The sequence below is a fragment of the Candidatus Dormiibacterota bacterium genome (genome assembly GCA_035635555.1).
Lineage (GTDB): Bacteria > Acidobacteriota > Polarisedimenticolia > Gp22-AA2 > Gp22-AA2 > Gp22-AA3.
On the sequence record DASQAT010000048.1, the window covers coordinates 57,672 to 173,014 of the forward strand.

A 115,343-nucleotide genomic window follows, 5' to 3' on the forward strand; every position below is an offset into this window, starting at 1 on the left:
CGGCTGGTGCTCGTCCGGCACGACCAGCTCGGGGACGGCGACGCCGGTCTGAGCCGCAAGGACCGAGAGGAGCTCCGACCCGAGAAGCCGCCGGCTCAAGGCGTCGCGCGCGTTCAGGAGTTTTTGCGACGCCCACGCCGCCTCTTCCGGATCGCTCAGCGGCAGCGTGCGGATGCGGTTGCTCCTCGTGTAGTCCGCGCGGCGCGTTCTTGCCATGCCCGCGCATCATACATTAGACTCGCCGCCATGCTCGACATGACGTGGGTTCGCGAGCACCTCGATGTTCTCGCGAGCGCGCTCCAGGACCGCGGCGCGCGGATTTCGCTCGACGAATTCTCCGCTCTCGACACGGCACGGCGAACGGCGCTGCGCGAGGTCGAGACGCTGAAGGCCGCCCGCAACAAGGACTCCGAGCAGATCGCCGCGCTCAAGAGAGAGCGCAAGGACGCCGCGAGCCTCATCGAGGAGGTGCGCCGGCGGGGGGACCGGATCAAGGAGCTGGACGCCCGGATCGCCGAGATCGAGGCGTCGCTCGAGTCCTGGCTCCTGACCCTCCCGAACGTCCCGCACGAGAGCGTCCCGAAGGGAAGGAGCGGCGACGACAACGTCGAGGTGCGCCGCTGGGGCAAGCCGGCGACGTTCGACTTCGAGCCGCTGCCCCACTGGGAGATCGGCACCCGTCTCGGGATTCTCGACTTCGAGAGGGCCGCGAAGATCGCCGGCGCGCGCTTCGCCGTCTACACCGGCGCGGGGGCCCGCCTGGAGCGCGCGCTGATCAACTTCATGCTCGACCTGCACACGCGCGAGCACGGCTACACCGAGGTCCTGCCGCCCCTCATGGTCAACACCGCCGCGATGACAGGCACCGGGCAGCTGCCGAAGTTCGCCGACGACCTGTTCCGTGTGGAGAAGGCCGGCTATTGGCTGATCCCGACCGCCGAGGTGCCGCTCACCAACCTGCACCGCGAGGAGTTCCTCGATGGAGCGCGGCTGCCGCTCTCCTACACCGCCTTCACGCCGTGCTTCAGGAGCGAAGCGGGCTCGTACGGCAAGGACGTGAAGGGGCTGATCCGCCAGCATCAGTTCAACAAGGTCGAGCTGGTGAAGTTCACGAAGCCGGAGGAATCGTTCGAGGCGCTCGAGCTCCTGACGCGCGACGCGGCGACGGTGCTGGAGCGCCTGGGCCTGCCGTACCGGGTGGTGTCGCTGTGCACCGGCGACATCGGGTTCGCCTCGACCAAGACGTACGACCTGGAGGTCTGGCTGCCCTCCTTCAAGGCCTACCGGGAGATCTCGTCCTGCTCCAACTGCGGCGACTTCCAGGCGCGTCGCGCCTCCATCCGGTTCCGGCGCGGCCCAGGCGCGAAGGCGGAGTTCGCGCACACCCTCAACGGCTCGGGGCTTGCGGTCGGCCGCACGCTCGTGGCCATCCTCGAGAACGGCCAGCGCAAGGACGGCGGCGTCGCCATCCCCGAGGCGCTGCACGGATATTTCGGCGGGACGGAGATAACCTAGCCGGGTGATCGAGACCCTCTTCTCAGCACCCGTCCTCACGCTCGCGGCCACGCCGGAGATGTGGGCGGGGGCGCTCCTTCCCGAGGAAGAGGCCTGCCTGTCGCCGCGCGCCATCGCCAAGCGCCGCCGCGAGTTCACCGCGGGGCGCGTGTGCGCCCGTGCGGCGCTCGGGCGTCTCGGAATCCGCGGCTTCCCGCTCGTTGCCGCTCCGGACCGCTCTCCCGTCTGGCCCCCCGGGATCGTCGGCAGCCTGTCGCATTGCGGCGACTACTGCGGCGTGGCGATCGCCCGGCGCGGAGACATCGCCGGGGTCGGTTTCGACGTCGAGAGGGCGCGGCCGCTCGAGGGGCGCGTCGCTTCCATCATCTGCACCCCCGCCGAGCGGCGGCGGATCGAGTCCCTGCCCGGCCTGCCGCCCGGTCTCTGGACCATGATCGTCTTCAGCGCCAAGGAAAGCGCCTACAAGTGCTACCACCCTCTCATGAAGACCTTCCTCGATTTCCACGACGTGGAGATCGACCTCGCGCCGGAAGCGGGGACGTTCACGGCGAGGATCCTCAAGACGCAGGCGGCGGACCAGGCGGCCGGGCGCCCCGGCCTCGAGTCTCTCGGCGGCCGCTTCGCCTGGAACGACGCGTACGTCTTCGCCGGCGTCACCCTGACCGCCGCCGAGCTGCGGGACCCCGCGTGATCGCCGGCCTCTCCGCCCCCGGGGGCCGGAGCGGGCGCCTCCTCGTCCTCGCCGTCTCGCTCGCGGCGGCGATTGTCCCGCAGGCGGCCGCCGCGGAACCGGCCACGCCCTCCCCCCGCGCGACCTTCCGCGAAGCGCTCCGGACCTTTGCCGGCGACGGGCGCTACCTCCTCACCTTCCCGGCGCGCGCCAGCCGGAAGGGGGCCTGGATGACCGCCGGATCCGTCGCGGCGACCGCGCTGGCGATGAACCGGGACGAGGAGATCCGCGCCAACGTCGTCGATTCGGACCGCCCCACGGCCGGCCGGATCGCCACCAAGTTCGAGCCGCTCGGCAGGATCGAAGTCGAGGCGGCGGCCCTCGGGACGCTCTACCTCGCCGGGCGCGCCACGCGGAACGAGCGCGTGGCCGGGCCGGCGGCCACGGCGTTCGAGGCGTACGTCTGGGCCGCAGTCATCACCAGCGTCGCCAAGGGGGCGTTCGGACGGGAGAGCCCCGGGCGCGGATCGGAGGAGGGGAGATTCTTCCGAGGAGACACGATCTTCCCGTCGGGCCACACGGCGCGCTCGTTCGCCATCGCCGCGGCGTTTAGCGACCGCGGCGGCCGCAAGGTGGCCGCCATCGCGTACCCGGTGGCGGCGCTCATCGGTATCTCGACCGTGCAGGAGGACCTGCACTGGGCGTCCGACGTCGTGGCGGGCGCCGCACTTGGCTTGGCGATCGGTAAGGGGATTGCGGCGCGGCATCCGCGTGCGGGTGCGCTGCCCGCGCCGGGCGCGACTTGGAACGTCGTCCCGAACCGGGCCGGCGCAAGTCTAAGGATCACCTTCTGAGGTTGATGCCGGATCGGTTCCGCTGACTACCAGGTCGGCAGCCTCTCCCAGCCGGGGTCAGGGGGCTCGAAGGCGAGCGTCCAGCCGTCCGCGGCTCTGTCGTCGAGGACGGCCCGGATGTTCGTCAGGGAGTGGAGTCGCTCGAGAAACTGCTCGTGCGACAGCGGGAGGAGCGACTCACCCTCGGGCATCGGCCAGAGTCGGACCGTGCCGTCGGCGCCGGCGGACACGATCAAGCGATCGTCCGGAGAGATGGCGACTCCATTGACCGCATGAGGATGACCGTAACCGTTGTGACCGACCAGGTCATACGGGGGGCGACCGTCCTGGGGGATGACGCGCACCGTATCGACTCCACCTGCGCACACGACCACCGTCCCGCTGTGATTGAATCGACAACCCCGGGCATCCTCCGAGAGCACGCTGACGCTGCCATCGACAAGATTGTGCAGCAACGTGCCACCACCCCTCCGATCCGCCAACAGCCGCTTTCCGTCAGGACTCAGACACGAAGAGAGCCAGGACCCGATGTCCTCCTTCACCAATTCAGCGGTGTCCTTGCCGATGGTCCAGCGGTACAAATTCTTCGCTCCGTTGGCGGGTCCGCTCACGAAAAGAAGCCGGCCGTCCGGCAGGAAAGTCAGGTAGGTGACCTCCGCGTCAGTTCTGAGGTCCCGATACGTTCCCGCTTCGAGGTCCCAGACCCGTAGGAACCGATCCGCCGGGGCTCTGCCGAAGAGTCCTCCCCCTCCTGCCGCGAGTCGGCCGTCGGGGCTGAATGCGACCGCATCGACGACGTCCTGGAAGCCGGGAAGTCTCTTGGCCCGGCCACCCCGCAGCGAGACCAGCACCGCCCCATTGAATGTGCCGGCAAGGAGGTAGCGACCGGCAGGGTCCACGGCGAGAGTCGAGACTTTCTCTCCCGGGACTTCGAAGTCGATCGGGTCCCCACCGGAGCGGGTGAGAGGCCAGCGGCGCAGCCTGCCTCCTCCCACGCTGGCCGCGACCCAGGTGCCGTCCGGGGCGAAGACAACCGGCCCGAGACTTTCTCTCGTCTTCGCGCGGAACAGGATATGAGCGTAGCGGCGGTCGAGCGGCCAGAGGCCGACGCGTGGGTTGTCGCTGCACGTTGCGAGCCAGCGTCCGTTCGGATGGAACGCGAGGCCCTTGGTCCCGCCGGTTCTGTCAAGCAATTCGAGGGGAGGCAAGCCCGGCGGGCCCATCAGGTCCCAGAGGCGCACGGCCCCGCTCGCGTGCCCCGAAGCCAGGAGGGACCCCGTCGGATCAAAACGAAGAGAGTAAACCCCGTCTTCGGCGTCGAAGAGCGCGAGCGGTTTCTCCGCGATCTCCTTGACCACCCACACGCGGATCCCGCCGGAGAGGTTCCCGGAGGCCAGGAGTCTGCCGGACGAATCGAAGGCGAGCACCCAGGCGCCCTGATGCTGCCCGACGATCCGGGGCCGCGTCTTGTCGAGTCGATCCAGCGGTTGGAGATAGATCTTTCCGTCCTTGATGTACCCAACACGCTCTCCGCTGGGATCGACGACGAAATCCGCAACACCATCGAGTTCTGCCAGGATGACCGGTTCAACTCCGCCACGTGGCCAGGAGAGCAGCCGGACGGTCCCGTAGCCAGATGCCGAAGCGCCGTGGATCGCCGCGGTGATGAGACGCGACCGGTCGGCCGAGATGAACTCCGGCCTGTGCCGGTCCTCTCCTGAGCCGTACTCGATGGAGCGGATCGGTCGCCCGTCGGGGACGGACCAGACCTGGACGGCGGTGGAGCCATAGGCCGAGGTTAGAAGAACATCGGATCCCGGTCCGAACAGCGTTTTATCGACATGCGTGCCGCGGCCGGCCAGGACACGGGGAGGCCCGCCCCCGGAGGAGAAGAGCAGGATCCTCCCCGTGAAATTCTGGCCCCTGGCGAGCCAGCGTCCATCTGGACTGAACTGGACCTCCGACCCGTTCCCCTCCTCGGACTCATCGAAGACCTGGGGCTGGCGCTCGAGCGCGTCAAGGGCCAGGTGACGGGCCTCCGGCGTGTCGGCCCGTTCCAGGCTGGCGATACTGAACGCCAGGGCCATTGTCGGTCGCGTGTCGATGTGCAGCTGGCCGAAGGCTATCAAGCGGCTCGCGTCGGCGCGCAACGCCTGGTTTTTCGCCCGCACCCACAGTGTGCCGATCGCGGCGACGACCACGAGGAGCGCGGCGATCACGCCCGAAACCGTCGCTCGCACCCGCCGTCGCCGCCGCTCTGTCTGGGAGACCATCGCCCGCGCGAAAGACTCCTCGGTCGCCGTGAGCCCGCCCGTGTAGCGCTCGCGCCAGACGAGGAACTCCCTGTACGACGTCCCGGTCCATAGAAGATCGCCGGGGCAGCCGCGCTCCTGCCACATCTGCGCCGCCTGGCGAAGCTGGTCGCGCAGTCCTGCGCTGTCCGCGTCCTGCGTCTGCCAGCGCGCCAGCCGCGGCCAGGCCAGCAGAAGCGACTCGTGGATGATCTCGACACGTTGGCGTCTGGTCGCCCCGCTGCTTTCGTCCTCCTGCACCTCGAACGATGTCAGCAGGCGCGCGTCGATGAGGGCGCACAGGACTCCGTCCGCTCGCTCTCGGTCCCGGAAGATTGACAGCAGGTCGTCCCGGTCCCGTACCGCACGCGTCCTCCGGGCGGTGACCAGGTTGCGGAAGATCTCCCGCACCAGCGGTCGTCGCTCGGTTCCGATGCGATCCAGGACCGCCTCGGCGTGCTGCGCCAGGGCCCCCGCGACGCCGCCGATCTCCCGGTACGCCTCGCGGGTCAGAAGCCCCGCCTCCCGGTTCCGCTTCTCCCAAAGCCGCGCCACGGCGAACGCCAAAAGTGGCAGGGCACCGCGCTCTTCCTTCACCACGTCCAGCATCTCCTCGACCAAGGCTTCGTCCTCGAAGCGGTAGCCGCACTTCAGGGCCGGCTGCGTGAGGGCCCGGCGCAGAGCGGCGCCCGTCGGGGGCCCGAGCGGCGTCAGCTCGGAGAAGATCGGTGTGAGAGGCGGGTGGGCATGGCACTGGAACAGGAAATCGTCCCGCATGGAGAGCAGCACATGCACGTCTGCCTCGAGCGCCAGCCGTCCGAGAAGCTCCGCGAAGCGCGCCTGCACTTCGGGTGGGTTCAGCGTAAACAGCTCCTCGAACTGATCGACGATGAGCAGCACCTGCTCGTGGCGTTTCCGCCATGTGCCGATCAATTCAACCACCACGTCCGGCTCCTCGAACCTCGGCAGCAGACGGACCGCCTCGGCGTCGCCCGAGAGCTCCGGCGCGAGCGCCTGCGCCAGGGCCATCATCGGAGAGCTGCCGGGATTGCAGACGACGCAGCGCCATCCCTGCGGCAGGGCCGGGATCAGCCCGGCCCGGAGGAACGAGCTCTTGCCCGCTCCGGACGGCCCGATGATCGCCTGCAGGTGAGGCCAGCGCAGCTTGCGCCACATCTGCTCGACCTCCACCTCGCGCCCGAAGAAATACTCGGCGTCCGCCTGCGTGAACGACGCGAGGCCCGGATAAGGGCGTCGATCGTCCGCCGCCTGCACGCGCAGGGTGACCACCTCCAGCGCCCGCGCCAGAGCCTGTGCCGATGGAAAGCGCAATCTCGGATCCTTGGCGATGGCCCGCAGCAGGACCGGGCGCCAGGGACCTTCCGGCAACCGGGGCGGCTCCTCGCGCGCGCCCGCCCACAGAGCCTCGCGAGTCGTCTGCCCGCTTGATCCTCCCACGCTCACTATCTCGGCCAGCACCACACCCGCTGCGAAGACGTCGGTCCGGGCGTCCAGAGTCTCTCCCTTGAGCTGCTCGGGCGCCATGTAGGGGCGCGTTCCCACGATCGAGTGGTCCCGGTCATCCGTGACCGGCCTCGCAAGCCCAAAATCCATGAGGACGACTCGACCCGTGCGCGTGAGCATGATGTTCCCCGGTTTGATGTCCCGATGGACCAGTCCGGCCCCGTGGATGGCCTCCAGACCGATGAGGAACTGCGAGGCGATCTCCGTCGCTTCCTTGAGATCGAGCGGTCCCCGCTCTCGCAGGACTCCGGCCAGGGTGGTGCCGTCCACGCATTCCATGGAGACGAGCTCAAGGCCATCGGCCTCGACCAGGTCGAAAATCCGACAGACGTTCGGGGATGCCACCTGCCGGGCTGCGCGCACCTCGCGACGCAGGAGATCGAGCGACCGCTCGTCTCCGAGACGCTCCCGGTGTAACGACTTGAGAGCCACTTCTACCCGCAGTTTCAGATCGAGGGCCAGCCACACTTCTCCCATCCCGCCCTCGCCGAGGAAGGCACGGATCTGATAACGCTCACCCAAGATCCGCCCGGGCGTGAGCCCGGGGTGGACTGTTCCTGTGTCATTGGACGAACGGGCGCCAGGGAGGTCGGCGTTCGGAGGATCGTGCGCCGTTCCGGAGCGCATCGCCATCATGGCCTCCAGGACGCGCAGCTGGTGCAACTGAGGCTGCAGGGCGGCGTGAGTCGCGCTTTCGCGCTCCCAGTCGACGGCAGCCCCATCGCCAACCGCCGAGGCGAGGCGGAGCAGCGCTTCGTCATCTTGCGTGCTCAACCATCTTCTCCGAGAGGCGGGCCAGGGCCCGCGCCACGAGCATCCGGGCTGCATCCATCGAAGGGCTGCCCATCGCCTCGGCCACCTGCTGGTAGGTGAAGCCCATCTCGACCCGCAGCACCACGGCCTGCTGCTGTTCCTCCGTCAGGGTCGCCAGGGCCGCCTCGTAGGAATCGATCGCCTCCGTCCCGATCGCCTCGGCGAGTGGCGAGGGATGCCTGTCTTCGAGCCCGGCCGGCAGGGGCTCCATCTCCGGTCCACGATCGACGCGCCGCAGCGTTGCGCGGATCTCGTTCAGGAGAATCGTGCGCAGGTAGGCCAGGAACGCCCCCTCGCGTCGCGGCTCGAATCCCCCCACCCTGTCCAGAGCCCGGAGGAGAGTCACCTGCACGACATCCTCGGTGTCGATCAGGGCGCGGGCACGCGGGGGGACGCGGCCGTGCGCCCAGCGCCGCAGGAGGGTCCGGTAGCGGACGACCAGCCGCGCGCGCGCCTCCTCGTCCCCCTCGCGCACCTTGGCGAGCAGCGAGGCAGTGCTTTCGACGTCGTCTCGAGCGGCCATTTCAAGCCGTAAGCGGCACGGGTGCCGGGGCCAGGAGGAACCCCCAATCGTTCCGTGCACTCGCCCGCTGAGCGAATTGCCTACCTTCTTCTCTGTTTTCGCCGCTTGCCAATATTGTCGGAATTATCCCACATCGGCCGTTCGGTTGCGCCCGCCGCGGGCATTGATCTCCATGAAAGCGGAGTGGTCCTCCAGAGAGGAGGTGGAAGGCGGGGAAGCACCCTGCTTCAGAGTCTCCGCGAATGGATGGTGGACCGGTAGGCAGTCAACTCGATCCTTAATTATGGATCATCAACAGTCAGGGAGGTGGGTATGTCTGCAGGAATGAAGAGAGCTGTACGGGCCCTGTCGGCAGTCCTCGGCGCGCTCCTCGTGGTGTCCAGTCAGACCATGGCCGGGCAACCGGTGCACGAGGTGCGTGGGCATGCGGTCTTCACCCTCGATCCGCCGGCAGCCATCGATCAGGTGACGATCAATGCCGCCACGGACGAGAATGGCGTCGTGAGAGGCAGCATGTCGGTCTGGCCGCTGGTCTACCTCCTGGACCTCGTGCCGCCGACGCCCGTCGTTCCGGACCTCGCGGGCTGGACCCAGGTGATCCGGCTGACCAAGCTGGAGGTGGCGGGAAACGTGGCACACGCGGGCGGGATTGTCATCTTTGACAATCGCTTGCCGGATCTCTTCATCGGGTGTCCCATCAATTTCACGGTCACGGACAACGGCAGCGGCGGGTCGGATGACGTGCTGGAGATCGACGTCCTCTGCTCGGGAGGCGGCTCCGCTGTCCGCACGATCCTCGGCGGCAACTTCACAGTTAGATAGGTCCTTCTTCCTGGCACCTGATTGTCGGGCCGGCTCCGGAAGCGCGGAGCCGGCCTTCCCTGCCGAATCATCCCGTCAAGGCTGGCAGGAGGTCGCCGATCCTGGCGCCGCCGAGCTGTTCACCCTGTATGGTGAAGCGTTGGCGGTCGGGCAACCGAAGCCCGTGGTGAGCGGGTTGTTCTGAAGCGGTCCAACCCCAGCTTGACCGAGGTTCAGGCAGGTACCGCCTGCGCCGCAATTGGCGTTCGTGGCGCATGGCGCGCTCGGCGTCGAACCGAAAATGCACCTGCCGGGGTTGACGCACCCAAGGGCCCCGTTGACATCACCTGCCGTCGCCGCGTTCGCCACGTAGAACGTCGCGGCACCGTGGGTCGGGTCCTGGTCGTCGATCTGGTTGAGAGCGCCGGTCGTGGCGTTCGTGGCGACCACGGACAGGTTGTTGCGGAAGCAGGTGGTGGCAACGTGCTGCCAGCCCGAAGGGGGGCCGGGCGCCACGAATCCGTTGCCGAGACCCATCGACGTGATGGTCCCCTTGTAGACATCCACCGGACCGAACCCGGCCGGAGACACCAGATTCAGAGTTGTCGTCCGGGCCGCCCTGTCATACAGGACGCCCGCGTTGCGGTCGTAGGAGTTCGCTTGCGTCCCGAAGACAATGTCACCGTCCGATTCGGCGTTGGCTCCGGCGTAGATCGCCAGCTTGATCGTTTTTGGGGTGAGACTGGTGCAGCTGGTGTCCGAGCTGCAGCGGACCCTGACCGAGTACGTGGGGCTGTACTCCGTCGGAGTGTCCAGGAAGGACGCCTTGCCGCTCCATTCCTGCACCACGACACCGTTCTTGCCGAACTCGAATTGCGCCCCGCCGTCGGCGCAGCCACCCGGCAGGCTCGAGTCGACTGCCGAGACGAGGATCGACTGGCCTGCAACCGGCACCAGGCTCGCTCCGAACACGTTGTTGTTGAGATCGGTCGTCTTGATCTGCGGCAAAGTGCCTTTGTCAGTGCCGGCGGCGCTCTCGTTGCAGTCATCGGCCGTGGTGGCTGGGCAGACTGTTGGTGGCGCAGCCTTCAGATCTGGAACTGGCGCCACTTGCGACGTGACGACGCCGGTGATGTCGATGTTGTCGAGCCACCAGCCAGCGACGCCAGGGGCGCTGGTTCCGCATTCAAAGTACGAGGAGCAGTCTTTCCCCCAGCTGGCGGCAATCCAGCGGATTCGTATCCTCTGACCGAGGAAGCCGTCCAGGTTGAACTTCGATTGGACCCAGACGCCCTTCCCCGAGGGCTCGACGACGCCGCCTGAGCACGTGAAGGTCTGGTCCGCTGTTGTGCCGGCGACGCTTCCGCACTGCGACCAGGCTTTCGAGCTGAAGCACATCGTCTCGTGCACCCCGCGCGGGGCGGGTGGCGCTGTGCCCGTGTCGGTCGGAGTCAACTCACAGTAGTTGGCGCCGAACACGCTCCAGGCCGGGACGGTGTTTTCGTAGACGTTCTGGAACGGCACGAGCGTGTCCCAGGAGCCCCAGTCGTCCCTGGCTGGACTGGGGTCGAGGTCGGTCTGCACCTGGACCTGGGCGCAGTCGAGGCACACGTCCAGCAATGTTCCGCCGGTCGCCAGGGCGACGATGTGCCAAAAGGACAGCTTGAAGTCGTTCCCGTCACGCGGGATCAGGGCCAGGTTGATCGGATTCGAGACGAGCGCCTGCAAGGTGCGCAAGTGCGTCGTATCGCCGACGGCGAACGAGTTGTTGTCGAAGTGCGCCCCCATGTGCAACGAGTTGGGAGGCGAGAACGCCTTCTGTCCGTCGGCCGGGGTGTCGTACGAGCAGCCGCCGACGCATCCCGTCTGGGCGGTGCCTCCGAAGCCTCCACTTTCCGTGTTCGGGCAGTTCATGGCCGTCGGCGGGCAGTGGAAATGCCAGTCCATCGGGAAGTCCGGATCGAGGATGCAGGTCGGATTCCCTTCGGCCGGCGTGGTGAATCCGCCGCAGGCCTTGCCGGTCAGGACGTTTGTGCCGACGCCGGTCGCGCTGCCATGCATATAGGAGCCGTGGCCGATCACGCCGGTGCCGGCATCCAAGAGACGAAACGTGTCAGCGGTCGAGAACACGCCGTCGCCGTCGCGGTCCGAATCGAAAGTCTCGCGCAGCGTGCCGTCGTCGCCAGTTCCAGGGATGCCGTCCGGGCCGGCTATGAAGGTCCGCCCTCCGACCGGAATGTCCAGGTCGGCAGGGAGACTGAAACAGGCGGTACCTCCCAGGACCTCGTTGGAGTTCGCCGTGACGCAGAGGTTGATATGGGCCGTGCTCGACTGCGTGCTCTGCATGGTGTCGCTCGTTTGGAATGTGAAGCTCGATCCGGCCACGAGCGGCGTCAGGCTTCCCACCTCCACGGTCGCCGCTGCGGGCACCGACCCGACCACGACCCTCGGGAAGGTGATGCAGGCCACGTTAGGGTCCGCCGAATGCAGTGTGAAGCTTGCTCCAGTCAGGGCCTGACCGGTGTTCTGGATGCGGACCGTCACCAGCCCAGTCTCTCCGGTGTCAGGGAAGGCGTCGTGATCACCATCGATGTCCTGGTAACTGGCCTGCAGGATGGAAAATTTCGCGAGCGGAAGCTGCTGGCAGGAGACGATGCCCGAAAAGGCAACGAGATCATCCGGCACGCCGTCGAAATCGTCGTCCAACGAGCCGGCCGAGTCGCAGGCGTCGCCCAGACCGTCGCGGTCGCTGTCGAGCTGCCGCTTCGTGCCCGGAATGATCGTCGGGTTGTAGACGTCGGGGCAGTCGTCGAGGGCATCCTCTATCCCGTCGGCGTCGGCGTCGTCGTCAACCACCGAGCAGTCCTGCGACGGGCTGTGGTGCACCGCCGTCTGGCAGATTCCGCCCGCCGGGCAGTCGGTGCTGCTGGTACAGGAGATCAGAGGCGCGTTGCCGCACAGGCGGACGAGGGCGACCCCCAGACAGTCTCCGTCGCAGGCATTGCCCAGGTGGTCACCGTCCCGGTCCTTCTGGTCGCCGTTGGCCGTCAGCACGCAGTTGTCGCTGATGTCGAAAATTCCGTCGGCGTCCAGGTCGTCCAGGCCGAAGCACTCGAAGCCCCGGGTCAGGTCGCAGGTGCCGCCGCCGCAATCGGTGTCGAGGAGACAGGGGCCGAGTATCCCACCGATGCAGTGGCCCTCCTGGCTGGCGTTATACAGGTCGGGGCAGTTGTCGGAGGCGTTGTCCACGCCGTCGCCATCCACGTCGTCGAGCTCGCAGGCATCGCCGACACCGTCCGCGTTGGCGTCTTCCTGGCCGGGGTTGGCGACGTTCACACAGTTGTCGCATAGATTGCCGATGCCGTCGCCATCCCCGTCCTCCTGCAGCGGGTTGTAGATGAGGGGACAGTCGTCGACCGCAGTGTTGACCCCATCACCGTCGAGGTTGTCGAACTGGGACTCGCCCGCCTGACCGTCATGATCGCCGTCGCAGTTCGGGTCGAGGTAGTAGACGATGAACTGTCTGTCGTTGCCCGGAACGACGAAGACATTGTCGGGCGTGTTCGAGGTGCCCGAGAAGACTACGTTGCTCCGGAACAGCCCCGGTTGTCCAGACACGGCAGGCAGGGTGTAGCGCTTGGCGTTCGGCTTGAGGACGGTGAATCGCGCGGTGGAGAACAGATCGGCGTCGCTCTCGGTTACGATCATCACCTGGACGCTCGGCGTGCCCCCGGGCAGCTTCGGATCCACCACGCTGATCTGGACCGACTCTTCGCACTCGTACAGGTTCGTGCGATCCACGGCGATCGTGGCGCACTGTCCGCCCGCGGGATTCCCCGGCGTGCCGAACCGGCTGCAGGCAGGCATGTGCGCCGGGTTGAAGGAGGACTCGTCCAGGGGGTGGAACTCATCCCACTCGAAAACCACGTCGTCCACACCGAATCCGTAGTCGGTGAGGAGAGCCGCCGACTCGTTGCTGGAGAATCCCAAGGCGATCGCCCAGCGGTTGCCCACGCTCGGGCCGGGATTGACGCCCGCTTCGAAACCGATCAGGGTCTCGGGGGCCGCTCTGCCGAGCAGGGTCTCGACCTGAAACCCTCCTTCGTAACCGACCAAAGTCGCCTCGAAATTCCGCACCGGCCCGGGGTTATTGATTCCTTCCAGCGTACAGGTACCGTTGCCGGTGCAGTTCGCGCTCGTCTCGCACAGACCTCCGGGGTTCGTGCCGCCGCTGCAGACGCCCGGAACGGTAGAGGCCGCCTGCGGGAACTTCAGGTAGTCCGGGTGCGCCGTCGGGATGGGAGAGGTGCGGCCCGGGACAGAAATGTAGCCGGAGAATCCGGTCTCGCTGCCGCCGTCGAAGGGCGTGCCGCCGTTGGCGTCGCTGAACGGGCCGAACGTCCTCTGGTACGGGAAGATAGTGTCCGGGCCAATCCCGTAGTACCACGAGAAGGCGAACATGCTGGTTGGCCAGCCGCCTTGGAGTGCGTAATAAATGTCCAGCTCCTGGCCCAGGAGGCTGATGGTGCTGTCCTCATCCAGGTTGTTGTCGATGGTGATGCCTAACTGGGCATAATAGCTACCCGTCACCTCATCGTTGATGTTCATGGCCAGGCGCTGAAACTCGACGCCGTATCCGAAGCCGCGTGCGTCCGGGAGTTGGTTGACCTTCGCGATGATTGGGGAGTGCAGCACGTCCATGACCAGCTCGACACGATTCTCGGTGTTCGGGTCGTTCGGAACGTTGTAGTTGTCACAGGCGGTGGCGCCGCCGGAGGGCGTGCTCGGGTCGCCGTCGCCCGTGTGCCAGATGCCGTAATGATTCAGCCCACCCCCCGAAGTTTGGAAGCCGCACAGGCCGTTCGTCTTCCACTCCCACATCGGGTTGGCGGAGATTGACCCCGCATTGCTCTGTGGGTGTCTGATCGGCACCCAGCCGCCGTTGGTGCTGTCGAAGTTCCAGGGAACCTTGTCGCCGCTCGACGGCCCTGTCACCGAGAACAGGATGCCGCGGTCCAGGAGGCCGTTGGGGATGATGTCCCGCTCGTTCGCGTCCAGGAGGCCGTTGTTGTTCAGATCCTCGCCGAGAGTGTTGCTGACCATCTCCGCCGCGACCGTCAGTGTGGAGGGGTTGTCCGCGCCGAGCACGAACATGCTCGAGAACGTGACGTCCTCGTCCGGCAGGACAAAAAGCCTGACCGGGTCGATGATGTCGGGACGATCGATGATCAGGTTGCGGTTCAGGTCGCGCACCTGGCGGCCGCCGGCCGGAAAATCGGTGGAGTAGCGCCGCGTGTCGCGGTCAGCGTTTATGACGTTCGTGAACGCGTAGGACTGCCGGTCGATCCGCCGCCCCTTGTTCAGGGAATCCAGCGTCAGCGTCATGGTGACCTGGCGATTGGCAATGCTTAGCCCGTTGGCGGCCGTCTGGTTGACGACGACATGGAAGTAGGCTCCCTGCACGGCGCCCTCCGGCACACGACCGAGGTTCAGAGGTGAGTCGAGGACCTGGATAGCCTGTGCACCAGGCCCGGAGGGTGTCAGCGTGGCGACGACGCCGGGGTAGTCATCCGACGAGGAGTCGAGCATGCTGCTCCGCCCACGGTTGCTCAAAGCGATTCCGTAGGTCAGGACTTCACCGGCGTCGAGGTACTCGTCGTTGTCGCAGCCGCCGGCGACGGAAGTCTGCGGACCGATGACGTTGTTCCCCAGAATGGCGAAGAAGCCGGGCACGAAATCGGGTGAGCATTCGACTCGGGCCGAGGCCGTGACTGCCGGCTGACCGGCCGGAGCGTAGGTGGCGACGACCGTCATTCCGGTGTCGGCCTCGAGGATGCCATTGCCCGGGACGGGGGACTGGAGCAGGCGCACCGGCACCTCCGACGATGTGCTCGATCCCGGGGTCGCGGCGGAGGCGAAGGCGATGCCGCTCTCGGTGTCCACGATAGCGCCGGCGGCGTTCCGCACGGAGAAGGTGGTGGAGCCGCTTGATCGGCCGGCGCCGGCTCCGGTCGTGTCGAGGATGGCCGCAACCGCGGCGCCATCACACGCGTACATGACCCTATCCAGCGAAATAGAGCTCTGCGGGAACAGCGACGGGCCCCGTGACGGAGCGGCTTCGGCCAAATACACCGGCCCGGCAACCACGAGGGCATAAGTCTGCCCGCCCAGGTCCAGGAGACCGTTCCCGTTGCCGTCTTCGCCTGCGTCCAGGCGGCGGTTGCCGTTGGCATCCTCGTTCGGTCCGGTGATCGTGATCGAGCCCGGGGTCGCTCCGCCCTGTCCCCTTTTGACGGTGACGCGCCAGGTGCCCACGAAAATTGGAGAGTCGGCTGCGCTGGTGTCATTGTTCGGGTCGAAACTCAGGTGGATCCCCTCCTGTGGATTCCGCCTGTCGTGGACTTCAGCCTGTCCGACCACCCTCACCTTGGACCATTGGTCGCGGAAGGGGTTCTGCGTGCCGGGATAATTGTTCCCGTCATAGAAGCGGTTATCGGCATCCGTGCCGACGCCACAGACGGCACCGTCCGGGCGGGTGTCACCGGCGAACAGACAGTTGTCCGGGCCCGGTCCCTCGAGGACGAGATCGAGGTCGTTCACCAGAGATCCGCCCGAGCCGGGGGCGGAGGGGGGATCGGTCCAGGCGAGAGCGACGCGCACCTGCCCCCGGCCTGCGGCCAGGCCCGCGCCGGGCGCGCCGACCGTCACCGGGCTGGCCACCCGGAAAGTGTGCACCTGGGATGTACGCAGGTTGTCGATGGCAGGCTCGGCCGTAGCGATGTCGTCCCAGACCAGAAGACCCTGCGCCGGGTGTTCCCAGTGCGCCGGCCCCGGCGGGGTGTTGCCGGCCGTCCAGCGGTTGCCGGTCTTGCCGACACCGCCGAGACGGAAGCTGTCCGACCAGTTCGGCAGGGGCAGGACGTTCGTCAGGACCACGCGGCCGTACCCCTGCTCGCTGTTCCCCATGATTCCGATCGGGATGCCATTGATGGTACCGACGTCGAAGGAGCGCGTCCGGCGCAGAGTCCTGTCCGACTCGGATTTCTCGGTCTCGCCCGGCCTGCGGATGTTCGTCGTGAACCTCGCCGAGGCCACGAGGGCGGCCTTCACCAGTGCCCCCGAGACGTTCGGGACACGGTTGACGGCGAGGCGCTCGCCGCTGGGGTACAGGCCCTGTGCGAAGTAGTCGCGGACGAGGGCCGCGGCGCCGGTGACCGCGGCGGCGGCGAAAGAGGTCCCGAAGTTCCCCTCGTCGAGCTCGGCGTCCACCGGGCCCACGTTGTCGTTGTCGCGGCTCCTGAAGGCGGCCATCGAGGCGGCCTCGAACCCCGGGATCAGGTCGCTGCCGGGGGCGACGATGATCGGGGCCATCCTCAGGGACTCCGGGGTGGCGGGACCGCGGGACGAGAAGGTCGCCATGTTCGCCAGGTTGTCGGATTCGGCGAAGGGTTGCAAGGTCATCTCGTCGGAACGGGTGGCCCCCACTGTGACGATGTTCTTGGCCGTCGAGGGGGGCGGGATCTGGATCGGCCTGGGAATGAAAGTGGAGGGACAGGGCACCGGGCAGTCGTCCGTGTTCGTGCCATTGAAAAAATCTGGGATGACCCGGGGTCTCCAGAATTCGGGCCGAGTTGCCTCGATCAGCGCGCCGCTGTTGCCGGCCGGCCCGAACACAAGGAAGTCGCGGTTGTTGTACAGGAAGGTGTCGATGTCGGCCGACTGCTGGGGGTAGGTGCCGTCGTTCCGCTGGAACTGGACAGTCGAGAAGTTGTCCGGGGCGCCGAACGGCGTCACAGCCAGGTGCACGTCGGCGCCGCCGCCGGTGATCCCGGCGCAGGCGCCGGTGCCGCCAGTCTTGGGGCAGATAAGCTCCGCCAAGCGGGTCGCCAGGCTGCCGGGATCGACGTTGCCGCCGCGCTCAACCAATGAATTGAAAGTGCAGCGGCCGCTGTCGGCGATGTCCGACACGATGATGCGCGCCCCGCGCGCCACGCCGTCCAGATTGGCGTTGCGCGCAGAGGACGTGTCCGCGTCCTTTCTATGGATCTTGGTCAAGAACGCCCCGACCTGGCTCGGGTTGGCGGCGATGACGCTGGCGACAATGTTTCCGTGGCTGCCTCCGCCGCTCAAGATCGAGTCACAGTCGCTGCCGTTGTCTCGCACCGGAATGATCGAGTGGACCTTGCGGTGCGCCGGGCCGAACGGATGCGTCAGGTCGGTAACCTGCGTCGCCGTCTGAGAGAAGCTCGGCGTGTCGGCGCTGATCCCGTTGTCGATGACACCGACGAGCTGCGGCGGGACCGTATCGCTGCCGTTGTTAATCCTCTGGCCATCGCCGTTCGTGTCGACCCCGCCACCGTCCACGCCGAGATCGTCGAACGGGCGGGAGCCGTTCGATTCCTGCAGCGATCCGGTCTGGAGTGTCGGCGCGTTTTTGGCGTTCGTGTCCATCATTTCCAGGCTTTCCTGGATGTTGAGGACCTCGCGGATCCGCGCCAGCCTCCCGAGGCACTTGTAGTCCGCCCGCACCAGAAGCGCCGACTCCGCCGGGCCATAGTCGGAGACATCCACGACGCCCGGAACACGGGCGATCGCCTGCCGCACGTCGGGAAACTTGCATCCCGGCACCAGGGCCACCTCGAGCAGCAGGTTTGGATCGGTCGCGCGGGCCCTCTCGATGAGCGGCCGTCGACCGGTATCGAGCGAGATCTTGTCTCCCGGAGGCACGGCGTAGAAAAAGCCAACGTCCGGGTTCTGGCGCAGGTGGCCGATCTGGTTGGCCTCCAGGTAGACCAACAGAGTGGAGTTCGGGCCGTAGCCGACGATGCGCGCCGATTCGCGGATGCCCTCGAGGACGGCGTCCAGCGACTTGACTGCGATGGTGTCCTGCCTCAGCATCAGGTGGTTCAAGCCGGGCGCCAGGTTTCCTTTCGCGCCCAGGTCCACGACCTCGGGTTTCGCCAACCGGAGGCCGCCCGGCAGGACGGACAGAAGAGCCGCGGGATTCTTCGGATCGAGGTCGCCGAGGTTCAGTCGCAAAAACCCCGCGGCGTCACCCGGAACACGTGCGGGCCCGTTCTTGAAGGCCTGTCCGAAGGGGGAGAGCCCCTCGGGTCTCAGCGTGGCATGCGGCAGTCCAAGGTTGGCTATCTTGCGGGCCTCGACCTGATCCAATCCCACGTCGGGCGAGTTGTCACCCGCCGAGGCGAAGGGCTGGATCCTTGAGGACCATACTAATAGGACCGGTCCGGCCAGGATCAGGGACAGACCCAGGACGAGGGTGCCCAGGGTGCACTTTGTCCTCGAAGGTGCGATCACGGCTATTCCCTGAGTGAGCCGCGAGGATAGTTGCCGCGGAATAAAAGACTCCCCATTTCACCGGAACGAGCGCGGAAGCCAATAACGAGAGAGGACAAATTCGACCCCTGAGCTGAGTCCTACGTGGGCGAATAAGATCCCCCACTGCGACCCGGCTCGATTCTTGCGATCCGGCGGAGGGGCGTGACTGAGTTAGGGACAACCTGATTAATATGCTATTCATATACGCTCTGTGATTCTGACTGTCAAGCGCACTTCTGACCCCTTCTGACTCCTTGCAGGTTCCGATCGAGGCCGTCGCTGGGGGGCTTTCGGAGGAGTGCGGACGCGATTGGGAGCCTACGCGCCAGTGGTGGGCGCTCCCGCTCCACGCGGGTCTGGACTGACCAGGCTTTCGACCTCCGCCACCTGCTCGCCCGCTCCGGAGACCAGGATAGTGTCCTTCTCCTGCAGGACGAACCAGGCCTCGGGCGAGGCGATGACACGCCCCTCGCGGACGACCGCCAGGATGAGCGCCCCGGTGGCCTCGCGGACGCCGGCGTCGCGCAGGCTCTTGCCGACGAGCGGCGAGCCGGGCGGGATCTCCAGGAACTCGACGCGCAGCGCGTCGAAGCTCCTGCGCACGTCTCCCAGCGGCATCGGCGTGAAGTCCTCCCGCCGGAAGATCTCGTAGCGCCCGCCGCGCAGGCGGCCGAGCTGGCGCTCGATCGCCTGCTTCGGAATATTCAGACGGCGCAGGATGCGGGCCAGGAACTCGATTCCGACCTCGAACGCCTCGTGCACGACCTCGTCGGCCCCGTCGCGGTACAGCTCCTCGTCCTCGGCGCCGCGGCGGCCGCGCGCCAGGATGTGGATGTCGGGGTTGAGACGGCGGGCCGTCCGGATGACAGCGCGCTCGAGGATGTGGTCGGGGAGGGTGACGACCAGCGTGCGGGCGCGGGGGAGGCCGGCGCGGCGCAGCATCTCCTCGCTGCCCGCGTCGCCGTAGCGCACCGGGTGGCCGGCGCGCCGCGCCTGGCCCACCAGGATCGGGTCGATCTCGAGCGCGACGAACGGAATCTTGTGGGTCACCAGGACCTCCCCGAGAGTCCGCCCCACCGTGCCGTAACCGAGGATGACGATGTGCCCTTCATCCGGGGCGATCGGCTCGGGCTCCGGCTCGACGGCGCGTGTCACGCGGGCCCACGGCAGCACGAGACCATCAGTGGCGCGCGCCGCGGCGGAGGCGATCGACGAGGACAGCCGCGTCGCGACCGGCGCCACGATCATCGAGACGACCGAGGCGGCGATGGCGACCTGGTAGAAGTCCTGGGTGATCAGACCGTTCTGCAGGCCGAGCAGCGCTATCAGGAAGGAGAACTCCCCGATCTGCGCCAGGTTGATCCCGACCTGCAACGCCACCGGCAGCGGGTAGCCGAAGCCGGCTACCGCCGCCGTCGTGATCGCCGTCTTGCCCACCAGGATGATCGCCAGCACCACCGTGACCGGGACCCAGTTTTCGAAGGCGAAGGCGGGGTTGAGCAGCATCCCCATGGCGACGAAGAAGATCCCCGACAGCACCTCGCGGAACGGCGCGAGGTCGGCGGTCATCTGCTGCGCGTACTCGCTGCCGCCCAGGATGAGACCGGCCAGGAACGCGCCGAGGGCGTACGACACCCCCATCAGGTGGCTGAGCCATGCCATCCCGAAACAGGTCGTCAGCGTCGACAGGAGCAGGAGCTCGGGGCTGCGCGCGGAGGCGATCACTTGAAGCAGGCGGGGCATGATGTACTGCATCAGGAGGAACGTCAATCCGAGCAGCAGGGCGGCGCGCCCCACGGCGCCGGCGAGCGCGAGGGCCACGCCGGCCGCCGAGCCGCCGCCGATCGGCAGGAGGATCATCATCGGCACGACGCTCAGGTCCTGCAGGATCAGGATGCCGACCGTCAGCCGCCCCGGGAGCGTGTCCAGCAGCCCGTGCTGCATCAGGCTCTTGAGCACCACGGCCGTGCTGCTGAGCGCCATGATGCAGCCCAGGAAGAAGGCGGTCCGCAGCGGCCAGCCCAGGAACGCCCCCGCCACCATGGCCGTCACCAGCGTCAGGAGAATCGACAGGCTCCCCCCGCCCAGCACGACGTCCCGGAAGCGCCGGAACGACGTCGTGTCGAACTCCAGCCCTAGGGTGAACATGAGGAGCAGGACGCCGATCTCCGCCAGGTGGCGCACCGGGTCGCTCCCGGAGATGAGACCGAGGCCGTACGGACCGAACACGACACCCGAAACGAGGTACCCGACGACCGGTGGCAGGCGCAGGCGGGTCAGCAGGAAGAGGACGGTGCAGGCGATCGCCAGAAGGACGACCAGCAGGCCGATCAGGTCGACCGCGGGGCTCATGACGGTGCCACCGGTATAATGGGCCGCACGGAGGGATGGCCGAGCGGTTTAAGGCGGCGGTCTTGAAAACCGTTGGGGGAAACCCCCGCAGGTTCGAATCCTGCTCCCTCCGCCAACCAGATCGCCAAGGGTTCTTCACCCCACGTTCTTCTGCTCGATCGCCTTCAGGTAAACGTCCTGCAGGACGGCGTCGATGCCCGCGGTCAGCGGCACGGCGACGAGCGCGCCGAGCACCCCCGCAAGGTTGGCGCCGACGATGAGGGCGGCGAGGACGGCAAGCGGGTGCAGCTCGACCTGCCGCCCGGTGAAATAGGGGACCAGGAAATTCCCCTCCAGGAACTGCTCGATCACGAATACGGCCACCACCCCGACGATCGTGAAGACCGACGAGTTGAGCGCCAGCAGGATCGCCAGGATGAACGACACCGTCGATCCCAGATAGGGGACGAAGTTGAGCGCCCCCGTCAGGACGCCGATGAGGAGCGGGGCCTCGAAGCCGATCAGCGTGAGGCCGACCGTCAGGATGACTGCGGTGCAGGCGCTGACGATCATCTGTCCCCGGATGTACCCTCCCATGCGGCGCATGACGTCCGTCGCGACCTTCGCCGTGCGCGCGCGTGACGGGCGCGGGACGAAGCGCAGAAGCCCGTCCGCGAGCCGCCGGCGATCGACGACGACGTAACCCGCCACGAACAGGACGAGGAGGGCGGCGAAAGCGCCCGTGAACAGACCGCGCGTCGCCTGCAGCGAGCGCTCGACGAGCGTCTGCGCGAGCGGTCCGATCCTCTCCAGGCCGATGGGCGGCAGCTCGAAGGCACGGCTGCCGCTGAATCGTCCGAGACCGATCCGCGCGGAGGCGATCCACCCGTTCAGCGTCTGGTAGAACTGGGGCAGCCGCTGGGACAGGATCTGCGCCTGCTCGCCGACCACCGGCACGAGCAGGGCGACCAGGAGCGTCAGGACGCCGAGACCGATCGCGTACAGGCCGCACACCGTCACGGCGCGCGGCACCCGGCGTTTCTGAAGAGAGTCGGCCAGCGGAAGGATGGCGGCGGCGAGGACGAGGGCGCTCAGCGTCAGCAGAACGATGTCGAGGCACAGATAGAGCAGCCACAGGGCGCCCGCGACAAGAAGGGCCTTCCAGAAGAGCGCGTCCAGCGACCCGCGTTCAGGCATCTTCGACCTCCGGAGGATGAGGCGCGCGACGAACCTGCTACGCTATCACACCCCCGGGGACTCCCGGGGGCGGCCGGAGGCATGGACGGAGACAGCGGAACGGCAGGAGTCGCGGCACCCGGCGACGCACGGCCGGAGAGGCGCGCGCGGGCGGTGACGGCGGCGATAGGCGCCGCCGTCGCGGCGTTGTTCCTTCTGATCCTGGCCCTCTGCACGACCTGCCTGACCGACACCGACCTCTACTGGCACCTCGAGACGGGGGATCGGATCCGGCGGACCGGCCAGATCCCCCGCGCCGACCCTTTCTCGTACACGGTGATCGGACACCGCTGGATCGACGTCCACTGGCTGTACCAGACCGGCCTGTCGCTCCTGCACGCGATGGGCGGAACCCGCGCCCTGGAGCTGCTGCGGGCGGCGGTGATCCTCGGCGTGTTCGTCTTCCTGTTCCGACGCTGCCGGCGGGCCGCCGGCATCACCCTGGTCGTCTCGGTGCTGCTCCTGGTGACGCTGGCCTGCCAGGAGCGGTTCCTCGTGCGCCCGGAGATCGTGTCGTGGGGGCTGATGCTGGCCGTCCTCTCGGTGCTGGAGAGGGCGCTCGACGCCGGCGGGCGCCCGGCGCGGGCGCGCCTGCTGTTCGCAGCCCTTCCGGCCCTTCAGATCCTCTGGGTGAACCTGCAAGGGCTGTTCATTCTCGAGCCGGTCTTGATCGCGCTGGCGCTGGTCGCGGCGCTTATCGAGTCCATCCGGACCCGCGCCGCGCCGGGCGCCGTCGTGAGCCGCCCCGACGCGGACAGGCCGATCGATTTCCTTCTGGCGCTGGCCGCGGCGTCGGTGGTGTCGCTCGTCAACCCCTACGGGGCCGCCGCCCTGCGGCTGCCGTTCGACCAGTTCTTCGTTCATTTGGGCGGAAAGAGTCTGCTGTCGCGCACCATCGCGGAATTCCAGCCGCCGCTCTTCGGCGATCCCGTGACGCCGTCGATCGTGGCGTTCGTGGTGCTGGCCGCCGTAACACTCCTCGCGATCGTCGCCGACTTCCCCCGCGTTCGAGCGTTCGATCTCCTGGTGACGGTCGCGACCCTGGCCGTGGCGCTGCGCGCGCGGCGCAACATCCCGCTGTTCGCGCTGGCGGCCGCCCCGGTCCTGGCCCGGCACGCCTCGGCGCTCCTGTCGCCTGCGCGGGCGTGGATCGGGCGCCTCGCGCCCGCCGCCTCGAAGCTCGGAAGGCGCGCACGCGCCGCGGCCGGGATCGCCGCCCCCGCGCTCCTGGCCGCGGGCTCGCTGGCCCTGACGTCCGCGGTCGTCACCAACCGCTTCTTCATGGCGCAGCCGACGGAGAGATGGTTCGGCACCGGGGAGATCCCGCACTACTTTCCGGACGAGTCGGCCCGGTTCGTGTCCGACGACGGCATCCCGGGGAACGTGTTCCACAGCCTGTCGGTCGGCGGGTACCTGATCCACGCCTGGCGCGGGGAGAGGGGCGTGTTCATCGACGGACGGAACGATCCGTACCTGGACGACATCCTGCCGACGTACCTGAGGGCGGTCGCCGACCCGGCCGCCTTCGAGGAGACGGCGCGGCGCTACCAGATCACCGCCGTCCTCTGGCCGCACCAGCGCGCCCTCGAGGGGAAGAGGCTCCTTTCCTATCTGGCGCGCGGTCACGGCTGGGTCCTCGTCCATCTCGACCCCGCCGCGTCGGTCTACCTGCGCGCCGACCTGCTGTCCCCCGCGCGCCTCGACGAAGGTCCGTTTCCGGCGGGCCACGATCGCCGCGAGACCTACGACGACCTGGCCCGCCGGCTGGAGAAGCGGCCGTTCCACGGCCCGCCCATCCGCGAGATCGCCCTCGGGGAGTTCTTCAGCGTGTCGGGTGACGCTGTCGGGGCCGGATATTTCTACGCGAGGGCCCTCGACCGCCTGCCGGACAGCGCCGCCGTGCTGTACGGCTACGCCCTCGCCCTCGAGCGGCAGGGGAAGGCGAAGGAGGCGCGCGCCGCCTACGCGCGGGCTGTGGCCGCGGATGCCGGCTATCTCCCGGCGCGCGCCGCGGAGGGGGCGTTCCTGCTCGAGGAGGGGAGGGTGAAGGAGGCCGAGGAGAATCTCGACGCGGCGTACCGCGGCGGCGAGAGGAGCGCGCGCCTTCTCGACGCCCGCGCCCGGCTGTTCGAGCGGAAGGGGGACTTCCCGCGAGCGGTCGCGTCCTACAGCGAGGCGCTCCATCTGTCTCCGCGCGACACCGGTCTTCTGAGATCCCTGGCGCAGTTCTACGTGCGTCAGGACGAGTTGTCCTCCGCGCTGCCGCTCTACACCACCGCCTCCGAGATCGATCCGGACGACCCGGTGACCGCCCGGGAGATGGCCGGGCTCCTCGTCCGCCTGGGACGCAGCAGCGCGGCTCTCGACGTGTGCCGCGACGCCTCCGGCCGCGCCCTGGATCGCCTGGCGGGCGGGCCGACGGGCGACTGGACCGCCGGTCAACAGGCGCGCGAGGATGATCGACGGCTCCTGCTGCTGTCGGCCGACCTGGAGTCGCGATCGGGCGACCGCGCGCGCGCCGCGGAGTACCTCGCGGCGCTGGCCAGGGCGGGACTGGCGGGGGATTAGTGGCTGCGGACGAAGTCGCGCAGCGCCTTCTCGGCGCTGGCGTAGTCGGGGCACGAGCCGACGAAGTCGGGGGCGCCCACACCGAGCTGGCGGGGAAGCTGCACGATCGTGAGGTTCCATCCCTGCGGCTGGCGCTCGAGGATCGCCTCGTACGATTGCCCCTGCCGGCTCTCCAGCCGCCTCGTGATCGGCCCCTTGGGCTCGGCTGCTGGCGGCGCCGCGGCCGGAGGTGCGGGGGCCGGCTCGGGCCGGGGTGCCTCGGGCGGCGGGGCCGTCGCCGCCGGCGCGTCGACCGGCGGTATCTCGGCGGCCGCCAGCTTGACCTCCGCGACCCACTCGGCGTAGGCGCGCTTGAGCGTCGGCTCCGGCTGCGTCAGCGCCAGCCCCATGATCGGCGCGCCGCCGCCGGCCGCGCTGCACCAGATGACCCGGACCCGCAGGCGCACGGAGTGGCGCGGGAACTGCACGAACACCGTGATCACCGAGTTGACGGCGAACGATTCGGGGCTCTCGATGCGCATGCCCCCCTCGGAGATGTCCGAGACGACGCCGCCGCACATCTTCGCGTCGGTGCCGAAGCGGACCGGCAGCCGGCGCAGGATGCGCGGCTTTCCCTTCCTCTTGTCGGGCACGGGTCCCGTCATGACACACCCCCCGGGAAAATCTAATGCGACCCGGCGCGCCGCGCCAGCGACGGTGCTAACATCTTCGCCCCGGCCCCGGTCCGCAGACGGGGCCCCCGCGTGAACATGAGCCTCGTCCGACCCGACGCGACGGCGCGGCGCGCGCCTCTCCTGTTCCTGGGCGCCCTCCTGTGCGCGCTCGCCGCCGCCTGTGGCGGCGAAGGGTCGAAGGGCTCGGCCCCCCCGCCCCCGAAGAGATTCCCGGTCCCCCTGTTCGACGGCCTGTGGCTCGGGATGACGCGGGAGGAGGCGGCGCGCGTCCACCCGATGCGCCCCGCCCTGACATCGGCCGGCAAGAGCCGCCTGGTCTGGATCTACGACCGGCCTGGGGAGTACTCGGGGGAGCTCACGTTCGGGGTCAACCGCCCCGATGCGAAGCTGGAGCGCATCGACATCCACTTCGGCGCGAACGAAGCCGGTGGCCTGCGCACCATCGAGTCGTTGACGCGGACCCTCGGCGAGCCGGAGGCGCTTCGACGCAAGGCCGTCACCAACGCCTACTGCGACCGCTCCCACGAGCAGGTCGACACCATCTACTCGGACGCGTCGCAGTACGTGTTCGTCACCGAGTGCGTGCCCGCCGAGGGCCGCCGCGGCCCGCCCCTGCGCTACATCAGCGTGAAGAGGAAGACGCTCGTCCCGACGGGACCCCCGACCGGATACGTTCCCCCTCCGCCTCCCAAGGGCAAGGACGGCAAGCCGGTCGAGGAGCCGGTCTTCTGATCACCCTTCCCGAGAGCGAGGTCGAGACGGCTGTTCCGGTCGCCGCCCGCGGTCCGCTCGCCATCGTCGGCGGGGGGATCGTCGGCCTGGCGACGGCGCTCGCGGCCCAGCGTGCCTTCGCCGGGATGGAGGTGATCGTCCTGGAGAAGGAGGACCGTGTCGGGGTCCACCAGAGCGGCCGCAACAGCGGCGTCATCCACTCCGGCGTGTATTACGCTCCGGGGTCGATGAAGGCGCGGCTGTGCGTCGAGGGGGCGGCGGCGATGTCGCGCTTCTGCGAAGAGCACGACGTGCCGCTGCGGCGCTGCGGCAAAGTCATCGTCGCCACGGAGCCGCGCGAATTCTCTCCCCTGGAGGAGCTCCGCCGCCGCGGCGTCGCGAACGGCGTGGCCGGACTCGAGATCATCGGTCCCGAGCGGCTGGGCGAGATCGAGCCCTGCTGCCGGGGCGCGCGGGCCCTGCACGTGCCGGGGGCCTCGATCACCGACTACACCGCGGTCACGGCGGCGCTGGCGCGGCTCGTCGCCGACGGCGGCGGAGCGATCCGCACGGGAACGCGGGTGCTCGGCGTCGTCGACCGCGGCGGCGAAGTCGTGCTCGAGACCACGGGAGGGACCGTGTCCGCCCGCTTCGCCGTCAACTGCGCCGGTCTCCACAGCGACCGGATCGCCCGCCTGTCGGGGACGGATCCCGGCGTGGCCATCCTGCCGTTCCGCGGCGAGTACTACGAGCTCGCGATCGGACCGAGCCGTGCCGTGCGCGGTCTGATCTACCCGGTCCCCGATCCGGCGCTGCCGTTTCTCGGCGCGCACCTCACCAAGCGGATCGACGGAGGCGTCCTCGCCGGCCCGAGCGCCGTCCTGGCCCTGGCGCGCGAGGGGTACCGGAAGACCGACGTCAGCCTCGCCGACCTCGCGGACATGCTGTCCTTCCCCGGCTTCTGGCGCATGGCGCTGCGTCACGCGCGGAGCGGCGCGCGCGAGACGTGGCAGTCGCTGAGCAAGAGGGCGTTCCTGCGCGCCCTCCGCCGGCTGGCGCCCGGCCTTCTGCCAACGGACCTGCTGCCGGGCGGGTCGGGCGTGCGGGCGCAGGCCGTCGATCGAGAGGGCCTCCTGGTGGACGATTTCCGGATCCTGCCGGCGGGACGGATGATCCACGTGCTCAACGTCCCGTCGCCGGCCGCGACCGCGGCGCTCGTGATCGGGCGGACGATCGTCGAGAGGCTGACCTCCGCGTTCGACCTGGGCGGCCGGTCGTGAGCGCAGGCATCATGTCCCTGGCGCGCCGCATCGAGAACAGGGGACTCGAGATCGGGCTCGAGGCCGTGGGATTCGCTCCGATCGTCCCCTCCGCGCACGCCCTCTTCCTGAAGGAATGGCTGCGCGCCGGTCGGGCCGGCGAAATGTCCTACATGGAGAGGACCGCCGAGGTGCGAATCAACCTAAAGCAGCGCTTTCCCTGGGCGCGCACCGCCGTCGTGGTGGCGGCCGGGTATCTCCCGTATAAAGATGATAGACACCGCCAGGCGGGGCTCGTGGCGCACGTCGCCCGCTACGCCGTGGGACGCGACTATCACCGCGTCCTGGGCGGGAGGCTCGAGGAGCTCGGGAGATTCATCGAGACGGAGTCGCCGGGGGCGCGCACGCAGGCGTACGCCGACACCGGTCCTGTCCTGGAGCGGGAGCTGGCGGCCCTGGCCGGCCTCGGCTGGTTCGGCAAGAACACCAACCTGATCGGCCCGCGCGGCAACTCCTGGATCCTCCTGGGACAGATCCTGACGGACCTCGACCTTCCGCCGGACGACCCGGTCGCCGATCGCTGCGGGACCTGCACGGCCTGCATCGACGCCTGTCCCACTGCGGCCATCCCCGCCCCCTACGTCGTCGACGCCACGCGCTGCATCTCCTACCTGACGATCGAGCTGCGCGGCGCCATCCCGGCCGGCAGGCGCGCCGACCTCGGCGACTGGGTCTTCGGCTGCGACGTCTGCCAGGAGGTCTGTCCCTGGAACAGGAAGACGGCGCCGGTCGTGGACGAGGCGTTCCTGCCGGGCCCGCACCTGGAAACGCGCCGGCTCGTGGACCTGGTCCGTCTCGACGAGAAGTCCTTCCGGGAGGAGATCCGCCCGACCGCATTGGAGCGCCCGCGCCGGCGCGGGCTTCTGCGGAATGCTCTCATCGTCGCCGCGAACGTACAGGACGAAGAGGCGCTCGAGGCCGCCGCGGACAGACTCGAGGACGCGGATCCCGTTGTGCGCGGCTCGGCCGCCTGGGCCCTCGGCCGCGCCACCGGCGCCGGAGCGCGGGCCGTCCTCGAGCGGAGGCGGGGGCGCGAGCCCGATTCCGAGGTCCGCGCCGAGATCGAGGCCGCGCTCGATCGGCCTATGGAGTGAAGGTACGGCTGCAGGGCCTTGCCGCCGATGACGGTGTCGAAGCGCGGACGGTCGCGATCGGTCAACGCGAGGGAGACTCCGGGGATGCGCTGCCGCCGCATCTCGACTGGCCTCCTCATCAAAGGTCCTTGAATTCCGGCAGGCTGCGGTAGCGATCGATTCGATCGGGGAGAAACGTGAGAACGGTCAGACCCTCGGCGGCGAGCCGGCGCGCCACCGTCATGTTGGTGCCGCTGCTCGGTCCGACCGGGTGCCCGGCACGGTTCAGGCGTCGCGTCTCCTCGAGCGCCTCCCGGTCGCTCACCAGCACGGCATCGTCGAGGATCGCGCGGTGGCGCCGCACGATGCCCGGCACCAGACCGTCGCCGATCCCCTCCTGCAGGTGGCAGATCGCCATCGGATAGTCGTGCAGGGGGGGCAGGGCGGGGGGAGGGCAGACGCGCGCGAACAGCTGCTTGCACACGAGCGGGCTGGCGTCCGGCTCGACGGCGACGAGACGCGCCTTCGGGTACGCCCTCTTCACGGCCCCGCCGGCCCCGACGATGGTGCCGCCCGTCCCGACGCCGGCGATCACGACGTCGAACGGCGGGGCCCCCTGCTCGCGCGCCTGCTCCACGGCCTCCCGGCCGAGCCGCTCCTGCGCCGCCACGCCGGCCTCGTCGTCGAACTGGTCGAACAGGAAGCGGCCGGGCCTCTCTTGGGCGTAGGCGCGCGCCCGGCGGACGGCGCCGACGACCCCCTCCGGCTCGGGTGTCAGGACGAGACGCGCGCCGTGTGATCGGATCATCGTCTTGCGCTCGTCGGTCATGTTCTCCGGCATGAACACGACCGCCCGCAGTCCGAGCCGCGCCGACCAGTAGGCCAGAGCGATGCCGGCGTTTCCGGAGGTCGGCTCGACGACCTCGCTCCCTTCCTGGAGTGTCCCGTCCGCGAGCCCCTTCTGCAGGACGAAGCCGGCGACGCGGTCCTTGATGCTGCCGCTCGGGTTCAGGTATTCGGGCTTCACCCACACGCCGTCGAGGAGGACGAGCGGCGTTCGCGGCGCCTCCACCGGGGCGCCGGCGCGTCTTTCGCGGTGTTCCTCATCGTGGATTTTCCGTCGGACCATGCGGGCAGCGTACCGTCCGCGCTCCTCGACGGTCAAGAGGAGGAGGCGCGCGGTTTCGCCAGGTGATTCAGGGCGTTTCGGCCAGCCCGCTCCCCAGCTCGAAGAGCCAGCCGCCCGTCGGCGTGGCGGGGTAGGTGCTCACGCCCAGGACGATGTCGGAGCCGGCCGGCGCGCGCAGCGTCTCCACCACGTCGCCGTGCACGTCGGTGATCGTGCCGAGGACCGTTCCTTCCTTGACGCGATCGCCCGCCTTCACCGCGGCGTCGAAGAACCCTCCGCGGGCGTTGGTGACGATGCGGTAGCCGCTCACGACGGTGTACGACTTGAGGCGCGCGGCGGAGCCGGGCAGGATGCCGACGGCGCGCAGGAAGCTGCGGATCGCGTCCGCCTGCAGACGGACGTCGGCCGGATCGAGCGGCTGGCCGCCCCCCACCTCGAGAAGGAAACCAGGGATCCCCTCCCCGCTGAACACCGTGGAGGCGCTGGTGGGGAAGATCTTCACGGCGTCGCGCCAGAGCGTCGGGACTCCGAAGCCGCGCGCCAGGTCATCGAGGTGCTCCGTCCCGGCCCCCGCGGCGACCGAGTAGAGGACGAACGGGTGCTGCCGGAAGCGATCGCCGCCGGTGTGCATGTCGACGAAGTACTCCGCGTTCTTCCTGACGGAGTCGTGGATGGCGGCGGCGATCCTCTCGGTCGCGAACCGATCCTTGCCGGGGAAGGCGTCTCCGCTGTCCATGAGGTCGTCCCAGTTCGGGTTCACGCGCGACAGTCCCTGGAAGGCGGGCGGGTTGGCGATCATCGCGGCGACGAGCGTCCCCGACATCGTGGCCGGGTCGAGACCGCGCACCACGTCCTGCAGCGCCCGCGCGCCGCCGTACTCGTCGCCGTGCGTCGCCGCCTGCACCCAGACGACCGGACCCGGCTTCCGTCCGGCCGCGATGGTGAGGGGCAGGATGATGGGCGTGCCGTCCGCGCTCTCCGCCACCTTCAGGACGCCGCGCACCTTCTGGCCGGCGACGGCCCGCGCGCTGCCGACCTCGACCGGAGTCTTCGTGCCGGCCGCGCAGAGGGTCGCCATCCACGCGAGGAAAGGGAAGAGCAGCGCGCCATGCCCACGCATGGCGGGATTCTACTCCAGGACGGTGACCCTCTCGATGCAGCGCCGCCAGCGGACGCGGGAGCACCGGGCCGTGTCCCAGAAATCCCGCACCGCAAGCTCGACCGCCTCCTCGCGGGAGCGGGCGACGATCCCGAAATAGGTGAAGGAATACTCGGATGGAGCGCCGGGAGTCCGACGCTGGAATTCCGGCTCCGTATAGACGATGTGGACCTGGTATCCAGGAGCCTCCATGCAACCCCCCCGATGTGTCGGACAAGATAGGTCCCGTCAGGACCGGTGTCCAATCCAGCGGCGGGTTCTTTACGGCGGCGGCCGAACGGAGATACGCTCCCCAGGCCCGCAGAGTGCGGACGGGCAGACGGAGGGCAGGGGGGTGACCGGTCTCGCGATAAGGACGTTCCTGACGATGCTCGTGGTCATCGACCCGATCGGACTCGTGCCGATGTTCCTGGCGCTGGCGGGGGATCGGGACGCCGCGGAGCAGAGACGCATCGCGCTGCGCGCCATCCTGGTGGCGGCGGGGATCCTGGTGTCGTTCGGCCTGGGCGGCGCCTGGCTGATGGGCTGGCTCGGGATCAGCCTGGATGCCTTCCGGGTGGCCGGGGGCGTCCTGCTGTTCCGCATCGCCGTGCAGATGGTGTTCGCGTCCTATGAGCGGGAGACCAAGGCCGAGAAGGACGAGTCGCGTCTCCGCCAGGACGTCAGCGTCTTCCCGCTGGCGATCCCGATCATCGCCGGGCCGGGCGCCATCGCCAGCCTTCTGATCCTGACCGGCGAGTCGAAGGCCTACCCGCTCGGCTTCGTCCTGGTCCTGGCGATGACCGGTTTCGTCCTGTTGCTCGGTCACATGGCGCTGATCGTGTCGCAGCCGATCGGACGACTCCTCGGCCGGACGGGGGTGAACGTGGTGACGCGCGTGCTCGGCGTCCTTCTGGCGGCCCTGGCCGCGCAGTACGTCGCCGACGGGGTGCGCGGCTTCCTGGCCTGAGACCCGCCAACCGGCCCGTTCGGGGCGGCCGCGGCATCGTCACAGTCTTGCCGCGGGCCCGGCCACCTGGATTATCCCGTTCAGCCGCAGCGTCTCGACGAAGATGTCGCGCCCGCTCTTGTGCTTCGGGATGACGTACGTGTAGGTGTGCCCGACTCCGGTGATGCACTCCTCGCACGGGATCAGGACGGGGTTGAGCTGAGTGCGGACACCCTTCTGGTCGATCACGACGATGTTGAAGCCTAGAATGTCGACCTCGCGAGTGGTGTCCCAGGTGACGACACCCGAGCCCTTTCCATAAGGGCTCGAGAAGGTGATGGCCACATTTCCGATGTTGCACTGGGCGCAGACGCAGGGGTCCTGGTCCCTATTGGGGATCGTCGGACAGTTGTCGCAGACGTCCCCGATGCCGTCGAAGTCGATGTCCGACTGGTTGGGATTGGAGACCGCCGGACAGTTGTCACGGCAGTCCACGATACCGTCCAGATCGGCGTCGAAGCCCTCGTCGACCGCGCCGTCGCAATTGTCGTCCTTGCAGTTGCTTATTTCGGTCGCGCCCGGATGGACTGCCGGGTCGCGATCGTCGCAGTCGCCGTCGCAGGTCGTGAACCCGTCGCCGTCCCCGTCCACGCAGTCGATGTCCACCCTGATGTAGCCTGTGACGCTTCCCGTCTCGACGCCGTCGACGACGGTCGTGCTGCCCACGAACAGGCAGTCCCCCGGCTGCCGGGGAATGTCCCCGGCCGTGACGGCCGCATAGCCGCTCGCGTCGGGCAGGACACCGGTGTTCGTCCAGCCCTCCTTGCGCGGATCGAAGGGATCGCCGCACCGCTGCAGGCGCGTGTAGACCGGTCCGAACGACAGCACCGGCCGGAAGGCGTCCGGGCAGGTCGTTCCGTAGAACGCCCCCAGCGAGCCCTGGTCGCAATCGGTGTACAGGGGCGGCAGGGAGGCGCGCAGGTAGATGTTGCGGCCGGCGGTCGCGATGAGCAGGAGCGTCCGGCCGCATGCGGCGGGGATGATCTGCATCGCCGCCTCGTCGATCTGATGAGCCGCCTCGACGGCGTACCCGATCCCGGGGTCCGCGCCGCTCAGGGAGATGAGCAGAGCGGCCGAGTCGAGCTGTGACGACGTCGCCACCACGATCACGACCCGCTGCGCCCCCGAGGCCGCGACCGGACATCCGACCACTCCAGCGTCCATCCAGTCGGTGTCGATCGTCACCTGCCCGAGGGCTACCGGCAGGCCGGCCGGGCCGCACAACGTGCCGTCGTTATTATCGCACGTGATTTTCACCGGCCCGGTGTTCGCTCCGGATGGATCGCCCACCTGATAGGAATATCCGACCGAGTGTGTGTAGGCGTTGCACTGCAGGTAGGACATGAAGGAATGGCCCATCGGCGTGGAAACGTCGCAGGACGCCCGCGCATTCGACCAGGCCGACCCGAGCACGATCAGGAGCGAGGCGACAACGGGAACAGGGCGGGTTCGCATGGGGGTTCCTCCGGATTTGACCTCTCAGGCTACATCCTCACGGCCGGCCCGTTGAGCTGTGACGTGCCGTTGACGCGCAGGAGCTCGACGTAAATTCCCCGTCCGCTCTTGTGCTTGGGAATGATCGTGGAGTACGTATGCCCCACGCCGGTCACACACTCCTCGCACCGGATGAGCACGGGGTTGAGCTGGGTGCGGGCCCCTTTCTTGTCCATCTCGACGACGTTGAATCCGATGATGTCGATCTCCCGGCCCGTCGACCATCTCACCACGCCCGAACCATGCCCCTCCGGGCTGTCGAAGCTGATCGTCGCCCCGCTGATACCGCACGTCTGCTCGCAGACGCAGGGGTTCTGGTCGATATTGGGGATGGTGGGACAGTTGTCGCACAAGTCGCCGATTGAGTCGAAATCGATGTCGGATTGGTTCGGGTTGGGGACCGTCGGGCAGTTGTCGCAGCCGTCGCCGACCCTGTCACCGTCGGCATCGCTCTGAGCGATATTGGCGATATTCGGGCAGTTGTCGCAGGCGTCGCCGACGCTGTCCGCGTCCGCGTCCCGCTGGTCCGGGTTGTACACGTCCGGGCAGTTGTCGCAGACACTGACGCCGTCGCCGTCGAGATCGCTTCCCTCGTCGATGTGACCGTCGCAGTTGTCGTCGACCCGGTTGCAGATTTCCTGGGCTCCGGGATGGATCGCCGGGTTCGTGTCGTCGCAGTCGCCGGTGCACTCACTGAAGCCGTCCCCGTCGTCGTCGATGCAGTCGGCCGGATGGACGAGCATCCAGATACCGGCTGTCATGATCAGACCGACAGCCGCTTTGACCAGGAGTGACGCGCGCATCGACGCCTCCTTGGAGGACATGGGTTATCGCTTGTGCGGCCCGTTCGGCGCCGGGGACTCAAGGATCTCCCCCGGGCATCCCCCCTCGCACGACTCGGGTTGGCTGGGGAGAGGGACCGACTCCGTTCCGAAACCGCTCGTTCCCATGGAGCCTCGGGATTGCACGAGATAGAAGTAGCCGTGGCCAGGGGCGGGATTGGGCGCCGTGCCATTCTCGGTGAAGCTCGTTCCGGGCAGACCGGCCGCCAGAACCCGCACGGTGCCCAGCGAAATGTGATCGGGCTGCCTGGTGACCTGCTCCAGACCGCCCACGATCAAGTCGTAGGACAGCGCAGCGGGGACGGCCGGCCAGAAGACGTGCGCAGATTTCGCCGAGCCGCCCGCCTCGACGTTGATGAGCAACGGCTCCGGCCCCGACCCGAGGTCATGCGGCACGGTGACCGCCGCGATCGCCGAAGAGACATTCCCCGAGCCGTCCTGTGCGACGTAGTTCAGCGTGTAGGTCCGGCCCGGGCCGCCACCTGAACGCTCCGCCCGCAGCAGAACCGAGTCATCCGGAGTTCCCGGCGCGGCGTCCGCGACGTCCCCGCTCGTGTCGCCGTCGCTGCCGCCCGGCGCGTCATCCGGCTCGCTGCTGACCACCGAGACCAGGCGTACTCCGGGAGCCGGGTCGCACCGGTCGATCGCCTGCCAGGTCACGTGCACCGGCACCAGCCTGTGGTTGGGAGGCCAGAGGACGGTCTGGTCCTCGGCCAGCTTCAGCGACGGCGGGATCGTGTCCCGCACGGTCACGCTCGTCGCACAGGTCGCCACGTTGCCGACCGCGTCGGTCGCGACGAAGGTGACGGGCGTCGACCCGAGCGGGTAGGTGCCCGAAGCATCCGCCCCGCCTCCGCGACTGCTCGTGATCGTCACCTCGCTGCAATCGTCCCCTGCCGTCGCCACGACGCCCACCGTTGCCCCCTCCGGGCCCGCGCATTCCGCCATCGTCGGAGCGGGGCAGGACAGAGTCGGCGGGGCCGTGTCCTGGATCGTGATCAGGGTCTGCGTCGAGTCCCGCCCCCCTTCCGCGTCGAAGACGACCAGGCCCACGCGGTTTTTCCCCGGGGGCAGGGACGCCTGCAGGATCCGGCCCTCACCCAGCGTGCGCTCGGCGGGGCGGCCCAGATCGAGGAACCAGCGATACGTCTCGATGGAGCCGTCCGGTTCGGCATCCGACGAAAGCGAGCCGTCCAAGGTGAGGGGCTCTCCGCACTTCCCCTGCGCCGGGGCCGAGATGACCGCCCGCGGCGCCAGGTTGATCTTCATCGTGGACTCGCCGTTGTAGTAGAAGTACTGCACGGCCGACCCGCTTCCGGAGAGGTCCGCCGCCGTCAGCCTGACGTTGAAGGGGCCGATCGGCTCGAGCGAGCCTCGGATCGACGAAACGTCGACTTGGCGCGGCACCCCGCTGCTGGATGACGCGTGCGCATAGGGCGAGAATCGATTCAGCGTCACCTGCTCCGATACGCCCGATGCACTGTGCTCGACATGGACGCTGTAGAACCCATGATCTCCGCGGACCAACTGCATGCACGCCGTTCCTCCGCTCAGGAGCGCCACAATCGGTTGACCACCAGGGTTGCCGCCGGTAGTACACGGAAAAGCATCGAATGCGAAGTCCTGCAGGCCGTCCTCGCAGGTGATGCCGCGAAAGCCGCTGAGCACGGAGTCGATGTCGAACAGGAAGTCGGTCGTCTGACCGCCGCCCTGCCTGTAGATGCCGAACCCCTTGCCCGGGATGCCATAAGGGAAATAACCGGTCGTGCAGTTCAGGGTGGGCACGTACTGCAAGTTGATCGGAAACACCGCCCCTCCCGCCGTCAGCACGTCCACGCTGGCGCTGGTGATGCCGCCCGCGTAGCTGCGCACGATCGCGGTCAGAGTCAGGACATCGTCCTGCGAAAACACGCTCTGGATCGCGACCGTCAGGGAGCAGGCGTCGCCGTGGCCGTTGCCGTCGCTGTCCTGCTGATCCAGATTCGCGGTGCCGGGACAGTTGTCGCAGGCATCGCCGAACGTGTCGCCGTCGGCGTCGGCCTGGTTTGCGTTGGCGGTATCGGGGCAGTTGTCCACGTCGCCGCAGACGCCGTCGTGGTCGGAGTCGTTGGCGGCGTCGAGCGGGCACGGATCGCAGGCATCCCCCTGTCCATCGCCGTCTCCGTCCTCCTGACCGGGGTTGACCCGATCAGGACAGTTGTCGCAGGCGTCCCCCACTCCATCGCCGTCCTGATCGGCCTGTCCCGGGTTGAACAGGCCCGGACAGTTGTCCACCGCGCAGGTGTTGGCCGGGAATTCGAAGGACTCCCCGGTGCCGTCGCGGTCGACGTCCACGCAGGGATCGCAGGCATCACCGACGGCATCGCGGTCCCGGTCGACCTGCAGAGGGTCGAACGCGGCGGGGCAGCTGTCGCAGGCGTCCCCCACGCTGTCGCGATCGCCGTCCGCCTGGCCGGAATTCGCCACGAGCGGACAGTTGTCGGGCGGACAGGTGTTGGCCGGGAAGCCGGGATTGCCGAAGCCGTCGCCGTCCGTGTCGACGCAGGGATCGACCGCGTCGTCGATCCCGTCGCGATCGGAATCGGCGAGGGGCCCCAGGAACTCCATGGTCGATTCGTGCTGGTGCAGGAAGGTCGCTTCGACGCCCACCGGCAGACTTGAGCCGTCGGCTACCGTGATCGAGAGCCGGTAACGCTGGTCCAGATAAAGGGACGACAGGCTTATCTCCCTGGGGATCCCGCCGTCGAACGTGTAGGTCAACCCCGGATCGTACGGCGTCCGCATACGCACCGTGGATTCGAGAATTTCGAGGATGGTGAAGTCGCCGAGCGATCCGGTCGCGCCGAACCGGCGGACGCAGAGAGAATAGGGGAGCTGGGTGGAGAAGGGCACGCTGATGGATTGACTGAAGAAGATTCCCGGCTGGCCGCAGGGCCGGTCGCCGATCTCGAAATCCTGCCGGCCATCCGCGCACGTCAGGCCCAGATAGGTCGAGAGGGTGGAATCGATGTCGAACAGCAGCAGGTCCCCGCCCAGATTCGCGACACCGATCCCCTGACCGGGATACCCGTCGGGGAAGATCCCGCGGTCGCAGGTCGGGTTGTCGAGATCGAGATCCTGCACGATGGCCCCTCCCTCGGCGGTGATCCGGATCTGACCGCCGAGCGGGTCACCTTGCGGATCGCCGGCGTGCAGCGTCACCTCCTGCACGTCCCCCCCGTCCTCCTCGATCCCCAGCAGGATCAGATAAGGCTGGCAGGCGTCGCCGGATCCATCCTGGTTGCTGTCGGATTGGTCCGGGTTGGGCACGGTCGGACAGTTGTCGCATGCGTCACCCACGCGGTCTCCATCGCCGTCTACCTGGTCGGGATTGGGGACAAGAGGACAGGTATCCCGATCGCCGCACACGCCGTCCCGATCCTGATCGTTGTTTGGATCGAACGGGCAGGTATCGCAGGCATCGCCGAAGTGGTCGCCGTCGCTGTCCGTCTGGTCCGGATTGGGGATCGTGGGACAGTTGTCGAAACCGCAGGTGCTCGCGGCATAGCAGCAGTCCCCCGCCCCGTCGCCATCCTTGTCGGTGCACGGGTCGCACGCGTCGCCGATCCCGTCGTGGTCGGCGTCCGCCTGATTCGGATTGACCCTGAAGGGGCAGTTGTCGACCGCGCACGTATTGCCGGGATAGGCTGGATCCCCGTAGCCGTCGTGGTCGCTGTCCGTGCAGGTGTCGCAGGCGTCGCCGACGTGATCGTGGTCCCCGTCGGCCTGGGAAGGGTTCGGCACCGAAGGGCAGTTGTCGCACGAGTCGCCCACCCCGTCTCCGTCGGCGTCGCTCTGGGTGGGGTTCACGACCGCGGGACAGTTGTCGGGCGCACAGGTGCTGGCCGGGAAGCCGGGATTGCCGAAGCCGTCGCCGTCCGTGTCGGTGCACGTGTCGCAGGCATCCCCGCGACCGTCCTTGTCCTTGTCCGCCTGGGTCGGGTTGGGCGTCGTGAGGCAGTTGTCGCAGGCGTCCCCCGCACCGTCGTGATCGGCGTCGCCCTGGTCGATGTTCCCGACGGCGGGACAGTTGTCGATGGGGCAGGTGTTCGCCGGAAATCCAGGGTCACCGTAGCCGTCGCCGTCGGTGTCGGTGCAGGGATCCTGCGCGTCGGGGATACTGTCCTTGTCCGTGTCGGGGAAGGCTCCTCGGTTGAGCAGGACGGCGATGCTGCCGCCCGAGATGGCGAGATCCGGGCGCGTGTCACCGTTGAAGTCGCCGACGGCCAGGGCATTCATGTATCCCGAGACCTCCAGCATTATCGGTGCGCCAAACGTCCCGTCACCCTGACCGAGGAACAGCTCCAACCCAGTCCCAGGAGCGGACCGCCCTGCCGCAACGAGATCCTCGTTGCCGTCGGAGTCGAGGTCGGCGGTCAGGAGGAACCCGGGGCCAATGTCGAAGGGCATTTGCACGTGTGCCTGGGGCGCAAACGATCCGTGGCCCAGCCCCATGATGATCGACACGTACCCGGAAGACGCGTTGCCGATGGCGAGGTCCGGTACCCGGTCCCCGTTGAAATCTGCGACCGCGATTGCGGCGGGGGAAAAGCCCGTCGGTAGCGTCGTGGAGAAGAAGAACGTCCCGTCACCCGCGCCGTTCATGATCGTGACGGACGCCAGCACGGAGTCCCACCCAACGTTCGCAATCACCAAGTCGAGGATCCCATCTCCGTTCAAATCGGCGGCGGCCACGGCTCCGGGCGCCGGAATGGGTGTGTATTTCGACTCGGGCCCGAAGGTTCCGTCCCCCTGTTGGAGCCGGATCGACACGCTGTCGAAGCGGGTGTCGGTGATGGCCAGATCGATCCGCCCGTCACCGTTGAAGTCGCCGGCCGCCAGCCCCGCCGGGTAGGCGCCGTCCGCGTAGCCCACCGCCGCGCCGAAGGTCCCGTCGCCGTTGCCGGACAGCACGGAGAGCGCCGGGGAGGTCAGGCCCAGGATCGCGGCGTCCGGCCTCCCGTCGGTGTTGAAGTCACCCAGCAGCAGCGTCTCCCCGAAGCGTGAAGCGTCCGTGCGCAGCGGAGCGGCTGACCCGAAATCGGCCCGACCCAGAAACGAGAAGAGTCCAGGGAGTCCTCCTGCGGCATCAGGGAATGCCAGCGTCAGGAGGTCGGTCCTGGCGTCGCCGTTCATGTCACCCACGGCGAGCGGCCCGCCGGAAGACTCTCCCATGCTCAGGAAAAGTGGGCCGTCGAACGTTCCGTCCCCCCGTCCCATGGCAAGGGTCACGATCCCGCGGCCGTACGACGGAAGGACGAGATCCGCGCGGCCGTCGCCGTTGATATCGCCGCTCAGCCCGTCCGCGCCGATTGGCAGTGACCCGTCGGAGTGCCTTTGATCGAATGTCCGGTCGGTCCGGCCGAAGAGAGCCAGAAGAGGCCCGAACTGCCCACCTGAAACCAGAAGATCGACGATCCCGTCCCCGTTGTAGTCGGCGACCGCGAAGGGAAAAGGTTCGATCCCGGGAATGACCGATGGGGAAAAGGTGCCATCGCGATTGCTGTAATACACCGTCAGCATGCTGCTGTTGCCGAGGGTCGCGACATCGGCAAGTCCATCGCCGTCGAAGTCACCCGACCGGAACCGGTAGATGGCCTCTGCGTCCTGGTACACCGGGTCGCCGAAGGTCCCGTCCCCGTTCCCGGTGGCGACGGCGAATCTGGGAGACCCATACTCGCTCAGGAACGCCAGGTCCAGCCGGCCGTCTCCGCTGAAATCCGCCACGATCGGATGACGGGGAATATCGGCAATCTGCTGACCATAAGCGACGCGGAACGATCCGAGCCCATCCGAAATGTAGCTGTAGATGGTCGAGGACGATTGATCGATGGCGATCAGGTCGGTGCGTCCGTCTCCATTCAGATCACCGGCCGCCACGTCGGCAGGCTGGAACGATAAGGAGGTTTTTACTGGGAACTGGAATGTCCCGTCCCCGGTGCCGAACAGGACCACCAGGTCCCAGCCGAAAGCGGGATAGGCGAGCCTGACAGTCGCCGCGATGTCCGGCACGCCGTCGACGTTGAAATCCCCGACGACCACCCACTCCGGGAAACCTCCGACATCGATCCGGACCCGGGGGCTCGTGTCTCCGTACGCCTGTCCAAAAAGGATGGAAACCCCATCTTGGGCTGCGGCCACGATGTCCGCCCTGCCATCGCCGTCGAGATCGCGGACGACCTGGGCATAGCCACCGGGGCCGGCGTCGATCCCCTGCCAGGGGAACAGGCTTCCCGCCGCCGCGACCGGCATGCCGATGAGAGCGACGGCAAGGATCATGAGGACCAGGAACGCGGAGTGGCGCAGGGAGCGCCGAACGACCTGCATATGTCCTCCGGCAGTCTTACCGACACGTTGCAGAAGAGGTGGCTGCAATATACCTCGAACCCACGCCTTGTCAACGAGGTTCGACAGGGGAGGGGCTCGTGAGTTCCCAGGCGGGACGAGTCTTGCGGCGCGCCCGTGGTAACATTCCGTTCCCGGCCCTCGTCGGGCCGTCCCGGCCAATTGCGGAGAGGTGCTGGAGTGGCCGAACAGGGCTGCCTGCTAAGCAGTTGCTCCCGCTAAAACGGGTGCCGGGGGTTCGAATCCCCCCCTCTCCGCCAGCCTTCCTTCGCGCGCCGGCTCATCGACTCACGGCGCTCCAGGTCACAGAGCGCACCTTCCCTTCGAGATCGCGGGCGGTGATGCCGTCGCGATTCAGGCGGTCCTGCAGCTCCTTCGAGAAGGTGTAGCCGGCGGCGGCCAGGTAGTCCACGTCCTTGTGGACGCGGACGCCCGTCAGCCCGGCCGCCTGCGCGAGGTCGAAGTAGGCGCGGCGTTCCATAGCCCCGGCGACACAGCCGACGTAGGCGAGCACGTCGGTGGCGATCGCCGCCGGGAGGGGGCCGTCCAGGAGGATGTCGGAGATGACCAGCCTGCCGCCGGGGCGCAGCACGCGGACGATCTCGCGGAAGACGACCGACTTGTCCGGCACCAGGTTGATGACGCAGTTGCTGGTCGCGGCATCGACGGACCTGTCCTCGAGGGGCAGCGACTCGAGCCGGCCCAGGCGGAACTCGACGTTCGTGAAGCACCCTTCGACGGCGTTGGCGCGCGCCTTCTCGATCATCTCCGGCGTCATGTCCACACCGATCACGCGGCCGGTGTCGGCGACGTGGCGCGCGGCCAGGAAGGCGTCGAAGCCGGCGCCCGATCCGAGATCGAGCACGGTCTCGCCCGGCATCAGATCCAGGAAATCCAGGGGAGCCCCGCAGCCCAGGCCCAGGTTGGCCCCTTCGGGCACCGCCTCGAGGTCGCTGTCGCGGTAGCCGATGGCGGCCGACGCCGGGTCTCCACAGGACGGGGCTGTCGACGGTCCGCAGCAGCCGGACTCCTGTCCCGTGGCGATGCGTCCATAGCGCTCGCGCACCGTGTTGACGATGCGCGCGGGATCGGCGGGAAGGGTGTCCTTGATCGACATGACCCATTCTACCGCGCGTGACCCTGCGCGGCATCTCATCTATAATGAACGCCCCATGTCCGAGCGGATCTGGTCCCTCAACGATCTGGCGCGCTTCCTGCGTTTCGAAGACCCGGAGGTCCGCTACTGGGCCGCCGATCGCCTGGCACGGCACTACACCCAGGAGGCGACCGACCTCCTGGCCCCCTACCTGTTCGACGACCACGACCTGACGCCCGAGCTGGTGGCGTCGCATCTGGGACGGCACGGGGGACCCGCCCACTTCAAGGTCCTGGCGCGCGGTGTCAAGACTCATCGGGGCGCCCCCGCGGCCCGGGCCCTGGAGGCGCTGGTCCGGCTGCGCTCCGCCGATTCCCTGGACCTGGTGCACCAGTCGTTCGACCGGCGGGACTTCGACGAGGAGTGCTGGTCGTTCATCCTGGACGCCCTGGCCGAGAGGGAGGACGCCCCGGCCCGCGCCGAGCTGCAGGCGTTCCTGAAGAAACGGGCGGACTGGTTCGGCTCCCCCTCCATCCTGTCGTCCGCTCTGAAGGTGACCGAGCCGGGCGAGTACCGCGCGGTGCTGCAGGCATGGGTTCGATCGCTGCAATGGAAAGGGGCCGGCGGCGGGGACACCGGCGAGGCGTTCCGCGTCCTGATGGATCACCTCCAGGTCGACGACTGCGGCTGGTGCTTCCGCACCAACCTGCGCGGCCGCGTCGATTTCGAGCGGACGCTCAAGGCGATCGAGTCCGCCTACAACTGCGAGCTGCGCGCGTCCCTGGGGGAGGAAACAGTCCAGGCGATCGCCAGGGCGCTCGAGGCGGGCGCCTTCGAGGACAGCGCCTCGACCCTGGCGCGCACGGTCAAGGATCGCGCCCGGGTCCTCAGCCCGGCGCCGGGAGACGACCTGCTCGAGCGGCTCGTCGAGGCCGCGGTCTACTGGGCCGACCCCGAGGTCGTCGCCAGCGTCGAGGGGCTCGGTCCGCACCTGCGCGAGTGGGTGATCGGGTTCCTGATCTCGACGGTCGTGAAGATGGCGTCGTACCACAACTTCGATCTCGAGGTGCGTCGATCGGCCGCGGACCTCGGCGGCCTGCTTCCGCTTCTCGAAGTCGAAACCTCGTTCATGCTCGACTCCCTGCCGCAGGCGATCCGCCGGGCGGTCGAATCGTCGGGCGAGAGCGGCGCTCCCGAGAGGTCCGCGGCCCGGCGGATGGTCGAGGAGCGCTGTCTGGCCATCCTCGCCAGCCGCGGGCCGTTCTTCCCGCAGGCGATGGCGCTCGAGACGCTCGGCGAGCTGCGCTCGGTGGGAGCCGTGAACGAGCTCATCGATTTCCTGGAGGAGGAGAACTCCTATCTCTACGAGGCGGCCGAGCACGCGCTGACGAAGCTCGAGGACGCGGTCATCGAGCCGGCGCGGGCCCGCCTGGAGGCGGGCAACCTGCAGGAGGACTCCGGCCACAGCCTGCTCATCATCCTGTGCGAGAGCGGGGCCTCAGAAGCGCTGAAGACGGTCCTGGAGCATCTCGAGTTCTTCATCGAAGCCGCCGGACCGGGCAACACGGCGCGCTGGCTGTCGCTGTTCGGCGCGCGCGAGCTGATCGAGCCGCTGCGCCGCCAGCTTCCTAAAGATACAGCGCAGGTGGGTCAGGCGGTCCTTCTCCTCGGCGCGGTGCACAACGTGCGCGTCCCGGAGGAGGCCGCCATCCGCAGGGCCATCGACGACTTCTGGAAGAAGCACTCGGACGAGGGCGAGGACGGCGACGAGCCCGGTCCGGGGGACGGGTCCGACAAGTACCTGATGTAGCGCCGGGCGCGGCGGGAGAGCATGAGACACGGACCGGAAGGGATCGGATCGATCGTCGTCGGCGCGCTCATCGCCGCGGTCTTCACGGCCGCGGGCGCCGAGGCCCCGAAGCCGAAGCCCCCGGCCCCGCCCTCCGCGGCGAAGCCCGACGGCGCGAAGACCACAGCACCGGAGTCGGTCCTGCGCTTCCTCCCGAAGGTGCGGCCGATGTCCACCTACAGCCTCGGCGCCCGTTTCGAGATCGGGACCAAGAACGTCACGTTCGAGGCGCCCGACGCCTACAAGCCGGGGTTCGAGTTCTGGTCCAAACGGATGAAGGGCCAGAAACGAAGCGAAGTCTACGAAATGACGACGATGACGCAGGAGGCGAACGACAGCGGCCTCTTCCCGTTCAGCCGCACAGTCCCGCAGTTCGATCTCGAGATCCAGAGGGAGGGAGAGATCATGGCCTCCCCCCCCGATACTGAGAAGAGCGTCGCGACCCTGGTCTTCGAGGGGACGCTCGACCGCTTTGGCAACGTCAAGGCGTTCAAGAAGACCGCCGGCAGCGACGACGCCGAGGTCGAGACCCTCGCCATCCCCGAGATCTCCCGGCTGTTTCCGGAGGCGGACGGGCCGCACGATTACCAGGTCGGCCAGGGGTTCAAGGAGGAGCGGTCGGTCCGGCTGCCGACGAAGCTGGGCATCGCCGGCCTCGAGAACGTCACCTACAAGGCGACCCGGGAGTACACGCTGAAATCGATCCAGGGCGGTCTCGCCACCTTCGACGTGAAGATCACCTACACCGACGACCCTGCCTTCAAGCCGGGCGCGCAGAATACCAGCCTGCACATCACAGGCGGCGGCAGCGGCACGGCGGTCTTCGAGGTCGGGCGCGGCGTCTTCCAGGAGTCGCGGCTGCCGTCCTCGATGCACATCGACATCGAGGCGCCCCTGCGGCCGCTGCCCGATCATCCCGAGACGGCGAAGGCCCCGACCGGGAAGACGCACGTCGATCTCGATCTCCTGGTCGCCGGGCGACAGACCGTCCGCCGGGTCTGGGGCGACGACACCGACTGAAGGGGGAGGGGACGTGCCGGCGAGGAAAGGGCGCGGGGCCGTCGGCAACGTCGAGGGACGGTTCGAGACGCGCCGCCTGAGGCCGGAAGACTACGGCTGGGGCACAGGCGGCGACGAGGACGCTCCGCCCCGGCTGCCCACCACCGTCACGCCGGAGAAGACCCGCACTATCCTGAGCCGGAACGACTCGCCCGACATCCCGTTCGACCGATCGATCAATCCGTACAAGGGGTGCGAGCACGGCTGCGTCTATTGCTTCGCGCGGCCGACCCATTCGTACCTCGGGATGTCGCCCGGTCTCGATTTCGAGACGAAGATCTTCTCCAAGCCGGAGGCGGCCCGCCTGCTGCGCGAGGAGCTGCGCCGCCCCGGATACCGTTGCGACGTGATCGCCCTGGGGGCGAACACCGATCCGTACCAGCCGGTGGAGCGCGACCTGAACATTACCAGAGCCGTCCTCGAGGTGCTGTGGGAGCACCGGCACCCGGTCGGGATCGTCACCAAGTCGAGCCTCGTCCTGCGCGACCTCGATCTTCTGGAGCCGATGGCCAGGCAGAACCTCGCGGCGGTGTTCCTGTCGATCACGACGCTCGACCGCGGACTGGCGCGCACCATGGAGCCGCGTGCCGCCGCCCCGCACCGCCGCCTCGAGACGATCAAGGCCCTGAGCGACGCCGGCGTCCCGGCCGGCGTCCTGGCCTCGCCGATGATCCCCGGCCTCAACGACAAGGAGCTGGAGAGCATTCTCGAAGCGGCCGCCGCGGCGGGGGCCCGCACCGCCGGCTACATCCTGCTGCGCCTGCCGCACGAGGTGAAGGAGATCTTTTCCGAGTGGCTGACGACGCACTATCCGCTGAAGGCGGCGCACGTCCTCAGCCTGGTGCGTCAGACCCACGGGGGCAGGCTCTACGACAGCGAGTTCGGGACGAGGATGAAGGGGGACGGTCCGTACGCCGATCTGCTGCGGCGGCGCTTCGAGACCGCCAGCCGGCGCCTGGGTCTTCTGAAGAGGGATCTCGATCTCGACGTCACGCAGTTCCGCGTGCCGCCCCGCGCCGGAGACCAGCCGGGACTGTTCGACTAGGGATTCTGGAGAGTGCCGAGGTCCCACGCCGTCAGCAGCCACCCGCCGTTCGAGTCCCTCGCCAGCAGCATCACCAGGTCGTCGACGCCGTCGCCGGACACGTCCGTGAGGACCGGCCGGGAGGCGGCGACCATGCCGGTGACGTCGAACGGGAAGCCGCGTATCGGATTGCCGGCGGCGCGCAGGCCGAAGACCCGCAGGTACGACGTGCCGTTGTACTGGCTGCTCCAGACCTGCAGGAGGTCCGCCCGCCGATCACCGTTGAGATGCCCGACGACCCAGGGAGAGATGTCGATGGACTGGGAGCGGACGAAGTCGCGATGAATGGCCACCGGGTAGCCGGGCAGGGGATTGCCGTCGAGGTCGAACCCCACGAGATCGGTGCCGTCCTGCTGCAGAATCTCCAGCTGCCCGTCGCCGAGCAGGTCGGTGACGACGGCGCCCCAGGACGCGCCGCTCTGCAGCCGGCGGGGCCAGCCGGTGGCGTCAGAGCCGTCGGCGCGCAGGGCGTGCAGGTTCGCGGGCACGGCGGGGCCGGCGCCGGGCTCGGGCTGCGGCTCGATGATGACGCCGTCGAACGGCATGGTCGCCTGCACGATGTCCGGCCGGCCGTCGCCGTCGACGTCCGCGACGACGGGCGACTCGCGGTCGACGATCTCCAGCAGCTGCATCGGGAAGCCCTTCAGCAGCAGGCCCTCGGACGAGACGGCGGCCAGGCGCGGGGCGAGACCCGACTCCACGAAGACCAGGTCTTTCTTCCCATCGCCGTCCACGTCGGCGGCCACGAGGTCGGCGTTGATCTCGCGGGTCAGACCGGGAATGTCGGGGACAAGCCGCACCGGCCACCCGAGCCCGGTCAGGGCCTTGCCGAATCGATCGAAGCCCAGGATGATCCCCTTGTTCATGCCGCGGATGACTTCGAGTTTCCCGTTCCCGTCGAGGTCGGCGAGCAGGGTCGGAGTGTTCGAGCAGGTGAAGAAGTCGTTGCCGCCGCCGGCAAGTTCGATGGGCCACTTGTCCAGGTCGGAGCCGTCGGCCCGCATGGCGTAGAGGTAGTTGCGGCGCGGCGATCCGGACACGACGCAGGTCACGATGTCCGGCGACCCGTCGCCGTCCAGGTCGCCCACCGCCGGTTCGCCCATCGGAAACGCCGGTTGGTTCAGGTCGTCGAACCTGCGCGGCCAGCCTTTGAACAGACTGCCATCCGGGTGGACGACCAGGATTTGTCCGGACGGGACGGAGACGACCAGGTCCTTCCGCCCGTCCCGATCGACGTCGGCCAGGACCACCGCCCCCTGTCGGGGCCGGAAATCGACCGTCTGCGGAAACCATCTCGGGTATCCCAGGACGTACGGGGGGGCCTTCGGGATGCTCCCCTGCAGGTGCGGATCGCTCTGCCCGGCCAGAGGATACGGTGCCGTGGACAGGAGCAAGGCTCCCAGGCCCAGGCTGGCGATCGAGATGAGGGCGTGAAAGCGAGGCCTGACCCGATGCGGCGACGGGTGGAACATCGGTGTCTCCCCGGAGATAGAGTCTCCATATACCTCCGGAACGCTTCCAGGGCAATAAAAAAACGCTGGAAGGGACGCCCCGGATCGGATTAAATCCCCGCTGCATGGAGAATCCACGGACCGACCCGGCCGCTCCCGCGGGAGTGCGGGTGCGCTTCGCCCCCTCTCCGACCGGCTTCCTGCACGTCGGGGGGGCCCGCACGGCCCTGTTCAACTGGCTGTTCGCCCGAAAAAGCGGCGGCACCTTCATCCTCAGGATCGAGGACACCGACCAGGAGAGATCGACCGAGGCCAGCGTTGCGACCATCCTGGACGGTCTGGAGTGGCTGAGAATCGGTTGGGATGAGGGACCGTTCTTCCAGTCCCGCTGCCTCGAGGCGCATCGCGCGCTCGCCCTGCGCTTCCTGCAGGAAAAGAGCGCCTACCACTGCTTCTGCACCATAACCGGGCTCGAGGCGCGCCGGGCCGCGGCCGAGAAGGACGGGGTCGCCTGGAAGTACGACCGGCTCTGCCTGAGGCTGGCGCCCGACGAGGTGCGCAGGCGGCTGGAGGAAGGGCGTCCCGCCGTCGTGAGGTTCAGGGTCCCCGACGGCACGGTCGCCTGGGACGACCTGGTCCACGGGCCGACTTCGTTCGAGGCGGCGGTTCTCGAGGACATCGTCCTGTTGCGCTCGAACGGCTCGCCCACCTACAACCTCTCCTGCGTGTCGGATGACATCGCCATGCGCGTCACGCACGTCATCCGCGGCGACGACCATATCAGCAACACGCCGAAGCAGATCCTCCTGTACCACGCCGCCGGGGTGTCGCCGCCGCGCTTCGGCCACCTGCCCCTCATCCTCGGGACCGACAAGAAACGCCTGAGCAAGAGACACGGCGCCGTCTCGGTCACCGAGTACCGCGACAAGGGGTACCTGCCGGAGGCGATGTTCAATTTCCTGGCGCTCCTGGGGTGGTCGCCCGGGGAAGGGCGCGAGAAGCTGAGCCGCGACGAGATGATCGCTCTGTTCCGGCTGGAGGACATCAACAGGAAGGGGGCGGTGTTCGACGAGCAGAAGCTCGAGTGGCTGAACGGCCAGTACATCAACGACCTCCCTCCCGGGCGGATCGTCGCGCTGGTCCGCGCCGAGCTTCAGGCCGCCGGTCTTCTGAGCCCCGACATCGACGATTCCGGCCCGCGGCACGCCTGGTTCCTGAAGGTGATCGAGACGCTCAAGGCGCGCTCCAAGCGACTGCCCGACTTCGTGCGCGACGCGCGGCCGTTCCTGTCGGAGGATTTCGAGTACCGCCCCGAGGCGGTCGAGAAGCACCTGAAAGGGGACGCCGCGTCGGACGGGCGGAAGGGGATCGCCGCCCGGCTGTCGGCACTGCGCGCACAGCTTGCGACCGTCGAACCGTTCACCGAGGAGGCGACCGAGAAGGCCCTGCGGGAGCTCGCCGAGGCGCGCCGGGAGAAGGCGTCGGACTACATCCACCCGCTGCGCGTGGCGCTCGTCGGGACGGCCGTCAGCCCCGGGATCTTCGCCGTCCTCGTCCTGATCGGGAAGGAGCGCGCGTTGCGACGTCTCGACCGCATGATCGCCTTCCTGCAGTCCGAGGTCCCGCCGCAGGCGTCGTCCGGTGGGCCTCCTTGATGCGGGTGTCGACCGCCGCCCGCCCGTCTGCGGGATCTAGGAGGAGCGCTTCGAGAATTCGCTGGCCGTCTTCACGAACGACCGCGCGGCGTCCGGAGGCGGCACGGTCTGGGCCACGAGGATGTCGTTCGCGGTGACCGGCTTTCCATAGAACTCCTCGGTCGCGCTCTTGTTCGGCTTGATCACCACCCCTTCCAGCGAGGCTCCCAGGAACACGCCCCGGGGTCTCGACCAGGAGAGGATCTCGGCGTGCATCTGCGCGTCGGTCGAGGCCTGGGCGGTGCGGCCCACCGGTCCGGCCACGGCCGAGGCCTCGCCGCCGAGGGTGAACTTGTCCTGAAGCAGGTGCTTGACTCCGTTCTCGTTCATGATGAGCAGCACCAGATCGGCCTGCTGGCCGCCGAACTGCCATCCGAAGCTGCCGCCGCCGATCGTGAAGAAGGCGGGCGCACCCATCGTGCCGTTCTTCTGGCGGCAGGTGAACACGCCCCGGCCGAACTCCCCGCCGACCACGAACGCTGCCTTGGTCACGCGGGGGAACACTCCGATGCATTCGGCCCGCTCGAGGAGACTCCGGGGAATCCCCTTGTCGGGGGCGGTCACGGAGGCCCTCAGGACCGCTTCCGCATCGCGGATCTTCTGCAGCTCCGGACTCTCCGCGGCCCTGGCGGGCGGGCCGAGGGCCAGGCACGTGACGAAGATCGACATCAACAGGGCGAGCGTTGGAGACCGCATGTCAACCTCCTCTTCTTCGGGCTCGCGTGTTTGCACCAGCAAGCACGATGCCAAATCGCCGGGCAGGACCCTGACTTGCTACGGTCGAACCACTTGACGATCGATCCGAGGAGCCGGCGTCGGATGCACAACGAGGCGCCGGGCGTCACTTGAAGGGGACGGAAACTGTCCGGCGGCGGCTGTGGGCGTGACCGGGCGGGTGATTACGTCGCGTGCGGTTCCTGCCTGCGGCGCAGGGCGAGCACGACGAGGACGACGGTGAGCGTCTGCGGCACCCCGCTGACGACCGCGAGCAGTCTCGGATCGATCGGCCAGTCCATCGGCCAGTAAATGTTGAGGGCGGCCCACGCGAGAAGAACCGTGCAGAGAGTCTTCGTGGTCGGTAGGTAGGTCGCGGCCAGGATGGTGAGCAGCCAGAGAGGAGGGACCGCGGCGTAGCCCTGAGGCAGGAACGGACTGCGCAGAGTCGCGAGGATCAGGATCGCCATCCACACCAGGGGCTTCTCGTCGTTGCGCTGCGCGCGCAGACCGGCGAACACGGTCGCGGCGAGCGCGATCGGCGTGTAGATCCATCCCACGATCTTCGACGCCCCGAAGGACATGCCCGGCACGCCGAACAGCTTCGCCTTGAACGCGAGTCCCGGGATCGAGAAGTTGATCGCCATCGCGGCGGGATTCCGGAACGCCGGGAAGGCCTCGCCCCCGAGGAGCGCCGGGAAACGGTCCAGGAAAGCCGCGTACGGCGCCCAGCCGATGTCCACGAATGTCAGGACCATGAACGCGACCGCGAACCCCGCCGTCCACGCGAGCGCGCGCCACTGGCGCCGCGCGAGCAGGTACAGCACCAGCAGGCCCGGGTAGAGCTTGCTCAGCGTCACGAACGCCAGGATCGCGCCCCCGGCTGCCGGGCGCCGCCACTCGAACAGCGCCATCGCCAGCATCACCCCGGCGATCACCGTCCCCTGGACGTTTCCCTTCTGCAGAGTGCTGGCCATCGGCAGCGAAATCCACACGAGGGGTGAGAGCAGAAGCGCGCGCGTCCCGGCAGCCGGGCTCATGGCGCGCGCCACGACCAAGAGCGCAAGCAGGAAGACCCCGCCCGAGAGCCCGAACCACAGCATTCGAAGTCGCATGAAATCCGGCGTCAGACGCAGGAGGGCGCGCGGCAGGAGCAGGAACGGCGGCGGGTACTCGAAGACGTCGATCTTGAAAGGGCCGAGCATGCGTGCTTTGCGGATCGAGTTGGGGTCGTCATCGGGCATCGTGAAGAGCGCGTCGTCGTAGATGTTGGTCGACGTGGACGCCGCCTGCGCGCTGACGAAGTACGCGGACAGGCACGAATGTTCGAGCTCCCACTTGCTGGAGGGTATCGACGAGCAGGAAACCTGCGACGGATCGACCATGAAGACGGCGAGGCGGGCTATCTGGACGAGCGCCAGTGCCGTCACCAGCCCTGAGACGATCGCCAGCGTCCGGGAGCATGCCGTTTCGTCGAGCACCACAATCGGGCGCCGGAGGGACAGCAGGACAACGAGGCCCGCGACGACGGCGGCGATCAGGGCCGCGGCGAGCCGCGAATCGGTCAGAGCGGCCGCCGCCGGGAAGGCGAAGATCCCGCACGCCACACCCAGGGACGATGAGACGAAAACCCGCAACCGCGATTTCATCCAGCCGATCTCCGGTCCGGCGCCATGCGCACCCTCGCCGGCGCCGGTCAGTATCCTACGGTAAAGCGGATGTTCACGAATCGACCGTTCTCGACCTCATCGATCATGGCCACGGCGAAGTCTTCGTAGGAGATTCCGGATTGACCCTGATCGTCCAGCACCGGATGGTCGAGGCGGGTCCGGTATCGGCCCGTGCGCGCTCCGGGAGAGAAGTTCGCGGGCGGGGGCGAGACGTACGTCCAGGCGACTCGCGAATTCGAGAGTCGTCGGTAGAACTCGAGGGCTTCGGCCTGCCCCTCGGCCGGGCCTCGGAGCGTTCCCGGGAAATCGGGAAGGTCGAGGAACCGTTTGCCGTCGGGTGTCAGGAGCGTGGCGCCGCCGCCCATGTGCAGGATGCGCGGGATGGCCCCGGGCATTCCATTCAGCGTCTCGGTCAGCATCTGGGCGGCGCGCTTCCAGACCGAGTAGTCCTCGCCGCCGATCGCCACGATGAACGCATCGGCGCCCCGCGCAAGTTTCCGGAGGGAGGTCTTCGAGAGGGCGTCACCGACCTCGGGCACGACCGCGGCCGGGAGGTCGGTCAACCGGGAGCGGTCGCGAGCCACCGCGATGACGTGGTGGCCGCGACGCGCCGCCTCGGCCGTGATGCGGTGGCCGGCCCTTCCCCCCGCTCCGAAGACCACGATCGTGGCCATGGCCGTGTGTCTCCCTCGGCTGTGCGCGCGCATTTCCGAGCGTGCTCGATGATCCGACTATATCGCGCCGCCCGCGCGGGGAGCAAGGTTCAGCGGCGGACGGAGGGGCTTGCGAGCGGTTGACTACCCGGTGTCCGTCCGTTAAAATCGGCGCCGGTTTCCGGGATCGTCTAACGGTAGGACACGTGGCTCTGGACCACGGTATCGGGGTTCGAATCCCTGTCCCGGAACCAGACGCACGACGTGTGGCGCTATCGTCTAGGGGTTAGGACGGATGGTTCTCAGCCATCAGACCGGGGTTCGAATCCCCGTAGCGCTACCATCTCCTCATTCCTTCCGAGTGAAAGGCCCCTCCTGAAACCATCCTGGTCGTTCGGATACCGGGTCGTGGCGCTCTGGGTGTGCGTCTGGGCGCCCGCGGGAGTGATCGGCTGCGCGGCGCCGGCTCCGAAACCGGCCACCGGGGAGGTGGCGAAGGCGGTGCAGGCGTCGCTCGCGGGCGGTTCGGAGCGCTTCGACCACGCGACATGGGACAGGCTGCTTCAGGGCGGGACGCGGGATGGCCTGGTCGACTACCGGTTCATGCAGGCGCACCGCGCCGACCTGGATGCGTACCTGAACGCGATCGGGGGGGCGCACCTCGACCGGCTGGCGGCCGGACAGCTGGAGGCGTTGCTGATCAACGCCTACAACGCGCACACGATGCGCGCCATCCTCGACCATCCGGACGTCACGTCGATCAAGAAGATCCCGGGGGTGTGGACCGAGACGAAGCGGCGGGTTGGCGGCTTCGACCTGACCCTCGACGACATCGAGCACAGGATTCTGCGGCCGTTCTTCCGCGACCCGCGTCTCCACTTCGCGCTCAACTGCGCCTCGCGCTCCTGCGCGCGGCTGCCGCCGTGGGCCTACGACGGCGACCGGATCGACATGCAGCTGGAAGACCGGGCGGCGACGTTCCTGGTCGACCCGGACAACGTGTCGTACGAGAAGGAGCGGCTCGTGGTGTCGAGATACTTCGACTGGTACGGCGGCGATTTCACCGCGCCGGGCTGGAAGGGAGCGGCGCGCACCATCCCGGCCTACATCGCGCGCTACGCCGTCCTCGACGTCAAGTGGTTCATCCAGGCGTACAAGGCCAGGCCCACGGTGGTCTTCGCGGAGTACGACTGGTCCCTGAACGCCGCCGTGCCGCCCGATCCGTCCGTGCGACCGTAGCCTCTACGCCCCGGCCGCGCCGGCGCCGAGGAGCCGGGTCACGCGCACGAGCTCGCCGCATGCCTTCTCGACCTGGGCCCGGCTCCTGGGATCGATCAGCCGGCCGGCCGGGTCGAACGCTTCGCCGGCACGGCTGATCTGCACGGTCGCGGGGAGGACGAAGACGGCGAGGGCGGAGAGCACCTGGCGGAGCGCCAGGGCGCTGCGCACGGCGCCGTACGCGCCGGGCGACGCTCCCATCAATTGCGCGATCTTCCCCTTGAACGGGTTGCCGTCTCGCGACGCCCAGTCGATGACGTTCTTCAGCGTGCCGGGGATCGACCAGTTGTACTCGGGGCTGCAGATCAGAAGCGCGTCGGCCGCGGCGATCCTCAGCTTGAAGAGACGCGCCCCTTCCGGCAGTCCGTCCTTCGCCTCGATGTCGCCGTCGAAGGGGGGCATCGGGACCTCGCGCAGGTCGAGCAGGTCGACCTCGGCCTGGCCCCGCAGCGCGTCGGCGGCGATCGCGACGAGCTTGCGGTTGAAGGAGCCGCCGCGCAGCGAGCCGGCGAAGGCGAGGATCTTCATCGTGAGTCCTCCGGTTGACGGGAGCGGCGATCTTAACTCAAGATTCCGCGCGTGCGCGGCATCCTGCTGGTGCAGCACGCGGAGAGCGAGGGGCCGGGGCTCCTGGCGCAGGCGCTGGACGAGCGCCGGCTTCCGATCAGACTCGTGCGCGCCGATCGGGGCGAGAGCGTTCCGCGCGCCGCCGCGGGCGCCGCGGCGGTCATCATCCTCGGCGGGCCCATGGGGGTGCACGAGGAGGACCGGTTCCCGCACTTGAGGGACGAGATCCTCCTGGCCTCCGACGCGCTGCGGCTCGGAGTGCCGATCCTCGGTGTCTGCCTCGGCGCGCAGGTCCTTGCGGCGGCCGCGGGGGCGCGGGTGTACCGCGGGCCGGCGCAGGAGATCGGCTGGTTCCCGACCACGCTCACAGCCGCGGGGCGGGCGGATCCGATCCTCGGTCTTCTCCCCGGCGAGGCGATGGTGTTCCACTGGCACGGCGACACCTTCGACCCGCCGCCGGGCGCGACGCTCCTCGCGTCGTCGCGTCTCTACGAGCAGCAGGCGTTCCGTCTGTCGCCGCGCGCCTGGGGCGTGCAGTTCCATCCGGAGATCACGGAGGCGATGGTGGACGACTGGGCGGGGCGCGCGCGCGAGGACGAGGCGGCGTCGTTCGGCGGCGCCGAGGGCGCGGCGAGGATGCGCGACGATGCCCGGCGCCATGTCCCGGCGCTCGCCCCGCGGGTCGCCGCGCTCGGGCGCGCCTTCCTGGCCCTCAGCGCACCCTGACGTTCTTCATCTTTCGATAGATCTCGAGCGCGTCCGGCAGGGGAGGCTGCGACAGGACGGCGAGAGCGTCCTCGACGTAATCCTCCTGGCGCATCCCGACCAGGACACAGGTCACGCCGGGCGTCGAGCACAGGACGGCGAGCGCCTTCTGCGACAGCGTTGCGCCGCGGCGATCCCGGGGCAGGAGCGGATCGATCGCCTCGGTCACCTTGCCGCTGCGCGAGCGACTGCGGTTGGACGCCTCGCGCGCGATCCCCCCGAGGAGCGCCTCGAGCGACGGGATGCAGCGCTCCCACCAGGCCTGCCAGCGCGGGCGGACGTCGTCGGGGACGTTCTGCGCCAGCGTCCGGGCGGTGTGGTTGAGCCGCGGGATGGCGTACTGCTGCTCGATCTGCTTCCAGTGCTCCAGGTCTTCGATCTGATCCTGCATGACCGCCAGCTGGTCGATGAGGTCGAAGAACGGATCGATGGCGGCGGCCGGGGTTCCCGAAGGCGGCGCGATCGTCGCGCGGTACTCCTCCTCGAGGGTCTTCAGGTCCGCGTGAATCGCCTTGAGGCTCGGTCCCTTGTCCCGCTCCTGGACCCCGGCCAGGCGGATGAGGCGCTTCCCGACGATGGCGTTGAGCGGGCGATTGATCAAGACCGCCAGGCTGGCCCCTGCCGCGGCCTCGAGCGGCGTCAGCCGGCGCTCCGGGCCGGTGTTGACCAGGAGCGCACCGCCCGACTCGAACACGTTCATCGGCATCTGCACGACGCGGAAATGGTGCTCCTTGCCGCCCGCCTCCTCGGCGGCCTTCAGGAAGTAGCTCAGCGACGTGGCCTCGGGATCGTCGGCGGCGGCGACGAGCGAATTCGACGACACGCCGTAGCAGCCGATCTCGCCGCGCGTCACGGCCTTTTCGAAGAAGGCGAACGCCTCCTGGACGCGGCGGTAGAACTCGGCGCGCAGCACGTCGAGGTCGCGGCCGCGGCCGTGCTTCTTGGCGTCGGTGAGGAAATACTCCGGATTGTGCAGCAGGCAGACGTCCAGGGTCGCGAGACCGAGCCGGTCGAGGGACCGCGCCAGCTGGTCCTTCAGGAATTCCGGATGGATGCAATGCCAGCACCACTCCTCGACCTTGACCATCTCGGGGAAGGGGAAGCCGGCCTTTTCGCGCTCGGTCGCCAGACGCATGTTCTCGCCCTGCACGTAGCCGATCTTCGACACGACCACGACCGCCTCGCGCGGCACGCGGCCGTTCCGCCCGGCTTCCTTGAGCACGCGCCCGACCAGCCGTTCGCTGCCGCCGTCCATGTAGTTCGTCGAGGTGTCGATGAGATTGCAGCCGGAGGCGAGGGCCGCCTCGAGCGCCGCGCGGTGCTCCGGCGTGGCGTCGTCCACGCGGTAGCAGCCGAAGCCGAGCCGGCTGACGTAGAGCCCCGTGGCGCCGAGCGGGACGTGGCCGTGCGGCGCGTGCGCCGGAAACCTCGCCAGGTGGTCGCGCGTTCCCCCGGGGGTGGCCCGGCCGGAGAACGGAGAGTCGCTCACGCGCGCCCCCCGGAGGCGCGGGTGCGGTCCGCCCCTCCGGCGAGACGGTCGAGCCTTCGCCCGTAGGCGAGGACCCGCCGCACGAACCGCTCGCGCCGCCTCGTGTCGTGCAGGGCGTCCTCCTCCTCGACCGGCAGGCCCGGGAACCGCGTCGTCAAGGCGCGGGCGAACACTCCGGAGCCGTCGCGCGCCGGCGGCGCGCCGGGCCGGCCGGTGCTGTGCACCGGCACGCTCCGCAGGCCGCAGGTCGGCGAGCGGCTCTTCAGGATGTAGCCGCAGAGATCCAGAAGGTCCGGCCGATCGAGGCGGCGGCGCGACCAGGCGCGCATCCTCGAGGTGATGTCGCGTCGGGCGCGCTCGAAGACGAGACGCGGCCGGCGCGGATCCCCTTCCAGACGGAGCGTCTCGCGCGGCACGCCGAGCCCCAGCTCGACCTCCGGGCAGACGGGGATCCATTCGAACAGGCGGCCGAGGGGTAGGGCGACGCGGCGGTCGAGCTTGTGCCCGCCGTCGTATCGCACCCTCTGGCCGAGCAGGCAGGCGCTGATGCCGACGCGGAGGCGCGGAAGGCTGCGCGCGGTCATCTCCCGAGGTCGATGACCCGGCCGCCCTGGACGACGGCGGCCGGCTTCCTGAGGATCACGACGTCCTTGGCCGGGTCCCCCTCGAACGCGACGAGATCGGCGTACTTCCCCGGCTCGAGCGTCCCGAGGTCCTTCGACCGCCCCAGAAGATCGGCCGCGCTCCGGGTCGCGGCGACGATCGCCTCCATCGGCGTCATGCCGAACTGGACCATCAGCTCGAACTCGTGGGCGTTCTGTCCGTGCGGAGTGACGGCGCTGTCCGTGCCGAAGGCGATCTTCACGCCCGCGGCGTGCGCCTTGCGGAACGACTGCTGCATCATCGGCCAGACGGCCAGCCCCTTGGCGATGGAGTAGTCGGGAAGCCGGCCGTTCTTCGCGCTGGTGTACACCGACTCACCCGCCATGAGCGTGGGGACGAGGTACGTGCCGTGTTCCTTCATCATCTTGATCGCCTCGTCGTCGAGGATGGAGCCGTGTTCGATCGAGTCGATCCCCGCCAGGACCGCGGCCTTGATGCCGGCGGTGCCGTGGGCGTGCGCCGCCACCTTGCGTCCGAGGGCGTGCGCCTCTCCGATGATGGCGCGCAGCTCGTCGTCGGAGAACTGCCGCGCCCCCAGCTCGTCGCCCGAGGACAGGACGCCGCCGGTGGCGGCGATCTTGATCAGGTCGGCGCCGTACTTGACCTGGTAGCGCACGGCGGCGCGGCACTCGTCGGGGGAGTTGCAGACGCCGGATTCGATCCCTCCGTGTCCGGCGATCTCCAGACCGGGCCGGAAGGCGTTGAGACTGTCGGCGTGTCCGCCGGTGATGGTGATGATCTCGCGCGCGGTCAGGATGCGCGGGCCCTCGATGAGCCCGAGATCGACGGCGCGGCGGAGCGCGACGCTTGTGCCGTCCGAGTCACCGACGTTGCGCACGGTCGTGAATCCGGCGCGCAGCGTCGCCAGGGCGTTGACGGTGCCGAGGATAGCCTCGTCGGCCGTCGTGCGCAGGACCGGCCGCCACTTCCAGTCGGCATCCACGAGGAACGTCAGGTGATCGTGGCAGTCGATGAAGCCGGGGAGGACGGTGCGTCCGGACAGATCCAGATCGCGCGCTCCCTCCGGGCGCGCCAGCCCCTTCTGCGTGTCGATCGCCTCGATCCGCTCCCCCTTGACCAGGATCGCCATGTCACGCCGGGGCGGCCCGCCGTTTCCGTCGATCAGGAGGCCGACCCTGACGTAGAGCGGCTTCGGCGCGTCGGCCGCGGCCGCCACCGTGGCGACAAGGGCCGCCGCCGCGCAGAACCCCGTGATCCGGGCGGGAAATCCGCGCAATCTACGAGCCCTTCTTGGTGAGCGTCCCGAGGTAGACCACGAGCGCGTCCAGGTCCTCGGCGGACAGGGAGGAGTAGGCCTTCATCTTCGAATCGGCCTTCACCGATTTGGGATTGACGATGTACTTCTTCAGCTCCTCGGCCGTCATCTTGCCGCCGACGTCGTCGAGGGGGGTCTTCGGGTTCCCCTTGCCGGCGATCGAATGGCACATGCTGCAGTGCTGCGCCGCGTACACCTGCTGCCCCTTGCCCGCTTTCGCCGCATCGGGCTTCGCGGCCTCCTCGGCCCGCAACCCGGCGACTCCGAGACCGACGGACAGCGCGACGGCGATGGCCAGACTCCGTGTCATCCTCGACCCTCCTTGGTGTGGTGGACCGGTCGCTACGATATCACCCCTGCGGGGTCGTCTCCAACGGGCGGCGTCATCCGCCCGGCGGAGCGCATCTCGTCGGGGACCGCCGCGGCGACACACCGGGCCAGCTCGTCGAGATGCCCGGCGAAGTTGTGCGCCGCCCCTTTCACCACGACAACCCGCGCCCCCCCCGGCACGACAGCCGCCAGCGCCATCACCTGGAGGAGCGGGCCGAAGGCGTCTCCGTCCCCCTGGATGAGCGTCAGGGGTTTACGGCAGTCGCGCAGGAAGCCGAAACCGACGAGATTGACCGGGATGCCGATGCCGATCAGCGCGGGCGCCCGCGGGTCGCGGCAGCCGACGCTGAGGGCGACGAAGGATCCGAAGGAGTACCCGGCGACCAGGAGGCGCCGGCCGGGAAAGAGCCGCGCCAGGTGATCCAGGACCGAGCGCAGGTCGTCCTGCTCGCCGCGCCCGCCGTCGTGCGTGCCTCCGCTTCCGCCGACCCCGCGGAAATTGAAACGCAGGACGGGGATGCCGGCGTCGACGATTGCCTCGGCGGCGGCGTGCACGACCTTGTTGTGCATCGTGCCGCCGAACAGGGGATGGGGGTGGCAGACGACCGCGGCCGAGGGGGTGTCGGCGGCGTCTGGCCGCTTCAGCATGCATTCGATGCGCCCCGCCGGACCCCGCAGGAAGAAAGTCTCGATCCGGCTCATGCGCCCGCCCGCGCGCGCAGCGTCCGCCGCGCCAGCCGCGTGACGTAGACCGTAACGGCGAGCGTGGCGATCAGGCCGATGGTCCAGGCGGCGTACTCGGCGGGGGTACGCGCGGTCCGGCCGGCGGCCGCCTGCGCCACCGCGCGGCCGGCAAAGCCCAGGTAGACGTACAGCACGGTGCCCGGCATCATGCCGATCCACGAGGCCAGGACGTACGGGCCGAGGCGAACGCGCGTCAGGCCGTACAGATAGTTGAGCAGGTTATACGGAAACACCGGGCTCAGGCGGGTGAGCAGGACGATCGTCCATCCCTCCCGACCGACCGCCCCGTCGATCGCTGCGAATCGCGGGTCGCGCGCCGCCCAGCGCTCGACGCGATCGCGCGCCAGGTAGCGGGCGACCAGGAATGCGGCCGTGGCCCCGAGGGTCGATCCGGCCGACACGGCGACGAACCCCCAGCCCAGACCATAGAGGGCGCCCGCCCCGATCGTCAGCGCCGAACCGGGGACGAAGAGGACGGCTGCCAGGGCGTAGACGATCGCGAACAGACCGATCCCCCAGAGTCCGAGTCGGGAGAGCAGCGCGTTCAGGCCGGCGAGCCAGGAGGCCACCGGGAGGAAACGCAGGGCCACGGCCAGCGCCGCCAGTGCCGCGAGACCCCCGAGGAGCCGCGCGCGGCCGCTTTGCGCCGCGCTCACAGACCCCGCCGCTGCCAGGCGTAGAGCCGCGAGAAGATCGCGCGCGCTCCGGGGGTGAGTTTCGTCCGCATGAAAGCGTCGGCGGTGCGCTGCACGGCCTGCGACAGCGTCGGGTAGACGTGGATCAGGGACGACAGCGACTGCAGACCGATCCCCTGCCTCATCGCCAGGGCCAGTTCATGGATCAGCTCGCCGGCCCCGGCGCCGACCACCGTCGCCCCGAGGATCGTGCCGCGCCCGCGCGCGGCGATCACCTTGACGAACCCTTCCTCCTCGCTCTCGAGGATGGCGCGATCCAGGTCCGAATAGGGGAAGTGGTGCACGTCGAACCTCACGTCGGTCTGCGCCGCGTCGGTCTCGTTCAGGCCGACGCGCGCCACCTCCGGCTCGGTGAAGGTGGTCCACGGCACGACCCGCTGGTCGGCGCGGGCGCGCAGGAGCCCCTTAAAGGGGGACAGGAGGATGTTGCGCACGACGATGCGCGCGTGGTGCTCGGCGACATGCGTGAAATGCAACGACCCGCAGACGTCCCCCGCGGCGTAGATGGTCTTGCGGCTCGTCTGGAGATAGGCGTTCACCGTGACCCCCCGGCCGGTCGAGGCCACCCGGGCCCGGTCCAGGCCGAGCCCCTCGACGTTCGGCGTCCGCCCCGCGGCGATCAGGATCGTGTCGGCCTCGATCTCGAGCGGGTCATCCGGCCCGCCGGTCCCGCCCTCGCGGCGCACCTTCACGCGGTGCGGCGCGGCGCGGCCGGGGACGACCGACTCGACCCGGCCGCGGAGGAGAAGGCGAACGCCGTCCTCCGCCATCCTGGCCTGCACCAGCGCCGCGACGTCCGCGTCCTCGCGGTGCAGCACGTGCGGCCCCCGGTCGACCAGGGTCACTCTGGCTCCGAGCCGGACCATCGCCTGCGCCAGCTCGCAGCCGACCGGACCGCCCCCCACCACCAGGAGGTGGCCGGGCGGCGTCTCGCGCTCGAAGATCGTTTCGTTCGTCTCGAACCCCGCCTCCTTCAGGCCGGGGACATCGGGCACGACGGCCCGCCCCCCGGTCGCGAGAACGATGTTCCGGGCGCGCAGCAGCGTGCCATCCACCCGGACGGAATGCTCGGACTCGAGGGACGCATCGCCCGGGAAGACATCCACTCCCAGCCGTTCGAAGCGCTCGACCGAGTCGTTCGGCTCGAGGCGGGCCCGCAGCGCCTTCACCCGCAGCACAACGCGGCCGTAATCGACGAGCGGTTTCACCGGATCGAGCGCGTAGAGATCGGCGCGGCGCATCAGCGCGGCGACGCGAGACGAGCGGATGAGCGCCTTGCTCGGCACGCACCCGAAATTCAGGCAGTCGCCGCCCATTCGGTTGCGTTCGATCAGCGCCACGCGGCCGCCCAGGCCGGCGGTTCCGGCCGCCGTGACCAGTCCGGCCGTGCCGGCGCCGATGACCACGACGTTGTAGACGCCTTCTCCCTTGCCCGTGGAGCCCATCAGGATCTCCCGCGTCGCGGCCGAAGTCGGGATAATATGCCGTTTCTCATTCGCGGGGGAGGAGCCTTGCCGGTGCCCACCGACCAGTTCAAGAGCGCCATGCGGCGCTGGGGGAGCGGCGTGTCGATCCTCACGACCCGGCGCGAAGGGGGAATCCTCGGGATCACCGTCAGCTCCTTCTGCTCTGTGTCCCTGAACCCGCCCCTGGTTCTCGCCTGCATCGACAAGAAGGCCCGCAGTCATGTTTCAATCGAGAAGGACGCCTCGTTCGCCATCAACGTCCTGAAGGACAGCCAGGAGCGGCTCTCCGAGCTCGCCGCCGGTCACCTCGGAGAGCGCGGCAACTGGCTCGAAGACGTGCCGCTCCGGAAGGCGGAGACGGGGGCCCCCATCCTCACCGACTGCCTGGCCTGGTTCGACTGCAGACTCGAAGCGGCCCACGACGGAGGGGACCACACGATCTTCGTCGGCCGCGTCGAGGCCGCCGGCCACTCCCAGGGGCGTCCGCTCCTGTATTACGACGGCGCCTACCACCGTCTCTCCCACCAGCGCCCGTCCCGCCGGAGCTGAGCCGCGCGGTGGTGTGCTTCTCGACGCGCGCGGATGAGACAGGGGGGTGTGCTTGACTCCCCGGCACGCCTGCGCTAGGTTCCGCCGTCATGCTGCTGAGCGTCAAGAAGACCGACCGGCTGTTCTTCGACACCTTCGCCGCCATGGCGGGGGGCGCCGTGGACGCGGCGCTGATCCTGGAAGAGATGTTCCGCAACGGCAAGGGGGGGGACGGCGCGGCCTACGCCTCGCGCATCAAGGAGATCGAGCACCGCTGCGACGTCCAGATCCACGAGCTGGTGAAGACCCTGCACCGCACCTTCATCACGCCGATCGACCGGGAGGACATCCACGATCTGGCGTCCCGCATGGACGACCTGGTCGATCTGATCGACGCCGTCGCCAGTCGCGCGGTCCTGTTCAGGGTGGGCGGGGAGATTCCGGACGCGGCCGACCTGGCGCGCATCATCCACCAGCAGGCTGTGGAGATCCAGAAGGCGGTCGTGGACCTGCGTGACGCGGCGACGATCATGCGGCACTGCGCGCGGATCAACCAGCTCGAGAAGGATGGGGACAAGCTCTACCGGGAGGCCATGGCGCGCATCTTCGACTCGGGGCGGGACCCGATCTTCGTCATCAAGGCGAAGGAGATCATCGAGACCCTCGAGGCGGCCACCGACGCGGGCGAGGACATCGCCATCGTCCTCGAGCGCATCATCCTGAAGCACCAGTAGCCTGTGCTTATCTCCGTCGTCGCCATCATCCTGGTCGCCCTCGTCTTCGATTTCCTGAACGGCTTCCACGACGCGGCGAACTCGGTCGCGACCGTCGTCTCGACCGGCACGCTGTCGCCCAACACCGCCGTCGCCTGGGCGGCCTTCTTCAACTTCGTGGCCGCCTTCGGATTCGGCGTGAAGGTCGCGACCACGCTCGGGAAGGGGGTCGTCGATCCGTCGGCCATCGATCGCTGGGTCGTGCTCGGCGGTCTGTGCGGCGCCATCACCTGGAACCTGATCACCTGGTGGCTGGGGCTGCCGGTCTCGTCGTCGCACGCCCTCATCGGCGGCCTGGCGGGGGCCGCGGTCGTGCACTCGGGTTTCTCGGTGCTGCTCCCGGCCGGGCTCGGGAAGATTCTGCTGTTCATCGTCCTGTCCCCGCTCATCGGGCTCAGCCTCGGCTTCCTGACGATGCTCCTCCTCCTCTGGCTGCACCGCAACTCGTATCCGTCCGTCGTGGACCGGCGCTTCAGGCGCCTGCAGCTGGTGTCGGCCGCCTTCTACAGTCTCGGGCACGGCACCAACGACGCGCAGAAGACGATGGGGGTCATCACCATCCTGCTGTTCTCCACGGGCTACATGAAGGAGTTCCACGTTCCGATCTGGGTCATCCTGATCTGCCACGCCGCCATCGCCGCCGGGACGCTCGCCGGTGGCTGGCGGATCGTCAAGACGATGGGGATGCGGATCACCAAGCTGCGGCCGATCGGCGGGTTCTCGGCCGAGACCGCCGGGGCGATCACCCTGCTCGGGACGGCCCTCTGGGGCATCCCGGTCTCGACGACGCACACCATCACCGGGGCGATCATGGGGGTGGGGGCGACGCACCGGCTGACCGCGGTGCGCTGGGGCGTGGCGCGGCAGATCGTCTGGGCCTGGATCCTGACGATCCCGATCTCAGCCGCGGTCTCGGCGGCGGCGTACCTGGTGATTCGCCTGTTCCTCTGACACCGTCTCGAGCACCCAGTAGCGGCCGTCGCGCAGGAGGAGCTGATCGGAGGTCGCCGGGCCCCAGGAGCCCCGCGGGTAAGGCGCGGGCGGCGGCGCCTTCCGGTCCTCCTGCGCCCGCGTCAGGGGATCGATGATCGACCAGGCCTGCTCGATCTCGTCCTCGCGCATGAACAGCGAGACGTCGCCGGTGAACGCGTCGAGGAGGAGCCGCTCGTACGCCTCCGGAGGGGCCTCCTTTGCCTCGTCGGCGAAGTGGAACACCAGGGCGGAGGAGCGCACCTCCATGCCGCGGTCCGGGACCTTGGTCTCGAAGCGGATGTGCACGCCTTCGTCGGGCTGGATCCCGAGGCTGATGCGGTTCGAGTCGAGTCTCCGACCCTGCGGCAAGTCGAACATGTTGTGCGGAGGCGCCAGGAACTGCACGACGATCTCGCTCACCCTCTTCGCCAGGCCCTTCCCCGAGCGCAGGTAGAACGGCACGCCCTGCCAGCGCCAGTTGTCGATGAACAGGCGGATCGCGGCATAGGTCGGTGTCCGCGAGTCCTTCCGCACCCCCGGCTCGCTCGTGTAGCCGTTGTACTGGCCGGCCACCAGATGGTGCAGCGCCTCGGCCTCGCCGATCCGCCGCACCGCGTCCAGGAGCTTCACCTTCTCGCCGCGCAGGGCATCGGCCTCGAAGCGGCTGGGCGCCTCGATGGCGACGAGACAGAGGAGCTGCATCAGGTGGTTCTGGAACATGTCGCGCAGCACGCCGGCGCCGTCGTAGTACGGCCCGCGGTCGTCGACCGATCCGGATTCCGCCACGGTGATCTGCACGTGGTCGATGAAGTTGCGGTTCCAAACCGGCTCGAACAGGAGGTTGGCGAATCGGAAGACCAGCAGGTTCTGCACCGTCTCCTTGCCCAGGAAGTGATCGATACGGAACACCTCCGATTCGTCGAAGGCCGACAGTACCTTGTGGTTGAGGGCGCGCGCCGAGTCGAGATCGTTCCCGAACGGTTTCTCGATGACGATGCGGCGGGCGGGGGCGGCGTCGGGGCGCGGCTTTCCGGCGAGGCCGGCCTCGAGCAGTCCGTCGATCGCCTTCGGGTACAGCCAGGGGGCCAGGGCAAGGTAGAAGATGCGCACACCGTCGCCGCCTTCGGACGCGAGCGTCCGGGTCAGGCCCGCGAGCCCTTCGCCGGACGACACGTCGCCCCGCACGTAGCGCAGGTGGCGCGCAAACTCCCGCCAGGCGGTCTGGTCGAACGGCGTGCCGCGTTCCTTCAGGGTGGCCTCGAGGTGAGCCTTGTAGCCGTCGTCGCCGAAGTCGTGGCGGGCGACACCGAGGATGCGCGCGCCCGCGGGCAGGCGGCCCTTGCGGTCGAGGCTGAACAGGGCGGGGACGAGCTTGCCCGCGGCGAGGCTGCCGGTCGCGCCGAAGATGACCAGCGTCGGCGCCGGGGCGCCGGCGCGCTCGGGCCTCATGGTCCCGGTCTCTTGATGGCGTGTCCGCCGAACTGGTTGCGCAGGGCCGCGAGCAGCCGGTCGGCGAACGACAGGGGCTGCCGGCTGCGGAAGCGGGCCATGAGGGACAGCGTGATCACGGGGGCGGGGACGGCGTTCTCGATCGACTCCTGCACCGTCCAGCGTCCTTCGCCCGAGTCCTCGACCCACGGCGCGATCCCCTCGAGGCGGGGGTTCTCCTGCAGCGCCCGGGCGGCCAGATCGAGGAGCCACGAGCGCACGACGCTGCCGTCCTGCCAGATCGCGGCGACCTGCTTCAGATCGAGACCGAACTCCTGTTTCGATTCGAGAAGCGCGAACCCCTCGGCGTAGGACTGCATCATGCCGTACTCGATGCCGTTGTGGATCATCTTGACGAAGTGGCCGGCCCCGGTGGGGCCGACCCGGCCCCAGCCCCGCTCGGGCGCCGGGGCGAGCGTGACGAAGGCGGGACGCAGACGCTCGACGACCTCCGCGGGGCCGCCGATCATCAGGCAGTACCCTTCGGTCAGACCCCAGACGCCCCCGCTGGTCCCCTCGTCCAGGTAGTGCAGCCCGCGAGGCGTCAGGAGGGCGGCGCGGCGAAGGTCATCCTTATAGTAGCTGTTGCCGCCGTCGACCAGCGCGTCGCCGGACGCGAGCAGCGAGCCGAGCCGCGTCACCGCCTCTTCGGTCGGGCCGCCCGCCGGCAGCATCAGCCACACGGCTCTCGGCGGCTTCAGGCGCGACACCAGGTCCTCCAGCGTCGCGGCGGGGACGAGCCCTTCCTTCGCGAACGCCTGGAGCGTCGCTTCATTGCGGACGTGACCCACGACGGTGTGGCCGCCGCGCATCCAGCGCCGAGCCATGTTGCCGCCCATGCGGCCGAGACCGACGATGCCGATCTGCATGCGTCACTCCTTCTCGAGCGCCTGGATCTTCTTCAGCCGGCGGACGTGCCGCTCCTCGCCGCTGAAGCGGGCGCCGAGGAAGGAGCGGGCCAGATCCTGCGCCAGCGCGTCCCCGACGACCCTCGCCCCGAGGCACAGCACGTTCGTGTCGTCGTGCTCGACGCCCTGCCGGGCGCTGTAGGTGTCGTGGCACAGGCCGGCACGCGCGCCGCGGATCTTGTTGGCGGCGACCGAAGCGCCGACGCCGCTGCCGCAGACGATGATGCCGCGCTCGGCCCTGCGCCCCGCCACCGCGCGGGCGACCGCGGCTGCGCTGTCGGGATAGTCGTCCTTCGGGTCGAGAGCGGGCGTGAGGTCCTGCACCGTGTGCCCCTCGCGGCGAAGCATCTCGACGAGGATGGTCTTCAGGGCGTACCCGGCGTGGTCGCAGCCGATCACGATGGTCATCGCGGACTCCTGTGGCGGAAGCGGGCGGCGCTCGGAGGTCTCATCGCACCAAGGATACCATCCCGGCGCGCGCCAGGACGCCGTCGGCCGCGACCTCGCCGCTGTGGACGCAGTCGGGCAGCCCGACGCCCCGCAGCCCGTTCCCCGCGACGAACAGCCCGCCGTGGCGCGACAGCCGATCGTCCACCGCCTGCGCCACCTCGAGGTGGCCGACCTCATACTGCGCCATCGCCGCAGTGTGGACGTAGGACCGGGCGAACAGAGGGGACGCCGTGATCCCCAGGATGTCGCGCAGGTCGTCGCGGACGATCCGCTCGAGGTGGGCGGGCTCGACCCCGTCGGAGGTCCGCCCGTCGAGGAAGGCGCGAAGCAGGACCTTGTCCGCGGGGGCGCGTCCCGGGAACTTGACGCTCGAGAACGAGCAGGCGACCAGCCGCCGGTTCTCGGTCCTGGGCACGACGAACCCGAAGCCGTCGAGAGGGTGGCTGACGTCGGCGCGGCGGTAGGCCAGGCTGACCGTGGCGGCGCCGCCGTAGGGGATCTGCGCCAGGAGATCGGCGAGCGGTGGGTCGAACGCCCGCACGAGCGGCGCCGCCACGCACGCGGGCGCGGCGAGGACGACGGCGTCGGCCTCGAGCGTCTCACCGCCGGAGATCGAGACCCTCCAGCGCGCCGCCGCCGGGGCGGCCGACACCGGCGCCGCGTCGAGTCGCAAAAGCCTCGCGCCAAGACGAAGCGAGCCGGCCGGCAGGGAGCCCGCCAGGCGGTCGGTGAGCGTCTGCAGTCCCGTCTTGAGCGTCACGAAGATCGAGTAGCGCGCCCCGCTGACTCCCGTCCGGGCTTCGGCCGGAAGGCTGCGGCGGGCGCGCAGGAGACCGAGGATCACGCTGCGATGCCGGCGCTCCAGCTCCAGGAAGCGGGGCATCGTGGCGCGCAGGCTGAGTCGCTCGGGGTCGGCGTTGTAGATGCCGGCCAGGAGCGGCTGCGCCAGACGGTCGAGGGTCTCCCGCCCGAAGCGCCGCCTCACGAAGGAGGCGAGGCTCTCGTCCGGGACGTCGGGCCCGCGTGGCAGGACGAGATCGCAGGCGGCGCGCAGCTTGCCCCCCAGGCCGAGGATCCGGGTCGTTGCGAACGGCAGCAGGCGGCTCGGAGCGAGAAGCTGGTAGCCTTCCGGGATCGGCCGCAACGCTCCGCGGGTGTACACGAAGGATCGGCGAAGGGTCGGGTTCGTGCCGACGATCTCGTCCGCGAGACCGGCTCTCCTGCAGAGATCGATCCCCCAAGGCTTGTCGGAGACGAAGCAGTCGGGCCCTCCTTCGATGACGCAGCCATCCACGTGGTCGGTCGCGATCACTCCGCCGGCGCGGGGCGCGGCCTCGAGCACCGCCAGTTCGAGGGGGATGCCCCGATCGCGGGACTGGGCCAGGAGGCGATGGGCGCAGGCGAGCCCGCCGACGCCGGCGCCGGCGACGATCACCCTGATCCCGCTCATCCTCCCGTCACCACGTCCCGCACCACGAGGGCGAGCATGCGGATGAAGGAAGGATGGTCACCCGGTGTTCCCGCGCGGAAGAAGCCGATCCCGAGCCCGTCCGCGGTCCTGCGGGCGGCGATGTCGAGGTCGTAGAGGACCTCCACGTGATCGCTCAGGAAACCGATCGGCGACACGACGACGTCCTGGGCGCCGTCCCGCTGCAGGGTGCGGAGCGCGTCGCCGATGTCCGGCTCGAGCCAGGGGTCCGACGGGTTGCCGCTGCGGCTCGTGAAGGCGAGCGACCAGGTCGCAACACCCAGGCGACCGGCCAGAAGGCCGGCGGTGCGCCTCAGACCCGCGGTGTATCCCGATCGTTCGGCCATCCCGGTCGGGAGGCTGTGCGCCGTGAAGACGACTCGCGCGCGGCCGCGCCGCGCTTCCGGAACCGAGGCGATGGCGGCCAGGGTCCGTTCGGCGAGCGCCTCGATGAGGAGTGGATGATCGGACCAGGCCGCGACGTAATCGACGACGGGGGCGGAATCGCCCAGCCGCCCGCGCGCCTCGTCCACGCTCGCGAGATACGCCTCCCAGGAGGGGGGGGAGCGGTGCGCGGCGAGGACCACGCCGACGGCCCGGCGCCGTCCTTCGTGCGCCATCTCGGTGAGGGTGTCGGTGATGTACGGCTCCCAGTGACGCATTCCGACGTACACCTGGAGACGGGGTCCTTCGGCCGACAGGAGGAGGCGCAGGCTCTCCGCCTGGGCGAAGGTCAATCGGTTGAAAGGGGACGAGCCGCCCGCCTCGTCGTAATGCCGCACGACCTCCTCGTAGCGCTCCCGCGTGACCGGTTTGCCGCGCAGGACGTTGTCGAGGAAGGGGCGGACCTCGTCACGGCGCGTCGGTCCGCCGAAGCCGAGGAGAAGGACCGAATCGTGCGCGGGTGCGCCGGCCACTCACGCGCCTCCCCACGAGTGCACCGCGTCCACCAGGGCGAGGACGTTGTCGAGCGGTGTGTGCGGCAGGATGCCGTGCCCCAGGTTGAAGATGTGCCCCGGCCGGCCGCCCACCCGCCCGAGAAGGTCGAGGGTCCGGCGCCGCACCTCGTCGCGCGGGGCGAACAGCACGGTCGGATCGAGGTTCCCCTGCACCGCGACGTCGCCCAGGCCGTCCCACGCCTGCACCAGGTCCAGGCGCCAGTCGAGCCCGATGACGCCGCCGCCCGCTTCGCGCATCAGCGGCAGGAGACCCGCGGTCCCGGTGCCGAAATGGATGACCGGCGTGCCGGGGGTGACGGCGTCGAGGACGCGCTTGGTGTGCGGCAGGACGAAGGCCCGGTAGTCCGCGGGACCGAGGCAGCCGACCCAGGTGTCGAACAGCTGCACCGCCTGCGCGCCGGCGGCGATCTGCGCGTTCAGGTACGCCACGGTGATGCGCGAGAGCTTCTCGAGGAGCGCGTGCCACGCCCCCGGATCCTTCATGAAGAAGGACTTGGTCTTCACGTAGTGCGTCGAGCCGCCCCCTTCGATCATGTAGGACGCCAGGGTGAACGGGGCGCCCGCGAAGCCGAGCAGCGGAATGTTCGCCGGCAGGGCGCGTCGCGTCCGGCGGATCGCCTCGAAGACGTAGCCGACGCTCTCCTCGAGATCCGGCTCGCGCAGGCGATCGACGTCCTCCGGCGCGCGCAGCGGCGGATCGATGGACGGTCCCTCCCCCTTCGTGTAGGCGAGGGAGAGACCGGTCCCCTGCACCGGCAGCAGGAGGTCGGCGAAGATGATCGCGGAATCGACCCGAAGCCGCTCGACAGCGTAGACGGTGATCTGCGTCACCAGGTCGGGGTCGCGGCAGATCTCCAGAAACGAACGGCGCGCGCGGATCTGACGGTATTCCCGCATGTAGCGCCCCGCCTGGCGCATGAGCCAGACCGGCGTGACGGAGGTGGTGTCGCGACGGCAGGCGCGCATGAACGGACTGTCGAGAAGCGGATCCAGGCCGCGCACCCCGGGGCGCGCCGGCTGCGGGGCGATCTCGATCGCCGCGACCGCGCCGGTCGGCGACATCGCTGCCCCTCGCGCCTTACGGTCCGACGGTCCGTGGCCCGCGCCCGGCCCGGAACCGCCGCGCGACGCCGGCCCCCTGCCGCCGCCCGCGCCACCGCCCCCCGGGTCCCGCTTCGCCTCCAGGATCGCGTGGCAGCGCAGGCTCGCTTCCTTCACCAGCGGACCCATCTTCGGATGCGGCGGCTCCACGTCGACCCCAAGACCATGGTTGCGCAGGCTCTCGCTGGCGATCGGGCCCACCGACGCGACGACCCCGCGCGCCAGCGCCGCCCGGACCCTTTCGTCCAGTCCGGCGTCGCGGGCGACCTGCATGACGTTCTCCACCTGGTTCGCGTTGGTGAACAGGACGACGGGAACCTGGGCGTCGGCGATCGCCTGGAGCGCCGCGCGCAGGGGGGCGAGGTCGTGCGGCAGCCCCCAGCGGTACACCGGGACGCGCGTCACCTCGGCGCCGCGCTCCCTCAGCCCTTGCAGGAGCTCGAGATTGCTGATGCCGTACTCCTGCACCGCCACGCGACGGCCGGCGACGTCCGACTTCTCGTCGAGGGTGCGCAGGAGCTCCATCCAGGTATTCGGCTCGGGGACGGTGATCCCGGGGGACAGACCGAGCGCCTTCAGGGCGGCGACCGGTTTGGGACCTCGGCAGACGCGCGTCACCTTGCCCAGCGCCTCGACGATGCGGGCGCGCGGGTGGCGTGTCTCGAGCGCCGTGACCAGCGTCTTGAGACCGACGCCGGTCAGCAGGATGAGGATGTCCCAGTGCCCGGCGAGAAGCCTGTCGCCGAACTCGAGCGCCTCGCGGTTCTCCTCGAGAGGGATCTCCCGCATCGACGGCGCGACCATGGGCCGGCCGCCGTGCGCCTCGATGAGGCGCGACATCTCCGCGGCCAGCCGGCTCTCGAACGCCCCGACCAGGAGACCGTCGAACCCCGTGTGTGGCTGTGCGACGCGCGGCATCCTTTACCCCCGGACCGGCCCTCATCGTACTTGAATCCCTTTCGTCCAGACGGCAGATTATAGTTGACATGAAAGTACACGTTTAATATGATTCCCCCTGTACGTCCCCAGCGTTGAACGCGATACCGGGAGCGTTACGAAAGTGAAAGTCTCGGCCCAGGAAGAATACGGACTCCGCTGCATCCTCCAGATCGCCCGGCGGCAGAGACACGGGCAGGCGGGCCCCATGACCCTGGCGGAGATCGCCCGGGAGGAGGGGCTGACCGTCCCGCACGTGGCCAAGCTCATCCGTGTCCTGCGCAAGGCCGGTCTGGTCAAGAGCGTTCTGGGCCGGACGGGCGGCTACACGCTGCGCAGGACGTCGGAGACGATCAGCCTGGCGGAGGTCCTGTCGGCGCTGGGCGGCGGGAGGCTCTACGACACGAGCTACTGCGACCGGCACGCGGGGGACCTGAAAGTCTGCACGCACATGGGGGACTGCTCCATCCGATCCCTGTGGGGCGTGCTCGAGGATCTCCTGGAGCGCGTGCTGCGCAGGACGATGCTGTCGGAGCTCCTCAGCAGCGAGAAGACCATGCATGCCGTTCTGGACGAGCGCGCGCCGGCCGCGTGCGGCAACGGGGCCCTCGCAGTGCGCTGCACCGACTGCGGGCAAGGGGGCGCGTGATGGCGCGAAGCTCGACCAAGACGATCCAGGACCTGACGCAGCAGGACTACAAGTACGGCTTCGTGACCGACATCGAAGCCGAAACGGTGCCGCGCGGGCTGAGCGAGGAGATCGTCCGGGCCATCTCGCAGAAGAAGAACGAGCCGGAGTTCATGCTGGAGTGGCGTCTGAAGGCCTACCGTCACTGGCTGACGATGACGGAGCCGACCTGGGCCAACGTGCATTATCCGAAGATCGACTACCAGAACATCATCTATTACTCGGCGCCGAAGGTGAAGAAGCAGCTCGGGAGTCTCGACGAAGTCGACCCCGAGCTCCTGAAGACCTACGAGAAGCTCGGGATCCCGCTGGGGGAGCAGAAAGTGCTGGCGGGCGTGGCCGTGGACGCCGTGTTCGACAGCGTGTCGGTCGCCACGACGTTCAAGGCGAAGCTTAGGGAGCTCGGGATCATCTTCTGCTCCTTCTCCGAGGCGGTGCTGGAGCACCCCGAGCTGGTGAAGCAGTATCTCGGGACGGTCGTGCCGCACAACGACAACTTCTTCGCGGCGCTGAACTCGGCCGTGTTCAGCGACGGCTCGTTCGCCTACATCCCGAAGGGGGTGCGCTGCCCGATGGAGCTGTCGACCTATTTCCGCATCAACGCCGCGGACACGGGGCAGTTCGAGCGCACGCTGATCGTCGCGGACGAAGGGGCCTACGTCTCCTACCTGGAAGGGTGCACGGCGCCCAAGCGCGACACCAACCAGCTGCACGCGGCGGTGGTCGAGCTCGTGGCCCTCAAGAACGCGACCATCAAGTACTCGACGGTGCAGAACTGGTACCCGGGCGACCGCGAGGGGAAGGGGGGCATCTACAATTTCGTCACCAAGCGCGGCAAGTGCCAGGGGGAGAATTCGAAGATCTCCTGGACGCAGGTCGAGACCGGCTCGGCGATCACCTGGAAGTATCCGTCCTGCATCCTGCAGGGGGACAACTCGATCGGCGAGTTCTACTCGGTGGCCGTGACCAACAACCGCCAGCAGGCGGACACCGGCACGAAGATGATCCACATCGGCCGCAACACGCGCAGCACGATCATCTCGAAGGGGATCTCCGCCGGCCACGGGCAGAACACCTACCGCGGGATGGTGAAGATCATGAAGGGGGCGCGCGGGGCGCGCAACTATTCGCAGTGCGACTCGCTCTTGATGAGCGACACCTGCGGGGCGCACACCTTCCCCTACATCGAGGTGAAGAACAGCACGGCCCGCCTCGAGCACGAGGCCTCGACGTCGAAGATCGGCGAGGACCAGCTGTTCTACTGCCGGCAGCGCGGCATCAAGCCGGAGGACGCCGTCAACCTGATCGTCAGCGGCTTCTGCAAGGAAGTGTTCCGCGAGCTGCCGATGGAGTTCGCGGTCGAGGCGCAGAAGCTGCTCGGCGTCAGCCTGGAAGGCAGCGTCGGCTGACGCACCCATCCCGTCGAGCGAGGGTTCCAGTCATGCTTCAGATCCGCAATCTGCACGCCCGGGCCGGCGACAAGGAGATCCTCCGGGGGATCGATCTCGAGGTCCAGGCGGGCGAGGTGCACGCCATCATGGGGCCCAACGGCTCCGGCAAGAGCACGCTCGCGAATGTCCTCGCCGGCCGCGAGTCGATCGAGGTCACCGAGGGGAGCGTCCTCTACATGGGCAAGGACCTCCTGGCGATGCCGCCCGAGGAGCGCGCCTGGGAGGGACTGTTCCTGGCGTTCCAGTACCCGGTGGAGATCCCGGGCGTCAGCACGATGTACCTCCTCAAGGCGGGGCTCAACGCGATCCGCAAGCACCGCGGCCAGACCGAGCTCGACGCCATGGAGTTCCTGGCGATGATCAAGGAGAAGATGAAGCTGGTCGAGATCGACCAGAGCTTCCTGAACCGCGCGGTCAACGAAGGTTTTTCGGGCGGCGAGAAGAAGCGCAACGAGGTCTTGCAGATGGCGGTGCTCGATCCGAGGCTCGCCGTCCTGGACGAGACCGACAGCGGGCTCGACATCGACGCGCTCCGGGTCGTGGCCAACGGCGTCAACGGCCTGCGCTCGAAGACGCGCTCCATGCTGGTGATCACGCACTACCAGAGACTTTTGAACTTCATCGTCCCGGATCGCGTGCACGTCCTGCACAACGGTCGCATCGTGCGCTCGGGCGACAAGGACCTGGCTCTGGAGCTCGAGAAGAGGGGTTACGCCTGGGTCGAGCAGGAGACGAATCGTACCCGCGCCGGCGCCCCCCCGCTGGTGTAGAGAAACCGATGATCTCCACGGACCACTATCTCTCCGCGTTCGCCCGCCGGCAGAAGGACCTTCCAGCCGGGGCGGACGCATGGACCCGGCCGCTCCGCGAGGCCGCCATCGCGCGCTTCGCCGGGCTCGGCTTTCCGACCATGCGCCAGGAGGAATGGCGCAAGACCAGCATCGGGCCGATCCTGAAGGCGCCGTTCCAGCCGCAGGCGCGGCCGGTCACCAACGGCTTCACGGGCCGGGCCATCGAGCGGTTCACCTTCGAGCCCTGGGAGTGCACCCACCTGGTGTTCATCAACGGCCATTACGCCCCGGGGCTGTCGCGCCTGCGGCCGTTCCCCGCGGGTGTCGTGGTCGAGCCGCTGGCGCAGGCGCTCGCGAAGCGCCGCGACGAGATCGAGCCGCACCTGGCGCGCCATGCCGACGATCGCACCCACGCCTTTGCCGCGCTCAACACGGCGTTCATGCAGGACGGTGCGTACCTCCGGGTGCCGGACGGCGCCGTGGTCGACGAGCCGGTGCACCTTCTGTTCATCTCGACCTCGCCGGACGGACCGGTCGTTTCGTATCCCAGGAACCTGATCGTGGCCGGGAAGTCGAGCCGGCTGTCGGTCGTCGAGAGCTACGTCGGTCCGCACCACGATGTGTACTTCACGGACGCGGTGACGGAGATCGTCGTGGGCGAGGACGCGGCCGTCGATCACTACAGGCTGCAGCGCGAGAGCGAGAGGGCGTTCCACGTCGGCGTCCTGCAGGCCGACCTGGGACGCTACGCCCGCCTCGGGTCCTGGAACATCTCGCTGGGCGGTGAGCTGGTGCGCACCGATCTCGGCACGCTCCTCGGTGCGGAGGGAGGGGAGGTGCGTCTGGACGGCCTGTACATCACCGGCGGCGCGCAGCACGTGGACAACCACACGCTCATCGATCACGCCAGCCCCGGGTGCACGAGCCACGAGCTGTACAAGGGAGTCCTGGACGACCGCTCGCGAGGTGTGTTCGACGGACGGATCATCGTGCGCCAGGACGCGCAGAAGAGCGACGCGCACCAGACCAACAAGAACCTCCTGGTGTCGGAGGAGGCGCTGGTCGACACGACGCCGAGGCTGCAGATCCTCGCGGACGACGTGAAGTGCACGCACGGCGCGACCATCGGCCAGATCGACGAGGACGCCATGTTCTACCTGAGGACCCGCGCCATCAGCGAGGAGGCGGCGCGGAATCTTCTTATCCAGGCGTTCGTCAGCGAGGTCCTGCGCGGCATGCGGATCGAGCCGATCCGGGCCGGGCTCGAGTGCCTGCTGTTCACGCGCCTGCGCAAGGGACACGGGGCGGGGGTGGGGGCGTGACGGTGGCCCGGCCGGCGGCGCGGACAGCGAAGACAGCCCCCTTCGAGGTGCGCCGGATCCGCGAGGACTTCCCGATCCTGAACCAGAAGGTCTTCGGGAAGCCGCTCGTCTACCTCGACAACGCCGCCACGTCGCAGAAGCCGCGCGCCGTCATCGACGCGATCGTGGGCTTCTACGAGCACGACAACGCCAACATCCACCGCGGCCTGCACGCCCTGAGCGAGCGCGCCACGGCCGCTTACGAGAGCGCGCGCGGCAGGCTGCGGCGCTTCGTCAACGCCGCGCAGGACCGGGAGATCGTCTTCGTCCGCGGCACGACCGAGGCGATCAACCTGGTGGCGCAGACCTACGGGCGCGCGCACGTCGGAGCAGGGGACGAGGTGCTGATCACCGCCCTGGAGCACCACTCGAACATCGTCCCCTGGCAGATCCTGTGCGGGGAAAAGGGCGCCCGCCTGCGGGTCGTCCCGATCGACGATCGCGGCGATCTCGTGCTCGACGAGCTGGAGAGACTCCTGACGCCGAAGACGCGGATCGTCTCGGTGGCGCACGTGTCGAACGCCCTCGGGACGATCAACCCGGTGCGGCGAATCGTCGAGGCGGCGCACGCCAGGGGTATCCCGGTCCTGGTCGACGGCGCCCAGGCGGCGCCCCACCTGCCGATCGACGTCCGGGATCTCGACTGCGACTTCTACACTCTGTCGGGGCACAAGATGTTCGGGCCGACGGGCATCGGCATCCTGTACGGGAAGGAGCACCACCTGGAGGGGATGCCGCCGTACCAGGGGGGCGGCGACATGATCGCCTCGGTCACCTTCGAGAAGACCGAGTACAACCGTCTGCCGTACAAGTTCGAGGCCGGCACGCCCCACATCGCGGGTGTGATCGGACTCGGAGCGGCGGTCGACTACCTCTCGGGGCTGGATGCCGGCGGACGGATGGCGCACGAGGAGGATCTCCTGGCGTACGCGACCGACAAGGTCGGCGGTCTGCCGCGTGTGCGGCTCGTCGGCACGGCCCGGGAGAAGACCTCGGTCCTGTCGTTCGTCATGGACGGCGTGCACCCGCACGACATCGGCACGATCCTGGACCGCGAGGGTGTGGCCATCCGCGCCGGCCACCACTGCGCCCAGCCGCTCATGGAGCGTCTGGGCGTCGACGCGACGGCGCGCGCCTCCCTGGCCCTGTACAACACCCGGGAGGACATCGACGCGCTGGCCGCGGGACTCCGGCGTGTGCTCGAGGTCTTCCGCTGATGTCGACCGAACTGGGGGACCTGTACCAGGAAGTGATCCTGGACCACAACCGGCGGCCGCGGAACTTCGGCGACCTGCCGTCGGCCTCCCGGCGGGCCGAGGGGCACAACCCGCTGTGCGGAGACCGGGTGACCGTGTCCGTGGTCCTGGAGGGGGACATCCTCAAGGACGTGCGCTTCCAGGGATCGGGCTGCGCCATCTCGAAGGCCTCCGCCTCGATGATGACGGAGAGCCTGAAGGGGAGGAGCCGGACGGAGGCCGAGGATCTGTTCCAGGCGTTCCACCGCCTGCTCACCGAGGACGGCGCGTCCGCCGACCCGAATGTCCTCGGAAAGCTGGTGGTGTTCTCGGGCGTGCGCGAGTTCCCGGTGCGCGTCAAGTGCGCCACGCTGGCCTGGCACACGCTGCGCGCGGCCCTCGAGAACGCGCGCGACATCGCCACGACGGAGTGACCGAACGATGACCGACCCAATCGATCTGTCCGGACCGATACCCGATCTGAAGCAGGGCGATGACCTGAAGGCGAGGGTGGTCGAGGTCCTGCAGACCTGCTACGACCCCGAGATTCCGGTCAACATCTACGAGCTGGGTCTCGTCTACGACGTGGACGTGAAGGAGGCGTCGGGCGAGGTGAAGGTCCGCATGACCCTGACGTCCCCCGCCTGCCCCGTGGCCGGATCGCTCCCCCCCGAGGTCGAGGCCAAGATCCGCGCGGTCCCGGGAGTGAACAACGTGAGCGTCGAGGTCGTCTGGGATCCCCCCTGGACGCCCGAGAAGATGTCGGACGCGGCGAGACTCCAGCTCAACATGATGTGAGCCGAGGGAGGCGGTCCTAGGGGGCTTCCTTGCCGGAACGGCTGATCGGCGTCCACTCCTTCGTCCCCAGCAGGCGGTCGGCCACGAAGTTGTCGAAGACGTGGACCATCCACTCGAGCGTGCTCAGGCGTCCCCGGTTGTAGCCCCCCGACTCCGTCCCCTGGTAGGCCAGCTCGCAGGCGTGCCAGTCCTGCCGGTTGGTCAGGTCCCAGAAGTCGGCGGCGTCGGAGGGATCGAAGTCCGGCCGTCTCACCTCGTCCCCGTCGAACAGGAACTCGCAGACGACGTCGCAGCGCCCCACCTCCTGCGGCCAGACGACGTGCGTCATGACGTAGTCGGGGTGGAGGCTCAGCAGCATGTTCGGGTAGACGATGTAGTAGTGGATGCGGCGCAGGTCCTCGGACGGAAGCCCCTTGAACGGCGCGCGGTTGCTCTTGCCGCTCAGGGACATCGTCTCGTACTCCTCCTTGCGCAGATCCATCCAGCCGCCCACGGTCGCCTGGTTGATCAGGTCGATCTCGCCGCTCGTGTAGTGCGACACCTTGTTCAGCTCGGGATGGATCAGGGCGCAGTGATAGCACTCCGAGTAGTTCTCGCAGAGCATCTTCCAGTTCGTGTCCACGCTGTAGGAGATCCGCTTGCCCCGCCTCAGGGCGCCCATCCTGAAACGCGAGAACTTCGTCGCCATCTCGCCGAGGTGCTCCATCAGGCCGGGATCTCCGGCGGAGAAGTTGATGAACAGGAAGCCGTCCCAGCGCTCGAGCCGCACGCGGTTCAGACCGTACTGCGTCCGGTCGAAGTTGCGGGCCTCCTCCATGTGGGGGGCGACGCGCAGCCCGCCGTCGAGCCCGTAGGTCCAGGCGTGGTAGGGGCAGAGGAAGTTCTTCAGGCCGGAGCCGGAGGGCTCCGTGACCAGGCGCGAGCCGCGGTGCCGGCAGACGTTATGGAAGGCGTTGATCCGGCCATCCGCGTCCCGCACGACGATGACGCTCTCGCGGCCCACCGTGCGCGTCAGGAAATCGCCCGGCTTCTCGATGTCCTCCTCGCGCCCGACGCAGAGCCACATCTTCGAGAAGATGTCGCGCAGCTCGCGCTGGTGGATCGCCGGGTCGTGATAGAGCCGCCCCGGGAGCGTCGTGGCCTCCTCGAGCGGCAGACGGACGGTGGCGAGCTCGCGCTCGAGGTCAGGAAGACTCAACGGCAGCGCCGCCGGCGCGAACGCTTGCGCGCCCGAACCGGCGACATCCGTACCGAGCGTCCTGCTGTCGAGTGCGTTGGCCATGGGCGTCTCCTTCGTCGACGTGGGGAAGGAAATATATCAGCGGCGCGCGCGGCGCGCAAGAGAATTGAAACATCGCCTCGCATAGTGAAACCGGAACGGAGCGCCCCATCCGCCGTCCCGCGCGTCGCGGCGCGCCACGTATACTGAGCGCCATGTTCTCGCGCCGGTTGGCATGGCCCTGTCCGCCCAATCGCCTGTCGCGGCTCGTGGACGAGAAGAGTACGCGCGCCAGGCGCCTCTTCGACCTCACCGGATCGAACCCGACTCGCGCCGGTCTGTCGTACCCCGCCGAGGCGATTGCGGCGGCGCTCGCCGACGCGGGCGCCGCCCTCTACGAGCCCTCGGCGCGCGGCCTCGGGACGGCGCGCGCGGCGGTCGCCGAGGACGCGGCGCGGCGCGGCCGGCCGGTCGCGCCGGACCGGCTCCTCCTGACGGCGAGCACGAGCGAGGCGTACGCTCTCCTGTTCAAGCTGCTGGCCGATCCCGGCGAGACGGTCCTCGTGCCGCGGCCGAGCTACCCGCTGTTCGACTACCTGGCGGCCCTCGAGGGTCTGCGGGTCTCGACCTATCCGCTGGCGTTCGACGATCGCTTCTCGATCGATCTGGACGCCCTCGAGAGCCTCCTCGACGCTCGAGACACGGCACCCCCCCGCGCTGTCGTCCTGGTGAACCCGAACAACCCGACCGGGACGGCGCTGAGACGGGGGGAGCGGTCGCGGCTGCGGGAGATCTGCGGCGCTCGCGGCGTCGCTCTGATCTCGGACGAGGTGTTTCTCGATTATCTGGACCAGGACGAGGTCGACGCGGCCGCGCGCATCGGCGACCCGATGGTCTCCGCCGTGTCGGGCGGGGCGGGCGCCGCCGCCGGCCCCGCGGACGGCGCGCTCACGTTCACGCTCGGCGGGCTATCGAAGAGCTGCGGCCTCCCGCAGATGAAGCTCGGCTGGATCGTGGCGGACGGCCCCGGGGCTCTCGTGAGCGAAGCCCTCGAGCGGCTCGAGCTCATCGCCGACACGTACCTGTCGGTCGGGACGCCGGTCATGCGCGCGGCGGGGCGTCTGCTCGAAATCGGCGCGGCCATCCGGTCCGCCATCCGGCGGAGAGTCGCTGAGAACCTGGAGGCCCTGCGCGGGCGGCTGAACCCCGGGTCGGCCTGCCGGCTGCTCCGGCGCGACGGAGGCTGGTACGCCGTCCTGCAGGTGCCGGCGACGGCGCCCGAGGAGGACCTGGTGCTGACGCTCCTGGCCGAGGACGACGTCCTGGTCCACCCCGGCTACTTCTTCGACTTCCCGCGCGAGGCGTACCTCGTCCTGAGCCTGCTCCCTGCCCGCTCCGATTTCGACGAGGCGGTGCGGAGGATCCTGGCGCGCCTCGATCGCCGCTGACGGCAAAAGGGCCGCCCGTCGGCACAGGCGGCCCTCCCCCCACCCTGAGCCACGAACCGTCGGGGCCACGAACGGGCGTGGTCCTTGATCCGGACGCGGCTCAGGAGCGATCCCGAAGGTCCATCCTCATCTCGTGTCGTTCGTGAAACGGTAGTACGGCGCCGGGACATATACGACCGCCTCCCCGGGCCTGTCAAGAAGAATTGGAGGAACGGATTGGGGAACGGACGGGCCCGCGGGAGTCGCGGGCCCGTCCATCAACAGGGGGCTACAGGCACTTGCTCGTCTGACAGGTCCCGCCGGAGAGGGTGCAGTAGAAGCCGTGGTCCGCCCGGCACCCCTTCTTGCCGCCGCAGGAGTTGTTCGGGCAGTTGATCGGGACGGCGTAGGTCGAGCCGATCGAGACGCTCGACAGCGCCGAGACGTACGGATTATGCGCCGGCACGGACGGCGCCAGCGCCGCCAGCACGAGCGCGGTCACGGCGACGATCGCCAGGAATCTCGCGGAGTACTTGATGAGCATCGACATCGGAGGGCCCTCCTCGTATCGGTTCACTGCTCGAAATAATCATGCTTCACCTTGGGCAGTCGTTCCTCGTACACGAAGTGATCCGAGTGATCCGGGGTGTGGCACTCGAGACAGACCTTCGCCGGGACCTCGCGGCGGATGTTGTCCTTGGCCGGTGAGGAGGCGTGCGCGGCCCCGGGACCGTGGCACACCTCGCACTGCACGTTGGCGAGCAGCGCCTCGGGCATCCCCAGCCGGTAGCCGTGCGGCGTGCCGAACCCGACGACGTGGCACACCACGCACTTCGGCTGGAAGTGGCGGTGCCGGTCGAGGAGCGTCTTGTAGGCCGAGGCGTGCTTGGTGCGGCGCCACTGCGCCATCTCGGCGGCGTGGCACTCGGCGCATTTCGCGGCGCCGACGTAGTCTCCGCTGCGGCGCGCCGGATCGTCCGCGAAGAGGGGGGGCACGGCCTCCTGTGCCGCGGCCAGCCTGCCGACCCGATCGTAGAAGCGGTTCAGGGTCTCGCGCACCCGCGGGTCGTCCGGCGTGTCCTCGTAGAGCCAGTGGTCGCCGAATTCGGCCGAGGCGATCCGGCCTTGAGCGTCGAGCCCCAGACGGACGCTGCTCAGGCCGTAATTGGTCAGGCTCGAGTAGGCCACCAGCATCCGACCGACGAACCCGGGCTGATCCTCGGGGTGGATGTGCTCCTCCTTGCCGTCGATCTTCGCGGGAGCGCGGTACTCGCTCGAGATGACCGCGTCGAGGCCGGGCACGGAGGCGGCCACCGTCCGAATCGTGTAGGGAGTGAGGCGCCCGATGGCGACCACGAGATCGGCCTTCGTCCTGAGGGACGGGACCACGCGTTTCAGCGTGTCGATCGGATCGTCGAACGCCAGCGACTGGGTGTTCTCCTCGAACAGGGCGGTGGCGGTCTTGCCGTACGGAGGCTCGAACACGCCGATCAGCCCCACGCGCACCCCGTTCGAGCGCAGCACGAGCGTCGCGGGTGCGACCGGCTTCCCGTCGTTCCGGATGTTGGCCGCCAGGAAAGGAACGCTCAGTCCGCGCGTCTGCTCCCTGAAGTAATCGAGTCCAAATGTGAGCTCGGTCGTGCCGACGGCCGCCGCCTGGTACCGCATCATGTCGAGCGTGCCGAGGTAGAGCGCCTGCTCCTGCCGGGTCAGGAAGTCGAGCTCGAGCTGTTTCTCGGGCCGGACGAAGGCGCTGCCGACGTCGAGCAGGAGGGCCTGCGGGTCCCCCTTCCGGAGCGCCGCCAGGGCGGTCGAGCGGCGCGCCACGCCACCGGACTGGTTCACCTTGCAGCCGCAGTTCTCGAGGTATCCCTGCGTGTCGCCGGTGAACAGAAGCGTCAGCCGCCTGGTCACGGGGCCGGCGGGCGGGTCGGGCTGCGGCTGTGTCGGCGCGAGCGTGTAGGCCCGCCCGAGCGGGATGATCTCCCGGCCCTGCACGTAGCGCGTGCGGAACTCGGCGCGGAAGTCCGGGTGGACCTGGGGGACGATCGACCAGAACGAGGGGGCGCGGCTGCGGCCGAAGACGGTGGGCAGGAGCGCGTCCAGCGTCTCCTTGCCGCCGCTCCCGCCGCGCAGCTCGTGGTCGAGGTGGGCCAGGACGAAGGGGGCGCGCGCCTCGGTCTCGATCCGGTGCGCTCCGGCGCTCGAGTAGATCTTCTCGAGGTCGGGCTCGACGCCCAGCACGCCGATCGACAGCAGGTAGCCGACCGCCAGGCTGCGCGTCACCTCCTCTTCCGGGATCAGCCCCGCGGCGGCCACCGCGCGCCAGGAGTACAGCTGCTTGACGCCGTCCACGAGCCAGTACTCCTCGGGGCGGGCGACCTCGGTCCTGTACGGGGCGTGACGCACGTATGCCTCGATGAGCGACATCGCGAACGTGTGCAGCCGGTCGGCGGTCAAGGGGGCCAGCGTCCCCCCCTGCCCGGTCCCCCAGCCCTCCCCGGCGATCTCGTCGCCGGTCGGTGCCTTGGGGGCCACCACCACGAGGTACTCGGGCCCCAGGTCGCGTCCGAACAGGCCGTGCACATACCGCGCCGCCGCCTCGAGACCCTTGGCTGCGCGCTCCTCCTGCTCCGCGGGGATGTCCGCCTCGAACGCGAGGCGGCAGCGCGTGCCGCCGAGATCGAAGGATCTCTCGTGGAAACGGCCGAAGCCGACTGCAGCCGAGACCAGGTGCTCCGCGGCGAGCGTCCCGCCGACACCCGGACGGAAGGCGTCGCCGGCTTTCGCCCACGGCGCCCGCGCCTCCCAGCCCTGCGGCAGGTCGAACGTCACCGACAGGTCCCGCAGCCTCTCCGCGGGGTCCGGCAGGAGGAACAGGTCGCGCCCGACCGTGAAGCCGAACTCTTTCCCGAAGTACCCGTGGCAGCGGCCGGTGAACCCCATGTGGCTGTCCCCCTCGCGTGTCCCGGTCCTCACGGTGTAACGCACCACGAGCGTCGGGGGGAGCGGTCCGTGCAGCACGATCCGGGGGATGTCCAGGGTGCGGTTGTTGAACGAGGCGTTCTCGATCGTCGTGGCGGCCGCGATCGGGGCTCCATCCGCGCCGGCGGCCGAGATGTCCTCGATCTTGAGCACGCCGGTCGTCGCGAACCCGCGCAGTTCGAGGCCCTTCGACGGCGCCCCCTGGATCCGCATGGTCACCGCCAGGCGGTCCGGCTGCCCTTCCGCCCGCGCCGGGGCGACTGTGAACGCCACGGCGGGAGGACGCTGGCAGCCGGCCAGAAGAGGCAGCGCCGGAACGAGGAGGACGATCGCGAGTCTGTTTCCCGGAGACAAGGCTTCTCCTGTGAGACGGCTCGAACCGGCCAGAGGCCCGGGGTGGCAGAAGCCGTTGTTATTGACCGGAGCCCGGCCGTTTGTCAACCGGGGGGCGGGGCCGCCCCCGGTTTGTCAGGGTCCCGGTCGTTGTGTATACTCCGGCACCTTCCGTGGGGCCATGGTGGTCCCACGGGTGTCCACGCAGCAGCAAGGAGGACAGAAGGATGATCGGCAAGAAGGCTCTGGGCTTCGTCGTTGCGGCAGCGGTCGTCGGCATGCTCGCGGGCGGTCACCAGTTCGCGGCTGAGGGGAAGAAGGACTCGGGCAAGACCGTGAAGTGCTCGGGCGTCAACTCGTGCAAGGGCAAGGGCGAGTGCGCCTCCGCCGACGGCAGCCATGCCTGCGCCGGCAAGAACGAGTGCAAGGGCAAGGGCTGGGTGAAAGTGAAGAGCGAGAAGGAGTGCACGGATAAGGGCGGCACCGTGATGAAGGAAGAGAGCAAGGGATAATCCGCCCCGGCCCGCCCGGCGGGCCGCCTGACTGATTGTCCGCGGACGGCCCCGGGCCGCGATCCGGCCCGGGGCGTCCGGTTCCCCCACCCCGAACATGAGTCCTGGTCAAGTTCATTCCCGCCCCGCCTTTCTCGGCCACGGCGTCGGCCTGAGACGCGACCATTTCGAGCGCGTCCTGTCGGGGCCCGCCGGCGTCGACTGGTTCGAGGCGATCTCCGAGAATTTCATGGTGGACGGCGGACGGCCGCTCGATGTCCTGACCCGCGTCCGCGAGCGCTACCCGATCGTCCTGCACGGCGTGGCGCTGTCGATCGGCTCGACCGACCCTCTGGACGAGTCCTACCTCGACCGGCTCGACCTCCTGGCGAGGCGCTTCCAGCCCGCCTGGATCTCCGATCACCTCTGCTGGACCGGTGTGAACGGACGGCAGGCGCACGATCTCCTGCCGCTGCCGTACACCGAGCAGGCGCTCGACCACGTCGTGGGCCGCGTGCTGCGGGTGCAGGAGCGCCTGGGGCGTCCCATCGCCCTGGAGAACGTCTCCAGCTATGTGGGGTACCGGCACTCGGCCATGCCGGAGTGGGAGTTCCTGGCCGAGGTGGCCCGCCGCTCCGGCTGCGGCATCCTGTTGGACATCAACAACATCTACGTCAGCGCCAGGAACCACGGCTTCGACCCGCAACACTATCTCGATGGAGTTCCGCCCGGTGCCGTCTGGCAGTTCCACCTGGCCGGACACTCGGACAAGGGGACGTATCTCCTCGACACGCACGATCACGCAATCATCGACGAGGTCTGGGCTCTGTACCGCGCCGCGGTCCGGAGGTTCGGCGCGGTCTCCTCGCTCATCGAATGGGACGACAGGATCCCGTCCTTCGAGAGGCTCGAGGAGGAGTCCCGGCGCGCCCGGACGATCCAGAACGAAGCGCTCGACCCGGCGACGATGAAGCTCCCGGCCGCCGCGGCGACCGGACGGAAGGAGACCTCTCCGTGAAGGCCGGCGGCCTCCCCGACCTGCGGCGGACGCAGGAGCTGTTCTGGACCCTGATCACGGCGCCTGAGGGGGTGCGCCCGGCGATCGAGGATCTCGGCCGTCGCGGCGTGGTGGACGAGCGCGGCCTCGAGGACCTGTTCACGGGCGACCAGCGTCTGCCGGCGTTGGAGCGCCTGGACATCTACGCCAACATGTATTTCTACCGGCTGCTCGACTGCCTGGCGGAGGACTTTCCGAAGGTCCTGGCCGCCCTCGGGCCGGCGCGGTTCCACAATCTGATCACCGACTACCTCCTGCGTCATCCGTCGGAGCACCCGTCGCTGCGCCACCTCGGGAGCCGCCTGCCCGTGTTCCTCGCCTCGCATCCGCTGTCTGTCGAGCTCCCGTGGGTGTCCGACCTGGCGCGGCTGGACTGGGCGCGGGCCGACCTGTTCGACGCGCGGGACGCCGTGCCGCTGTCCCGCGACGCGCTGGCGCGGCTCCCGCAGGATCACGCCGGCGAGGCGCGCTTCTCGATCGTGCCGGCGTTCGCCCTGCTGCGCTTCGAGCACGAGGTGGTGGGATACTGGCGCCGTCTGGAGGAGATCGAGGCCGCGGGGAGTGACGACAGGCCGGCGCACGGCGGCGCCACAGGGAATGCGGCGCGGGAGAGGACGGAGGCGGACGCCGCCTCGGACGGGGAGCACGAGCGGCACGATCGCCCCGACCCTCCGAAGCGCAGGAGCACGGCGGCGCGCGTCTGGCGCAAGGACTTCGTCGTCTACCACCGCAGCCTCGACGAGGACGAGGTCCGCTGCCTGGAGCTGGCCCGGGCGGGGGAGAGCATCGCGCGAATCTGCCAGGGGCTGGCGGCGGGCCGCAGCGTGGCGAAGGCCACCGAGCGCGCGGGCCGGATGATCCAGGGCTGGCTCGACGACGGCATTCTCGCGGGCGTGACGCTTCCCTGACCGGCCTGCCCGCTCACAGACGAGGCTCCCGCGTGGCGCAGTTGCACGATCACCAGGAGAGGTGTTGCGATGACGACATTCATGAGAGGAGCGCGGCGTGTCACGCCGCGGCTGGCCCTCGTCCTGATCGCCGCTCCGCTGCTTCTTCCGCCGGCGCCGTCTTGCGCCGCGGGCGACGTCGCTGAGCCGCCCGTGACCCGGACCGACGAGGTCGTGGACGACCTGTTCGGTGTCTCGATCCCCGACCCCTATCGCTGGCTCGAGGACGGCTCCAGCGCCGAAGCGCGCACCTGGGTCGAATCGCAGAACGCCTACACCCGCAAGATCCTCGACACACGCCCCGGCCGGGGCGCGACGCGCGACCGCCTGGCGCGGCTCCTGTCGATCGGCACGCTCACGGCGCCGACTCCCAGGGGAAGCCGCTACTTCTACACGCGCCGCGAGGGGGAGCAGAACCAGCCGATCCTGTACGTCCGCGACTCGCTCGTGGGGAAGGACCGGGTTCTGGTCGACCCGAACGCGCTCAGCGCGGACGGCACGGCCGCCATCGACTGGTGGTACCCGTCGGAGGACGGCGCCCTTCTCGCCTACGGCGTGTCGCTCAGCGGCGACGAGAAGAGCACCCTGCATGTCCTCGACGTGAAGACGGGCAAGGCGCTCGAGGACGTCATTCCCCACACGCGCTACTGCAGCCTCGGATGGCTGCCGGACAACAGCGGCTTCTACTACACCCGCTACCCGACCCCGGGAGAGGTCCCGGCCGGCCAGGAGAACTACAACCGGCACGTCTTCTTCCACCGCCTCGGTGTCGACTGGGCGAAAGACCCGGCGATCTTCGGCGCGGCGCGCAAGCCGGAGGAGATCATCGAGTTCAGCGTCTCGCCGGACGGCCGCTACATGGTGGTGTGGGTGCTCGAGGGCTGGTCCCGGTCCGATCTGTACGTCAAGGATCTCAAGACCGAGGGATCGCAGTTCGTTCCCGTGGCGGAGAAGATCGACGCGCTGTTCCAGGGGGAAGTGGTCGACGGCACCCTGTACCTCCTGACCAACTGGGAGGCGCCGCGCTACCGGCTGTTCGCCGTCGATCCGAAGAAGCCCGGGCGCGCCGCCTGGAAGCCGCTGATCCCGCAGACCGACGCGGTCCTGAGCGAGGTCCACGTGGTGGGCGGCCGGATCCTCGCGCTCTACCTCAAGGACGCAGCGTCGCGTCTCACGGTGTTCGGCAGCGACGGAAAGAAAGTGCGCGACATCGCGCTGCCGTCGCTCGGGACGATCGAGAAGGTGGACGGCCGTCACGACGGACAGGAGGCGTTCTTCGGGTTCTCGTCGTACACCGTGCCGCCGACCGTGTACCGCCACGACCTCAAGACCGGGGCCGTCACGCTCTGGGAGCAGGTCAGGACCGACCTCGATCTCTCGGGTCTCGACGTCGACCAGGTGTTCTACCGCTCGAAGGACGGCACGCGCGTGCCGATGTTCGTGGTGCACCGCAAGGGTCTGCGCCTGGACGGCGGGAACCCGACGGTTCTTTACGGCTACGGCGGCTTCAACATCAGCCTGACGCCGGCCTTCTCGCGCGCCGTCGTGCTGTGGCTCGAGCGCGGCGGGATCTATGCCGTGGCGAACCTGCGGGGCGGCGGGGAGTACGGCGAGGACTGGCACCGCGCCGGCATGCTCGATCGCAAGCAGAACGTCTTCGACGATTTCATCGCGGCCGCGTCCTGGCTCATCGAGCAGAAGTACACGCGCCCGGATCGCCTGGCGATCTACGGCGGCAGCAACGGCGGGCTCCTGGTCGGCGCGGCCCTGACCCAGAGACCCGACCTGTTCCGCGCCGTCGTGTGCGCCGTGCCGCTCCTCGACATGCTGCGCTACGAAAACTTCCAGATCGCCCGGTTGTGGGTGCCGGAGTACGGCTCGGCCGCGAACGAGAAGCAGTTCCGCGTGCTGCGCGCCTACTCCCCCTACCACAACGTGAAGGACGGCACGGCCTACCCGGCGGTCCTGCTCGAGGCGGCGGAGAGCGACAGCCGGGTCGACCCGATGCACGCGCGCAAGATGGCGGCGCGCCTTCAGAAGGCCACCTCCTCGAAGCAGCCGGTCCTCCTGCGCATCGAGACCAAGGCCGGACACGGCATCGGCAAGCCGCTCACCAAGGTCGTCGACGAGGCGGCCGACACCTGGACGTTCCTTCTCTGGCAGCTGGGTCTCGAGACGCGGTAAGATAATTGGCATGCCCGTCCTGGATTCGGTCTGCCCGCTCGACTGCCCCGACCGCTGCAGCCTCGAGGTGAAGGTCGAGGACGGGCGCGTCGTGTCGATCACCGGCAGCCGCGTCCACGCGCTCACCGACGGGTTCATCTGCGCCAAGGTGCGTGATTATCCGCGCCGGCTGTACGGGCCGGATCGCCTCCTGCACGCGCTGCGCCGCAGCGGTCCGAAGGGGACAGGGCGCTTCGAGCGCCTGTCCTGGGACGAGGCGATCGCGACGATCGCGCGCCGGTTCGCGGAAATCCGCGCGCGCCTTGGAGGCGAGGCGATCCTGCCGTTCTCCTACGGCGGGTCGAACGGTCTTCTGACCCAGGGCACCACCGACGAGCGTCTGTTCCGATCGCTCGGCGCCTCGCGCCTGGCGCGGACCGTGTGCGCGGCGCCGACCACGGCGGCCGCCGAGGCGCTGTACGGCCGCATGGCGAGCGTCGATTTCCCCGAGTTCGCGCAGGCGAAGTTCATCATCGTCTGGGGCGCCAACCCGAAGCACAGCAACATCCATCTGATGCCGTACCTGAAGGCGGCCCGTCAGGCGGGGGGGCGCGTGGCGCTGATCGATCCGCGGCGGACGATGTCGGGGCAGTACGTCGACCTGCACCTGCCGATCTTCCCGGGCACCGACGGGGCGGTCGCCCTGGCGATGATCGGCCACCTGGATCGGATCGGCCTCGTCGACCGCGCCTTCCTCGAGACGCACACGGTCGGCTGGGAGAACCTCCTGGAGCGGGCGCGCTCGTGGACGCTGGGGCGCGCCGCCCGGCTCGCGCGCGTCGAGGCGAAGGAGATCGCGGCGATCGCCGAGGGGTTCGCGTCCGCCGACCCGGCGCTGGTCCGCTGCGGCTGGGGGCTGGAGCGCAACCGCAATTCCGAGTCGTCCGTGGCGGCCGTCCTGGCCCTGCCGGCGGTGGCCGGCAAGTTCGGCAAGCCGGGCGGCGGCTACGCCCTGTCCTCGTCCCCGACGTACGACGTGGACGAGTCGCGGCTCATCGGAGTGCCCGAGGCCCGGACGCGCCTCATCAACATGAACCGCCTCGGCCGCGTCCTTCTCGAAGAGAGCGACCCGCCGATCGAGGCGCTGTTCGTCTACAACGCCAATCCGGTCGTCACCGTCCCGGACCAGAACCGCATCGTGAAGGGGCTCGAGCGCGAGGACCTGTTCACCGTCGTCTTCGACCAGGTGATGACCGACACGGCGCTGTACGCCGACATCGTCCTCCCGGCCACGACCTTCCTCGAGCATACCGAGCTCTCCACCTCGTACGGCACCTATGCCGTGATGCTGGCGGAGCCCGTCATCGAGCCGCAAGGGGAGTCGAAGCCGAACGAAGAGGTCTTCGGCCTGATCATGCAGGCGATGGGGATCGAGGACCGGGCGCCGCGCGGAGAGGCGCTGGTGCGCGAGGCGCTGGCCTCGATCGGCGGCCCCGTGGCGCCGGGCGACGAAGGCGCGGAGCGGGCCGACGGGAGGGGGCGCCTCGAGCGCCTGCGGCGCGACGGTCTCCTGACCTTCGACTTCCCGGGGCCGCGCCCGGTCCAGTTCGCGACCGTGTTCCCGAAGACCCCCGGGCGCAAGGCCGACCTGTGGCCGGCGGCCCTCGGAACGGACCCGTACGTCATCCTCGACGACCCGGCCGACCGACGCCATCCGCTGGCCCTGATCTCGCCCGCGACCGACAAGACGATCTCCTCGACGCTGGGCGAGTTCAACCACGACGACGTCCGCCTCCAGATGCACCCGGAGGACGCGGCGCCGCGACGCCTGCGCGAGGGCCAGCCGGTGCGCGTCCACAACGACCTCGGCGAGGTCGTGGTCCCCCTGCGTCTCAATCCCGACGTGCGCCCCGGGGTGGTCTATCTGCCCAAGGGGATCTGGAACCGGCACACGAAGAACGGACGTGTCGGAACGGCTCTCGTGCCCGACACCGTCTCCGCCGTCTCCGGCGGCGCGTGCTTCAACGACGCCCGCGTGGAGGTCGGTCCCGCCTGATCGGATCGTCCGGCCCGGCGGCGCGCTCGTGCTATGCTCCGCGCGGGAAGGGGAGCGATACATGAGGCAGCCTGTTCCGGCGGGCTTGTTGGCGACATTCCTGGTGATCGGCTGCTCGGGCGCGCCGAAGGAGCCGCCGAAATCTCCGGTCAAGTCCCCTCCCGGCGAGACCCTGACCTCGGAGGACTTCAGCATGGTCCTGCCGCTCGGTCTGCAGGCCGGCGCGGCCTACGTCCCCGACAAGAACCCGATCACGAAGCTGAAGATCGAGCTCGGCCACAAGCTCTATTTCGATCCGCGGCTGAGCAAGGACGGCACGACCTCCTGCGCCACCTGCCACGCGCCCGAGAAGGGGTTCTCCGACGGGCGGCCGACCTCGCTCGGCGTCGGCCGCCAGCCCGGCTCGCGCAACGCCCCGACCGTGATCAACCGCCTGTTCAGCAAGGAGCAGTTCTGGGACGGGCGCGCCGCCGATCTCGAGGACCAGGCGCTCGGCCCGATCCAGAACCCGATCGAGATGGGGCACACGCTCGAGGGGATGATCTCGAGCGTCGAGGCGATCCAGGGGTACGCCCCCGAGTTCCAGGCGGCGTTCGGCAGCCCCGGCGTCAACGCCGACAGGGTCGCCATGGCGATCGCGACCTACGAGCGGACCGTGCTCGCCGGCGGCTCCCCCTACGATCGCTACCAGGCGGGGGACAAGACGGCCCTGAGCGAATCGGCGGTGCGCGGCATGAACCTGTTCACCGACGCGCAGAAGGCCAACTGCGTCACCTGCCACGCCGGCTTCAATTTCACCGACGAGTCGTACCACAACCTCGGCGTGGGGATGGACAAGCCGAACCCGGACTGGGGCCGCTTCGTCGTGACCAAGAACGATTTCGACAAGGGGGCCTTCAAGACGCCGACCCTGCGCAACGTCACCCAGACGTCGCCCTACATGCACGACGGCAGCGAGACGACGCTCCTGGAGGTCGTCAACTTCTACGACAAAGGCGGGTTCAAGAACCAGTGGCTGTCGAAGGAGATCAAGCCGCTCCACCTGTCCGACCAGGACAAGGCCGACCTCGTCGCCTTCCTCGAGGCGCTGACCGGCGAGGTGAGCGGCAACGACCGTCCGGCCCTGCCGCAGTAGGAGCCCGCACCGGCTCCGTCACTTCTTCTGCGCGTCGTCCGGGGCGGGCGAGTCGTGCAGGTGCACCACCTGCCAGCGGCCGTTCCTCTTGAACAGCACGTCCGTCTCCTGGTGCCAGCTCGCGACGATGGTTCCGTCGGGCTGGCGCATCTTCGTGTAGATGCGGTAGGCGGCGACCGCCGCGTCGTTCGCCTCTGAGACGTGGTAGGCGGGGTCGGCCCACTTGACCTCGAGGATCTTCGTGCCGTCCGCGAGCTGCTTCTCCCAGTAAGGCCTGTAATCCGCGATGTCGAGACGACCCTGCTCCCAGTACTGGGTCATGTCGTCCGCGTAGAATCCCCAGTACGTCTTCCAGTCGTTCGCCTCGTAGACCTTGTTGAACCGATCGGTGAAGTCCTTGACCTCCGCCAGCGTCTTCTCGCCGGGGCCGGCGGTGGCGGCGCCCGCGACGAAGGCGAGACCGGCGGTGAGGATGAGAGCGGCGGCGAACAGGATCGATCGCTGAGATGGCCGGGACATGGGGTCCTCCTCGATGAAAGCCCAGGGACGCTGAGAGTATCACGCACGAACGGGGCGGCCGCTGTCTGATAGAATGCCCTGTCTGAGGGGGATATGCCGAATCGTGAAACCACGAAGAAGCCCGCGGACGGCGGGGCCGCGCGGGGGACGGAGACCGCCCTGAGCGCCGCCGAAAAGCACCGGCGCTACCTGTTCCCCTGCGTCACCACCTATTACGACGAGCCGCTGACGCTGGTGCGCGGCGAAGGACTGCACGTCTGGGACGACGCGGGACGCCGTTACCTCGACTGCTTCGCCGGTGTCCTGACCGTGAGCGTCGGGCACTGCCACCCCGAGGTCACGGACGCGATCGTCCGGCAGGTCCAGACGCTCGTCCACATCTCGAACCTCTACGCCAACGCGCCGCAATCCGATCTCGCGGAGGCGCTGGCGCAGGTGCTGCCCGAGGGACTCGACCGGTTCTTTTTCACGAACTCCGGCACCGAGGCCGACGAGACGGCGGTCGCGCTGGCCCGCGTCTTCACCGGCGTGCAGGAAGTGGTCGTCCTGCGGTACGGCTACTCCGGGCGCTCGATGATGGCGGTGGCCGCCTCCGGACAGGCGCCCTGGAAGCAGTTCGGCAACCCGGTCCCGGGATTCGTGCACGCCGTCGCCCCTTACTGCTACCGCTGCCCGCTCAAGCTGACCTATCCGTCGTGCGACGTCGCCTGCGCCAAGGACGTCGAGGAGGTCACCAGACGACGACCTCAGGGCGCGTCGCCGGGATCCTTGCGGAGGTGATCATCGGCTCGGGCGGCTTCATCGTCCCCCCCAAAGAATACTTCCAGATCGTCGCCGCGATCGTGCGCAAGGCGGGCGGTGTGTTCATCGCCGACGAGGTGCAGACCGGCTGGGGGCGCACCGGCCGGATGTTCGGCATCGAGCACTACGGCGTCGTTCCGGACATCATGACCTTCGCCAAGGGGATGGCGAACGGATCCCCCATCGGAGCCACCGCCACCACAGGAGCCATTGCGGCGGCCCTCAAGCCGCTGTCGTTCTCGACCTTCGGCGGGAACCCCGTGACCTCGGCCGCGGCGCTCGCCACGCTGCGCGTCATCCAGAAGCAGAGGCTCGCGGACAACGCGCGCCTCATGGGGGATCGCCTGAACGCCGGCCTGCGCGACATGCAGCGGCGCCACCCTGTCATCGGCGACGTGCGCGGGGTCGGACTGATGCAGGGCGCTGAGCTGGTCAAGGAGAACAAGGTCCCCGATCCGCAGGCCGCCGCGCGCGTCCTCGAGGGGACGCGCCGTCGCGGCGTTCTGATCGGCAAGGGCGGACTGTGGGGAAATGTCCTGCGCGTCGCGCCACCGCTCACCGTCACCGAGCCGCAGATCGACGAGCTGATCGCCGCCCTCGACGAATCGTTCGCCGACCTGTCGCGATCCTGACCCGTCCGACAACCGAGCCTCCATGCGAAGCGACCCCGGGGTCACCGAATCGGTGTCGGCGGGACTGCCGGCCGCGGCCGGCGCCCCGGCGGCCGGCATGCCGCTGCTCGGCGGCCCCGCCTCGGCGCTCGCCCTGGCGCTCACGATGTTCGTGGAGGCGGTCGGCTACGGAGTGGTGGCGCCGACGCTCCCGTTCCTGGCGCGGACCGCCGGGGCGGGCGAGGCCCAGATCGGGTTCCTGGTCGGTCTGTACGCCGCCGTCGGTCTGGTCGCCGGGATCCCGTTCGGGGCGCTGGCGAACCGCTTCGGCAGGCGGAGTCTCGTCCTGGTGGGGCTCGGCTGCCTGACGGTCTCCTCGTTCGGCTTCGTCTTCGCGCCGACCTACGGCTGGCTCGTCGCCGCCCGGTTCGTGCAGGGACTCGGGGCCGTCGCCATCTGGGTCGGAGCGCTGACGATGGCGGCCGACCTCAGTCCCGATTCGCACATGGGACGGACGATGTCGTGGATCACCGGCTCCTGGTCGCTCGGATTCGTCGTCGGACCGGCGCTCGGGGGCCTGGGCAGCGTGCGTTTCCCGTTCGTCCTGTACGCCGTGCTTTCGCTGGTGGCCTTCGTGGCCGGCTGCGTCGCCCTGCCCGAGACGGGGCGTCTCGGCGTGCGCACGACGCTGGCGGGCATCCTGAAGGTCTTGCGGCTCCCCGCGGTGCTGGCGTCGGCGGCCGCGACCTTCGCGCTGGCGTTCTTCTACGGGGCCACGGAGGCGTTCCTGCCGCTCCTCGCCGACCAGATGAACGTCAGGAGGATCGGCATCGGCTTCCTGTTCGCGGTCGCGGGTCTCCCGAGCGTCGTCCTGCCCCGCCTCGCGGGTCTCATCGCCGACCGCGTCGGCGACGCGCGTCTCATCCTCTGGGGACTGGCGTACGCCGCGCTCCTCAACGCGTCGTTCCTCGCGCTGACGGGCGTCCTGCCGCTGTGGACCCTGTTCTTCCTGTTCGGGCTGGTCGAGGTGCTGATCTACGTGCCCGCGGTCGCCCTCCTGAACCGCGGGCTGCACAGGGACGACCGCGGCTTCGCCACCGGCTCGCACAGCTACGCGTTCTCGGCCGGCTTCTTCCTCGGCCCGCTCATCGGCGGGCTGCTGATGCCGCTGGGCGGCTACGCGCTCCTGTTCACGACGCTCACCGTAGTGATGCTGGCCGCGATCGCCGCCCTCCTCGCTTTGCGCGGCCGGCTCAAAACCGCCTGACGATCGCGATCTCGTCTTGCCAAGCGCCCGCGAAGGGGTTACCTTTTGCGTGAAAGCGAGACAGCGTGAAGGACAACAACCAGAAGAACCACGACGTCGAGAAGGTCGCCGAGCCCGCAGCACCGCCGGACATACCGAAGGAAGTCCCGAAGCCCGCCGTCACCCGCTTCCTGTTCATCTCCAAGTTCGCCCTCATCCATGACCTCGCCTGGCAGGTGCGGAAGGAAGGATTCGAGGTCAAGTACCACATCATGTCGAAGGCGGACCGAGACGTCGGCGACGGCTTCGTCGAGAAGGTGGATCGCTGGGAGGACTTCAAGGACTGGGCCGACGTCATCGTGTTCGACGACTGTGAGTTCGGGACGCTGGTCGAGAAGCTGCGCAAGGAAGGGAAGGCGGTCATCGGCGGCACAAGCTACACCGACAGGCTCGAGATGGACCGCGATTTCGGCCAGGAGGAGATGAAGGCGGCCGGCATGACGACCCTGCCGCGCTGGGAGTTCACCTCGTTCGACGCGGCCGCCGCCTTCGTCCGGGAGAACCCCGGCCGCTACGTGGTGAAGCCGAGCGGGCGGGCGCAGAACGAGAAGGTCCTGTCGTTCGTCGGCCAGGAGGAGGACGGCCTCGACGTCATCTCGATGCTCGAGCACTACAAGAAGGGCTGGGCCTCCAAGATCAAGGTGCTCCAGCTGCAGAAGTTCGCCAATGGTGTCGAGGTGGCGGTCGGAGGGTTCTTCAACGGCACCGATTTCACCCTGCCGGTGTTCATCAATTTCGAGCACAAGCGGATGTTCAACGACGAGATCGGCCCGCAGACCGGCGAGATGGGGACCTCCGGCTTCTGGTCCGGCCCGAACCAGCTGTTCAACAACACCCTTCTCAAGATGAAGGATCGCCTGGCCGCCGCGGCGTATACCGGCTACATCGACATCAACTGCATCGTCAACTCGCGCGGCATCTACCCCCTCGAGTTCACCTGCCGGTTCGGCTATCCGACGATCAACCTCCAGATCGAGGGGGTCCTGTCCAAGTGGGGCGAGTTCCTCCCGGCCATGGCGCGGGGCGAGCCGTTCAACCTGCGCACCAACCGCGGCTTCCAGATCTGCGTCGTCATCGCCGTGCCGCCGTTCCCGTTCATCGACCCGGACTCCTTCCGCAAGTTCTCCGAGGACGCCGTGGTCCTGTTCAAGAAGCCGATGTCCGAGGGGATCCACCCGGGGGACGTGCGGCTCGTCGAAGGGGACTGGCGCCTGGCCGGGAACTCCGGCTACGCCGTCGTCGTGACCGGCTCCGCCTCGACGATGGACGACGCCCGCCGCGAGGCCTACAACCGTGTGAAGAACATCATGATCCCCAACATGTTCTACCGCACCGACATCGGCGAGCGCTGGCACCGGGAGGGGGATCTCCTCCAGACCTGGGGATATCTGTCCTGACGCCGTATCATTATTAGTAGCCTCCCTTGACTTCACGCCGTCGATAACCATATTGAAATCGCGGTCGGATCGAGGAACGGATGACGCTCCGCAAGAAACTGTTCTGGATCTCGGTCTTCTACTTCGCCCAGGGGATGCCGTTCGGCGTCGTCCTCGACGTCCTGCCGGTCTACTTCCGCCAGAACGGCGTGTCGCTCTCGGAGATCGGCTGGATGGGCGCGCTGACCCTCCCTTGGACGATCAAGGTGTTCTGGTCCCCGATCCTGGACCGTTACTGGGAGCGCCGCACCTGGGTGACGATCTGCTGTTTCGCGATGGCGCTCATCATGTTCACCATCCCGCTCCTGGACGCCTCGCACCCCGACCTGATCCTCTGGACTCTTCTGATCGCCTTCACCGTCTCGTCCGCCACGCAGGACATCGCCATCGACGCCTTCAGCATAGGGGTTGCGGCCAAGGGGGAAGAGGGGAAGATCAACAGCCTGCGCGCCGGTCTCTACCGCGTGGGGGTGATCGTGGGGGGCGGCGCCACGATGTACCTTGTCGCGCCGCTCGGCTGGACCTGGGTCTTCCTCGGCCTGGCGCTGGCGTTCACGGTGATGGCCGTCGCGGCCCTCGCCGCGCCCACCGTGCAGGTCGTCCACCAGCCGCCGCGCGAATGGGCCCGGGGTTTCGTGGCGTTCCTCAGCCGCCCCGGCTCGATCGCGATCTTCGCCTTCGTCTTGATCTATCGTATGGATTTCGTCGCGGTCGGCCCGATGATCAAGCCGTTCTGGCTCGACCGCGGCATGACACCCAATGAGATCGGCACCATCTCGACCAACGTGGGAATGGCGCTCGGAATCCTGGGGGCCGTCCTCGGCGGCCTGTTCACCTCCCGCTTCGGCATTTTCAAGGGACTGTGGATCCTCGGCATCGCGCAGGCGCTGCCGAACCTCGGCTACGCCGCCGTCGCGCAGTTCAGCCTCGGCCGGCCGTACCTCTACGCTGTGTCGATGGGGGAGTCGTTCGGCGCGGGTCTCGTCACGGCCGCGTTCCTGTCGTTCCTGATGCGCATCAGCGACAAGCGCCAGGCCGCGACGCAGTACGCCCTGCTCACTGCGTTGTATGCGCTGCCGCGCTCGCTCCTCGCCCCGGTCGGCGGCAAGATCGCCGACCTCTACGGCTACCCGACGTTCTTCTTCTGGACCTTCCTGCTGGCGATCCCGGCCTACGCGCTGCTGCCGTGGGTGTACCGGTGGATCGGGCCGAACGGGCGGCAGCACAGCAACGAAGGCGCAGCGATTGCTGAAGGTCAGGGCACTGAATACACCTCTGGCGCGGGCGAATCGTCGGACACATCCGGCGAGCCTGGGGATGCGGCAGCCAGACATCGCCCCGCCTCCGCGACGGTTCGATAAGGTCCAACGCTCCCCAGGGTAAGCGCAGACAAGTCCCGCACGAAAATCCCCAAGATTCAAATTTCAGTTCCACTCGAGGCCAATTCGCCGTATATGTATCGGCAGGCTCGGGGCGTCCCACTCATACTTCATCCATCCTGCACGGGGGGGGTGCCGGCAGGTCGAGGCGCACATGAATCAGCCCTCTCGTCCTGTGGGTTCGAGCAGATCCCTCTCTCCGTCAGCGGGCCTCGCCGTGCTGGCGCTCGTCCTGTCGCTGGCTCTCGCGACCGGACCGTCATCGGCATCCAACCCCTCCCCCCTGCTTTTCCCCAATCCGGTTCTGTCTGGGGTTTCTCACCCGGCAGCGATGCTCGCCGCCGATTTCAATCTCGATGGCGTTCCGGATCTGGCCGTCCTGAGCCAGGGTCCGTTGTTCTCGTCGGGAGAGGTGGAAATCTTCATCGCGAACGGGGACGAGACGTTCGCCCCGCTGCCCGGTCTGGCCCTCGCCACGACGTCGTCGGTGATGGCGTCGGCCGATTTCAACGGCGATGGGAAGCCGGACCTGGCGGTTGCGGACCAGGTGTCGAACGTGCCGGTCGTTTCGATCTACCTCGGCCGGGGGGACGGCTCCTTCATGTCACCCGTCCAGACCACCGTCGATCGATCGCCCAACATCATCGTGACGGGAGATATCAATTCCGACACCCATCCCGACCTGATCCTGCTCCAGCTTTGCGCCGATTCCGCGTGCTCGAACGGGAGTGTCTCCGTATTCCCCGGACGCGGCGACGGGACGTTCGCCCCGCCCTCTCTCTTGCCGGTCGGGCCCAGGCCCGTCGCCGTGGTCGTCGGGGACCTGGACAGCGACGGGAAAGCCGACATCGTCGCGGTCGTCGACGGGGGTCTGTCCGTGTTCATCGGCGATGGGACCGGGGGATTCCATTCCAGCACGATGGCGCTCTTCCTTGCCCGCGTGACCTGCGCTGCCGGTGCCGACTTCAACGCCGACGGTCACCTGGATATCGCGATGGCGACCTCCCAGGGGCAGATTCAGTTGCTGGCGGGCCGCGGCGACGGGACGTTTGACCTGCCATCGCCGGCATACTCCGCGGGGTTTCCCGCGGTCTGTCTGGCCGCCGACATGGACTCGGATGGGACGCAGGATTTCTTGACGGGCGACCAATCGAACAACACTGTAAGCGTTTTCCCTGGACAGAGTGGCGGCGGTCTTCGTTATTCGTACCCTGACATTCTGACCGGGAGCGTCCCGAGTTCCCTGGCGGTGGCCGATTGGAACCGCGACGGCAGACCGGACTTGGCGGTCGCAAATCTCGCGTCCAGCAATGTCTTCATCCTGACAGGCAAGGGGGACGGGACGGTCGAACAGATTCGACCTGTGTCTTTCGGCGGCACGCCCGTGTCGATCGCCTCGACCGATCTAGACGGTGACGGTCGGACCGACTTGGCCGCCACGGCCGGAGCTCTCTTCTACCCCCTGCTCTCGAACGGCGACGGAACCTTCCGAGGGTCCGGGGGGTTCTCTCTCAATACGAGCGTCGATGCCATCGGCATCGCCGATTTCAACCGCGATGGCCATAAGGACGTTGTCTTCATGTCACGGCATCGCAGGTTTATCTTCGTCGAAGCCGGACGCGGCGACGAATTTTTCGCACCGCTCCCTGGATCCGGCGCCACCGTCCCGGAAACGGCGATCGCCATGGCGGTGGGGGACCTCAACGACGACGGCGCCCCGGACGTGGTGACCGCGAACGGCGGAACCCCCCTCACGGCTCCGCCGACCTTGCGGAACACGATTTCCGTTCTCCTGGGACGGGGCGACGGAACCTTCATGCCCCAGGTTCGCTACACGAGCGGCACCGCGCTCGTCTCCGTAGCCGTCGGGGATCTCGACGGCGATCGACGAGTCGATGTCGTCGCGGCCGACAGCACGGGCAACCAGGCCGTCATTTTCCCGGGACAGGGTGATGGGACACTTGGATCGCCCAGCCTCATCCCGCTGGGTGGATCACCTGCGTTTGTTGCGCTGAACGATCTCAACTCGGACGGGCGGCTCGATCTTGCCGTTCTTCTTCCCGATCTCTACGGAATCGTCACCGAGGTCGACGTCATGTTGGGACGGGGCGACGGCACGTTCGAACCGCCGGCAGAGTATTCGCTGCCCGGTTCCTCGCGCGGCCTCGCTGTGGCTGACGTGAACGGCGACGGTGTACTCGATCTCGCTATCGCCGACAGCGTCGCGGGGGACGTCCCGGTTCTCCTGGGCCGCGGCGACGGAACTTTCACGCCCGGTGGACGCTACGCCGCGGCGGCCGGCGCCTCCGGCATCCTTGCGGCCGACTTCGACGACGACACCCGGGTCGATCTGGTCATCGCGCACTGGAAGGGGGTGTCCGTCCTCTTCAATCATGGCTCGTACCCCGACAGCGACCACGATGGCGTAGAGGACCGCGTCGATACCTGTACCGATGTCGATGGAGACGGGTATGGCGAACGGGGCTTCCCAGCGAGCACCTGTCCTCGTGACAACTGCCCCTATCTGGCCAACCCTTCCCAGTCCGACCGGGATGCGGATGGTGTCGGCGATGCGTGCGACAACTGCATCTCCGCCAACAACCCGTCGCAATCCGACCGGGACCGGGACGGTCTTGGAGACGCATGCGATCTCTGCACCGATCCGGATGGCGACGGATTCGGGGAGCCCGGTTATCCGGCCAATACTTGTCCCACCGACAATTGTCCGTTCCTGCCGAACGCCTCGCAGGCCGACGCGGACGGAGACGGGATAGGGGACGCCTGCGACAACTGCGCCGCCTACAACCCGTCGCAGCAGGACTTCGATCACGACGGTGTCGCCGATGCCTGCGATCCGTGCACGGACACCGACCGGGATGGATTCGGCAATCCGGGTTTCCCTGCCAATACCTGTCCGGTCGACAACTGTCCTGCCTATCCCGACAGCAGCCAGACGGACACCGACGGTGATGGTGTGGGGAATGTGTGTGACAACTGCCCGTCCGTGTCGAATCCCTCTCAGCAGAATTCGGACCTCGATGGCGCAGGTAATGCGTGCGACATCTGCCCGTTCGATCCATTGGATGATACCGACCGCGACGGTGTCTGTGGAGATCTAGACGTCTGTCCGGATGTGCCCGATGCCGAACAGCGCGACCGGGACGGTGACGGGCGGGGGAATCTGTGCGACAACTGCCCGGATGTGCCAAACCCGACGCAGAGTGACGGTAACGCCGATGGGCTCGGTGACGCGTGCGAACCGGCGTTCGCGGGGGCGCTTTTCCCCGCTCCCGTCTTCGAGCTCGGAGGGTTCATTCCGTCCTATCTCCAGCTCGTGGACGTCCTGGGGGACGGCCACTTGGACGCGATCGTCGCGAATCTGGATGTCAGTGGTCCATTCGGCTTCAGCGTTTCAATCATGCAAGGTGACGGTGACGGGACGTTCCAGCTGAAGGAGCAGATCCTGCGGGGGACCTCCACGGCCGTGGGAGATTTCAACGACGATGGGCGAAACGATCTGGTGGTGGGAAGCGGTCCCAGGGAGATCAGGCTCTACCCGCGTACCCCCTCCGGATCGCTGGGAGACTTCATCGCGATCCCATTGCCCATCTTCCCACCATACGCCGTCGCGGCGGGCGATTTCAACAAGGACGGAAAGGAAGACATCGCGGTCTCCGGTCTGTTCACCGATGCTGGCGCCCTCGCGGAGATCATGATCCTTCTCGGCCGTGGCGACGGGACGTTCGATCCCTCCGTCCTGTTCAATGCTCAGGGTCAGATCGGGTCGTTGAGGGTCGTCGATCTGAACCGGGACGGCGCCGCAGACCTCGTGACCCTCCCCGATCTCCGGGCCAATGCATTCCCCAGGGAGGTCCTGGCCTTTCCGGGAAAGGGGGATGGCACGCTCGGACATTCCTATTCTCTCGGAGCGATGCCGTCCTCGCTGGCGTTCGCCGACGTGAATGGCGACGGCGCACCCGATCGGGTCTCCTCCAATGGAGAAGTACGTGTCGCGCTGAATCACGGTGACGGAACCTTTGCACCGGACTCGATCGTCCTGCAGGGGGGGAACGGCCCTGTCGCGACCGGGGACCTCGACGGGGACGGCAGGATCGATATAGTGGTAAGCAGATTCTTTGCCAACGAGCTTGTGATCCTGCGCGGTCTCGGCGACGGCACGTTCGAGGTAGCCAGACACTTCCCCTCCGGTCTGCGGCCTGCCGAGCTGGCGGTCGGGGATGTGAACGGAGATGGCAGGCAAGACGTCACGGCGCTTTCCGGCGGTCCCCAGTTCCTTCAGGCGGGCAATCTCGCGGTGTTCCTGAGTCAGGGAAATATGACCCTGGCGGCACGACACGACGAGCCGGCCGGGTCGGGTCCGCTCGCCGTCGCCGTGGCCGATTTGAACGGCGACGGAGCCCGCGACCTCGTCGTGTCCAATTCCGGCCTGGGCAATGAGTTGAATGATGGCAGCGTTTCGATCCTGATCGGCAGGGGAGACGGCTCGTTCGACCAACTCCCCGGACCAAAAGTGGGCAGCAATCCTCTGTCCGCGGTTGTGGCCGACTTGAATGGCGACGGCAGAGAGGACTTGGTCACCGCCAACTTTTTCTCTTCCGATCTTTCGGTTCTCCTCGGTCGTGGCGATGGAACATTCCTGCCGGAGACGCGCGTCGCGGCGGGACAAGGACCGTCCATAGCCGCGGCTGCGGACCTCAACGGGGACGGCAGGCAGGATCTCGCCGTCTTGAACGGGTACGGGGGGTTCGGGTCGACAGACGTTTCCGTCCTCCTGGGACGCGGTGACGGCTCCTTCGAGCCCGAGACGCGTCTGCAGTTTGCCGACCCGGACGATGGCTCCGCCTTCATTGCGGCCGAGGACCTGAACCACGATGGAAAGAAGGATCTGGTTGTCGCGAACTCCGGCACCAGCAGCATTTCCGTCCTGATGAGCCGGGGAGATGGAACCTTCGAGGCGCCCGTCAAGTATGACGCGGCGGGATTCCCCTCGTCGATAGCAACCGCCGATTTCAATGGGGATGGGGCCAGCGATCTCGCCGTGTCCGGTGGAGGCATCCCGTTCAACCTCGGGACGAACGACGTCACGGTTCTTCTGGGCCGTGGTGATGGCACATTCCTGCCGGGGTCCCAGCTCCATGTCGGACGGTTCGCCGCATCGATCAGCGTCGGGGACTTCAATTCCGACGGCCGGCCCGATTTGATCGTCGTCGATTCCGAGGGGAAACTTCAGAGCGTATTTGGCGAGGTCGCCCTCTTCCTTGGCAAGGGAGATGGGACCTTCGGCCCACGTCTGCGCTTCGCGGCCGATCCGATGGCGGACTTCGTCGCCACGGCCGAATTCAATGGAGACGGCAGCCCCGATCTCGCGATCGCGAATCTTGGAGGTCCGGGGACCGTGTCGATCGTCCTGAGCATGAGGAGTCTCGCTGACAGGGACGGCGACGGTGTCCCCGATGCCGAGGACCTCTGCACGGACACCGATCACGACGGCTACGGCAATCCCGGTTTCCCCGCCAACACCTGCGCCGCGGACAACTGCGTATCCGTGTTCAACGCGTCCCAGATCGACACGGACGGCGACGGGGCAGGGGACGCGTGCGATAAATGTCCGCGCGACCCGTTCAACGACCGGGACGGGGACGGCGTCTGTGGCGATGTCGACAACTGTCCCGGTCCGAATCCCGATCAGATCGATTCGGACGGGGACGGTCACGGGAACGCCTGCGACAATTGTCCGACCGCCGCGAACGCCGATCAGACCGACTCGAACCATGACGGCTTCGGAGACGCCTGCGAGCCGACCCTCTCTCTTGTCGGGTTTCGACATTCAGGGGAGACGCTCGAAGTCGAAGTGACCGCGACCAACCCACTGAACATCCCGCTGCGTGGGTCGCTGGAGATTCTGGCAACCGGTGAGGACACCCTGGTCCTGCCCGACCTGCTGGCGGGGCTGGATTGCAGCCAGGGCTTTCTGCCATCTGGTGTCCCGGACGAGGGGATCGGATTCACCAACGGCGTGGCTGGAGCGCCATTCCTATTCGACCTCGGAGGCTTCCTAGGCTGTGGCGACCGGCACCCCGATTACCTCCTCGCCCCAGGAATGTGCAATGGCCCGACGGCGGCGTTCGACACTTCGATGTCCCTCGTCGATCTCAGCCTGCCCGCGCCGATCTGCATTCGACCGTATGGCTCCGGGGCCGGCGGTCTCGACATGCTCATCGACAGCTTCGACGAGACGACACTGACGATGAGAGAGCCGGCGGTCTCCATTCTGCGACTGACGCTCGACTCGGGTCTGCCGTCGCAGGTGGACATCGCGACGCTCCGGACCGGCAGACACTACCTCCTCACGATCATGCTGACCGACGGAATCACGCCTCCCATCGGCGTGGAGGGGACCTTCCAATCGCTGGGTGAGTCGCGGATGGTGTTCGTTGGACCGAACAGTCCTCCGCGCGCAGTGATTACATCGGCGGCGACGGTCGAATGCTCGGGCCCGGCGGGCAGTGTGGTCACGCTCGACGCGTCGGCTTCGACCGACCCCGACTCGACACCCGGGACGAACGATGACATTGTGTCGTATGAGTGGTTCCGGGACCCTGGACAACCCGACGAGCAGCCGTCGGGTTCAGGTGCCGTGCTCAACGTGAGCCTGACTCTCGGCGCGCACACGATCGAGCTGCGGGTGACAGACTCGAAGGGACTGACGGACACGACCCAGAAGGTCGTCACGGTTGTGGATTCATCCCCACCTCATTTGATCTGTCCGGTCGCGGCGAGCACTGAGTGCACGACTGCCGACGGGGCGCAGGTGCAGGTCCTGGCGACCGCGTCGGACGCCTGCAGCTCCACGGTCACCATCACGGGCAGCCGCTCCACGGGAGCGGACGCCTCGGGGATCTACCCGCTCGGGACGACACCCGTGACGTTCACCGCGAGGGACGCGACAGGCAACACGGCGACATGCACGACACATGTCACGGTGCGCGACACGACGCCGCCCCTGTTGACGCTGGCGGCCTACCCGTCCGTCCTCTGGCCGCCCAACCACCGCCTGGTGCCGGTGAGGGTCGGCTGGCAGGTGAGCGACCGGTGCGATCCGGCGGCGACGGCGCGTCTGGTCTCGGTCGTGAGCAGCGAGCCGGACGACGCGCCCGGGGACGGCGACGGCCGGACCACCGGCGACGTCATGGGCGCCGACGTCGGCACGTCGGACGGCGAAGTCCTGCTGCGAGCGGAGCGATCGGGCGACGGGCCGGGTCGGTCGTACGAGCTGACCTACGCGGCCAGGGATGCCTCGGGAAACAGCGCCTCGGCCCTCGCCGTGGTGACTGTGCCGCACGACCTGGGAGAAGGGCCTGACCCGGTGAGCCTGCGGCTCGAACCGGGCGGGGCGGCGGGTCTGGCGCGCGTGTACTGGAGCGCCGTGAGCGGGGCGCAGGCCTACGACGTGATCGCAGGAGATGTCGCGAGCCTGAAGGTGGACGGGAACCGGATCACGCTGGGGGCTGTGCGTGTCCCGGCGCGGCTGATCACGTCGGCCTCCTTCACGGAGGGGGTCGGGTCGCCCGCCGCGAGCGCGATCCCGCCGGCGGGCCGGGCCTTCTTCTACCTGGTGGACTACCGGGTGGGTCGCGGCACGAGCGGGTTCGGCACGGAGGCGGTGCCGCTGCCGCTCGAGCCGGCATCGTGCGACGGCGGTTGTCCGGGGGAAGAAGACAATCTCATCTCCTCGGGCGGCGGGGCGCCGAAGCGACGCTGAGTTGTGGGCCTGATCGAAAATGTCAAAATAGCAATTGCATGCGAGTGTGACTCGCGGTACATTCCCCGCAGCCCGACCGAGGAGAAGGGCCGGGGACTCAAGCCGCAGAGACCCCCCTCAGTTGAAGTGCCTCACAGTCCCGCAACATCTCGCCGCCGTGATCGCTGTACGCAGTCGTCGCAGAGTTCTCGGAACAGGAATCTGATCGCTGTCGCCGCAGACAAGGCAGGGCCGGGGTATGGATCTGCCCGATCTCATCCGTGAGGCGATTGTGGCGGGCCGGCTGCGCGAGCCGTTCAGCGCCCGCGAGGCGGCGAGGGCTCTCGAGAATCCCGATTGGCCGCTGTCGCGCGTGCACAGCTTCCTGGTCCGCTACTGCATGGGGAACCTGGCGGCGAGCCAGGTCCTGGTGGAGCGCGTGACGTACGGACGCTACCGGCTTCTGTACGACGGCCCGCGCGACACCGTTCCGCAGCCGACGAAATTCCGCAGACGTCCAGCCAGAAGCGACAGAAGGGAGGACCCTCACCCGCCGGGCGAACCCGAGTCCTGACCCGCCTTCACGCCCAGGGACGGTCCATGCGCCCCGTCTCCCAGGGTCTCCCAGCCTCCGGCGCCGGCGCGGAACGGCCGGCGCCGGAGGCCCGCGCGCGCCCGACCGCGGCCGTCCTTGCGCTGCCCGCGATCGATTCGGTATCGTGGCTCCCTGCGGGGGGCGGCATGACGACAGCGTCGTGGACGGGCCGGGTGATCGCGATCGGGGGCGTGCTGGCGTCGATCGGCCTGACGGGGGCCGAGAAGACCGTCATCACGCTTCCGTTCATGGGGGTCGCGTCCGGCACCACGACGCTCGTCTTCGAGAATGCCCAGGCGGTGGATCCGACCGGCACACCGATCGCCGGCATCCAGGTCAGCGGCCCCGTGGACCTGACCTCTCCCTGAGATCTCGCCGGTCGTTCCAGCCGCTCTGTCGATTATGATAGGCGGCGCATGAAGAGCCTGGTTCTCGTCAAGCAGGTGCCGAACACCGATTCGCCGTTCCGCATCAACTCCTCCGGCACCTGGGTGGACGAGAGCAATCTCACCTACGGTCTGAACGACTACGATCGCTACGCCCTGGAGGAGGTGCTGCGGCTGAAGGACGCCGGCCGAGTCGCCGAGGTGGTGGCCCTGACTGTCGGGCCGGAGCGCGCCTCCACGGCGCTCAGGACCTGCCTGGCCACCGGGGCCGACCGGGCCGTGCACGTCAAGGACACAGCACTCGAGGGCGCCGACCCGCTGTCGATCGCGCGCGTCATCGTGGCGGCCGTCAAGGACGAGGGATTCTCGCTGATCCTGGCGGGTCTGCAGGCCGACGACGACAACGCCATGCAGGTCGGCCCATTCGTGGCGCGTCTTCTGGATCGACCGTGCGCCACGGCGGCCATGAGTCTGGCGCTGCAGGAGAACGGTGTGGTCCGCGTGGAGCGCGAGCTGGAGAACAACCGGCTGCAGATCGTCGATCTGACGCTGCCGGCGGTAATCACCGTGCAGACCGGCATCAACGAGCCGCGCTACGCAAGCCTGAAGGGGATCATGGCGGCCAAGAAGAAGGAGATCAGGACGCTGTCGCTCGCCGACCTCAAGCTGGGGGCCGCGGAGATCGCCGCCTCGAAGGGGCGCTACAGGACGGTGCGGCTGGCGCCTCCTCCGAAGGGGAAGGGGGCCGAGGTGCTCACGGGCTCTGCCGACAAAATCGCCAAGGACCTGGTGACGCGGATCAGGGAAAAGACGGGGGTCATCTGAGATGGCCTGCAGGATCCTGATCCTGGCCGAGCATGAGAGCGGGGCGATCCGCGAGACGACCTTCGAGCTCCTCGGGATGGCGCACCGCCTCGCGGGGGAGGCGGGCTGGCAGCCGGCGGAGATCAAGGCGGTCCTGATCGGCATGGGCCGGGGCGCTCCGGCCGAGGGGCTGGCCGCGCGCGGCGCCGCCGAGGTGATCTGCGTCGAGGGGGAGGCCGTGGCGGACTACACCTGCGACGGCCACACGCGCGTCCTCGAATCTCTGATCAAGGCCGAGACGCCCGAGATCGTCCTGGTCGGCCACACGCCGAACGGCTGGGACCTGGCGCCCTTGGTCGCCGCCGGGCTCGGCGTCCCGATCGCCACCGAATGCTCCCAGATCCTCTTCGAGGGGGGGCGGCCCCTGTTCACGCGCAAGGCGTTCAACGGCAAGTTCATCCAGGTGGTCGACATGGGAGACGCGCGGCCGAAGATGGCGACCCTCCAGAAAGGGGCATCGCCCGCCTACTCCGGCACGACGCGGGGGACGGTGCGCGTCGTGCCGGCCGGCGTCGCGCCCGGCGACCTGCGCGCCCGGTTCGTCGGCATCAAGAAAGGGGAGGGCGGCGCCGTCGACCTGACCCAGGCTCCGATCATCGTCTCGGGCGGACGCGGCGTCGGCGCCCCCGAGAAGTTCTCCGTGATCAAGGACCTCGCCGCGGCGCTCGGGGGGCAGGTCGGCGCCTCGCGACCGGTCACGGACATGGGCTGGCTTCCGCACGAGCACCAGGTGGGCAGCTCGGGCGTCACCGTCAATCCGAAGCTGTACATCGCCTGCGGCATCTCCGGCGCCATCCAGCACATCGTCGGCATGAAGGGCTCGGGGTACATCGTCGCCATCAACAAGGACCCCGACGCGCCGATCTTCGGCGTCGCCGACGTGGGTGTCGTCGGCGATCTCTTCGAGATCGTTCCCGCCCTCACGAGGGCCGTCAAGGAAGCGAAGGGACAGCCCTGACGTCCCGATACGAGGGCCGCGGATATCGCGCGCGAATTGTCAGGAGAAGGGCCGACGTGTATTCTTATGGCCCTGCAGAGCACGATCACCCAGAGGTCATCGACTGATGGATGTCTTCGACGATCACATGAGCCCAGTCGCCGCATGACGAAAAGCGGCCGCCCGGCGACCGCCGGGCAGCGCATCGCAATCGTCCTGGGGTCGGGTGGGTTCCGGGGCCCGGCCCACGTCGGCGTGCTGGCCCGCCTCGTCGAGCTGCGCGTTCCGCTGTACGCCATGGTCGGCTGCAGCGTCGGCAGCCTGATCACCGCCTACTACGCCGCCGCGGGCCGGACGGTGGACGAGCTCCTGCAATTCGCCCTGGAGACGAACGCCAAGCGGGTCCTGGCCCACGCGCTGTCGATGCGCTCGCCGGGCCTCGGGCGGCGCCTGGTGCGGCGCTGGGCCGACCCGGTGCACGACCTGCTCGCGGTGCTCGACCGGCACGACTTCCGCCGGCTGCATCACGGTGTGCGGATGATCGGCTTCCTGATGCACGATCGGCGGCGGGGCGAGCGGATCTTCGCCGTGACCGGATGCGAGCGCGGCTTCCATCTCTCCGAGGCCGTGCGCGCCAGCAGCCGCCTCCCGATCCTGTTCCCTCCGCTCCACAAGGAGGTCGACGGTCTGGAGCGCGTCCTGGTGGACGGGGCGTTCGCGGCGCCGTCCCCCGTGGTCCACGCCGTGGCGGCCCCCGTGTCCGCAACGCACGTGATCGCCGTCGACTTGAGCGGCTCGCGGCGCCGCGCTCGTCTGAGCGAGCTCGACCGCTGGCAGACGCTTCTGGGCGATCGCCTCATGGTGCTCCGGCCGCGGCCGAAGTTCACGCGCACGGGATGGGGGACGATCCTCGGCGCCCGGACCTGGTATGAGGCGGGCCGGAACATCATCGGTGAGGCCGAAGCGGAGCGGCTGCGCCGCTGGCAGCGCGGAGATCCGCAGCCCGACGCCCCGGCGGCGGGAGAACCGGGCAGGCCGGACGCCGAGGCGCACGCGCGCGCCCCGCTGCGGTCCGAGCGCTCTTGAGAGGCGCATGCGCAACGCTCTGAGCAACTGGCTCGATCGCGTCGTCCTGGGGGATTCGCCGACCCGGCGGCTCTGGTTCGCGCGCCGCATGCCGGACGGATACATCCGCAACACCCAGAAGCTGGACTTCAAGACCACCGTCCGCTGGGTCGCGGCTCGATCGGCCTTCTACCGCAGGAAGTTCCAGGAGCACCACATCGATCCGGCGATGGTGAGATGCCCCGCCGACCTGGGGGACATCTTCACGACCTCGACGGACCTGCTGACCCACCCGGTCGAGGAGTTCCTGTGCGACCGCCCGCAGCTGGGCTTCGAGACGACCGGCACGCTCTCGCCGAAGAGCAAGAAGCTGTTCTTCTCGCTCGAGGAGATGCGGGACCTGGGTCGTGACGGCGCGGCCGGGCTGTACGCCCTCGGCGTGCGCAAGGAGGACCGCATGGTGTCGGCCCTCGATCTGTCGTTCTGGAACGCCGGGCCGACCCTGAGGGCGGCGGCGCAGACCCTGGGGTGCCTGCTGATCGAGGCGAGCAAGATCCCGCCCGCGGAGTTCTACGATCGGGCGCTCGACTATCGTTTCAACGTCATGGTGGTCGAGCCGTCCTGGATCGTGAGCCTGACGGAGATCGCCGAGAAGCGCGGGACCTGGCCGGTCAAGCTCATGCTGGTCGGCGGGGAGAACATGTCCGAGAAATCGCGCCGTCACGTCGAGGAGGCCTGGAGGACGACGCTCTACCTGACCTACGGCCAGACCGAGTCGTTCGGCAGCGCCGGGACGGAGTGCGCGCGCCGGAACGGCTATCATCTGCAGGAGTTGAAGTTCTGGTTCGAGATTCCCGAGCCGGACGACCAGGGTCACGGCGAGCTCGTCTTCACGACCCTGTCGCGCAAGGTGATGCCGCTTCTGCGCTACCGGACGTCGGACGTGGCGCGGTTCATGGAGGGCGTCTGCGACTGTGACTTGAAAATGCTGCGGCGCATCTCCAAGATCGTCGGCCGCTGCGACGAGATGGTGAACTGCGGTCTCGGCAACATCAGCCCCTGGATGTTCGAGAAGGTGCTCGAAGGGGTGACCGGCATCGCGCACGACTGGCAGGTGCTGGTGACGCGTCCGGGGCTGCGCGACGCCGTCGAGATCCGGGTGGAGCTCCAGGACGGGGCGTCGCAGACGTCGGTCGAGCGGGCGATCCGGAGATCGCTCGAGGAGCAGTTCCCGGACATGGCCCGCAACGTCTCCATGGGTCTGTGCGAGATGAGCGTCGGCGGGAACGCGCGCGGCACCCTGCGCACGGGGCGCAAGCTGCGATCGATCGTGGATCTCCGCAAGACACTGTTCCGGGCCGAGACCGCCGTGACCTCGAGCGTGCTGGCCTAGGAGTGAATCCATGACGACAGGAAACTCAGTCGGAGGGCGGGGGGCCGGGCCGCACCGCGCGCCCCTCGAGGGCGGCGAGGGAGCAGGCGTCCGCGATCTCGAGCGACCGCAGGGCGCGGCGCGGGGAGAAGCAGGTCTTCCGGCCCGCGAGGAACGCCTCGACGATCTCGCGATCCTGCGCGACGTAACCCCAGCGCTCCTCGCGGGAGAGATCGGCGAAGTCGTCGATGCCGACAGGTGCACCGCCGCCCGGCGAGTGCAGGACCCGGTCGAGCTCCTCCACGACGATCGTGGCGTGGTCGCCCACGAGCTCGGTGCGCTCCGCGGGGCGGACCCACGACGCGTGACCCGTGGCGGTCAGGGCGCCGATGGCGCCCCCTTCGAAGGCGATCGAGATGACGAAGTCGTTGAGGTCCGGGTAGAGCGGGCCCCGAGCCAGGCAGGACACCTCGGAGATCGGCGCGATCAGCCACTCCATGAGATCGAAGAAGTGGACCAGGTTCTCGTAGAGAAACCCGCCCGACATGGAACGGTCGGAGACCCACGGCGGGGTGCGGTAGTCCCCCTCGTGCATCTTGAAGCTGGCCAGGAGCGGCCGGAACCCCTCGCGCAGCAGCCCCCGGACGCGTCCGTAGACCGGGGCGTGCCGGCGGTTGTGGGCCACGGTGAAGAAGGCGCCGGGACGCTCCGCCGCCTCGCAGAGCCGCCGCGCGTCCTCGATGTGGATGGCCATCGGCTTCTCGCTCACGACGCCGACGCCCCGCTCGAGCGCCGCCATGGAGGCCTCGAAGTGGAAGCGGTTCGGCGTGGTGACGACGAGAAGATCGAGACCGGCGCGGAACAGAGCCTCGAGATCGGTGTGATGAGGAACGCGGAGATCGCCGGCGAGGTGCCCGGCCCGGTCGGCGTCGGGGTCGGCGACGCCGACGATGCGCACACGGTCGTCGCGCCGCAGAACCTCGGCGTGCGTCCGGCCCATGTGACCCGCTCCCAGGATCCCGATTCGCAGCGGCATGCTTCCGGAATGTCCCTACGCCGCCCCGGGGCCGGCGAGCTCGGTGATATGCGTCAGCACCTTCTCGAACGCGTCCGCGTACTGCTCCATCAGGACCCGCGGCTGCGGGAACAGGGGATACGACTGCGACCCCAGCACGAGCGAGTCGGCGAGGAGCGCCGTCGTCCGGGGGTGCTCGCCCTTGCGGGAGTTCGCCCGGCCCTGGAAGACCGGCATCTCCGGGACCGGCCGGTCGAGCCAGAGCATGACCTCGACCCCCTCCGCGCGGAGCGCCGCCACGACCCGGTCCCGCAGGAGGGTCGGATCGATCGCGAGACCGAGGGCGCGCGCGTCCAGCCGCACCCGGTACTTGTGATAGACATGGGTCCGGTCGGCGGGACAGCGGGGCGGCGTCACGCCCGCAAGCGTCTCCAGACGCGACGTGAGCAGGGCGGCGTTGGCCGCGGCGTTCGCGTTGAACCCACCGAGACGTCGCAGCTGCACGCGGGCGATCGCCGCCGGGATCTCCTGGTTCAGGTACATGAAGCCCATCCCGGCGAACTCCGAATCGGTGGCCGAGTCGAGAGGATGGGCCTGGTCGAGCGGCACCTCGTCGCGCGTCTGTCCCAGGATGCGGAAGGACGTGGCGCGCGCCAGGAGCCGTTCGTTGCCCGTGACGAACAGGCCCCCCTCCCCGCAAGGAAGGTTCTTGGTGGCGTTGAGGGAGAACCCCGCCATGTCGCCCAGCGTCCCGACCTGGCGCGAGCGGTAGGTCGCTCCGTGCGCCTGCGCCGCGTCCTCGATGACCAGGAGGTCGTGCCGGCGCGCGATGGCGTCGATCGCGTCCATGTCGCACGGCAGGCCGTGGATGTGGACCGGCATGATCGCCCGCGTGCGGGAGGTGATCCGCTCCTCGATGCCGGCCGGGTCGATGTTGAAGGTGACGGGATCGATGTCGGCGAAGGTCGGGACCGCGTTGTGCTGCAGGATGGCCAGGGCGGTCGCCGGGTAGGTGAAGGCGCTGGTCACGACCTCGTCGCCCGGCTCGAGCCCCGCGGCGGCGACCGCCATGTGGAGCGCCGCCGTGCCGCTGTTGGTCGCGAGGCAGGAGCGCGCCCCGATGAAACGGGCGAACTCCTCCTCCAGGGCCTTCTGCTGCGGCGCGCGGGCGCCGCACAGAACACCGCTGTCCAGGACCGCGAGGACGGCCTGCCGTTCCTCGTCGCCGATCACCGGCCAGCGGACCGCCCGGTCTCTCTGGACCGCGGGCTTGCCGCCGTGTATCGCCAGCTGTGCCAAGTCTTCCTCCTTACGCCCCCGAAGGCGCACGAACCGACGGGTGATTCTAGAGTACGTCAGTCGCTCCGTCCACCGGCATCGTGGCCGGTTCATCCTATCAGTCGTCGGGGAGAACCATGAGACAGAAGCCGGTCCCCCCTGCCGCGGCCGCCGGCCGCCTGGGGGTCGTCGTGGTGGGTGCTGGATCCCTTTCGACCTCGCTCATCGCCGGTGTGCTGGCGGTGCGCCGGGGGCTCGGCAAGCCGATCGGCGCCCTGACCCAGCTGGGTTACGTCGCCGGCCCGCACGAGCGGCCGGCCCCCGTCCCTGTGGCGCGGGCGGTGCCCCTCTCCTCCCTCGACGATCTGGTGTTCGGCGTCTGGGACATCCTGCCGGACAGCGTCTACCGCGCCGCCGTGAAGGCGCGGGTGCTGGACGAGAGGCTCCTGGAGCCGCTGCGGCAGGAGCTCGACTCGATCCGGCCGTGGCGCGGCATCTTCGACCCGCGCTACGTGCACCGTATCGAGGCGACGCACTGCCGCTCACGGCAGGGGCATCTCGCGAACGTGGCCGAGATCGAGAAGGACATCGCCTCCTTCCGCAAAAGCGCCGGGATCGCCCGCCTGGTGCTGCTCAACGCCGCCTCGACGGAGACCTATCAGCCGGTCGAGGACATCCATTCCGACCTGAAGCTCTTCGAGCGGGCGCTGGCGGCGGACGACGCGCGCATCAGCCCCGCGATGCTCTATTCGTACGCCGCCCTCCGCCAGAGGATCCCGGTCGTCAACTGCACGCCGAGCCACGCCGTCGACATCCCCGCTCTCGTGCAGATGGCGGAGGAGATGAAAGTACCCGTGGCGGGCCGGGATTTGAAGACCGGCCAGACCCTGCTGAAGACCATACTGGCCCCGGGTTTCAAGGCGCGCGCCCTCGGCGTGGCCGGATGGTACTCGACGAACATCCTCGGGAACCGCGACGGGGAGGTCCTCGACGACCCGCAGTGCCTGAAGAGCAAGGAAGAGAGCAAGATGGCCGCCCTGAAGGCGATCCTCGACCCGGAGCTCTACCCGGACCTGTACGGCGATCTGGTCCACCGCGTGCGCATCGATTACTACCCGCCGCGCGGGGACAACAAGGAGGCCTGGGACAACATCGATCTCGTCGGGTGGCTCGGCTACCCGATGCAGATCAAGATCAATTTCCTCTGCCGCGACTCGATCCTGGCGGCGCCGCTCGCGCTCGATCTCGTTCTCCTCGCCGACCTGGCGGCCCGGGCCGGTCTGCGCGGCGCGCAGGACTGGCTGTCCCTCTACTTCAAGAACCCGACCGTGAAGAACGGCCGTCAGATCCACGAGCTGTTCGCGCAGCGCCAGATGTGGGAGAACGAGATCCGCAGGCTGGCCGGGTGGACGGTGAACGGACGACAGGCGTAGCGGACCGCGTCAGACCCCCAGTGCCTTCGCCGCCTTGTCGTAGTTCTCGGGCCTCACCCAGACGATCATGCCGAAGCCGCCCCGCGCGCCCGCCGCGGCGTTGGTGGCGTGGACGTTGACGCCGGCGTCGGCCAGTTTCCTGAAGATCTCGGCCGCCGCACCGGCGCGGTCGTCCCCCTGGATGAAGAAGGCGCGCTTCCTGTCGCTCAGCTTCAGGCCCAGACCCTTGGCGGCCTTGGCGAGCCCGTCGGCGTTCTCGGTGACGAGATCGATCTGGGTCGTCCCCTTGCCGTCGGGGAAGGCGGTCAAGGACAGGAGATTGACTCCGGCGTCCTTCAGGGCGCCCAGGATGCGGGCCCCCTCGCCGGGCTTGTCGGGGACTTGCACGTACTGGTAATCGGCTCGGCGGATCTTGTCGGCCATGGCGGTCCTCCCTATATTGACGTGTGAAGGCGGGTTGGATGCTAACATAAGCACTTTCGGGAGGACAGTTCGACCATGGCGAAACAGAACCAGAACAATCCGGGAGGGCGGGGGCCCGCCATGGACCGGCCGTCCGGAGGGATGTCTCCGGGGACGATCCGCGGCGCGACCCTGGCCGGGGTGGCGGTGTTGATCGCCATCACCGGCATGAACCTCTACGAGACGACGCAGCAGCAGGCGGCGCTGAACGAGAAGCTCAACCAGCTCGATTCGCGCGTCACGGCGCTCGGCGCGAAGATCGACGCCGGGGCGAAGACCGCGCAGGCCCGCCCGCAGGGGCCCGATCCGGACAAGGTCTACGCGGTGAAGACCGACGGCGCTCCATTCGAGGGGCCCAGGGCCGCGCCGGTCACGATCGTCGAGTTCTCCGACTTCCAGTGACCCTTCTGCGCGAGGGTCGGTCCGACCCTCGACCAGATTCACAGGACGTACGGTGAAAAGGTGCGCATCGTCTGGAAGAACAACCCGCTGCCGTTCCACCCGTTCGCGATGCCGTCGGCGCTGGCGTCGATGGCGGCCTACGAGCAGGGGAAGTTCTGGGAGTACCACGACAAGCTGTTCGCCAACCAGCAGAAGCTGACGCACGACGATCTGCTGCGCTACGCGAAGGAGGTCGGGCTCGACATCGGCCGGTTCGAGGCCGCCCTGAACTCGGCGCGCAGCAAGCCCGCGATCGACTCCGACGTGGCGGAGGCCAAGTCGCTGGGCGCCTCCGGGACGCCGGCCTTCTTCGTCAACGGACGTTTCCTGTCGGGCGCGAGACCCTTCGACGACTTCGCCCAGCTGATCAACGCCGAGCTGACCCGGCTCAAGATCCCGGTTCCGCCGCCCCCGCCTGCGGCCCCCCCGGCGACGGCACCGTCCGGGAAGGGCGGGCAGTAGTGATCCGGACCTCCTCGTAGGTGAGCCAGCCGCGCAAGGTCGAGATCGGGAGCGACGGCGGACTCTCGATCGTGTGGGACGACGGCCACGCGGCGGTCTACACCCCGGCGCACCTCCGCCTGGCGTGCAAGTGCGCCCTGTGCGAGGACGAATGGTCGGGTGAGAGGCGGCTCGAGGCCGGCTCTCTGCCTGCCGACATCCGGGCGCTCAGCGTCAAGCCGGTCGGACGCTACGGTCTGCAGATCACCTGGAGCGATGGCCACTCGACCGGAATCTACACGTTCGACAGGCTGCGTCCGCTGTGCGAGTGCGAGACCTGCCGGCGAAGCCCGCGCGGGTGAGCGGAAGCGTCGCGGTCGCGCCGCTGCGGCACCTCGGCCGTCTCCGACTGGTCGCACTCGGCATCAACTCGGTCATCGGCGGCGGGATCTTCATCCTCCCCGCGGAGGTGACCGGTCTCATCGGACGGTCGGCGATCTTCGCGTACGTCGTGGCGGGCCTGGTGGCGATCGGCGTCGGCCTGGCGCTGGCCTCGCTGTCGTCGCGCTACGAGATCTCGGGCGGCCCCTACCTTTACGTGCACCGCGTGTTCGGCGAGTTCGCCGGCTTCCAGGTCGGCTGGCTGTTCTGCCTGGCCCGGATCACGGCGATGGCGGGTCTGGTCAATGGATTCGGGCGCTACCTCGGGGCGCTCCTGCCCTGGGCCGCCACACCGATC

87 protein-coding genes, 4 tRNA genes and 1 pseudogene (2 of these 92 cut by a window edge) are annotated in these 115,343 nt (G+C 68.6%); 53 read left to right on the forward strand and 39 right to left on the reverse strand.

Going from position 1 to position 115,343, the window contains the following annotated elements; all coding sequences use genetic code 11:
- Nucleotides 1-216 carry the 5' end (the start) of a hypothetical protein gene (locus VEW47_14830; GenBank protein HYS06458.1) on the reverse strand. 426 nt of this gene lie to the left of the window's left edge, so 216 of the gene's 642 nt are visible here — the first part of the coding sequence; its start codon is at nucleotides 214-216; the stop codon falls past the left edge of the window.
- Between the two features lie 30 nt (nucleotides 217-246).
- Here VEW47_14830 and serS point away from each other — a divergent pair, with 30 nt between their 5' ends.
- The 3 genes from serS to VEW47_14845 are packed head-to-tail and all read left to right on the forward strand — an operon-like array spanning nucleotide 247 to nucleotide 3,039.
- Nucleotides 247-1,515 (forward strand): serine--tRNA ligase, encoded by a 1,269-nt coding sequence (serS, locus tag VEW47_14835; GenBank protein ID HYS06459.1) that lies wholly within the window; start codon nucleotides 247-249, stop codon nucleotides 1,513-1,515.
- Between the two features lie 4 nt (nucleotides 1,516-1,519).
- Complete coding sequence (locus VEW47_14840) at nucleotides 1,520-2,206, forward strand: 4'-phosphopantetheinyl transferase superfamily protein (GenBank protein HYS06460.1); 687 nt, start codon at nucleotides 1,520-1,522, stop codon at nucleotides 2,204-2,206.
- Nucleotides 2,203-3,039, forward strand: coding sequence for a phosphatase PAP2 family protein (locus tag VEW47_14845; GenBank protein ID HYS06461.1), 837 nt, complete (start codon nucleotides 2,203-2,205; stop codon nucleotides 3,037-3,039). Before VEW47_14840 ends, VEW47_14845 begins: the two co-directional genes overlap by 4 nt.
- Nucleotides 3,040-3,065: 26 nt before the next feature.
- Here the strand turns inward: VEW47_14845 and VEW47_14850 are convergent, their stop codons facing one another.
- On the reverse strand, nucleotides 3,066-7,628 hold the full coding sequence (locus VEW47_14850; protein HYS06462.1) for a protein kinase: 4,563 nt from the start codon (nucleotides 7,626-7,628) through the stop codon (nucleotides 3,066-3,068).
- On the reverse strand, nucleotides 7,612-8,190 hold the full coding sequence (locus tag VEW47_14855) for a sigma-70 family RNA polymerase sigma factor (protein HYS06463.1): 579 nt from the start codon (nucleotides 8,188-8,190) through the stop codon (nucleotides 7,612-7,614). Before VEW47_14855 ends, VEW47_14850 begins: the two co-directional genes overlap by 17 nt.
- 324 nt (nucleotides 8,191-8,514) lie before the next feature.
- Between VEW47_14855 and VEW47_14860 the strand changes: the two genes are divergently transcribed.
- Nucleotides 8,515-9,012 carry a hypothetical protein gene (locus VEW47_14860; GenBank protein HYS06464.1) on the forward strand — a complete coding sequence of 166 codons (498 nt, stop codon included), beginning with the start codon at nucleotides 8,515-8,517 and terminating at the stop codon, nucleotides 9,010-9,012.
- A gap of 75 nt (nucleotides 9,013-9,087) precedes the next feature.
- Here VEW47_14860 and VEW47_14865 read toward each other — a convergent pair whose 3' ends face one another.
- Nucleotides 9,088-18,309 carry a S8 family serine peptidase gene (locus VEW47_14865; GenBank protein ID HYS06465.1) on the reverse strand — a complete coding sequence of 3,074 codons (9,222 nt, stop codon included), beginning with the start codon at nucleotides 18,307-18,309 and terminating at the stop codon, nucleotides 9,088-9,090.
- A 339-nt stretch (nucleotides 18,310-18,648) separates the two neighbouring features.
- Entirely contained in the window at nucleotides 18,649-20,682 is a 2,034-nt protein-coding gene (locus VEW47_14870; protein HYS06466.1) for a cation:proton antiporter, read from the reverse strand.
- Nucleotides 20,683-20,711: 29 nt separating this feature from the next.
- On the opposite strand from VEW47_14870, the gene VEW47_14875 reads away from it, so the two are divergent.
- Nucleotides 20,712-20,797 (forward strand) — tRNA-Ser (locus VEW47_14875).
- A gap of 20 nt (nucleotides 20,798-20,817) precedes the next feature.
- Here the strand turns inward: VEW47_14875 and VEW47_14880 are convergent.
- Complete coding sequence (locus VEW47_14880) at nucleotides 20,818-21,858, reverse strand: AI-2E family transporter (protein HYS06467.1); 1,041 nt, start codon at nucleotides 21,856-21,858, stop codon at nucleotides 20,818-20,820.
- A gap of 81 nt (nucleotides 21,859-21,939) precedes the next feature.
- Here VEW47_14880 and VEW47_14885 point away from each other — a divergent pair, with 81 nt between their 5' ends.
- Entirely contained in the window at nucleotides 21,940-24,465 is a 2,526-nt protein-coding gene (locus tag VEW47_14885; protein HYS06468.1) for a tetratricopeptide repeat protein, read from the forward strand.
- Here VEW47_14885 and VEW47_14890 read toward each other — a convergent pair.
- Nucleotides 24,462-25,109, reverse strand: coding sequence for a PilZ domain-containing protein (locus VEW47_14890; GenBank protein ID HYS06469.1), 648 nt, complete (start codon nucleotides 25,107-25,109; stop codon nucleotides 24,462-24,464). The genes VEW47_14885 and VEW47_14890 overlap by 4 nt on opposite strands.
- A gap of 105 nt (nucleotides 25,110-25,214) precedes the next feature.
- Between VEW47_14890 and VEW47_14895 the strand changes: the two genes are divergently transcribed.
- The 3 genes from VEW47_14895 to queG all read left to right on the forward strand — a co-directional run bounded on the left by VEW47_14895 (nucleotide 25,215) and on the right by queG (nucleotide 28,263).
- Nucleotides 25,215-25,871, forward strand: coding sequence for a hypothetical protein (locus VEW47_14895; GenBank protein ID HYS06470.1), 657 nt, complete (start codon nucleotides 25,215-25,217; stop codon nucleotides 25,869-25,871).
- A gap of 62 nt (nucleotides 25,872-25,933) precedes the next feature.
- The gene (lhgO, locus tag VEW47_14900; protein ID HYS06471.1) at nucleotides 25,934-27,130 is read left to right on the forward strand and encodes an L-2-hydroxyglutarate oxidase; all 1,197 of its coding nucleotides are present in this window, start codon (nucleotides 25,934-25,936) and stop codon (nucleotides 27,128-27,130) included.
- Nucleotides 27,127-28,263: a tRNA epoxyqueuosine(34) reductase QueG gene (gene queG, locus VEW47_14905; protein HYS06472.1), complete on the forward strand. Its 1,137-nt coding sequence runs from the start codon at nucleotides 27,127-27,129 to the stop codon at nucleotides 28,261-28,263. The genes lhgO and queG overlap by 4 nt, the downstream gene beginning before the upstream one ends.
- A 118-nt stretch (nucleotides 28,264-28,381) precedes the next feature.
- Here the strand turns inward: queG and VEW47_14910 are convergent, their stop codons facing one another.
- The 3 genes from VEW47_14910 to VEW47_14920 all read right to left on the reverse strand — a co-directional run bounded on the left by VEW47_14910 (nucleotide 28,382) and on the right by VEW47_14920 (nucleotide 30,722).
- On the reverse strand, nucleotides 28,382-29,371 hold the full coding sequence (locus tag VEW47_14910) for a pyridoxal-phosphate dependent enzyme (GenBank protein ID HYS06473.1): 990 nt from the start codon (nucleotides 29,369-29,371) through the stop codon (nucleotides 28,382-28,384).
- Nucleotides 29,372-29,438: 67 nt separating this feature from the next.
- Nucleotides 29,439-30,491, reverse strand: a complete 1,053-nt coding sequence (locus VEW47_14915; GenBank protein HYS06474.1) for a succinylglutamate desuccinylase/aspartoacylase family protein — start codon at nucleotides 30,489-30,491, stop codon at nucleotides 29,439-29,441.
- A 9-nt stretch (nucleotides 30,492-30,500) separates the two neighbouring features.
- Nucleotides 30,501-30,722, reverse strand: coding sequence for a hypothetical protein (locus VEW47_14920; GenBank protein HYS06475.1), 222 nt, complete (start codon nucleotides 30,720-30,722; stop codon nucleotides 30,501-30,503).
- Nucleotides 30,723-30,864: 142 nt separating this feature from the next.
- Here VEW47_14920 and VEW47_14925 point away from each other — a divergent pair, with 142 nt between their 5' ends.
- Nucleotides 30,865-31,479, forward strand: coding sequence for a MarC family protein (locus VEW47_14925; protein HYS06476.1), 615 nt, complete (start codon nucleotides 30,865-30,867; stop codon nucleotides 31,477-31,479).
- A gap of 39 nt (nucleotides 31,480-31,518) precedes the next feature.
- On the opposite strand, the gene VEW47_14930 is transcribed toward VEW47_14925, so the two are convergent.
- From VEW47_14930 to VEW47_14940, 3 genes are read right to left on the reverse strand one after another with little or no spacing between them, the layout of a single operon-like run.
- Entirely contained in the window at nucleotides 31,519-32,973 is a 1,455-nt protein-coding gene (locus VEW47_14930; GenBank protein ID HYS06477.1) for a MopE-related protein, read from the reverse strand.
- A 29-nt stretch (nucleotides 32,974-33,002) separates the two neighbouring features.
- Nucleotides 33,003-33,815, reverse strand: a complete 813-nt coding sequence (locus VEW47_14935; GenBank protein HYS06478.1) for a MopE-related protein — start codon at nucleotides 33,813-33,815, stop codon at nucleotides 33,003-33,005.
- Nucleotides 33,816-33,839: 24 nt separating this feature from the next.
- Nucleotides 33,840-40,220 carry an FG-GAP-like repeat-containing protein gene (locus tag VEW47_14940; GenBank protein ID HYS06479.1) on the reverse strand — a complete coding sequence of 2,127 codons (6,381 nt, stop codon included), beginning with the start codon at nucleotides 40,218-40,220 and terminating at the stop codon, nucleotides 33,840-33,842.
- Nucleotides 40,221-40,404: 184 nt separating this feature from the next.
- Between VEW47_14940 and VEW47_14945 the strand changes: the two genes are divergently transcribed.
- Nucleotides 40,405-40,498: transfer RNA gene (locus VEW47_14945), tRNA-Ser, on the forward strand.
- Nucleotides 40,499-40,518: 20 nt separating this feature from the next.
- Here VEW47_14945 and arsM read toward each other — a convergent pair.
- Nucleotides 40,519-41,355 carry an arsenite methyltransferase gene (gene arsM, locus VEW47_14950; GenBank protein HYS06480.1) on the reverse strand — a complete coding sequence of 279 codons (837 nt, stop codon included), beginning with the start codon at nucleotides 41,353-41,355 and terminating at the stop codon, nucleotides 40,519-40,521.
- Between the two features lie 55 nt (nucleotides 41,356-41,410).
- Between arsM and VEW47_14955 the strand changes: the two genes are divergently transcribed.
- Genes VEW47_14955 through VEW47_14965 form a run of 3 tightly spaced genes read left to right on the forward strand, consistent with a single transcriptional unit; the run spans nucleotide 41,411 to nucleotide 45,287 of the window.
- Nucleotides 41,411-43,144 (forward strand): hypothetical protein, encoded by a 1,734-nt coding sequence (locus VEW47_14955; protein HYS06481.1) that lies wholly within the window; start codon nucleotides 41,411-41,413, stop codon nucleotides 43,142-43,144.
- Between the two features lie 21 nt (nucleotides 43,145-43,165).
- On the forward strand, nucleotides 43,166-44,203 hold the full coding sequence (locus VEW47_14960; GenBank protein ID HYS06482.1) for a hypothetical protein: 1,038 nt from the start codon (nucleotides 43,166-43,168) through the stop codon (nucleotides 44,201-44,203).
- 13 nt (nucleotides 44,204-44,216) lie between these two features.
- The gene (locus VEW47_14965) at nucleotides 44,217-45,287 is read left to right on the forward strand and encodes a PA0069 family radical SAM protein (GenBank protein ID HYS06483.1); all 1,071 of its coding nucleotides are present in this window, start codon (nucleotides 44,217-44,219) and stop codon (nucleotides 45,285-45,287) included.
- Here VEW47_14965 and VEW47_14970 read toward each other — a convergent pair.
- Nucleotides 45,284-46,798, reverse strand: a complete 1,515-nt coding sequence (locus VEW47_14970) for a VCBS repeat-containing protein (protein ID HYS06484.1) — start codon at nucleotides 46,796-46,798, stop codon at nucleotides 45,284-45,286. The two genes, VEW47_14965 and VEW47_14970, sit on opposite strands and share 4 nt — an antisense overlap.
- Before the next feature lie 104 nt (nucleotides 46,799-46,902).
- Between VEW47_14970 and gltX the strand changes: the two genes are divergently transcribed.
- A complete protein-coding gene (gene gltX / locus VEW47_14975; GenBank protein HYS06485.1) occupies nucleotides 46,903-48,432 on the forward strand; it encodes a glutamate--tRNA ligase in 1,530 nt (509 codons plus the stop codon).
- Nucleotides 48,433-48,468: 36 nt separating this feature from the next.
- On the opposite strand, the gene VEW47_14980 is transcribed toward gltX, so the two are convergent.
- The 3 genes from VEW47_14980 to VEW47_14990 all read right to left on the reverse strand — a co-directional run bounded on the left by VEW47_14980 (nucleotide 48,469) and on the right by VEW47_14990 (nucleotide 51,529).
- Nucleotides 48,469-49,167: a lipid-binding SYLF domain-containing protein gene (locus VEW47_14980; protein HYS06486.1), complete on the reverse strand. Its 699-nt coding sequence runs from the start codon at nucleotides 49,165-49,167 to the stop codon at nucleotides 48,469-48,471.
- Nucleotides 49,168-49,370: 203 nt separating this feature from the next.
- Nucleotides 49,371-50,834 carry a glycosyltransferase family 87 protein gene (locus VEW47_14985; GenBank protein ID HYS06487.1) on the reverse strand — a complete coding sequence of 488 codons (1,464 nt, stop codon included), beginning with the start codon at nucleotides 50,832-50,834 and terminating at the stop codon, nucleotides 49,371-49,373.
- A gap of 47 nt (nucleotides 50,835-50,881) precedes the next feature.
- The gene (locus VEW47_14990; GenBank protein HYS06488.1) at nucleotides 50,882-51,529 is read right to left on the reverse strand and encodes an NAD(P)H-binding protein; all 648 of its coding nucleotides are present in this window, start codon (nucleotides 51,527-51,529) and stop codon (nucleotides 50,882-50,884) included.
- A 159-nt stretch (nucleotides 51,530-51,688) separates the two neighbouring features.
- On the opposite strand from VEW47_14990, the gene VEW47_14995 reads away from it, so the two are divergent.
- The 3 genes from VEW47_14995 to VEW47_15005 all read left to right on the forward strand — a co-directional run bounded on the left by VEW47_14995 (nucleotide 51,689) and on the right by VEW47_15005 (nucleotide 52,747).
- Nucleotides 51,689-51,762 (forward strand) — tRNA-Gln (locus tag VEW47_14995).
- A gap of 14 nt (nucleotides 51,763-51,776) precedes the next feature.
- Nucleotides 51,777-51,851 (forward strand) — tRNA-Glu (locus VEW47_15000).
- Between the two features lie 65 nt (nucleotides 51,852-51,916).
- A complete protein-coding gene (locus VEW47_15005; GenBank protein HYS06489.1) occupies nucleotides 51,917-52,747 on the forward strand; it encodes a DUF547 domain-containing protein in 831 nt (276 codons plus the stop codon).
- A 3-nt stretch (nucleotides 52,748-52,750) separates the two neighbouring features.
- Here VEW47_15005 and VEW47_15010 read toward each other — a convergent pair whose 3' ends face one another.
- The gene (locus VEW47_15010) at nucleotides 52,751-53,314 is read right to left on the reverse strand and encodes an NAD(P)H-dependent oxidoreductase (GenBank protein HYS06490.1); all 564 of its coding nucleotides are present in this window, start codon (nucleotides 53,312-53,314) and stop codon (nucleotides 52,751-52,753) included.
- Between the two features lie 51 nt (nucleotides 53,315-53,365).
- Between VEW47_15010 and VEW47_15015 the strand changes: the two genes are divergently transcribed.
- Nucleotides 53,366-54,079, forward strand: coding sequence for a gamma-glutamyl-gamma-aminobutyrate hydrolase family protein (locus VEW47_15015; GenBank protein ID HYS06491.1), 714 nt, complete (start codon nucleotides 53,366-53,368; stop codon nucleotides 54,077-54,079).
- Here the strand turns inward: VEW47_15015 and VEW47_15020 are convergent.
- Genes VEW47_15020 through VEW47_15050 form a run of 7 tightly spaced genes read right to left on the reverse strand, consistent with a single transcriptional unit; the run spans nucleotide 54,066 to nucleotide 60,760 of the window.
- Nucleotides 54,066-55,607, reverse strand: coding sequence for an aldo/keto reductase (locus VEW47_15020; GenBank protein ID HYS06492.1), 1,542 nt, complete (start codon nucleotides 55,605-55,607; stop codon nucleotides 54,066-54,068). The two genes, VEW47_15015 and VEW47_15020, sit on opposite strands and share 14 nt — an antisense overlap.
- On the reverse strand, nucleotides 55,604-56,191 hold the full coding sequence (locus VEW47_15025) for a DUF523 domain-containing protein (protein ID HYS06493.1): 588 nt from the start codon (nucleotides 56,189-56,191) through the stop codon (nucleotides 55,604-55,606). Before VEW47_15025 ends, VEW47_15020 begins: the two co-directional genes overlap by 4 nt.
- Complete coding sequence (locus VEW47_15030; protein ID HYS06494.1) at nucleotides 56,188-57,507, reverse strand: amidohydrolase family protein; 1,320 nt, start codon at nucleotides 57,505-57,507, stop codon at nucleotides 56,188-56,190. Before VEW47_15030 ends, VEW47_15025 begins: the two co-directional genes overlap by 4 nt.
- Nucleotide 57,508: 1 nt before the next feature.
- Entirely contained in the window at nucleotides 57,509-57,856 is a 348-nt protein-coding gene (locus VEW47_15035) for a cytochrome c (protein ID HYS06495.1), read from the reverse strand.
- Between the two features lie 32 nt (nucleotides 57,857-57,888).
- Nucleotides 57,889-58,578 (reverse strand): alpha/beta family hydrolase, encoded by a 690-nt coding sequence (locus tag VEW47_15040; protein ID HYS06496.1) that lies wholly within the window; start codon nucleotides 58,576-58,578, stop codon nucleotides 57,889-57,891.
- Nucleotides 58,575-59,276, reverse strand: a complete 702-nt coding sequence (locus tag VEW47_15045) for a TVP38/TMEM64 family protein (protein ID HYS06497.1) — start codon at nucleotides 59,274-59,276, stop codon at nucleotides 58,575-58,577. The genes VEW47_15040 and VEW47_15045 overlap by 4 nt, the downstream gene beginning before the upstream one ends.
- Nucleotides 59,273-60,760 carry a mercuric reductase gene (locus tag VEW47_15050; GenBank protein ID HYS06498.1) on the reverse strand — a complete coding sequence of 496 codons (1,488 nt, stop codon included), beginning with the start codon at nucleotides 60,758-60,760 and terminating at the stop codon, nucleotides 59,273-59,275. Before VEW47_15050 ends, VEW47_15045 begins: the two co-directional genes overlap by 4 nt.
- Nucleotides 60,761-60,832: 72 nt before the next feature.
- Between VEW47_15050 and VEW47_15055 the strand changes: the two genes are divergently transcribed.
- From VEW47_15055 to VEW47_15065, 3 genes are all read left to right on the forward strand, one after another.
- Complete coding sequence (locus tag VEW47_15055; GenBank protein HYS06499.1) at nucleotides 60,833-61,330, forward strand: flavin reductase family protein; 498 nt, start codon at nucleotides 60,833-60,835, stop codon at nucleotides 61,328-61,330.
- Between the two features lie 89 nt (nucleotides 61,331-61,419).
- The gene (locus VEW47_15060; GenBank protein HYS06500.1) at nucleotides 61,420-62,043 is read left to right on the forward strand and encodes a DUF47 family protein; all 624 of its coding nucleotides are present in this window, start codon (nucleotides 61,420-61,422) and stop codon (nucleotides 62,041-62,043) included.
- Nucleotides 62,044-62,046: 3 nt separating this feature from the next.
- Nucleotides 62,047-63,033: an inorganic phosphate transporter gene (locus VEW47_15065; GenBank protein ID HYS06501.1), complete on the forward strand. Its 987-nt coding sequence runs from the start codon at nucleotides 62,047-62,049 to the stop codon at nucleotides 63,031-63,033.
- Here the strand turns inward: VEW47_15065 and zwf are convergent.
- From zwf to hemE, 6 genes are read right to left on the reverse strand one after another with little or no spacing between them, the layout of a single operon-like run.
- Complete coding sequence (gene zwf / locus VEW47_15070; GenBank protein ID HYS06502.1) at nucleotides 62,983-64,503, reverse strand: glucose-6-phosphate dehydrogenase; 1,521 nt, start codon at nucleotides 64,501-64,503, stop codon at nucleotides 62,983-62,985. The two genes, VEW47_15065 and zwf, sit on opposite strands and share 51 nt — an antisense overlap.
- Nucleotides 64,500-65,411: a decarboxylating 6-phosphogluconate dehydrogenase gene (gene gnd / locus VEW47_15075; protein HYS06503.1), complete on the reverse strand. Its 912-nt coding sequence runs from the start codon at nucleotides 65,409-65,411 to the stop codon at nucleotides 64,500-64,502. Before gnd ends, zwf begins: the two co-directional genes overlap by 4 nt.
- Nucleotides 65,412-65,414: 3 nt before the next feature.
- Nucleotides 65,415-65,858, reverse strand: coding sequence for a ribose 5-phosphate isomerase B (gene rpiB, locus VEW47_15080; protein ID HYS06504.1), 444 nt, complete (start codon nucleotides 65,856-65,858; stop codon nucleotides 65,415-65,417).
- A 40-nt stretch (nucleotides 65,859-65,898) separates the two neighbouring features.
- Nucleotides 65,899-67,350, reverse strand: coding sequence for a protoporphyrinogen oxidase (gene hemG / locus VEW47_15085; protein HYS06505.1), 1,452 nt, complete (start codon nucleotides 67,348-67,350; stop codon nucleotides 65,899-65,901).
- The gene (hemH, locus tag VEW47_15090; protein ID HYS06506.1) at nucleotides 67,347-68,285 is read right to left on the reverse strand and encodes a ferrochelatase; all 939 of its coding nucleotides are present in this window, start codon (nucleotides 68,283-68,285) and stop codon (nucleotides 67,347-67,349) included. The genes hemG and hemH overlap by 4 nt, the downstream gene beginning before the upstream one ends.
- Entirely contained in the window at nucleotides 68,286-70,346 is a 2,061-nt protein-coding gene (gene hemE, locus VEW47_15095; protein HYS06507.1) for a uroporphyrinogen decarboxylase, read from the reverse strand.
- 142 nt (nucleotides 70,347-70,488) lie between these two features.
- On the opposite strand from hemE, the gene VEW47_15100 reads away from it, so the two are divergent.
- From VEW47_15100 to VEW47_15130, 7 genes are read left to right on the forward strand one after another with little or no spacing between them, the layout of a single operon-like run.
- Entirely contained in the window at nucleotides 70,489-71,013 is a 525-nt protein-coding gene (locus tag VEW47_15100; protein ID HYS06508.1) for an Rrf2 family transcriptional regulator, read from the forward strand.
- Complete coding sequence (gene sufB / locus VEW47_15105; protein ID HYS06509.1) at nucleotides 71,013-72,461, forward strand: Fe-S cluster assembly protein SufB; 1,449 nt, start codon at nucleotides 71,013-71,015, stop codon at nucleotides 72,459-72,461. Before VEW47_15100 ends, sufB begins: the two co-directional genes overlap by 1 nt.
- Nucleotides 72,462-72,493: 32 nt before the next feature.
- Nucleotides 72,494-73,273, forward strand: coding sequence for a Fe-S cluster assembly ATPase SufC (gene sufC, locus VEW47_15110; protein HYS06510.1), 780 nt, complete (start codon nucleotides 72,494-72,496; stop codon nucleotides 73,271-73,273).
- A gap of 8 nt (nucleotides 73,274-73,281) precedes the next feature.
- Nucleotides 73,282-74,616 (forward strand): Fe-S cluster assembly protein SufD, encoded by a 1,335-nt coding sequence (sufD, locus tag VEW47_15115; protein ID HYS06511.1) that lies wholly within the window; start codon nucleotides 73,282-73,284, stop codon nucleotides 74,614-74,616.
- A complete protein-coding gene (locus VEW47_15120; GenBank protein ID HYS06512.1) occupies nucleotides 74,613-75,872 on the forward strand; it encodes a cysteine desulfurase in 1,260 nt (419 codons plus the stop codon). Before sufD ends, VEW47_15120 begins: the two co-directional genes overlap by 4 nt.
- Nucleotides 75,872-76,324 (forward strand): SUF system NifU family Fe-S cluster assembly protein, encoded by a 453-nt coding sequence (locus VEW47_15125; protein HYS06513.1) that lies wholly within the window; start codon nucleotides 75,872-75,874, stop codon nucleotides 76,322-76,324. Before VEW47_15120 ends, VEW47_15125 begins: the two co-directional genes overlap by 1 nt.
- 7 nt (nucleotides 76,325-76,331) lie before the next feature.
- Nucleotides 76,332-76,688 carry an SUF system Fe-S cluster assembly protein gene (locus tag VEW47_15130; GenBank protein ID HYS06514.1) on the forward strand — a complete coding sequence of 119 codons (357 nt, stop codon included), beginning with the start codon at nucleotides 76,332-76,334 and terminating at the stop codon, nucleotides 76,686-76,688.
- A gap of 16 nt (nucleotides 76,689-76,704) precedes the next feature.
- Here the strand turns inward: VEW47_15130 and VEW47_15135 are convergent, their stop codons facing one another.
- On the reverse strand, nucleotides 76,705-77,970 hold the full coding sequence (locus tag VEW47_15135; GenBank protein ID HYS06515.1) for an aromatic ring-hydroxylating dioxygenase subunit alpha: 1,266 nt from the start codon (nucleotides 77,968-77,970) through the stop codon (nucleotides 76,705-76,707).
- Between the two features lie 206 nt (nucleotides 77,971-78,176).
- On the opposite strand from VEW47_15135, the gene VEW47_15140 reads away from it, so the two are divergent.
- Complete coding sequence (locus VEW47_15140) at nucleotides 78,177-79,355, forward strand: pyridoxal phosphate-dependent aminotransferase (GenBank protein HYS06516.1); 1,179 nt, start codon at nucleotides 78,177-78,179, stop codon at nucleotides 79,353-79,355.
- Nucleotides 79,356-79,623: 268 nt separating this feature from the next.
- Here the strand turns inward: VEW47_15140 and VEW47_15145 are convergent, their stop codons facing one another.
- Nucleotides 79,624-79,884: a hypothetical protein gene (locus VEW47_15145; protein HYS06517.1), complete on the reverse strand. Its 261-nt coding sequence runs from the start codon at nucleotides 79,882-79,884 to the stop codon at nucleotides 79,624-79,626.
- Nucleotides 79,885-79,907: 23 nt separating this feature from the next.
- Complete coding sequence (locus VEW47_15150) at nucleotides 79,908-82,673, reverse strand: multiheme c-type cytochrome (protein ID HYS06518.1); 2,766 nt, start codon at nucleotides 82,671-82,673, stop codon at nucleotides 79,908-79,910.
- 206 nt (nucleotides 82,674-82,879) lie between these two features.
- Between VEW47_15150 and VEW47_15155 the strand changes: the two genes are divergently transcribed.
- From VEW47_15155 to VEW47_15180, 6 genes are all read left to right on the forward strand, one after another.
- Nucleotides 82,880-83,164 (forward strand): hypothetical protein, encoded by a 285-nt coding sequence (locus VEW47_15155; protein ID HYS06519.1) that lies wholly within the window; start codon nucleotides 82,880-82,882, stop codon nucleotides 83,162-83,164.
- A 97-nt stretch (nucleotides 83,165-83,261) separates the two neighbouring features.
- On the forward strand, nucleotides 83,262-84,161 hold the full coding sequence (locus VEW47_15160) for a DUF692 domain-containing protein (GenBank protein ID HYS06520.1): 900 nt from the start codon (nucleotides 83,262-83,264) through the stop codon (nucleotides 84,159-84,161).
- Nucleotides 84,158-85,108, forward strand: coding sequence for a DNA-binding domain-containing protein (locus VEW47_15165; GenBank protein HYS06521.1), 951 nt, complete (start codon nucleotides 84,158-84,160; stop codon nucleotides 85,106-85,108). Before VEW47_15160 ends, VEW47_15165 begins: the two co-directional genes overlap by 4 nt.
- A gap of 69 nt (nucleotides 85,109-85,177) precedes the next feature.
- Nucleotides 85,178-87,331, forward strand: coding sequence for a prolyl oligopeptidase family serine peptidase (locus tag VEW47_15170; protein ID HYS06522.1), 2,154 nt, complete (start codon nucleotides 85,178-85,180; stop codon nucleotides 87,329-87,331).
- A 10-nt stretch (nucleotides 87,332-87,341) separates the two neighbouring features.
- Entirely contained in the window at nucleotides 87,342-89,366 is a 2,025-nt protein-coding gene (locus tag VEW47_15175) for a molybdopterin-dependent oxidoreductase (GenBank protein ID HYS06523.1), read from the forward strand.
- 61 nt (nucleotides 89,367-89,427) lie between these two features.
- Nucleotides 89,428-90,501, forward strand: coding sequence for a cytochrome c peroxidase (locus tag VEW47_15180; GenBank protein HYS06524.1), 1,074 nt, complete (start codon nucleotides 89,428-89,430; stop codon nucleotides 90,499-90,501).
- A gap of 18 nt (nucleotides 90,502-90,519) precedes the next feature.
- On the opposite strand, the gene VEW47_15185 is transcribed toward VEW47_15180, so the two are convergent.
- A complete protein-coding gene (locus tag VEW47_15185) occupies nucleotides 90,520-91,020 on the reverse strand; it encodes a nuclear transport factor 2 family protein (GenBank protein ID HYS06525.1) in 501 nt (166 codons plus the stop codon).
- A gap of 93 nt (nucleotides 91,021-91,113) precedes the next feature.
- Here VEW47_15185 and VEW47_15190 point away from each other — a divergent pair, with 93 nt between their 5' ends.
- From VEW47_15190 to VEW47_15245, 12 genes are all read left to right on the forward strand, one after another.
- On the forward strand, nucleotides 91,114-91,800 hold the full coding sequence (locus VEW47_15190; protein HYS06526.1) for an aminotransferase class III-fold pyridoxal phosphate-dependent enzyme: 687 nt from the start codon (nucleotides 91,114-91,116) through the stop codon (nucleotides 91,798-91,800).
- On the forward strand, nucleotides 91,797-92,453 hold the full coding sequence (locus VEW47_15195) for an aminotransferase class III-fold pyridoxal phosphate-dependent enzyme (GenBank protein ID HYS06527.1): 657 nt from the start codon (nucleotides 91,797-91,799) through the stop codon (nucleotides 92,451-92,453). Before VEW47_15190 ends, VEW47_15195 begins: the two co-directional genes overlap by 4 nt.
- 22 nt (nucleotides 92,454-92,475) lie before the next feature.
- Nucleotides 92,476-93,699: an MFS transporter gene (locus tag VEW47_15200; protein HYS06528.1), complete on the forward strand. Its 1,224-nt coding sequence runs from the start codon at nucleotides 92,476-92,478 to the stop codon at nucleotides 93,697-93,699.
- Nucleotides 93,700-93,830: 131 nt separating this feature from the next.
- Nucleotides 93,831-95,135: a phosphoribosylamine--glycine ligase gene (locus VEW47_15205; GenBank protein HYS06529.1), complete on the forward strand. Its 1,305-nt coding sequence runs from the start codon at nucleotides 93,831-93,833 to the stop codon at nucleotides 95,133-95,135.
- 80 nt (nucleotides 95,136-95,215) lie between these two features.
- Nucleotides 95,216-96,535 carry an MFS transporter gene (locus VEW47_15210; protein HYS06530.1) on the forward strand — a complete coding sequence of 440 codons (1,320 nt, stop codon included), beginning with the start codon at nucleotides 95,216-95,218 and terminating at the stop codon, nucleotides 96,533-96,535.
- 349 nt (nucleotides 96,536-96,884) lie between these two features.
- The gene (locus VEW47_15215) at nucleotides 96,885-104,336 is read left to right on the forward strand and encodes an FG-GAP-like repeat-containing protein (GenBank protein HYS06531.1); all 7,452 of its coding nucleotides are present in this window, start codon (nucleotides 96,885-96,887) and stop codon (nucleotides 104,334-104,336) included.
- 238 nt (nucleotides 104,337-104,574) lie between these two features.
- Entirely contained in the window at nucleotides 104,575-104,889 is a 315-nt protein-coding gene (locus VEW47_15220; GenBank protein ID HYS06532.1) for a hypothetical protein, read from the forward strand.
- 167 nt (nucleotides 104,890-105,056) lie between these two features.
- Entirely contained in the window at nucleotides 105,057-105,278 is a 222-nt protein-coding gene (locus VEW47_15225; GenBank protein ID HYS06533.1) for a hypothetical protein, read from the forward strand.
- Nucleotides 105,279-105,326: 48 nt separating this feature from the next.
- Nucleotides 105,327-106,121 carry an electron transfer flavoprotein subunit beta/FixA family protein gene (locus VEW47_15230; protein HYS06534.1) on the forward strand — a complete coding sequence of 265 codons (795 nt, stop codon included), beginning with the start codon at nucleotides 105,327-105,329 and terminating at the stop codon, nucleotides 106,119-106,121.
- A gap of 1 nt (nucleotide 106,122) precedes the next feature.
- On the forward strand, nucleotides 106,123-107,118 hold the full coding sequence (locus tag VEW47_15235) for an electron transfer flavoprotein subunit alpha/FixB family protein (protein HYS06535.1): 996 nt from the start codon (nucleotides 106,123-106,125) through the stop codon (nucleotides 107,116-107,118).
- A 144-nt stretch (nucleotides 107,119-107,262) separates the two neighbouring features.
- The gene (locus VEW47_15240) at nucleotides 107,263-108,183 is read left to right on the forward strand and encodes a patatin-like phospholipase family protein (protein ID HYS06536.1); all 921 of its coding nucleotides are present in this window, start codon (nucleotides 107,263-107,265) and stop codon (nucleotides 108,181-108,183) included.
- A 7-nt stretch (nucleotides 108,184-108,190) separates the two neighbouring features.
- Nucleotides 108,191-109,555 (forward strand): hypothetical protein, encoded by a 1,365-nt coding sequence (locus VEW47_15245; GenBank protein HYS06537.1) that lies wholly within the window; start codon nucleotides 108,191-108,193, stop codon nucleotides 109,553-109,555.
- Nucleotides 109,556-109,580: 25 nt separating this feature from the next.
- Here VEW47_15245 and VEW47_15250 read toward each other — a convergent pair whose 3' ends face one another.
- The gene (locus tag VEW47_15250) at nucleotides 109,581-110,570 is read right to left on the reverse strand and encodes a Gfo/Idh/MocA family oxidoreductase (protein ID HYS06538.1); all 990 of its coding nucleotides are present in this window, start codon (nucleotides 110,568-110,570) and stop codon (nucleotides 109,581-109,583) included.
- 15 nt (nucleotides 110,571-110,585) lie between these two features.
- Nucleotides 110,586-111,848 carry a DegT/DnrJ/EryC1/StrS family aminotransferase gene (locus tag VEW47_15255; GenBank protein ID HYS06539.1) on the reverse strand — a complete coding sequence of 421 codons (1,263 nt, stop codon included), beginning with the start codon at nucleotides 111,846-111,848 and terminating at the stop codon, nucleotides 110,586-110,588.
- A gap of 116 nt (nucleotides 111,849-111,964) precedes the next feature.
- Here VEW47_15255 and VEW47_15260 point away from each other — a divergent pair, with 116 nt between their 5' ends.
- The gene (locus VEW47_15260; protein HYS06540.1) at nucleotides 111,965-113,260 is read left to right on the forward strand and encodes an inositol-3-phosphate synthase; all 1,296 of its coding nucleotides are present in this window, start codon (nucleotides 111,965-111,967) and stop codon (nucleotides 113,258-113,260) included.
- A 9-nt stretch (nucleotides 113,261-113,269) separates the two neighbouring features.
- Here VEW47_15260 and VEW47_15265 read toward each other — a convergent pair whose 3' ends face one another.
- A complete protein-coding gene (locus VEW47_15265; protein HYS06541.1) occupies nucleotides 113,270-113,683 on the reverse strand; it encodes an ACT domain-containing protein in 414 nt (137 codons plus the stop codon).
- 75 nt (nucleotides 113,684-113,758) lie between these two features.
- Here VEW47_15265 and VEW47_15270 point away from each other — a divergent pair, with 75 nt between their 5' ends.
- The 4 genes and pseudogenes from VEW47_15270 to VEW47_15285 all read left to right on the forward strand — a co-directional run.
- Nucleotides 113,759-114,124: a hypothetical protein gene (locus VEW47_15270; GenBank protein ID HYS06542.1), complete on the forward strand. Its 366-nt coding sequence runs from the start codon at nucleotides 113,759-113,761 to the stop codon at nucleotides 114,122-114,124.
- Between the two features lie 12 nt (nucleotides 114,125-114,136).
- Nucleotides 114,137-114,625 (forward strand): annotated as a pseudogene (locus VEW47_15275) (DsbA family protein).
- Nucleotides 114,626-114,645: 20 nt separating this feature from the next.
- On the forward strand, nucleotides 114,646-114,966 hold the full coding sequence (locus VEW47_15280; protein HYS06543.1) for a DUF971 domain-containing protein: 321 nt from the start codon (nucleotides 114,646-114,648) through the stop codon (nucleotides 114,964-114,966).
- Nucleotides 114,963-115,343: the 5' end (the start) of an APC family permease gene (locus VEW47_15285; protein HYS06544.1), read on the forward strand. It continues 930 nt past the right edge of the window; only the first 381 of its 1,311 coding nucleotides appear in the window; its start codon is at nucleotides 114,963-114,965; its stop codon lies beyond the right edge, outside the window. The genes VEW47_15280 and VEW47_15285 overlap by 4 nt, the downstream gene beginning before the upstream one ends.

Coding starts and splice junctions, on each gene's coding strand:
- serS (HYS06459.1), top strand. CDS start 247: ATGCTCGACATGACGTGGGTTCGCGAGCACCTCGATGTTCTCGCGAGC.
- VEW47_14855 (HYS06463.1), bottom strand. CDS start 8,190: ATGGCCGCTCGAGACGACGTCGAAAGCACTGCCTCGCTGCTCGCCAAG.
- VEW47_14860 (HYS06464.1), top strand. CDS start 8,515: ATGAAGAGAGCTGTACGGGCCCTGTCGGCAGTCCTCGGCGCGCTCCTC.
- VEW47_14870 (HYS06466.1), bottom strand. CDS start 20,682: ATGAGCCCCGCGGTCGACCTGATCGGCCTGCTGGTCGTCCTTCTGGCG.
- VEW47_14880 (HYS06467.1), bottom strand. CDS start 21,858: ATGCCTGAACGCGGGTCGCTGGACGCGCTCTTCTGGAAGGCCCTTCTT.
- VEW47_14885 (HYS06468.1), top strand. CDS start 21,940: ATGGACGGAGACAGCGGAACGGCAGGAGTCGCGGCACCCGGCGACGCA.
- VEW47_14890 (HYS06469.1), bottom strand. CDS start 25,109: ATGACGGGACCCGTGCCCGACAAGAGGAAGGGAAAGCCGCGCATCCTG.
- VEW47_14895 (HYS06470.1), top strand. CDS start 25,215: ATGAGCCTCGTCCGACCCGACGCGACGGCGCGGCGCGCGCCTCTCCTG.
- VEW47_14910 (HYS06473.1), bottom strand. CDS start 29,371: ATGGTCCGACGGAAAATCCACGATGAGGAACACCGCGAAAGACGCGCC.
- VEW47_14915 (HYS06474.1), bottom strand. CDS start 30,491: ATGCGTGGGCATGGCGCGCTGCTCTTCCCTTTCCTCGCGTGGATGGCG.
- VEW47_14920 (HYS06475.1), bottom strand. CDS start 30,722: ATGGAGGCTCCTGGATACCAGGTCCACATCGTCTATACGGAGCCGGAA.
- VEW47_14930 (HYS06477.1), bottom strand. CDS start 32,973: ATGCGAACCCGCCCTGTTCCCGTTGTCGCCTCGCTCCTGATCGTGCTC.
- VEW47_14935 (HYS06478.1), bottom strand. CDS start 33,815: ATGCGCGCGTCACTCCTGGTCAAAGCGGCTGTCGGTCTGATCATGACA.
- VEW47_14940 (HYS06479.1), bottom strand. CDS start 40,220: ATGCAGGTCGTTCGGCGCTCCCTGCGCCACTCCGCGTTCCTGGTCCTC.
- arsM (HYS06480.1), bottom strand. CDS start 41,355: ATGTCGATCAAGGACACCCTTCCCGCCGATCCCGCGCGCATCGTCAAC.
- VEW47_14955 (HYS06481.1), top strand. CDS start 41,411: ATGTCCGAGCGGATCTGGTCCCTCAACGATCTGGCGCGCTTCCTGCGT.
- VEW47_14960 (HYS06482.1), top strand. CDS start 43,166: ATGAGACACGGACCGGAAGGGATCGGATCGATCGTCGTCGGCGCGCTC.
- VEW47_14970 (HYS06484.1), bottom strand. CDS start 46,798: ATGTTCCACCCGTCGCCGCATCGGGTCAGGCCTCGCTTTCACGCCCTC.
- gltX (HYS06485.1), top strand. CDS start 46,903: ATGGAGAATCCACGGACCGACCCGGCCGCTCCCGCGGGAGTGCGGGTG.
- VEW47_14980 (HYS06486.1), bottom strand. CDS start 49,167: ATGCGGTCTCCAACGCTCGCCCTGTTGATGTCGATCTTCGTCACGTGC.
- VEW47_14985 (HYS06487.1), bottom strand. CDS start 50,834: ATGAAATCGCGGTTGCGGGTTTTCGTCTCATCGTCCCTGGGTGTGGCG.
- VEW47_14990 (HYS06488.1), bottom strand. CDS start 51,529: ATGGCCACGATCGTGGTCTTCGGAGCGGGGGGAAGGGCCGGCCACCGC.
- VEW47_15010 (HYS06490.1), bottom strand. CDS start 53,314: ATGAAGATCCTCGCCTTCGCCGGCTCGCTGCGCGGCGGCTCCTTCAAC.
- VEW47_15025 (HYS06493.1), bottom strand. CDS start 56,191: ATGACCGCGCGCAGCCTTCCGCGCCTCCGCGTCGGCATCAGCGCCTGC.
- VEW47_15035 (HYS06495.1), bottom strand. CDS start 57,856: ATGACACGGAGTCTGGCCATCGCCGTCGCGCTGTCCGTCGGTCTCGGA.
- VEW47_15040 (HYS06496.1), bottom strand. CDS start 58,578: ATGAGCCGGATCGAGACTTTCTTCCTGCGGGGTCCGGCGGGGCGCATC.
- VEW47_15050 (HYS06498.1), bottom strand. CDS start 60,760: ATGGGCTCCACGGGCAAGGGAGAAGGCGTCTACAACGTCGTGGTCATC.
- VEW47_15060 (HYS06500.1), top strand. CDS start 61,420: ATGCTGCTGAGCGTCAAGAAGACCGACCGGCTGTTCTTCGACACCTTC.
- zwf (HYS06502.1), bottom strand. CDS start 64,503: ATGAGGCCCGAGCGCGCCGGCGCCCCGGCGCCGACGCTGGTCATCTTC.
- gnd (HYS06503.1), bottom strand. CDS start 65,411: ATGCAGATCGGCATCGTCGGTCTCGGCCGCATGGGCGGCAACATGGCT.
- rpiB (HYS06504.1), bottom strand. CDS start 65,858: ATGACCATCGTGATCGGCTGCGACCACGCCGGGTACGCCCTGAAGACC.
- hemG (HYS06505.1), bottom strand. CDS start 67,350: ATGAGCGGGATCAGGGTGATCGTCGCCGGCGCCGGCGTCGGCGGGCTC.
- hemE (HYS06507.1), bottom strand. CDS start 70,346: ATGCCGCGCGTCGCACAGCCACACACGGGGTTCGACGGTCTCCTGGTC.
- sufB (HYS06509.1), top strand. CDS start 71,013: ATGGCGCGAAGCTCGACCAAGACGATCCAGGACCTGACGCAGCAGGAC.
- sufC (HYS06510.1), top strand. CDS start 72,494: ATGCTTCAGATCCGCAATCTGCACGCCCGGGCCGGCGACAAGGAGATC.
- sufD (HYS06511.1), top strand. CDS start 73,282: ATGATCTCCACGGACCACTATCTCTCCGCGTTCGCCCGCCGGCAGAAG.
- VEW47_15125 (HYS06513.1), top strand. CDS start 75,872: ATGTCGACCGAACTGGGGGACCTGTACCAGGAAGTGATCCTGGACCAC.
- VEW47_15130 (HYS06514.1), top strand. CDS start 76,332: ATGACCGACCCAATCGATCTGTCCGGACCGATACCCGATCTGAAGCAG.
- VEW47_15135 (HYS06515.1), bottom strand. CDS start 77,970: ATGGCCAACGCACTCGACAGCAGGACGCTCGGTACGGATGTCGCCGGT.
- VEW47_15145 (HYS06517.1), bottom strand. CDS start 79,884: ATGTCGATGCTCATCAAGTACTCCGCGAGATTCCTGGCGATCGTCGCC.
- VEW47_15155 (HYS06519.1), top strand. CDS start 82,880: ATGATCGGCAAGAAGGCTCTGGGCTTCGTCGTTGCGGCAGCGGTCGTC.
- VEW47_15160 (HYS06520.1), top strand. CDS start 83,262: ATGAGTCCTGGTCAAGTTCATTCCCGCCCCGCCTTTCTCGGCCACGGC.
- VEW47_15170 (HYS06522.1), top strand. CDS start 85,178: ATGACGACATTCATGAGAGGAGCGCGGCGTGTCACGCCGCGGCTGGCC.
- VEW47_15175 (HYS06523.1), top strand. CDS start 87,342: ATGCCCGTCCTGGATTCGGTCTGCCCGCTCGACTGCCCCGACCGCTGC.
- VEW47_15180 (HYS06524.1), top strand. CDS start 89,428: ATGAGGCAGCCTGTTCCGGCGGGCTTGTTGGCGACATTCCTGGTGATC.
- VEW47_15185 (HYS06525.1), bottom strand. CDS start 91,020: ATGTCCCGGCCATCTCAGCGATCGATCCTGTTCGCCGCCGCTCTCATC.
- VEW47_15190 (HYS06526.1), top strand. CDS start 91,114: ATGCCGAATCGTGAAACCACGAAGAAGCCCGCGGACGGCGGGGCCGCG.
- VEW47_15200 (HYS06528.1), top strand. CDS start 92,476: ATGCGAAGCGACCCCGGGGTCACCGAATCGGTGTCGGCGGGACTGCCG.
- VEW47_15210 (HYS06530.1), top strand. CDS start 95,216: ATGACGCTCCGCAAGAAACTGTTCTGGATCTCGGTCTTCTACTTCGCC.
- VEW47_15215 (HYS06531.1), top strand. CDS start 96,885: ATGCTCGCCGCCGATTTCAATCTCGATGGCGTTCCGGATCTGGCCGTC.
- VEW47_15220 (HYS06532.1), top strand. CDS start 104,575: ATGGATCTGCCCGATCTCATCCGTGAGGCGATTGTGGCGGGCCGGCTG.
- VEW47_15225 (HYS06533.1), top strand. CDS start 105,057: ATGACGACAGCGTCGTGGACGGGCCGGGTGATCGCGATCGGGGGCGTG.
- VEW47_15230 (HYS06534.1), top strand. CDS start 105,327: ATGAAGAGCCTGGTTCTCGTCAAGCAGGTGCCGAACACCGATTCGCCG.
- VEW47_15235 (HYS06535.1), top strand. CDS start 106,123: ATGGCCTGCAGGATCCTGATCCTGGCCGAGCATGAGAGCGGGGCGATC.
- VEW47_15240 (HYS06536.1), top strand. CDS start 107,263: ATGACGAAAAGCGGCCGCCCGGCGACCGCCGGGCAGCGCATCGCAATC.
- VEW47_15245 (HYS06537.1), top strand. CDS start 108,191: ATGCGCAACGCTCTGAGCAACTGGCTCGATCGCGTCGTCCTGGGGGAT.
- VEW47_15250 (HYS06538.1), bottom strand. CDS start 110,570: ATGCCGCTGCGAATCGGGATCCTGGGAGCGGGTCACATGGGCCGGACG.
- VEW47_15260 (HYS06540.1), top strand. CDS start 111,965: ATGAGACAGAAGCCGGTCCCCCCTGCCGCGGCCGCCGGCCGCCTGGGG.
- VEW47_15265 (HYS06541.1), bottom strand. CDS start 113,683: ATGGCCGACAAGATCCGCCGAGCCGATTACCAGTACGTGCAAGTCCCC.
- VEW47_15270 (HYS06542.1), top strand. CDS start 113,759: ATGGCGAAACAGAACCAGAACAATCCGGGAGGGCGGGGGCCCGCCATG.